The organism is Erwinia plantamica, assembly GCF_043420595.1.
Classification (GTDB): domain Bacteria; phylum Pseudomonadota; class Gammaproteobacteria; order Enterobacterales; family Enterobacteriaceae; genus Erwinia; species Erwinia aeris.
The window spans coordinates 1-115,343 of sequence record NZ_JBGCUC010000002.1; the positions used below are offsets into that span (position 1 = coordinate 1).

Annotated in this window: 95 protein-coding genes, 3 tRNA genes and 1 other RNA gene (1 of these 99 running past the window's edge); 35 read left to right on the forward strand and 64 right to left on the reverse strand. The window is 57.4% G+C overall.

Going from position 1 to position 115,343, the window contains the following annotated elements; all coding sequences use genetic code 11:
- The 3 genes from AB3U87_RS01870 (at position 1) to AB3U87_RS01880 (ending at position 347) form a co-directional block, all read left to right on the forward strand.
- Positions 1-77 (forward strand) — tRNA-Met (locus AB3U87_RS01870).
- Between the two features lie 57 nt (positions 78-134).
- Positions 135-211 (forward strand) — tRNA-Met (locus tag AB3U87_RS01875).
- A gap of 59 nt (positions 212-270) precedes the next feature.
- Positions 271-347 (forward strand) — tRNA-Met (locus AB3U87_RS01880).
- Positions 348-430: 83 nt separating this feature from the next.
- On the opposite strand, the gene amiC is transcribed toward AB3U87_RS01880, so the two are convergent.
- Entirely contained in the window at positions 431-1,681 is a 1,251-nt protein-coding gene (amiC, locus tag AB3U87_RS01885; protein WP_253458789.1) for an N-acetylmuramoyl-L-alanine amidase AmiC, read from the reverse strand.
- 224 nt (positions 1,682-1,905) lie between these two features.
- On the opposite strand from amiC, the gene argA reads away from it, so the two are divergent.
- Complete coding sequence (gene argA / locus AB3U87_RS01890; protein ID WP_253458786.1) at positions 1,906-3,249, forward strand: amino-acid N-acetyltransferase; 1,344 nt, start codon at positions 1,906-1,908, stop codon at positions 3,247-3,249.
- Between the two features lie 360 nt (positions 3,250-3,609).
- Here argA and AB3U87_RS01895 read toward each other — a convergent pair whose 3' ends face one another.
- The 7 genes from AB3U87_RS01895 to AB3U87_RS01925 form a co-directional block, all read right to left on the reverse strand.
- A complete protein-coding gene (locus tag AB3U87_RS01895) occupies positions 3,610-4,125 on the reverse strand; it encodes a type II toxin-antitoxin system YafO family toxin (RefSeq protein ID WP_253458783.1) in 516 nt (171 codons plus the stop codon).
- Positions 4,122-4,454, reverse strand: a complete 333-nt coding sequence (locus AB3U87_RS01900; protein ID WP_253458779.1) for a hypothetical protein — start codon at positions 4,452-4,454, stop codon at positions 4,122-4,124. The genes AB3U87_RS01895 and AB3U87_RS01900 overlap by 4 nt, the downstream gene beginning before the upstream one ends.
- Positions 4,455-4,465: 11 nt before the next feature.
- Positions 4,466-6,289 carry an exodeoxyribonuclease V subunit alpha gene (recD, locus tag AB3U87_RS01905; protein ID WP_394148214.1) on the reverse strand — a complete coding sequence of 608 codons (1,824 nt, stop codon included), beginning with the start codon at positions 6,287-6,289 and terminating at the stop codon, positions 4,466-4,468.
- Positions 6,280-9,816 carry an exodeoxyribonuclease V subunit beta gene (gene recB, locus AB3U87_RS01910; RefSeq protein WP_394148216.1) on the reverse strand — a complete coding sequence of 1,179 codons (3,537 nt, stop codon included), beginning with the start codon at positions 9,814-9,816 and terminating at the stop codon, positions 6,280-6,282. Before recB ends, recD begins: the two co-directional genes overlap by 10 nt.
- Positions 9,813-12,698 carry a pitrilysin gene (gene ptrA / locus AB3U87_RS01915; protein ID WP_253458770.1) on the reverse strand — a complete coding sequence of 962 codons (2,886 nt, stop codon included), beginning with the start codon at positions 12,696-12,698 and terminating at the stop codon, positions 9,813-9,815. Before ptrA ends, recB begins: the two co-directional genes overlap by 4 nt.
- A 139-nt stretch (positions 12,699-12,837) precedes the next feature.
- On the reverse strand, positions 12,838-16,206 hold the full coding sequence (gene recC, locus AB3U87_RS01920; protein ID WP_394148218.1) for an exodeoxyribonuclease V subunit gamma: 3,369 nt from the start codon (positions 16,204-16,206) through the stop codon (positions 12,838-12,840).
- A gap of 104 nt (positions 16,207-16,310) precedes the next feature.
- Positions 16,311-17,060 (reverse strand): oligogalacturonate-specific porin KdgM family protein, encoded by a 750-nt coding sequence (locus AB3U87_RS01925; RefSeq protein WP_253458764.1) that lies wholly within the window; start codon positions 17,058-17,060, stop codon positions 16,311-16,313.
- 230 nt (positions 17,061-17,290) lie between these two features.
- Here AB3U87_RS01925 and AB3U87_RS01930 point away from each other — a divergent pair, with 230 nt between their 5' ends.
- On the forward strand, positions 17,291-17,437 hold the full coding sequence (locus AB3U87_RS01930; RefSeq protein WP_253458761.1) for a hypothetical protein: 147 nt from the start codon (positions 17,291-17,293) through the stop codon (positions 17,435-17,437).
- Position 17,438: 1 nt separating this feature from the next.
- On the opposite strand, the gene AB3U87_RS01935 is transcribed toward AB3U87_RS01930, so the two are convergent.
- The 8 genes from AB3U87_RS01935 to rppH form a co-directional block, all read right to left on the reverse strand.
- Positions 17,439-17,732, reverse strand: coding sequence for a prepilin-type N-terminal cleavage/methylation domain-containing protein (locus AB3U87_RS01935; RefSeq protein ID WP_253458758.1), 294 nt, complete (start codon positions 17,730-17,732; stop codon positions 17,439-17,441).
- A 16-nt stretch (positions 17,733-17,748) separates the two neighbouring features.
- Positions 17,749-18,189 (reverse strand): DUF2509 family protein, encoded by a 441-nt coding sequence (locus AB3U87_RS01940; RefSeq protein ID WP_394148221.1) that lies wholly within the window; start codon positions 18,187-18,189, stop codon positions 17,749-17,751.
- The gene (locus tag AB3U87_RS01945; RefSeq protein WP_253461231.1) at positions 18,186-18,737 is read right to left on the reverse strand and encodes a prepilin peptidase-dependent protein; all 552 of its coding nucleotides are present in this window, start codon (positions 18,735-18,737) and stop codon (positions 18,186-18,188) included. Before AB3U87_RS01945 ends, AB3U87_RS01940 begins: the two co-directional genes overlap by 4 nt.
- Positions 18,728-19,270: a prepilin-type N-terminal cleavage/methylation domain-containing protein gene (locus AB3U87_RS01950; protein ID WP_370734695.1), complete on the reverse strand. Its 543-nt coding sequence runs from the start codon at positions 19,268-19,270 to the stop codon at positions 18,728-18,730. Before AB3U87_RS01950 ends, AB3U87_RS01945 begins: the two co-directional genes overlap by 10 nt.
- A gap of 296 nt (positions 19,271-19,566) precedes the next feature.
- Positions 19,567-20,361, reverse strand: coding sequence for a thymidylate synthase (gene thyA / locus AB3U87_RS01955; RefSeq protein ID WP_253458753.1), 795 nt, complete (start codon positions 20,359-20,361; stop codon positions 19,567-19,569).
- Positions 20,358-21,239 carry a prolipoprotein diacylglyceryl transferase gene (gene lgt / locus AB3U87_RS01960; RefSeq protein WP_394148223.1) on the reverse strand — a complete coding sequence of 294 codons (882 nt, stop codon included), beginning with the start codon at positions 21,237-21,239 and terminating at the stop codon, positions 20,358-20,360. The genes thyA and lgt overlap by 4 nt, the downstream gene beginning before the upstream one ends.
- 139 nt (positions 21,240-21,378) lie before the next feature.
- Entirely contained in the window at positions 21,379-23,625 is a 2,247-nt protein-coding gene (gene ptsP / locus AB3U87_RS01965) for a phosphoenolpyruvate--protein phosphotransferase (RefSeq protein WP_253458747.1), read from the reverse strand.
- Between the two features lie 11 nt (positions 23,626-23,636).
- Positions 23,637-24,161 carry an RNA pyrophosphohydrolase gene (gene rppH, locus AB3U87_RS01970; RefSeq protein WP_125287387.1) on the reverse strand — a complete coding sequence of 175 codons (525 nt, stop codon included), beginning with the start codon at positions 24,159-24,161 and terminating at the stop codon, positions 23,637-23,639.
- A 687-nt stretch (positions 24,162-24,848) separates the two neighbouring features.
- Between rppH and mutH the strand changes: the two genes are divergently transcribed.
- The 4 genes from mutH (at position 24,849) to AB3U87_RS01990 (ending at position 27,915) form a co-directional block, all read left to right on the forward strand.
- Positions 24,849-25,535 carry a DNA mismatch repair endonuclease MutH gene (mutH, locus tag AB3U87_RS01975; RefSeq protein WP_253458745.1) on the forward strand — a complete coding sequence of 229 codons (687 nt, stop codon included), beginning with the start codon at positions 24,849-24,851 and terminating at the stop codon, positions 25,533-25,535.
- A gap of 68 nt (positions 25,536-25,603) precedes the next feature.
- Positions 25,604-26,314, forward strand: a complete 711-nt coding sequence (locus tag AB3U87_RS01980; protein ID WP_253458743.1) for a TerC family protein — start codon at positions 25,604-25,606, stop codon at positions 26,312-26,314.
- Between the two features lie 164 nt (positions 26,315-26,478).
- The gene (locus tag AB3U87_RS01985) at positions 26,479-26,694 is read left to right on the forward strand and encodes a YgdI/YgdR family lipoprotein (protein ID WP_125287384.1); all 216 of its coding nucleotides are present in this window, start codon (positions 26,479-26,481) and stop codon (positions 26,692-26,694) included.
- A 180-nt stretch (positions 26,695-26,874) separates the two neighbouring features.
- Positions 26,875-27,915 (forward strand): NADP(H)-dependent aldo-keto reductase, encoded by a 1,041-nt coding sequence (locus AB3U87_RS01990; RefSeq protein WP_301252541.1) that lies wholly within the window; start codon positions 26,875-26,877, stop codon positions 27,913-27,915.
- Between the two features lie 83 nt (positions 27,916-27,998).
- On the opposite strand, the gene lplT is transcribed toward AB3U87_RS01990, so the two are convergent.
- From lplT to AB3U87_RS02005, 3 genes are all read right to left on the reverse strand, one after another.
- Positions 27,999-29,213, reverse strand: coding sequence for a lysophospholipid transporter LplT (gene lplT, locus AB3U87_RS01995; RefSeq protein ID WP_394148225.1), 1,215 nt, complete (start codon positions 29,211-29,213; stop codon positions 27,999-28,001).
- Complete coding sequence (gene aas / locus AB3U87_RS02000; protein ID WP_301252539.1) at positions 29,206-31,371, reverse strand: bifunctional acyl-ACP--phospholipid O-acyltransferase/long-chain-fatty-acid--ACP ligase; 2,166 nt, start codon at positions 31,369-31,371, stop codon at positions 29,206-29,208. Before aas ends, lplT begins: the two co-directional genes overlap by 8 nt.
- Before the next feature lie 284 nt (positions 31,372-31,655).
- Positions 31,656-34,679 carry a hypothetical protein gene (locus tag AB3U87_RS02005; RefSeq protein WP_394148227.1) on the reverse strand — a complete coding sequence of 1,008 codons (3,024 nt, stop codon included), beginning with the start codon at positions 34,677-34,679 and terminating at the stop codon, positions 31,656-31,658.
- Positions 34,680-35,058: 379 nt separating this feature from the next.
- Between AB3U87_RS02005 and AB3U87_RS02010 the strand changes: the two genes are divergently transcribed.
- Positions 35,059-35,526, forward strand: coding sequence for a hypothetical protein (locus AB3U87_RS02010; protein ID WP_253458725.1), 468 nt, complete (start codon positions 35,059-35,061; stop codon positions 35,524-35,526).
- 165 nt (positions 35,527-35,691) lie between these two features.
- Entirely contained in the window at positions 35,692-36,267 is a 576-nt protein-coding gene (locus tag AB3U87_RS02015; RefSeq protein WP_253458721.1) for a cupin domain-containing protein, read from the forward strand.
- 211 nt (positions 36,268-36,478) lie between these two features.
- On the opposite strand, the gene AB3U87_RS02020 is transcribed toward AB3U87_RS02015, so the two are convergent.
- The 8 genes from AB3U87_RS02020 to AB3U87_RS02055 form a co-directional block, all read right to left on the reverse strand.
- On the reverse strand, positions 36,479-37,912 hold the full coding sequence (locus AB3U87_RS02020) for an efflux transporter outer membrane subunit (RefSeq protein WP_394148228.1): 1,434 nt from the start codon (positions 37,910-37,912) through the stop codon (positions 36,479-36,481).
- Positions 37,913-37,921: 9 nt separating this feature from the next.
- Positions 37,922-41,011, reverse strand: a complete 3,090-nt coding sequence (locus tag AB3U87_RS02025) for a multidrug efflux RND transporter permease subunit (RefSeq protein ID WP_394148229.1) — start codon at positions 41,009-41,011, stop codon at positions 37,922-37,924.
- The gene (locus AB3U87_RS02030; RefSeq protein ID WP_369895949.1) at positions 41,008-44,178 is read right to left on the reverse strand and encodes an efflux RND transporter permease subunit; all 3,171 of its coding nucleotides are present in this window, start codon (positions 44,176-44,178) and stop codon (positions 41,008-41,010) included. The genes AB3U87_RS02025 and AB3U87_RS02030 overlap by 4 nt, the downstream gene beginning before the upstream one ends.
- Positions 44,175-45,368, reverse strand: a complete 1,194-nt coding sequence (locus AB3U87_RS02035; protein WP_253458708.1) for an MdtA/MuxA family multidrug efflux RND transporter periplasmic adaptor subunit — start codon at positions 45,366-45,368, stop codon at positions 44,175-44,177. The genes AB3U87_RS02030 and AB3U87_RS02035 overlap by 4 nt, the downstream gene beginning before the upstream one ends.
- 274 nt (positions 45,369-45,642) lie before the next feature.
- Positions 45,643-48,555: a S8 family serine peptidase gene (locus AB3U87_RS02040; protein ID WP_394148231.1), complete on the reverse strand. Its 2,913-nt coding sequence runs from the start codon at positions 48,553-48,555 to the stop codon at positions 45,643-45,645.
- A 250-nt stretch (positions 48,556-48,805) separates the two neighbouring features.
- Positions 48,806-50,524 carry a penicillin-binding transpeptidase domain-containing protein gene (locus tag AB3U87_RS02045; RefSeq protein WP_301730080.1) on the reverse strand — a complete coding sequence of 573 codons (1,719 nt, stop codon included), beginning with the start codon at positions 50,522-50,524 and terminating at the stop codon, positions 48,806-48,808.
- Positions 50,525-50,875: 351 nt separating this feature from the next.
- Positions 50,876-51,223, reverse strand: coding sequence for a hypothetical protein (locus AB3U87_RS02050; protein ID WP_301252526.1), 348 nt, complete (start codon positions 51,221-51,223; stop codon positions 50,876-50,878).
- Positions 51,224-51,458: 235 nt separating this feature from the next.
- Positions 51,459-53,729, reverse strand: coding sequence for a molybdopterin guanine dinucleotide-containing S/N-oxide reductase (locus tag AB3U87_RS02055; RefSeq protein ID WP_369895953.1), 2,271 nt, complete (start codon positions 53,727-53,729; stop codon positions 51,459-51,461).
- A gap of 361 nt (positions 53,730-54,090) precedes the next feature.
- On the opposite strand from AB3U87_RS02055, the gene galR reads away from it, so the two are divergent.
- Positions 54,091-55,092: an HTH-type transcriptional regulator GalR gene (gene galR / locus AB3U87_RS02060; protein WP_125287364.1), complete on the forward strand. Its 1,002-nt coding sequence runs from the start codon at positions 54,091-54,093 to the stop codon at positions 55,090-55,092.
- A 3-nt stretch (positions 55,093-55,095) separates the two neighbouring features.
- Here galR and lysA read toward each other — a convergent pair whose 3' ends face one another.
- Positions 55,096-56,349 (reverse strand): diaminopimelate decarboxylase, encoded by a 1,254-nt coding sequence (gene lysA, locus AB3U87_RS02065; RefSeq protein WP_394148234.1) that lies wholly within the window; start codon positions 56,347-56,349, stop codon positions 55,096-55,098.
- A gap of 119 nt (positions 56,350-56,468) precedes the next feature.
- Between lysA and AB3U87_RS02070 the strand changes: the two genes are divergently transcribed.
- Positions 56,469-57,389, forward strand: coding sequence for a LysR family transcriptional regulator (locus tag AB3U87_RS02070; RefSeq protein WP_253458691.1), 921 nt, complete (start codon positions 56,469-56,471; stop codon positions 57,387-57,389).
- Here AB3U87_RS02070 and AB3U87_RS02075 read toward each other — a convergent pair.
- A complete protein-coding gene (locus tag AB3U87_RS02075; protein WP_253458688.1) occupies positions 57,386-58,549 on the reverse strand; it encodes an MFS transporter in 1,164 nt (387 codons plus the stop codon). The two genes, AB3U87_RS02070 and AB3U87_RS02075, sit on opposite strands and share 4 nt — an antisense overlap.
- Positions 58,550-59,019: 470 nt before the next feature.
- Here AB3U87_RS02075 and AB3U87_RS02080 point away from each other — a divergent pair, with 470 nt between their 5' ends.
- Positions 59,020-59,643 (forward strand): serine protease, encoded by a 624-nt coding sequence (locus AB3U87_RS02080; protein ID WP_253458685.1) that lies wholly within the window; start codon positions 59,020-59,022, stop codon positions 59,641-59,643.
- Positions 59,644-59,932: 289 nt separating this feature from the next.
- On the opposite strand, the gene lysS is transcribed toward AB3U87_RS02080, so the two are convergent.
- From lysS to xerD, 7 genes are all read right to left on the reverse strand, one after another.
- Positions 59,933-61,453 (reverse strand): lysine--tRNA ligase, encoded by a 1,521-nt coding sequence (lysS, locus tag AB3U87_RS02085; RefSeq protein ID WP_253458682.1) that lies wholly within the window; start codon positions 61,451-61,453, stop codon positions 59,933-59,935.
- A 9-nt stretch (positions 61,454-61,462) separates the two neighbouring features.
- Positions 61,463-62,561, reverse strand: a protein-coding gene (gene prfB, locus AB3U87_RS02090; RefSeq protein ID WP_394148236.1) for a peptide chain release factor 2 whose coding sequence is annotated in 2 segments (ribosomal slippage) — positions 61,463-62,485 and positions 62,487-62,561 — 1,098 coding nt in all. Because the reading frame shifts where the segments join, the coding sequence is not laid out codon by codon here.
- 143 nt (positions 62,562-62,704) lie between these two features.
- Positions 62,705-63,103 (reverse strand): helix-turn-helix domain-containing protein, encoded by a 399-nt coding sequence (locus AB3U87_RS02095; RefSeq protein ID WP_253458680.1) that lies wholly within the window; start codon positions 63,101-63,103, stop codon positions 62,705-62,707.
- The gene (locus tag AB3U87_RS02100; RefSeq protein ID WP_301252521.1) at positions 63,100-63,399 is read right to left on the reverse strand and encodes a type II toxin-antitoxin system HigB family toxin; all 300 of its coding nucleotides are present in this window, start codon (positions 63,397-63,399) and stop codon (positions 63,100-63,102) included. Before AB3U87_RS02100 ends, AB3U87_RS02095 begins: the two co-directional genes overlap by 4 nt.
- A 147-nt stretch (positions 63,400-63,546) precedes the next feature.
- Positions 63,547-65,265 carry a single-stranded-DNA-specific exonuclease RecJ gene (gene recJ / locus AB3U87_RS02105; RefSeq protein WP_301252520.1) on the reverse strand — a complete coding sequence of 573 codons (1,719 nt, stop codon included), beginning with the start codon at positions 65,263-65,265 and terminating at the stop codon, positions 63,547-63,549.
- Positions 65,266-65,270: 5 nt separating this feature from the next.
- On the reverse strand, positions 65,271-65,969 hold the full coding sequence (gene dsbC / locus AB3U87_RS02110) for a bifunctional protein-disulfide isomerase/oxidoreductase DsbC (RefSeq protein ID WP_253458674.1): 699 nt from the start codon (positions 65,967-65,969) through the stop codon (positions 65,271-65,273).
- A 44-nt stretch (positions 65,970-66,013) separates the two neighbouring features.
- A complete protein-coding gene (gene xerD / locus AB3U87_RS02115) occupies positions 66,014-66,907 on the reverse strand; it encodes a site-specific tyrosine recombinase XerD (RefSeq protein WP_253458672.1) in 894 nt (297 codons plus the stop codon).
- Positions 66,908-67,002: 95 nt separating this feature from the next.
- On the opposite strand from xerD, the gene fldB reads away from it, so the two are divergent.
- A complete protein-coding gene (gene fldB, locus AB3U87_RS02120; protein WP_253461228.1) occupies positions 67,003-67,521 on the forward strand; it encodes a flavodoxin FldB in 519 nt (172 codons plus the stop codon).
- 9 nt (positions 67,522-67,530) lie between these two features.
- Here the strand turns inward: fldB and AB3U87_RS02125 are convergent, their stop codons facing one another.
- Both AB3U87_RS02125 and sdhE read right to left on the reverse strand, forming a co-directional pair.
- On the reverse strand, positions 67,531-67,929 hold the full coding sequence (locus tag AB3U87_RS02125) for a protein YgfX (protein ID WP_394148240.1): 399 nt from the start codon (positions 67,927-67,929) through the stop codon (positions 67,531-67,533).
- On the reverse strand, positions 67,910-68,176 hold the full coding sequence (sdhE, locus tag AB3U87_RS02130; RefSeq protein WP_125287352.1) for an FAD assembly factor SdhE: 267 nt from the start codon (positions 68,174-68,176) through the stop codon (positions 67,910-67,912). The genes AB3U87_RS02125 and sdhE overlap by 20 nt, the downstream gene beginning before the upstream one ends.
- A 216-nt stretch (positions 68,177-68,392) precedes the next feature.
- Between sdhE and ygfZ the strand changes: the two genes are divergently transcribed.
- A complete protein-coding gene (gene ygfZ / locus AB3U87_RS02135; protein WP_301252516.1) occupies positions 68,393-69,373 on the forward strand; it encodes a tRNA-modifying protein YgfZ in 981 nt (326 codons plus the stop codon).
- Positions 69,374-69,400: 27 nt separating this feature from the next.
- On the opposite strand, the gene trhA is transcribed toward ygfZ, so the two are convergent.
- The 11 genes from trhA to AB3U87_RS02190 form a co-directional block, all read right to left on the reverse strand.
- Positions 69,401-70,054 carry a PAQR family membrane homeostasis protein TrhA gene (trhA, locus tag AB3U87_RS02140; RefSeq protein WP_253458664.1) on the reverse strand — a complete coding sequence of 218 codons (654 nt, stop codon included), beginning with the start codon at positions 70,052-70,054 and terminating at the stop codon, positions 69,401-69,403.
- 313 nt (positions 70,055-70,367) lie between these two features.
- Positions 70,368-71,111 (reverse strand): SDR family oxidoreductase, encoded by a 744-nt coding sequence (locus AB3U87_RS02145; protein ID WP_369895959.1) that lies wholly within the window; start codon positions 71,109-71,111, stop codon positions 70,368-70,370.
- A 63-nt stretch (positions 71,112-71,174) separates the two neighbouring features.
- Positions 71,175-74,042 (reverse strand): aminomethyl-transferring glycine dehydrogenase, encoded by a 2,868-nt coding sequence (gcvP, locus tag AB3U87_RS02150; RefSeq protein ID WP_394148241.1) that lies wholly within the window; start codon positions 74,040-74,042, stop codon positions 71,175-71,177.
- Between the two features lie 115 nt (positions 74,043-74,157).
- Entirely contained in the window at positions 74,158-74,544 is a 387-nt protein-coding gene (gcvH, locus tag AB3U87_RS02155; RefSeq protein WP_125287347.1) for a glycine cleavage system protein GcvH, read from the reverse strand.
- A gap of 62 nt (positions 74,545-74,606) precedes the next feature.
- The gene (gcvT, locus tag AB3U87_RS02160) at positions 74,607-75,698 is read right to left on the reverse strand and encodes a glycine cleavage system aminomethyltransferase GcvT (protein ID WP_253458653.1); all 1,092 of its coding nucleotides are present in this window, start codon (positions 75,696-75,698) and stop codon (positions 74,607-74,609) included.
- 794 nt (positions 75,699-76,492) lie between these two features.
- Positions 76,493-76,918, reverse strand: coding sequence for a hypothetical protein (locus AB3U87_RS02165; protein ID WP_125287345.1), 426 nt, complete (start codon positions 76,916-76,918; stop codon positions 76,493-76,495).
- A complete protein-coding gene (locus AB3U87_RS02170; protein ID WP_394148243.1) occupies positions 76,915-77,283 on the reverse strand; it encodes a tlde1 domain-containing protein in 369 nt (122 codons plus the stop codon). Before AB3U87_RS02170 ends, AB3U87_RS02165 begins: the two co-directional genes overlap by 4 nt.
- A gap of 385 nt (positions 77,284-77,668) precedes the next feature.
- Positions 77,669-78,868 (reverse strand): FAD-dependent 2-octaprenylphenol hydroxylase, encoded by a 1,200-nt coding sequence (ubiI, locus tag AB3U87_RS02175; protein ID WP_394148245.1) that lies wholly within the window; start codon positions 78,866-78,868, stop codon positions 77,669-77,671.
- A 13-nt stretch (positions 78,869-78,881) separates the two neighbouring features.
- Positions 78,882-80,060 carry a 2-octaprenyl-6-methoxyphenyl hydroxylase gene (gene ubiH / locus AB3U87_RS02180; protein WP_394148246.1) on the reverse strand — a complete coding sequence of 393 codons (1,179 nt, stop codon included), beginning with the start codon at positions 80,058-80,060 and terminating at the stop codon, positions 78,882-78,884.
- Complete coding sequence (gene pepP / locus AB3U87_RS02185; protein WP_301730070.1) at positions 80,057-81,373, reverse strand: Xaa-Pro aminopeptidase; 1,317 nt, start codon at positions 81,371-81,373, stop codon at positions 80,057-80,059. Before pepP ends, ubiH begins: the two co-directional genes overlap by 4 nt.
- A gap of 81 nt (positions 81,374-81,454) precedes the next feature.
- On the reverse strand, positions 81,455-82,033 hold the full coding sequence (locus AB3U87_RS02190; protein WP_394148247.1) for a YecA/YgfB family protein: 579 nt from the start codon (positions 82,031-82,033) through the stop codon (positions 81,455-81,457).
- A gap of 170 nt (positions 82,034-82,203) precedes the next feature.
- Between AB3U87_RS02190 and zapA the strand changes: the two genes are divergently transcribed.
- The 3 genes from zapA to AB3U87_RS02205 all read left to right on the forward strand — a co-directional run bounded on the left by zapA (position 82,204) and on the right by AB3U87_RS02205 (position 83,471).
- Positions 82,204-82,533, forward strand: coding sequence for a cell division protein ZapA (gene zapA / locus AB3U87_RS02195; RefSeq protein ID WP_125287340.1), 330 nt, complete (start codon positions 82,204-82,206; stop codon positions 82,531-82,533).
- Positions 82,534-82,574: 41 nt separating this feature from the next.
- Positions 82,575-82,759: non-coding RNA, 6S RNA (gene ssrS / locus AB3U87_RS02200), on the forward strand.
- An 82-nt stretch (positions 82,760-82,841) separates the two neighbouring features.
- Positions 82,842-83,471 carry a 5-formyltetrahydrofolate cyclo-ligase gene (locus AB3U87_RS02205; protein WP_253458645.1) on the forward strand — a complete coding sequence of 210 codons (630 nt, stop codon included), beginning with the start codon at positions 82,842-82,844 and terminating at the stop codon, positions 83,469-83,471.
- On the opposite strand, the gene serA is transcribed toward AB3U87_RS02205, so the two are convergent.
- Both serA and rpiA read right to left on the reverse strand, forming a co-directional pair.
- Positions 83,465-84,700, reverse strand: a complete 1,236-nt coding sequence (gene serA, locus AB3U87_RS02210; RefSeq protein WP_253458643.1) for a phosphoglycerate dehydrogenase — start codon at positions 84,698-84,700, stop codon at positions 83,465-83,467. The genes AB3U87_RS02205 and serA overlap by 7 nt on opposite strands.
- A 568-nt stretch (positions 84,701-85,268) precedes the next feature.
- On the reverse strand, positions 85,269-85,928 hold the full coding sequence (gene rpiA / locus AB3U87_RS02215) for a ribose-5-phosphate isomerase RpiA (protein WP_253458641.1): 660 nt from the start codon (positions 85,926-85,928) through the stop codon (positions 85,269-85,271).
- Between the two features lie 198 nt (positions 85,929-86,126).
- On the opposite strand from rpiA, the gene AB3U87_RS02220 reads away from it, so the two are divergent.
- Positions 86,127-87,023: a LysR family transcriptional regulator ArgP gene (locus AB3U87_RS02220; RefSeq protein WP_125287336.1), complete on the forward strand. Its 897-nt coding sequence runs from the start codon at positions 86,127-86,129 to the stop codon at positions 87,021-87,023.
- A gap of 90 nt (positions 87,024-87,113) precedes the next feature.
- Here AB3U87_RS02220 and AB3U87_RS02225 read toward each other — a convergent pair whose 3' ends face one another.
- The 6 genes from AB3U87_RS02225 to epd form a co-directional block, all read right to left on the reverse strand.
- Positions 87,114-87,833: an oxidative stress defense protein gene (locus AB3U87_RS02225; RefSeq protein WP_253458639.1), complete on the reverse strand. Its 720-nt coding sequence runs from the start codon at positions 87,831-87,833 to the stop codon at positions 87,114-87,116.
- A 150-nt stretch (positions 87,834-87,983) separates the two neighbouring features.
- Complete coding sequence (gene argO, locus AB3U87_RS02230; RefSeq protein ID WP_301253210.1) at positions 87,984-88,604, reverse strand: arginine exporter ArgO; 621 nt, start codon at positions 88,602-88,604, stop codon at positions 87,984-87,986.
- 179 nt (positions 88,605-88,783) lie between these two features.
- On the reverse strand, positions 88,784-89,680 hold the full coding sequence (gene mscS, locus AB3U87_RS02235; RefSeq protein WP_301253209.1) for a small-conductance mechanosensitive channel MscS: 897 nt from the start codon (positions 89,678-89,680) through the stop codon (positions 88,784-88,786).
- A 285-nt stretch (positions 89,681-89,965) separates the two neighbouring features.
- Positions 89,966-91,045, reverse strand: coding sequence for a class II fructose-bisphosphate aldolase (gene fbaA, locus AB3U87_RS02240; RefSeq protein ID WP_125287332.1), 1,080 nt, complete (start codon positions 91,043-91,045; stop codon positions 89,966-89,968).
- A gap of 90 nt (positions 91,046-91,135) precedes the next feature.
- Positions 91,136-92,296 (reverse strand): phosphoglycerate kinase, encoded by a 1,161-nt coding sequence (gene pgk / locus AB3U87_RS02245; RefSeq protein WP_253458627.1) that lies wholly within the window; start codon positions 92,294-92,296, stop codon positions 91,136-91,138.
- Between the two features lie 22 nt (positions 92,297-92,318).
- A complete protein-coding gene (gene epd, locus AB3U87_RS02250) occupies positions 92,319-93,365 on the reverse strand; it encodes an erythrose-4-phosphate dehydrogenase (protein ID WP_253458624.1) in 1,047 nt (348 codons plus the stop codon).
- Positions 93,366-93,850: 485 nt separating this feature from the next.
- On the opposite strand from epd, the gene AB3U87_RS02255 reads away from it, so the two are divergent.
- Entirely contained in the window at positions 93,851-94,588 is a 738-nt protein-coding gene (locus AB3U87_RS02255; RefSeq protein ID WP_301253206.1) for a bactofilin family protein, read from the forward strand.
- A 98-nt stretch (positions 94,589-94,686) separates the two neighbouring features.
- Here AB3U87_RS02255 and tkt read toward each other — a convergent pair whose 3' ends face one another.
- Positions 94,687-96,678: a transketolase gene (tkt, locus tag AB3U87_RS02260; protein ID WP_394148248.1), complete on the reverse strand. Its 1,992-nt coding sequence runs from the start codon at positions 96,676-96,678 to the stop codon at positions 94,687-94,689.
- A 274-nt stretch (positions 96,679-96,952) separates the two neighbouring features.
- On the opposite strand from tkt, the gene loiP reads away from it, so the two are divergent.
- On the forward strand, positions 96,953-97,705 hold the full coding sequence (loiP, locus tag AB3U87_RS02265; RefSeq protein WP_125287327.1) for a metalloprotease LoiP: 753 nt from the start codon (positions 96,953-96,955) through the stop codon (positions 97,703-97,705).
- 41 nt (positions 97,706-97,746) lie between these two features.
- Here the strand turns inward: loiP and speB are convergent, their stop codons facing one another.
- A complete protein-coding gene (gene speB / locus AB3U87_RS02270; RefSeq protein WP_125287326.1) occupies positions 97,747-98,670 on the reverse strand; it encodes an agmatinase in 924 nt (307 codons plus the stop codon).
- Between the two features lie 142 nt (positions 98,671-98,812).
- A complete protein-coding gene (gene speA, locus AB3U87_RS02275) occupies positions 98,813-100,789 on the reverse strand; it encodes a biosynthetic arginine decarboxylase (RefSeq protein WP_125287325.1) in 1,977 nt (658 codons plus the stop codon).
- A 540-nt stretch (positions 100,790-101,329) separates the two neighbouring features.
- On the opposite strand from speA, the gene metK reads away from it, so the two are divergent.
- The 8 genes from metK to ruvX all read left to right on the forward strand — a co-directional run bounded on the left by metK (position 101,330) and on the right by ruvX (position 108,568).
- Positions 101,330-102,484 (forward strand): methionine adenosyltransferase, encoded by a 1,155-nt coding sequence (metK, locus tag AB3U87_RS02280; RefSeq protein WP_394148251.1) that lies wholly within the window; start codon positions 101,330-101,332, stop codon positions 102,482-102,484.
- Positions 102,485-102,897: 413 nt separating this feature from the next.
- Positions 102,898-104,295 carry a sugar porter family MFS transporter gene (locus AB3U87_RS02285; protein WP_253458610.1) on the forward strand — a complete coding sequence of 466 codons (1,398 nt, stop codon included), beginning with the start codon at positions 102,898-102,900 and terminating at the stop codon, positions 104,293-104,295.
- 69 nt (positions 104,296-104,364) lie between these two features.
- Positions 104,365-104,877 (forward strand): SprT family zinc-dependent metalloprotease, encoded by a 513-nt coding sequence (locus AB3U87_RS02290; RefSeq protein WP_370734671.1) that lies wholly within the window; start codon positions 104,365-104,367, stop codon positions 104,875-104,877.
- A gap of 107 nt (positions 104,878-104,984) precedes the next feature.
- A complete protein-coding gene (gene endA / locus AB3U87_RS02295; RefSeq protein WP_370734670.1) occupies positions 104,985-105,689 on the forward strand; it encodes a deoxyribonuclease I in 705 nt (234 codons plus the stop codon).
- 72 nt (positions 105,690-105,761) lie between these two features.
- Positions 105,762-106,493 carry a 16S rRNA (uracil(1498)-N(3))-methyltransferase gene (rsmE, locus tag AB3U87_RS02300; protein ID WP_253458602.1) on the forward strand — a complete coding sequence of 244 codons (732 nt, stop codon included), beginning with the start codon at positions 105,762-105,764 and terminating at the stop codon, positions 106,491-106,493.
- 54 nt (positions 106,494-106,547) lie between these two features.
- Positions 106,548-107,492 carry a glutathione synthase gene (gene gshB / locus AB3U87_RS02305; protein WP_125287319.1) on the forward strand — a complete coding sequence of 315 codons (945 nt, stop codon included), beginning with the start codon at positions 106,548-106,550 and terminating at the stop codon, positions 107,490-107,492.
- Positions 107,493-107,582: 90 nt separating this feature from the next.
- Positions 107,583-108,146 (forward strand): YqgE/AlgH family protein, encoded by a 564-nt coding sequence (locus AB3U87_RS02310; protein ID WP_125287318.1) that lies wholly within the window; start codon positions 107,583-107,585, stop codon positions 108,144-108,146.
- Complete coding sequence (ruvX, locus tag AB3U87_RS02315) at positions 108,146-108,568, forward strand: Holliday junction resolvase RuvX (protein WP_394148252.1); 423 nt, start codon at positions 108,146-108,148, stop codon at positions 108,566-108,568. The genes AB3U87_RS02310 and ruvX overlap by 1 nt, the downstream gene beginning before the upstream one ends.
- A 240-nt stretch (positions 108,569-108,808) precedes the next feature.
- On the opposite strand, the gene AB3U87_RS02320 is transcribed toward ruvX, so the two are convergent.
- Entirely contained in the window at positions 108,809-109,804 is a 996-nt protein-coding gene (locus AB3U87_RS02320; RefSeq protein WP_394148253.1) for a type IV pilus twitching motility protein PilT, read from the reverse strand.
- Between the two features lie 15 nt (positions 109,805-109,819).
- Between AB3U87_RS02320 and AB3U87_RS02325 the strand changes: the two genes are divergently transcribed.
- The 4 genes from AB3U87_RS02325 to hemW are packed head-to-tail and all read left to right on the forward strand — an operon-like array spanning position 109,820 to position 112,838.
- Complete coding sequence (locus AB3U87_RS02325) at positions 109,820-110,518, forward strand: YggS family pyridoxal phosphate-dependent enzyme (RefSeq protein WP_394148255.1); 699 nt, start codon at positions 109,820-109,822, stop codon at positions 110,516-110,518.
- Positions 110,519-110,533: 15 nt separating this feature from the next.
- Entirely contained in the window at positions 110,534-111,085 is a 552-nt protein-coding gene (locus AB3U87_RS02330) for a YggT family protein (protein ID WP_253458591.1), read from the forward strand.
- A 30-nt stretch (positions 111,086-111,115) separates the two neighbouring features.
- Positions 111,116-111,709: an RdgB/HAM1 family non-canonical purine NTP pyrophosphatase gene (rdgB, locus tag AB3U87_RS02335; protein WP_253458589.1), complete on the forward strand. Its 594-nt coding sequence runs from the start codon at positions 111,116-111,118 to the stop codon at positions 111,707-111,709.
- Complete coding sequence (gene hemW, locus AB3U87_RS02340; protein WP_370734667.1) at positions 111,702-112,838, forward strand: radical SAM family heme chaperone HemW; 1,137 nt, start codon at positions 111,702-111,704, stop codon at positions 112,836-112,838. The genes rdgB and hemW overlap by 8 nt, the downstream gene beginning before the upstream one ends.
- A 255-nt stretch (positions 112,839-113,093) precedes the next feature.
- Here the strand turns inward: hemW and AB3U87_RS02345 are convergent, their stop codons facing one another.
- From AB3U87_RS02345 to trmB, 3 genes are all read right to left on the reverse strand, one after another.
- On the reverse strand, positions 113,094-113,801 hold the full coding sequence (locus AB3U87_RS02345; protein ID WP_253458585.1) for a YggN family protein: 708 nt from the start codon (positions 113,799-113,801) through the stop codon (positions 113,094-113,096).
- A gap of 84 nt (positions 113,802-113,885) precedes the next feature.
- On the reverse strand, positions 113,886-114,212 hold the full coding sequence (locus tag AB3U87_RS02350) for a YggL family protein (protein ID WP_253458583.1): 327 nt from the start codon (positions 114,210-114,212) through the stop codon (positions 113,886-113,888).
- Positions 114,212-114,931 carry a tRNA (guanosine(46)-N7)-methyltransferase TrmB gene (trmB, locus tag AB3U87_RS02355; RefSeq protein ID WP_253458581.1) on the reverse strand — a complete coding sequence of 240 codons (720 nt, stop codon included), beginning with the start codon at positions 114,929-114,931 and terminating at the stop codon, positions 114,212-114,214. The genes AB3U87_RS02350 and trmB overlap by 1 nt, the downstream gene beginning before the upstream one ends.
- A gap of 155 nt (positions 114,932-115,086) precedes the next feature.
- Between trmB and mutY the strand changes: the two genes are divergently transcribed.
- A protein-coding gene (gene mutY, locus AB3U87_RS02360) for an A/G-specific adenine glycosylase (protein WP_301253216.1) crosses the window boundary here: on the forward strand, positions 115,087-115,343 show its start. Its footprint extends 820 nt past the window's final position; 257 of the gene's 1,077 nt are visible here — the first part of the coding sequence; the start codon lies at positions 115,087-115,089; its stop codon lies beyond the right edge, outside the window.

Here is a 115,343-nt window from a genome sequence, read left to right on the forward strand (position 1 = left end):
CGCGGGATGGAGCAGCCTGGTAGCTCGTCGGGCTCATAACCCGAAGGTCGTCGGTTCAAATCCGGCTCCCGCAACCAATTCCCTCCGGGGAAAAGCAGTAAACCTGTCGTGATGGAAGCGCCAGGAAGTTCGGACGCGGGATGGAGCAGCCTGGTAGCTCGTCGGGCTCATAACCCGAAGGTCGTCGGTTCAAATCCGGCTCCCGCAACCATTTTCTCAGGAAAATGTAGTAGTAAAAAAGCCTGCCGTGATGGAAGCGTCAGCATCGGACGCGGGATGGAGCAGCCTGGTAGCTCGTCGGGCTCATAACCCGAAGGTCGTCGGTTCGAATCCGGCTCCCGCAACCAACTAAACACCCTTTCGGGTGTTTTTTTGTTTCTGGCGTTCCAACTTTCTTATTTTATCGGACGACCTGTCGCCGCCCGCCTTCCTATCTTGGTGCTAACGGTGCGCCGTGGGCAAAATAGCCTTTAATCCCTGCCAGAATCGACTCCGCCACCTGACGCTGGAACGCTGCCGTACGCAGTTTGCGCTCCTCCTCCAGATTACTGATAAAAGCCGTTTCCACCAGAATGGAAGGAATATCCGGCGCTTTCAGCACCGCAAAAGCCGCCTGCTCCACCTTCTTTTTGTGCAGATGATTAATTTTGCCCATATGTCCCAGCACTTCCTTGCCGAACTTCAGGCTGTCGTTAACGGTCAGGCTCTGCACCATATCGAACATAGTGTGATCAAGGTAGCGATCGCCGCTCATGCTGACGCCGCCGATCAGATCCGATTCGTTCTGCGTTTGCGCCAGATAGCGCGCGGCGGTGCTGGTTGCGCCTTTAGTCGACAGCGCGAACACGGAAGAGCCTCGCGCCGCCCGGCTGGTAAAGGCATCGGCATGAATAGAAACAAACAGATCGGCGCGTAATCTGCGCGCTTTTGCCACCCGCACCTTCAACGGAATAAATACGTCGTCGCTGCGTGTCATATGCGCGCGCATATTGGGCTGCTTATCGATTAGCGCTTTCAACCGACGGGCGATTTTCAGCACCACGTCCTTTTCTTTGGTTTTATGCTTGCCGATAGCACCGGTATCTTCGCCGCCGTGACCGGGATCGATCATGATAATAATCGGACGATCCCGCCCCGCTTTGCCGGGCAACGGCGCGGAAGCGGGCTGGCCGCTTTCCAGCTCGCCTTTATTGTAATCCTGCAACAGCGCCAGCAGCGGATCGTCTTCATGGTTATGGCTGCGGTTTCTGGCCGGATAGAGATCCAGCACCAGGCGGTTTTTGATGCCGGCGACCGGATCGAGCGTAAAGACTTTTGGCGTCACGCTCTGCTTCAGCTCCAGCACCAGCCGCACCGTATGGCGATCGAACTGGCCGACGCGCGCGCTTTTAATATAGGGATCGTCGCTGCGCACCAGATGCCCGACCTGATGCAGGGTCTGATTCAGGTGCACGCCGGAGATATCCACCACTATGCGTTCAGGATGACTTAACGCAAACTGTTTATATTTCAGCGGAGTATTGGATTCCAGCGTGACGCGGGAATAGGTTGAAGACGGCCAGATGCGCACGGCCACAATATGGCTGCTTGCCGCCAGTCCCGCTTTGCTGACGCTCAGCAGCAGCGCTGCGCCAGCGCCCTGTAGCCAGCGACGTCGGCCGGGCGAAGGTAAATCAGACATGCCACTCCAGTAAGAAATTGCTGTTTTGTAAAGAAAAATAAAACCAAAAAACCACCAGGCGCAAAACTGTAGCGAATCCTGCTGCCGGTGTCACCCCCAAAAGCCCTTCACGGGCCGCAGCGTTAAGCTACGTTAAAGAGAAGGTTGAAAATTGGCACTTGCGCCCGCGCGATAAAAGAATAAAAATACATTTTTAGCGAATAATAATTCATAGAGGGTTTGCCGTGAAGGAACGGAGTACCGAGCTGGTTCAGGGGTTTCGCCATACCGTGCCCTATATCAATGCCCATCGTGGTAAGACGTTTGTCATTATGCTGGGCGGCGAAGCCATTGAGCATGATAACTTCTCAAGCATCGTTAATGATATTGGCCTTCTGCACAGCCTCGGCATTCGCCTGGTGGTGGTATACGGTGCGAGGCCGCAGATTGACGCCAATCTGGCGGAGCATCAGCTGGAGCCGGTTTATCACAAGCATACCCGCGTCACCGACGCGCAGTCGCTGGAGCTGGTCAAGCAGGCGGCAGGCCGTTTACAGCTGGATATCACCGCGCGCCTGTCGATGAGCCTGAACAACACGCCGCTCCAGGGCGCGCATATCAACGTCGTCAGCGGCAACTTTATTATCGCGCAGCCGCTGGGCGTGGATGACGGCGTGGATTACTGCCACAGCGGCCGTATCCGCCGCATCGATGAAGAGGCTATTCACCGCCAGCTCGACAGCGGCGCTATCGTGCTGCTGGGGCCGGTTGCCGTTTCCGTGACCGGCGAGAGCTTTAACCTGACCTCGGAAGAAGTCGCCACCCAGCTGGCGATCAAGCTGAAGGCGGAAAAAATGATCGGCTTCTGCGCGGAACAGGGCGTGACCGACAGCGAAGGCGCAATTATCTCCGAGCTGTTCCCGAACGAAGCGCAGCAGCGCATTATCGAGCTGGAAGAAGGCCATGACTATCTGTCTGCGACCGTGCGCTTTTTACGCGGCGCGGTGAAGGCCTGCCGCAGCGGCGTGCGCCGCAGCCACCTGATTAGCTATCAGGAGGACGGCACGCTGTTGCAGGAACTGTTCTCGCGTGACGGTATCGGTACGCAGATTGTGATGGAAAGCGCCGAGCAGATCCGCCGCGCCACCATCAACGACATCGGCGGCATCCTTGAGCTGATCCGCCCGCTGGAGCAGCAGGGCATTCTGGTGCGTCGCTCGCGCGAGCAGTTAGAGATCGAAATCGACAAATTTACGATTATCGAGCGGGATAACCTCACCATCGGCTGCGCGGCGCTCTACCCTTTCCCGGAAGAGAAAATCGGCGAGATGGCCTGCGTCGCGGTACACCCGGACTACCGCAGCTCGTCGCGCGGCGAAGCGCTGCTGGAAAGAGTGGCGCTGCAGGCGCGGCAGATGGGGCTGAAAAAGCTGTTTGTGCTGACCACACGCAGCATTCACTGGTTCCAGGAGCGCGGCTTTACGCCGGTCGATATCGAAGAGCTGCCGGAAAGCAAAAAGCAGATGTATAACTACCAGCGCCGCTCAAAGGTGCTGATGGCCGATCTGAGCCATGCGCGGATGGCGTAAAAATTGCGATGATTAACAAAGCGCGGGACGCTACGTTTTTTTATAGTTTCCCCGCCTTTTGCTGACATCGGGGTCTGGCAGATAAGTAGACTATTTTCGCACAGTGGCGCGCGTAACGAGTCCGCACGAATGAGTTTATACCGGTCTGCTTCGGTAACTGAGATTGGGCTGATTTAGTTGCACGCACCCGGCCTCATAAAATTAAGGACCCGCCAGAGCCTTATTAATCGTTTCGCTCAGCCCTTGATCATCCACTGCTTACCTTTTGCTGGGATTTATTGCGCAGTAAGGCTCGTGCAAGTGCATAGCCTGCTGTCATGGCGGAAGGCACGGATTTACATAAGCAGGACAGGAACGGTATTATTTTTTCCAGATATGGACAGACCAGACAGAATCGTGGCCGGCAACGGGAAGAGGTTTTATGCCCATATCCGCATACCAGTTATCCGCTGTTTCCATAAAACCTTGCATAAGGTCATTTGACTGCGTCGCATAATGAGCGTTTTTTAGCAACGCCATAACCAGGGCGTCCCTGTTGCTATTAACCGCATAGATAAGATAAGTATTACTGGTCGCTTTGCGGGGAATTTTTTGCAGATCCCATGCAGCCCGAGTTCCATTCCATCCATGAACAGGTGTGAATACAACGGGCCTGACATGCACTTTCCTGATTGAACAGCTTAAAATGCCCGGAGCGGGGCTATAAGGGCGAGTGAACTGATTATCTTTACCAAAACTCAGATGGAAGCCAGGGCCTGGCCAATATATTTTGAAATCATTAAGCGCTGTTTCAAGCTCAGTCTTTCCCTGGCTTATGTCCTGTTCCATCAGATATTCATAATTCTCGCTGACATAAACATCTCCCTTTAGCGTCATGCCAGCTTAAAACCTCTCCTGCGCTTTTCTTTATTTTCATACAAATCAACGAATTGCTGAGAAATTTCCAGCGCGCGCTCTTCAGAAATGCCATGCCCGGGAGCGTGGGGAACAGCTCCTTCATAAGCACGCTTTAATGCCTGAGCTTTACTACAACGGAGATCTTCATCAGGTCTTTTCACCGAGGTATGTTCAATGGCATTTCCTGCTGCCCTAAATCTCATAACGGCCATAATTAGCCTCCTGTTGCAAATTGCCTGGTAATTATACGATTTTGCCTCAGCTAAAATCCAGCGTTCGTCAAAAGTATGCGCAAGCGTTAATGACATTTCGCCCCACTTTACCCCGCCAGCCGTTCCACCAGGCCGCTGCGGCGGCGCGTGCGCATCTTCACCGCGCTGTTCAGCACCTGATTATCCGCATACAGCGTCAGGCGTTCTCTGGCGCGGGTGATGGCGGTGTAAACCAGCTCGCGCGTCAGTACCGGCGCAAACTGATTCGGCAGCACCAGCAGCGTATGATCAAACTCCGAGCCCTGTGATTTATGCACGGTCATCGCATAGGCGGTTTCATGCGGCGGCAGGCGGCTGGGCTGCACGGCCCGAATGCTGCCGTCGGGCAGCGGGAAGAACACCTTCAGCGCGCCTTCCGCATCGTTCATCGCAATGCCGATATCACCGTTAAACAGCCCCAGCGCGCTGTCGTTGCGGGCGATCATTACCGGCCTGCCGATATACCATTTGCTGCCCGGCTGGCGCTGGATCAGCCGTTTTTTCTGCAAGGCGGCCTCAATACGCTCATTAAGTCCGAACACGCCAAACGGCCCCTCCCTCAGCGCACACAGCAGCTGAAAGCGGCCAAACGCCTCAATCACCCGGCGAGGTTCCGCCTGGTCGGCAATCTGCTCAAGATAGTCGCGATAGCCTGCCACGCTGGTGTCCAGCAGATGCTGATACTCTGCGCTGCTGCTCAGCGTAAAGCGGGTAATATCAGCAAAATCCGCGTTAAATACTTTTTCAACCTGACGGATATCGCCCGCGTTGACCGCCAGCGCCAGCTGCCCGATGCCCGATGAGGCGTCGAAACGGTAGCTTTTACGCAGCAGGCAAATGCTGTCGCGCACCGCTGGCGCCAGCTTGTCCTCCTGGCCTGCAATCTCGCAGCCGGTCAGGCGCATCAGCATTTCCGCGCGCTGGCTGCTGTAGCCGGACTCCGCGCAGCGGCAGATATCGCCGAGCACCGCGCCCGCTTCCACCGAGGCAAGCTGGTCGCGATCGCCCAGAAAGATCACCCTGGCGTGCGGCGGCAGCGCGGCGATCAGGCTCGCCATCATCGGCAAATCCACCATAGAAGCTTCATCCACCACTAACAGATCCAGATGCAGCGGATTGCCCGCGTGATAGCGCATCCGCTGGCTGCCGGGCACCGCGCCCAGCAGGCGATGCAGCGTGGTGGCCTCGGCAGGAAAACGCTGTTTTTCCGCTTCGCTGACTTCAAGCCGCTGCAACGCTTTGCCCAGGGATTCGGTCAGCCGCGCCGCCGCTTTACCCGTCGGGGCGGCCAGGCGAATACGCAGCGAGCCGGAAGAAAGCTCCAGCAGCGTCGCCAGCAGTTTGGCTACCGTGGTGGTTTTGCCCGTTCCCGGCCCGCCGGAGATCACCGCAATTTGCCGCGTGATCGCCACCGCTGCGGCGATTTTCTGCCAGTTATCCGGCTGCTCCCCAAAATGCCTGTCGAGCGCGCTGCGCAGCCGCTGTTCGTCAAAGGGCGTATGGGCTTCACGCACGATAAACTGCGCCACCTGCCCTTCCGACTGCCACATGCGATGCAGATAGAGCCGCTGCTGATGCAGTACCAGCGGCGTTGCCGTCGTGCCGTCGCCCACGGCCTGCGCCGATGACAGCAGGTGATGCCAGTCCGGCTCGCCAACGGCCTGCCACAGCTGACCGGCCAGCTCAGGATGGCGTCCGCCGAACAGCAGCGCTTCGCTGAGATGCGTCAGCGGCAGGCACACGTGCCCCTCGCCCGCTTCGGCGCTGACGCAGGCCGCAGCCAGCATCAGCGCGGGATGATCGTCGCCCGCCACCATGCGGGCGAACTGCACGTCCAGCGGACGCAGCAGTCGCGCCTCACAGGCGGAGAGCAGCAGTTGCGCTATGGCCATAGTTCCTCCTGAAATTCCCCGGCAAACAGCGCGTCGAGCGACTGCACAAAAGCCGCTTCCGGGCAGGTGCGGAAGATGCCGTTTTCACGCGCCGTACCGTCCACGCCGCGCAGGAAAAGATAGATAACGCCGCCGAAGTGGCGCTGATAATCGTAGTCAGCCAGACGATGACGCAAATAGCGATGCAGCGCCAGCGTATAAAGCTGATATTGCAGATCGTAACGGTGCGCGCGCATCGCTTCCGCCATCGCTTCCGGCGTGTAGTGCTCGCCCGACTCGCCCAGCCAGTTGGATTTATAATCCAGCAGATAATATTTTCCCTGCCAGCAAAACACCAGATCGATAAAACCTTTCAGCATTCCCTGCACCTGCTGAAAGTTAAGCGGCGGGCAGCCGGCCGACAGCGGATCGTAATGGCGCACCAGCCGATCCAGCTTTTCCGCCATCAGCATTTGTTTGATGGGCAGATAAAATTGCAGCTCCACCTGACGGCTTTCCGCCGGTAGCTGGCTCAGGCTGACGCCGGTTTCATTCAGCGGCGTGGTCAGCACATTTTCCAGCCACTGTTTCATCACCGGCAGCCAGGCAAGGTCGTGTCCCTGTCCGGCAAGCTGTTCGCTCAGCCAGGCTTCATCCACCGGCTGGGTAAAGTCGAGGTTTTCAAACAGGCCGTGCAGAAAAGTGCCCGGCGCCGCGCCGCGAGGAAAAGTATGCGGCGTCAATTGCGCAGCCTGCTGGCTTTGCGCCTCGCCCGCCGCGTCAACGTCCAGGCGCGGCAGCAGATCCAGCGTGACGGAATGGCCGTGCTGCTGTAGCCCGGAATAGCTGGTCACCCGCCACTCGTCGCGCAGCTTGCGCGCCATCGCTTTGCTGCTGAGCGCGTGTAAGGCGTGCCGCTGCGGCTGCCAGGGAGCGCTTTCCGGCGTCTCCGCCAGCACGGTTTCTACCGCCTCGTTTTGCATTGTAAGCAGCTGCTCGCGTAGCGCGGTGGCGTCAGCCGGTTCGCCCTGCTGCAACAGCCAGCCCAGCGCGCTGCGGTGCAGATCGCTGTTGCCTTCTTTTTTACGGTTGCCTTTGATCAGCGGCGCAACGCCCACGCTACAGTGATGAACGGAGCGCGTCAGCGCCACATAGAGCAGGCGCAGATCCTCGGCCAGCCGCTCCTGTTCGGCCAGCTCAAGGCTTTCCTCGTCCTCGCGCAGATCCAGCAGCGCCTGATAATTCTGTCGATCGTGATAGATGCCCGTGGCCGCTTCGCGATAGTTGGCAACAAACGGCAGCCACACCAGCGGATATTGCAGACCTTTCGATTTATGGATAGTGACGATCTGCACCAGGTGGCGATCGCTCTCCAGCCGCAGCTGCTGACTGGCCGACTGCCCGTTGGGCTGCGCCACTTCCTGCGCCAGCCAGCGCACCAATGCGTGCTCGCTGTCGAGCGACGCGGAAGCTTCCTGCAACAGCTCGCCCAGATGCAGCAGATCGGTCAGGCGGCGCTCGCCGCTTTCCGAAGCCAGCAGGTTTTCCGCAATCTGCCGGTTGACCATCAGCTCGCGCAGCATCGGCAGCACGCCCCGCTTCAGCCAGCGCTGACGATAGTGGTCGAACTCATCCACCAGCGCATCCCATTTGCGCTCGTCCTCGCTCAGATCCTGCAAGGTCGGCGCATCCAGCCCGAAGATGCTGGTAGCGAGCGCGCTGCGCAGAATACGTTCCTGCTCCGGCGCCAGCACCGCCTGAAGCAGCCACAGCATTTCACGCGCTTCCTGGGTGGCGAACACGCTGTCGCGGTTGGAAAGGTAGACCGAGGGAATATTCAGGGCGTTGAGCGCTTCCCGTACCAGCGCGGCTTCGCTGCGGCTGCGCACCAGCACGGTGACGTCCGAAGCCTGCACCGGCCGCAGCTCGTTGCCCTTGCCGATCTGCGCCGTGCCTTGCTGTCCCGCGCTCAGCCAGCGGCAGATATCCGCCGCGCACTGGCGCGCCATAAACTGCTGATATTCCGTCACGCCCACGCCGTCGCCCGGCTGTAGCCAGAAGCGCAGCGCGGGCTGCTCCTTGCCCTCAACGGTAAAGCTCAGCGCGGCGTTGGGCGCGGCTGGCTCAACGCGAATAAAGGGAATTTCGCTGAACAGAAAGGGATCCTGCATGCGGGAAAAGAGCTGGTTAACGCTGTTAACCATCATCGGCGACGAGCGCCAGTTAGTTTCCAGCGTGTAGTGAGCGCTGACTTCCCCACGCGCTTTCATATAGGTAAAAATATCCGCGCCGCGAAAAGCGTAAATTGCCTGTTTGGGATCGCCAATCAGCAGCAGCGCGTTGTCGGGCTGCTGGCCGTAGATACCGCGGAAAATACGGTACTGCTGCGGGTCGGTATCCTGAAATTCATCAATCAGCGCGACCGGATAGCGGGTTCTGATCGCCTGCGCCAGCGCCTCGCCGCCCGGCTGCCGCAGCGCGCTGTCGAGGCGCTGTAGCAAATCGTCAAACCCCAGCAGCGCGTTCTGGCGCTTCTCTTTCTGGGTTGCCTGGCGGATTTCCTCCAGCGCGGTGGCGATCACTAAATCGCGCAGCGACAGCGGCTCGGCCAGAAAACGGTCGATCTCTTCGAACAGCGGATGCTGCGGCGGCTCGCCCTTTTTGGTTTTTTCATGCAGCACGCGCTGGCCAAAGCGTTCCAGCTCTTTGGGAAACAGATAGTCCAGCGTCTCCGCCATCGCCCACTGGTTCAGCTTGTCCAGCCAGTTAGGTAAGTGCTTACTGCTGTAGCTTCGCTTATCCACGCCCGATTGCGCGATCAGATCGTGCAAATTACCGGCCGCCAGCCAGGCCGCTTTCAGGCCGTCGATCTGCGCGATAATTTTGTCGTGACGTTCGCTAAAGGTTTCCTGCAAATCAAGCGGATATTTCAGCACCGGCGCTTCGCCGTTCAGCCAGGGCAGCAGCGTGGTCAGCAGCTGCTCCGGCCCCTGCCACATCTGGGTCATTACCCGCGCTATCGGCAGCGGCAGCGGATAGCAGTAGCGGCGCCAGAAGTCGGCGGCGGCCTGACGGCGCAGCGGAAACTCATCCTCAATCAGCTGCTGCTCAAACAGCATGCCTGACTCAAAGGCGTTCAGGTTCAGCATGCGCTGGCAGAAGCCGTGGATGGTAAAAATCCCGGCGTCGTCCATCTGGCGCTCTGCGGCCAGCAGCTGCGCGGCCGCCTGCGGCAGGTCGTCGATTTCCGTCAGCAGCTGGGCCAGTACGCCGTCAGCCGTATATCCGCGCACGCAGGCGATACGCAGCCGGTGGATGTTTTCACGGATGCGGCCGCGCAGCTCTGCGGTGGCCGCTTCGGTAAAGGTCACCACCAGGATCTCTTCAACCGAAAGCGGCCGCCCGAACGACGCTTCGCCGCCCAGCCCCAGCAGCAGACGCAGGTAGAGCAGGCCGATGGTAAAGGTTTTCCCCGTGCCCGCCGAGGCTTCTATCAGCCTTTCGCCTTTCAGCGGCAGCGTCAGGGGATCGAGACGCTGGACCTTCATTTATCGCTTTGCACCGGAAAAGATTGCTGTAGCTTCGACACTTCCTGCCAGGTGGTAAAGCCCGCCGGCTTCGCATAGTCGGCCTTGTCGTGCTGGCTGCCGGAGATCTGCGACAGCAGCGTCAGGCCCTGCGGTTTGCTGACCGCATCGTGGAAAAAGGCCGCCAGCTTCTCTGGCGTCAGCGCCTGAATACGGGCAACCACTTTTTCACGGGTGTCGAAACGGTAGTTCTGCCGGTTGAAATCTTTACTGTAGCGGCCCGCTTCTTCATCCAGCGTTTGCGGACGCTGCTTCAGCTCGTTGATCATTGCCGCCTGATACTGGGCGAAATCCTCTTTGCTCATCTCGCGCAGGCGCTTTTCCGCCGTCGGATAGAACGCCTCAAAGCGCTGCAGCAGATAAGCGGGCTGCTTAACGTTGCTTTGCAGCAGGAAGCCGATGCCCCACTGGCGACCAACCGGCATCTGGAAGGCGAATACCGCATAGCCAAGCTGCTCCTCAGTACGCAGCTGGTTATAGAACCACGGCTGCACAATCTGGCTGAGCATGGCGCTGCTGGCGATGCTGTCGAACTCTTCATAGCCGAGCGGCACGTACAGCGCGGCCAGCGCGGAATCGGTGCTGCTGCCGGCCTGTTGTAAATTGGCGTTTGCCGTTTTATCCACCGTCAGATAATCGCTGTGCCAGCTGCTCTGCCCTTCGCAGTTAAGCTGCGCTTTCAGCGTGGTCGCCAGCGCCTTGACGCTTTCCGGCGTCATATTGCCGACCACCATCAGCTCCGGCGTCGCTTTTTCCAACAGCATACTGCGGTAATTCTTCAGATCGGCCAGCGTAATACCGGCCACCAGCTTACGGCGCTCGCTGCGTTGGGTATAGGGCAGCTGCGACAGCATTTGCGCGGGCTGAATAGCCAGCTCGAAGGCCTTCCCTTTTTCGGCGGCGTCCAGACGCTCCAGATACCAGGACTTCGCCTGATCCAGCTGCTGCTGCGTTGGCTGATAGCTGGCGTACTGTTTCAGCAGCGTCTGCATCAGCTCCGGCAGGTGCTGAGTAAAGCCGCTGGCGTTAAAGGTTACGCCGTCGTTTTCGCTGGTGGAGAAGCTGATGCCGCCAACCGAAGCCTGCGAGTTCAGCTCGTCCAGCGCCTGGCCTGCCAGGTAGTCATTCATGCCGAACAGTACCTGATTTTTGGCGGTGCTCATCGCCTCTTTATTCCGCAGCGCCAGCGTGATGTTGGCTTTGGGATCGTCCGCGTAAAAGCGGCTCGGCATATAGAACACGCGCAGGCCCGGCTGGTTAACCAGCGTCTGCGGACGGTCAACCTGCTGCGCCGGTTTAATCAGCGTGAAATCAGACGGGATATAGGGATTCAGCACGGGCAAATCCAGCGAAATAGCCGCGCTTTCCTTCTGCCAGGCGGCAAAACGCTCCGGCGTGATGCGATCGACCTGATAAGGCGCATTAACGAAATAGGCGGTCTTATTGTGCGGCTCGTTCGGGCTGATAAACCAGATCCGGGCGTTCTGCGGCGTCATGCCGTCCAGACGCGCTTTAATCGCCTGCGGATCGTAGCGATCGGCGATATAGGACGCGACCAGCGTGTCGGTAACCGGCACGCGCAGCATGGTATCCACCAGCCATTCGATATAGTCCATGTCACGCGTGATCGACGGATAGCGGAAGTCCAGATCCAACACGTGCGCCATTTCATCAAAATAGCGTTTGTCGATGCCTTCGTTACGCAGCTTGTTCAGATAGCTGAACACGGCGGCCACCACCCGATCGCGGTTTGCCTGCCCCCGATCGGTCAGCGAAATAGAGATGGAAAAGACGCCGCCGTTGCGATCGATAACCGGATCGGCGCCGGCATCAATAGAATCGGCCAGGCCCTGGCTTTGCAGCCAGTCGGAAAGCGTGTTCTTGCTGCGATTGCCGATCAGATAGGCGATTAGCGTATCGGTCTTGCTGCGAAACTGGTCGCTGTTATTGTCGATGCGAAACTCGATCCTGACCTGCTTGCGCGGCTGGGCCGGCACGTAGTGGATCACAATGCCTTTCTGCTGATCCGTCACCACCGGCACGGTAATCGCAGGCACTGCGGCATTGTGGTTCGCCACTCTGCCAAACGTAGTGGCCGCGATTTTTTGCAGTTCCGCCAGCGGCTTATTGCTGTAAATCACCGCTTTCATCAGGTTGGCCGAATAGTAGCGCTGATAAAAATCCTTCAGCGCATCGTGCAGCTTGCTGTCCGGTTTGTCTTTCAGCGTGTCCAGGTTGCCGCCGGAAAAAAGCGAGCTGGGATGGTCAGGATTCAGCGTTTCCGCGCCGACCTGCGCCATGCGCAAGCCATCGCGCGAGCGCGCCATCGTCAGCTCGGCATTCACCGCGTGGCGCTCGCGATCGGCATTAACCGGATCCAGCAGCGGCTCGGCGATGGCATCCGCCAGCCGATCCACCGCCGGGGCCAGCGCATCGTTTTCCACTTCCAGGTAGAAAGCCGTGCGGTAGGACGCCGTGCTGGCATTGTGGCTGCCGCCGTGCTTTTTCAGGAACTCCGCCAGATTATCCGGCTGCGGATAGCGTTTTGAGCCCATCAGCAGCATATGCTCAAGATAGTGCGCCAGACCCTGCTGGTTACGCGGGTTGTCCAGCGAGCCGATTGGCAGCGTCAGCGCCGACAGGGATTTTGTCGCCTGCGGATCGGAAACCAGCAGTACCGTCATGCCATTGTCGAGTTTGATCGCCTGATACTGGCGCGGATCTTTTTCACTTTTGCGGATAGCTTCAGGGATCGGCTGCCAGCCTGACTGTGCCTGGCTCAGCGGACTCCAGAAGGTAAAAAGCAGAAACAGCGTGGTGAACCAGACTGCATAACGACGCATTCAAACTCCTCGACAATCTAACGTGCTTTCTGCGCCCCCGAAGCGGCGACAGCTAAACGACGACCCTAAAGACTCCGCTGGCCAGGAGCGGACAGAAAAAAAAGCGAAATGGGGTTATAAAGTAACACTACAGGATGTCTCAGTTAATGTCATTCATCCGCAGCAGCGGCAGCAGCCAGACTTCGGCGTTGTGCGTGATTTGCTGTAGCGTTGCTTCATCCAGCGTGCGGAACAGCCGGGCCAGATAGGGATCGCTGCCCTCGCCTTCTATTTGCATATTGCCCTGCCAGGCCTGCAGCAGCTTATTGCGCGCTTTTGCCTGCGTCGCCTCATCGTAAGAGACCGCCGCCGCCTTTTCGTCATAGCAGGCCTCCAGCCAGGCACCGCCGGTTTTGGGCAGCAGCAGCAGCGGCGCGCACATGCCTGCTTTATAGCCTTCGATATAGCGTTCAAGCCAGCCGCTGGCCTCAATGGCGGAGAGCGGCGGGAACCACCAGCGGCTCTCTTTACGTCCGTACATGCGGCTGGCGCCGCTGCCGCCCAGCACGCAGTAGACCAGATGTTCCAGCCACAGCGCCAGCCCGTCGGTAAAGTTAAGGTGGCCTGGCCGCCAGCGCAGCAGGCCATCGTCCTGTACGGCAGGCAGCCAGCCGCTCAGCTGAAGCCCGCCAACCTGAAGATTGATTTCCTGGCTGACGGCATCCTTGCGCTGCTCGCGCACCACGCCGGCCAGTTCGGCCATATCCGCCAGCTGATCCTGCCAGAACAGTTCGCCCCAGGCGCCATACGGCAGATTGCCCGCCGCGCGATGACGATCGAACAGCGGTTCGCCCGGCTGGCCTTCAATCAGGGTATTCAGCAGCTGGGTATTGAGCTGGTAACGGCTGAGGTTATCCAGAATAAAAGGTTCCGCATCCGGCAGTTCCATGTCTTCCGCGCTGAAGCTGACGCCCAACCGCAGGCTGAAAAAGGCGCGTACCGGATGACGCCAGAAACGCAGCAGCTGGTCGAAGTTAAGCTCGGTAATATTTTCCTCCGGCAGCGGCTGCATAAATGGCGGATGCGGCACGCCGCTCGCCTTCGCTGCCGGTAGCCACTCCGCCGCATAGCTCTGATAACGCGCCTGCGGCAGAAAGTTTTCCGCCGCAAACGGCATCCTGCTGTGTAGGTGATGCAGATGCGCGATAACCCGCGCCGCGCTGGTATCCACATCGCTCTGACGGTCTTCCGGCAGACAGAAGCTTTGCCCGATATAATCCACCAGCTCGCTCACCAGCACCGAAGGGAATCGTTCCGAATTGTCCTGTATGGTGCGGCCGATATAGCTGATATAGAGCTGATGCTGAGCGGAGTTAATGGCTTCCAGAAACAGATAGCGGTCGTCGTCGCGACGGCTACGGTCGCCTTTTTTCGGCTGCTGGCTCATCAGATCGAAACCCGGCGGCGGCAGCGTGCGCGGGTAGACGCCGTCGTTCATGCCCAGCAGGCAAACCACCTTAAAGGGAATGGATCGCATCGGCATCAGCGTACAGAAGTTAACCGGGCCAGCAAGAAAGCGCTGGCTGATCCGCTCCTGATCCAGCCTGGCGCGCAGTTCGTCGCGCAGCAGCGACAGCGGGATAGCCTGCTGATATTCGGCCTGAATACCGTAGCTGATGGCCTGCTGCCACTGCTCTTCAATCAGCGCCAGCGCCGCTTCCGCCTCGGCATCGCCTTCAAAGAAATCGCCAAGCAGCTCGCGACAGAGCGGCAGCCACGCCTCCAGCGCTCTTGGCTCGCTCAGCCGCTCGCGCCAGCGACGCAGCTGCATTAACAGCTCGGCCAGGTGCCCCACCAGCTCGGCAATCAGGCCGCTGGATTCATCATAGGGCAGCACGCCCTGCCAGTGGCCGATATCGCTGTGCATGGCGTAGCCCAATAGCATTCTCGTCAGGCCGAACTGCCAGGTATGCTGTCCGGTTGGCGGCAGATCCAGCTCGCGCACCGTGTCGTCATCCAGCCCCCAACGAATGCCGCACTCGCCGACCCAGTGCCGCAGCCGCCGCAGCCCTTCTTCATCAACAGAGAAACGGCTGGCAACCGCCGGCACTTCCAACAGCGCCAGTACGCTTTCGGAGGTAAAGCGGCTGTCCGGCAGGCTCAGCAGCGCAATAAAGGCCTGCAAAGCGGGATGCGCCTGGCTGGCGCGACGGTCGGAGATGGAAAAAGGCAGCCAGCGTTCCGCAGGCGCATTGCCGAAAACCGCCTGGATAAACGGCGTGTAGGCGTCGATATCCGCCACCATCACGATAATGTCGCGCGGCGAAAGCTGCGGATCTTCCGCCATAATCGCCAATAGCCTGTCCTGCATCACTTCCACTTCGCGCTGCGGGCTGTGGCAGAGGTGAAAAGTCACCGACTGGTCGTCGGGATCCAGCACCCGCTTGCCCAGGCTGGATTCCCACTCTTCCCGCTTCAGGCCGATCACGGCATTGTCTTCCAGCTCCAGCAGATCGTGCTGTAGCGTTTGCAGCAGCGTGGTCGGTTCGATATCGACAAAGGCGTCGATTTCCCGACACTCCATCTGCGCCAGCAAAAACAGGTTGTCGCGCCCCAGCTTACCCCAGGAAGCCAGCAGCGGATTGCTCAGCTGCTGCTCGCCCGCCTCGTTAAACAGGCTGGCGGCGTCTTCTTCACGAAACAGCGCGCTTTCCCGCTGCTGTTTGTAGTGCTCGCGGCGGCGGCTTTGCAGCTTAGCCAGAAAAGCGTAATCCTGAATGTCACCCCAATAATGGCGGCACGGGTTGGTAAACAGCAGGTGGATATCGATATGCTTGCCGAGCGCCTGAAGCGCCTGGAGGTACACCGGCGGCAGCGCGGAGATGCCGCAGATAAATACGCGATCCGGCAGGTTTGGCGGCCGGGTACTGCTTTGTTCCAGCGTGGCGATAAACCGCGCGTAAAGATTGGCGCGGTGCCATTCCGGATGGCCCAGCTCGCGGTTCCAGGCAACCAGCTCCGCCCACAGCGGCGCCTGCCACTGCTGCGCTTCGCCCAGCCCTTCGATCTGCTGCCCTTTTTCCCAGCTGTTAAGCCACTCCGAGCGGTAAACCAGATACTGGTCGTAAAGATCGGCCACACGCGACGCGAGCTGAAACAATTTGCGCTTGTCTTCATCATCGGAAAGGTAGTGGCTCAGCATAACGAATTCCGGCCGCGACAGCAGCTTCGGCAGGATAGTCATCAGCTTCCAGCTCATGCTGGCTTTGCTGAAGGCGCTCTCTTTAGGAATGCCCGGCAGAACGCGGACAAACATATCCCAGATAAAGGACGCGGGCAGCGGAAAGGCAATATTAGCCGCAATGCCGAACTGCTCGGCCAGCGACATTTGCAGCCACTGCGCCATACCGGGACTCTGCACCAGCACCACTTCGGACTGGAAAGGATCGCGCAGCGGCTGGTTTTCAATATGAAAAGCCGCCAGCGTTTTTAAAAGATCCAGCTGATTCGAGTGATAAACGGTAAACATGCCTGCTCCTGGTACGGTGTTGCGCTCTGCGTGCACACTCTACCCCGTCCGGAGGCTGTTGCAAATGCGGCTGTCAGGCCGTTTACCGTTTATGTAGCCGAAAGTTATTTAAAGGTGTAAGCGACCCCCAGCCTTAAGCGGAGCTGGCGCTCGCTGGAATAAGCGCTGCGGCCGATATCGGCGAAGGTGACATAAGGCCGCCACTCTCTGTTCGCGCCAACTACATAATCAAACTGTAGCTCCTGCTCGTAGTTATTTTTCTTATTGGCGAACAGTAAATCGTCACCGTGCATATAAATGTATTTATAGGTGGTGGTTAAATCTTTCCAGCGGTAGCGGAAATAGGCATCAAAGCGGTTAACGGTACGGTGCTTGTCCAGGCTGCAATAGTCGTGACCGGCTTCACCGCACTGGCCGTCATGCGCATAGTCGCTTAGCTCCAGGCGATACATGCCGCCAACAGACCAGCTGTCATTAATTTTATACCAGGGCACGACGCCAAATTTCCATTCCGTTCTCACCGAACTGAACTCTGGCTGAATAAAAGGGGTAAAAGTCCAGTCGCCATAAAAAAAGTTTTTCATCAGCGTCATTTCGACTACGTTCAAAACTATGTCGTTATAATATTTATCTTTCGGGTCCGGGCCGCCGGTTTTAAATTTGGTTTCGACGCTAAAAACGTAATTATCAGGCAGGCTGGCACCCAGCGCCAGCTTATCGTAGTGGGTGCGGTCGCGCAGGCGGTAGCCGTGTCGATAATCCACGGTCACATCTTTGACGGCATCTGCGCCCGCCGGGGGAAGAAATACCGCGGATAAAGAGAGGGAGAGTAAAAGTTTCGTTGCTATTTTCATCTTGTTTCATCCGTGAAGGTTTATTAAAAGAGCCTGTTACTGACTGCATTAATTGCCAGGCAGATTCAGTCGGGATAGTTAACCGTCCTGGTATACCTCCTTAATACAAAAAGCCGCTGCCGTTCTGTGTTAATACTGACACGGGAAAAGATATTTTTATAAAAACTTTCAAAACCGCCTGAAAAGCAAAGTCACTTGATAAAAACAAAAATATTATGACAGGGAAAGTAATGGATAGTTACGTCCCGAACCTTCGCTATTTTGCCAGCTTGTTTTTTTCTGTGGCAGCAGAAAAAAGATTTCCGGCTGTTATCTCTCATAAAGAGATAATCGGCCGCTGGCTGCTTTCAGGCTTTTTCAAAACGACGACAGCATAAACTACCTGTGCAGCTCTGCACTTTCCTGTTGGTCTTCGCTTTTACAGCTCAGCTGCGATAATGCAGCTTTAGCCCCGGCAGGACTGATAACCCGCGCCGTTAACAGCATGCAGCCTTCGGTCAGCGTTTGCTGTTCCAGCATCGTCTGCCAGCCGGGCGCCTGATAGCCTTCGAACCGCTGCCGGGCCAGCCTGACCGCTTCCCGCTGCTGTAGCTGCAGCTGAAAGCTTCTTCCCAGCGCCAGCTGATACTGAACCAGCGCCAGCGAGCTCAGGCTAAACAGTAGCAGCGCCACCAGCGTTTCCGGCAGGCTAAAGCCCTGCGGTTTCCCTGTCCGGCAGGCAGTCTTCTTCCTGCGCCAACGGACAAAAATCAAGCCAGCCGTGCGGCTGTGGATGTACGCGGCCATTTTGTTCATCGTGGGTTACCCATTGATAAAAGGCGATAGTGTCTTTGCCGCCGTCACCACGTAATAAGGCTTCGCCTTTCGTTGTCACTTTAAAACAGGCCCGCCAGTCAGGCTGCTGCCGTGCCGTAAGGCAGCGCCAAACCACCGTCGACGCCCATTTTCCCCTTTTCCCCGCCTCCAGCGCCGAAGCGGCCAGGCTGGCCTGCCGCAGATAAAGCCGCTCGTCCGCCACAAGGCTTAACGATGCATCCAGCTGCTGTCGGGTGGCGTTGAGCAGCGCCGTCGACATCAGCAACAGCAGGATCGCCATCAGCAGCGCACCGCTTCCCTGCTGCGTATTCACAAGTTTTCCGCCGTGATCCAGCGCTCGACGGTTAGCGGCAGCTGCGGAAAACGTCTGGCATAGCCGCCAAGCAGCAGTCGGATCTGTCTCGCCTGCTTAAGCACGCGAAAATCGCTGATTACTATGCTGTCCGGGTCGTTCATTTTTTCCCATCCGCCGCTGTCGCAGCTCTGTACGCCGCGCTGCGCCTCCAGATTGCCGTCGCGCAGCCGGAAGCCATAGTAGTCGCTGTTGTCATTGCCCGGCCCTTCCCAGCGGCCGTTGCTGTTCTCGTCCCAGCGCACCAGCAGGCATGCGTTTTTTTCGCCGATCGTCTGCAGCCCTTCGCCCTGGCATTTGCCGTGACAGTAGCCCGCGCGCCGCACGCTTTTTTCCAGCGTGCTCATCATCAGCTGTAGCTCTTCGTGAAGCTGAAAGGTCAGCAGGATCCGCAGATTGCCGATCTGCAACAGCGGCAGAAATTTTGCCGCGCCCAGCATCAGTACGCCGCTAATCGCCAACGCCACTAACATTTCCGGCAGGGTAAAACCACCGCGCTTCACGGACAGGCATCCTGACAAATGCGCACCCTTGCCCTCGACGACAGGATAATATGACGTTCGCCCGCCGCGCCGACGATCACGATCCGGCCCGGTTTGGCCACGTTGCGGCGGCCATAAAATCCCATCCCCTCCGTGAGCGAGGCTATTTTTATCGCAGGCCAGGGCGCAGTTAACGTTCGGCGCTGGCGGCCATGGCAGGACGCCTGCACCGGGCCGCTGCCCAGGCACCACGAAGCGCCATCCGTTTTCCACAGCAGCGCCTGCCGGTTATGCCAGTTTGTCTCGCTGCGCAGCCGCAGTAAAAAATGCTGGATTTGCCGCGCGCTCGCGTTTAGCCGCTGCGTCTGCTGCCACTGCTGCCAGCCACCGACCGCGCCGGCCATCAGCATGCTGGCGATAGTCATGACGATCAGCAATTCCGGTAAGGTAAAGCCTGCTCTGTTCATGTGCTCTATTGTGCCGTTGGCGAGCAAAGTTGCCAGCCACAAAAAGCCATCATGCGAGCGGCTTTCCGGCCGTTTACGCTTTGGATGTTTCATTACCTGTTTTTTTGCGGCCTGTATTGGAAAAACAACCTTTTCCGCTGCGGTTTTACCGCGCCATCCTGTCGGCAAAAATAAAGTTCAGACAGATGGGCGCTTAAGCTCCGGGCAGAAAAGAAAGCGGTTAAGAGAACGGCAGCGGCAAGATAGCGGCGCTTAAGCTCTGGGCAGGAAAGAAAAAGGCAGAAATAACGGTGGCAACACGGGGATACTTAAATTTAGTACAGCAGAGAGAACGGCAGCAGCTTTGTCGGGTCGTAAAAAAGGGAGCGAAAGCTCGCTCCCTTAGTCGGTCAGATGGCGACCGGCGCCTTAATGGCAGGATGCGGATCGTAACCTTCGATATCGAAATCTTCAAAACGATAATCAAACAGCGAAGCGGGTTTACGTTTGATCACCAGCTTCGGCATCTCACGCGGCTCGCGGGTCAGCTGCAGATTCGCCTGCTCCAGATGGTTGCTGTAGAGGTGCGTGTCGCCGCCCGTCCAGACAAAGTCGCCCGGTTCCAGATCGCACTGCTGCGCCACCATATGCACCAGCAGCGCATAGCTGGCGATATTAAACGGCAGGCCAAGGAACACATCGCAAGAGCGCTGATAGAGCTGGCAGGAAAGCTTGCCGTCCGCCACGTAGAACTGGAAGAAGGCATGGCACGGCGCCAGCGCCATCTCGTCAAGCTCGCCCACGTTCCACGCGGAGACGATGATGCGGCGCGAGTCCGGATCGTTTTTCAGCTGCTCCATCACTTTTGCCAGCTGATCAATCTGGCGGCCGTCCGGCGCGCCCCAGCTGCGCCATTGCTTGCCGTATACCGGGCCAAGGTCGCCGTTTTTATCGGCCCACTCGTCCCAGATGGTCACTTTATTTTCTTTCAGATAGGCGATATTGGTGTCGCCCTTCAGAAACCACAGCAGCTCATGGATAATCGAACGCAAATGGCACTTCTTGGTGGTCACCAGCGGAAAGCCTTCCTGCAGGTTGAAACGCATCTGATGACCAAAAATCGACAGCGTGCCGGTACCGGTACGGTCATTTTTCGGCGTGCCCTCGTTGAGCACTTTCTGCATTAATTCCAGATACTGTTTCATTTTTCCTCACGAACGTGTTGCACGGTACGGCGGCGATACGCCCAAATCATCATAATCGCGCCGGCGATAATCATCGGCGTCGAAAGGATTTGCCCCATGCTGATAAAATTGTCGAACAGGCCCAGCTGGGCGTCTGGCTGACGGAAATACTCCACGATAAAGCGGAATACGCCGTAGCCGATCAGGAACAAGCCTGATACCGCGCCCATCGGACGATTTTTACGGATAAAAACGTTCAAAATGATAAACAGCACCACGCCTTCCAGCAGCAGTTCATAGAGCTGAGAAGGATGGCGCGGCAGCACGCCGTAAGTAGCCAGCAGCGACTGCCATTCAGGATGGGTGGAGGCCAGCGCTACGTCTTCGCCGCGCGAGCCGGGAAACAGCATCGCCCATGGCAGATCGGGCGCTACGCGTCCCCAGAGTTCACCATTGATAAAGTTGCCCAGACGGCCGGCGCCCAGCCCGAAAGGGATCAGCGGCGCGATAAAATCCGCCACCTGGAAAAAGTTGCGTTTGGTACGGTGGGCGAACCACAGCATCACGCAGATAACGCCCAGCAGGCCGCCGTGGAACGACATGCCGCCATCCCAGACCTTGAACAGATAGAGCGGATTATCCAGAAACAGCGGCATATTATAAAACAGCACGTAGCCGATGCGGCCGCCCAGGAAGACGCCGAGGAACCCCGCATAGAGCAGATTCTCAACCTCTTCTTTTTTCCAGCCGCTGCCCGGCTTGTTGGCGCGGCGTACGGCCAGCCACATGGCAAAGATAAAGCCGACCAGATACATCAGGCCATACCAGTGCAGGGCGATCGGCCCGACGGAGAAAATTACCGGATCAAATTGGGGGAAAGCCAGATAGCCGTTAGTCATCTTTCACCATTATTAATAGTCCCTGATTTCAGGTGACGGAATGAATAAAGCGCGCGTGCGGCGCCGCGCAGAGGCGCGCATCATAGCACAGGCCGCACGAAGGCGGCCCGATGGAACTTTGTAAACTTTAATAAGAGAACTATCGACCACCGCGGATCAGACCGCCCAGCCCGCGCCGTTCCATAAAGGCGGCGACCAGGTGGCGCACCTCATTTGCCTGTTCCGCCTGCAGGCCCGCTTCCGCCAGCTTCTGCGCCTCTTCGTAATCAATATGATGCAGAAGATATTTCACCCTGGCGACGTTGCGTCCGTTCATGCTCAGATGGTGATAGCCCAGCCCCACCAGCAGGGCGACGCAGCTGGAATCGCCCGCCATTTCGCCGCACAGACAGAGTTCGATATTGGCCCGCTTCGCCTCTTCCGCAATGGTTTTCAGCGCGCGCAGCATCGCCGGATGCAGGCTGTCGTAAAGGCTGGCGACGCGCGTATTGTTGCGATCGACGGCCAGCAGGTACTGCGTCAGATCGTTAGTGCCGACGGAGATAAAATCGACCCGCTTTGCCAGGTGGCCGATCATAAAGATCATCGAGGGTACCTCAATCATCACGCCGACGCGCGGCCTGGGAATCGGGTAGCCCAGCATCTCTTCCACTTCCTTTCCGGCTCGTTCGATCAGCCTGAGCGCCTCGTCGATTTCATCAATGCTGGTGATCATCGGCAGCAGAATGCTGAGGTTGTCGCTGGCGACGTTAGCGCGCAGCATGGCGCGTACCTGGACCAGAAAAATCTCCGGCTGATCCAGCGTTAGTCGGATACCGCGCCAGCCCAGGCAAGGGTTCTCCTCGCTTATCGGCATGTAGGGCAGCTGTTTGTCAGCGCCGATATCCAGCGTGCGCAGCGTAACCGGCTTTTCCAGGAAGAGTTGCAGCATCCCCTGATACTGCGCGACCTGCTCCTCTTCGGAAGGGAAACCGTTTTGCAGCATAAAGGGGATTTCCGTACGGTAAAGCCCGACGCCATCCACGCGACCGCCCTGCGCCTGCTCATGCTCCGCGCTCAGGCCCGCGTTGAGCATCACTTTTACCGGCTCGCCCGACTTCAGCGTCGCAGGCCGCTCCACCACGTCTTCCGCCAGCTTGCTCAGCTCGTTTTCTTCGCTGATCAGCCGCTGATATTCCTGCACCAGCACCGGTTCCGGATCCACCAGCAGCTCGCCGCGATAGCCGTCCACGATCAGCAGCCTGCCGTTGAGCGCCTCGGGCTGAATATCCGCGCCCATCACGGTCGGAATGCCCATCGCGCGCACCATAATCGCCGCGTGCGAGTTGGCCGCGCCATCCCTGACCACCACGCCTGCCAGGCGATCGTGCGGCAGCTCGGCCAGCGTCGTGGCGGTCAGCTCGTCGGCCACCAGCACGAAGCGTTCGGGCCAGGTATTGGTGCCCTGCATGGTGTCATCGAGGTGAAACAGCAAACGCTGCCCCAGCGCGCGCAGATCGCCCGCCCTTTCACGCAGATAGCTATCCTGCAGGCTGGCAAACTGGGCGGCAAACTTCTCAATGACCTTCTTTACCGCCCATTCCGCCACGAAGCCGTTGTCGATCTCCGCAAAGAGATCTTTTTTCAGCCTGTTGTCGCTGAGCAGGTGCGAATAGAGATCGAAAATGGCGGCGCTTTCTTTATGCACGCTGGAGGTGAAACGTTTGCTGTAGCGGCGAAACTCGCCGGAAGCCTCGTCCATCGCCAGCGACAGCCTTTCGCGCTCGCGCACCGCATCCAGCGTGGAGGCCGCCGAAACGGTATCCAGCGACGGCTGGTTGCTTTCTACCCAGCCTGCGGCCACCGCCACGCCCGGCGCGGCGGCCAGGGCACGCACGCGGGTTTGCCGGTACTGTCCGAACAGCGTATTAAGCTGCGATTGAGAGAGAATAGTGGCCATTTGCGTAGCCAGCGTCACCAGAAACGATTCTTCGCTCTCGTCAAACTGGCGGTGCTCGCGCTGCTGAACGACCAGTACGCCCAGCAGCTGGCGGCGGCTGATAACCGGCACGCCGAGAAAAGAACGGAAGCGCTCTTCTTTTACGGAAGGAATATATTTGAAGCTGGGATGACTTTGCGCATCGGCAAGGTTGATAGGTTCAGCCAGACGCCCTACCAGCCCGACGATCCCTTCGTCGAAAGCCAGCGCGACGGTGCGGCCGCGCGGCTTTTTCAGGCCGCGCGTCGCCATCAGGTAATAGCAGCGACGGTCGTGATCGGCCAGGTAGACCGAACAGACTTCGGTATCCATTGCCAGGCAGATTTCGCTGACCAGAATGTCGAGCGCCTCGGTCAGCCGGGGCGCTCCTGCCACTTTCTCCACTATCTCGCGCAGCTGTATAAGCATATCTGAGCGGCTTACCCTCTCTTCCGTCGATAAGGCGTATTTCGCGGTACGGCATTCTCCTGCAGGGGCATCACCACGCTGGCGAACTCCTTCATCACCCGGCGATAAACGTCGCGTTTAAAAGAGACAACCTGACGTACAGGATACCAGAAGCTCACCCAGCGCCAGCCGTCGAACTCCGGCGTGCTGCTGGTTTGCATGTTGATATCCGCGTCATTGCACAAGAGTTGCAGAAGAAACCACTTCTGTTTCTGGCCGATACAAACCGGCTTTGTGTCCCAACGCACCAAACGTTTCGGCAACTTATAGCGTAACCAGTTCCGGGTAGAGGCAAGGATGCGCACATCTTTGCGGTGCAAACCGACTTCCTCAAAGAGTTCTCGATACATCGCCTGTTCTGCCGTTTCGCCAGGGTTGATGCCTCCCTGAGGAAACTGCCAGGAGTGCTGGCCATACCTTCTGGCCCACAACACTTGTCCCTGCCTGTTACAAATTACGATACCAACATTCGGGCGGTAGCCATCATCATCGATCACTGGACTACCTCAAAACTAATACTCGGATAGCCTGATTGTTTCATACTCCTTACAGACGGTAAACCACTGCTTTTGGGCCGTTACTGACGGCATTCGCGGGATAACTTGCGAACATTCGTAGAGTTATAAACAGAAATCGCCACTTTTGCGCGATCTTATTCACCTTTTCTGTGGATATCTTTGTGCAGAACTCTCCTGGCCGCTGGGGAAAACTCAGAGTGGCGCCTTTTAGCCTAAGGTTAATACTTTGGTTAACGCATTATAAATATTGAGATTTATCCAATTCTACCGCGTCCTTCTGCTGTTTCAGGGCCCCCGATCAATAACGACACCAGGCAGGTGGCGAAAGATCGAACACCGACTTTTTTATCCACAGGATATGTTGCTATCCTAAGCAAAAAATGCGGTAACCCGGGTAAAACCGCCGCGTCAAGCCTGTAAATCGAAACAGTATTATTTTAAAAATCGACTTATCCCATTTTTCTGTGGATAACTACGTGTAAGATCCTGTTCATTGTCGGTGCGCAGGCAGGCATAACCTTTTCAACTTCCCGATCGCGGCCGCAAAGTGACAAAAAAAAGCCGCGATTAATCATGCTATTATTGCGCTTTTCCTCAGGGATGAACGCATCCCTTTTAATATGGAAAACTACTGTTCATTTTTTAACCAACAACCAAGAGCAGGCGATGCCAGACTATTTTTCTCCGGTTTTACCGCCGGAAAACGAAGCCGCGTTACTGGAACGCGCGCGCCAGCTGGCTGGCTTTACGCTGGGCGAACTGGCGTTGAGAGCGGGCCTTACGATACCGCGCGACCTGCGTCGCGATAAGGGCTGGGTGGGTATGCTACTGGAACGCTATCTGGGCGCCAGCGCAGGCAGCAAACCAGAACAGGATTTTGCCGACATCGGCGTGGAGCTGAAAACTATTCCTGTCGACGCGCAGGGCCGCCCGTTGGAAACCACCTTTGTTTGCGTGGCGCCGTTGACCGGCAACAGCGGTCTGGTCTGGGAAACCAGCCATGTGCGACATAAGCTGGCGAGAGTATTATGGATCCCGGTAGAAGGCGATCGGGCAATTCCGCTGGCCGAACGTCGCGTCGGCGCCCCGCTGCTGTGGAGTCCCAGTGAAGAAGAAGAGCTGCTGCTGCGGCGCGACTGGGAAGAGCTGATGGATATGATCGTGCTGGGACAGGTAGAGCGTATTACCGCCCGCCACGGCGAAGTGCTGCAAATCCGGCCCAAAGCCGCCAACAGCAAAGCCCTGACGGAAGGCATTGGCGAAAACGGCCAGCCGGTAATGACGCTGCCCAGGGGCTTCTACCTGAAAAAGGCTTTCACCGCGCCCTTACTGGCACGTCATTTTTTACTGTAAAGCTTTAGCTGAGCGGCATCCGGATGAGTATACTCTTCGTTTAACTTTCGTTTAGGATGCAACGTTGTATGTTTGACTGGATTGCCGATCCCAACGCCTGGCTGGCGCTGGGTACACTGACGATTCTGGAAATCGTTCTGGGTATTGATAATATTATTTTTCTTTCTCTGGTGGTGGCTAAACTTCCCAAACAGCAGCAGAACGCCGCGCGCCGTATCGGCCTGGCGGGCGCCATGCTGATGCGTCTGGGTCTGTTGGCCTCGATTGCCTGGGTCATTCGCCTGACCACGCCGCTGTTTACGCTGATGGACCACTCTTTTTCCGCGCGCGATTTAATCCTGCTGTTCGGGGGGCTTTTTCTGCTGTGGAAGTCCAGTATGGAGATCCACGAAACAATAGAAGGCGGTGAAGAAGAACATAAAAGCAATGTTCATTCCTTCGCCGGCGCGATTGTGCAGATTATGCTGCTGGATATTATCTTCAGTCTTGATTCGGTAATTACTGCCGTTGGCCTGTCCGATCATCTGATTATTATGATGGCGGCCGTGGTAATTGCAGTGGGCGTGATGATGTTTGCCGCCCGCGCTATCGGTGAATTTGTTGACCGCCATCCTTCAGTAAAAATGCTGGCGCTGACTTTCCTGATCCTGGTAGGTTTCACCCTGATCCTGGAAAGCTTCAATATTCACGTGCCAAAAGGCTATATCTATTTCGCGATGTTCTTCTCCATGTCGGTTGAGTGTCTTAACCTGCTACGCGGCAAAAAAAACCACGCCTGATACCAGGCCGACCGGCGCTGCCGGTCGGCTTCTTCCCGTTGTTTTTACGATCAAAGTCAATAGTTCGTCGTGCTGTGACGCCTTTTTAGGAGTTCTGCGGTTAACGCTTTCTGTAAAATGCGCTATTACTGATGCAGGCAAATTGAAGGCTAAGGGAGCGAAGTATGAAGTTGATGTCTGGCGCGGCCGTTCTGATGCTGGCCACGCTGCTCGGCGGTTGCAGCAGTGATTACGTGATGGCGACAAAAGAAGGCAAGATGATTATGACCCAGGGTAAACCGGAGATCGATCAGGATACCGGTCTGGTGAAGTACACCGATCGCTCCGGCCATGAGCTGCAAATCAACGGCGATGAGGTTTCATCGATTGTTGAACGCTAAGCCCAATCCCGCCACCTGACGCTTTCCGACAGGTGGCCCCCACCGCACTTCCCGATAAATCCGCTCTTCCCCCTGTAGCGGCCGACGGTTATAGTCAAAAGCCGGATCTGGCGTTTGCTTCAACAGTTTTACCCCGCACGCCAGGCTGGTCTTTTAATAATGAAAAAAGGAAGCCGGCACATGCATTATCATCGCATCCCCCACAGTACGCTGGAAATCAGCAGCCTGGGATTAGGCACCATGACGTTTGGCGAGCAAAACAGTGAAGCCGATGCCCATGCGCAGCTTGATCTGGCGCTCCGTTCCGGCATTAACCTGATCGATACCGCTGAGATGTATCCGGTGCCGCCGCGCCCGGAAACGCAGGGGTTAACCGAAACCTATATCGGCAGCTGGCTGAAGGCGCGCGGCAATCGCGAAAAAGTGGTGCTGGCCTCTAAAGTCGCCGGGCCGGTACGCGGTGCGGATGCTTCAATCCGACCGGGCCAGGCGCTGGATCGCAAGAACATCCGTCAGGCGCTGGACGCCAGCCTGAAGCGGCTGAACACCGACTATCTGGATCTTTACCAGCTGCACTGGCCGCAGCGACAGACCAACTACTTCGGACGGCTGAACTACGAATATGCGGAAGATACCGCCACGGTCACGCTGCTGGAGACGCTGGAAGCGCTGAACGAGCAGGTTCGCGCCGGTAAAATACGCTATATCGGCGTCTCGAACGAAACGCCGTGGGGCGTGATGCGCTATTTACAGCTGGCGGAAAAGCACGAGCTGCCGCGCATTGTCTCTATTCAGAACCCCTACAGCCTGCTGAACCGCAGCTTTGAAGTGGGTCTGGCGGAAATCAGCCAGCACGAAGGCGTCGAGCTGCTGGCCTATTCCTGCCTGGCCTTTGGCACGCTGAGCGGCAAATACCTGAACGGCGCTAAGCCTGCCGGCGCGCGCAACACGCTGTTCAGCCGCTTTACCCGCTACAGCGGCGAACAGGCCGAGCTGGCTATTGCCGGGTATGTGGCGCTGGCGAAAAAGTATAATCTTGACCCGTCCCAGATGGCGCTGGCTTTTGTCCGTCAGCAGCCTTTCGTCGCCAGTACGCTGCTGGGCGCGACTACCCTGGAACAGCTGCAGCTGAATATCGACAGCTATAATCTGACGCTGGATGAGGAAGTGATGCAGGGGCTGGAAGCTATCCATCGCCGCTACACCTTCCCGTCGCCTTAACTCGTTTTTTGACGAAAACGGTTAACGGTAGCCAGTAAAAAGGGGCGGAATATTTCCGCCCCTTTTTTGCTCTGAAAATCCGTTTATTTCCCCACTCTGGTGTCGCGATGCTGCGCCAGCTGCCAGCCCCACAGCACGGCAATCGCCAGCGCAAACAGCGCACCGAAGCCCACGCCGGTGGCTACCGGCGGCGCACCCAGCTTCACGGCCAGCGAGTAAAGCCCCAGCATGATCAGCATCGCGCCGTTTTCGCCCAGGTTTTGTACCGCAATAGCGTTGCCTGCGCCGACGCTCTCCTTGCCGCGCATCTGCAACAGCGCGTTCAGCGGCACCACAAAGAAGCCGCCAAGCATGCCGATAACTATCAGTAATCCGTAAGCCCCTGCCGCCGTGTGCTGCAAGGCGAAAAAGACCACCGCCACGCCAATCAGCACGCCTGCCGGCATGCATCTGCCGACCGTTTTCAGCGTCACCAGCTTCGCGGCCGCGCCTGCGCCGAACACAATGCCGATGGCGACCATGGCATTCAGCAGCGTGGGCGTTTTGTTATCGGTAATACCCAACGCGACCGGCACCCACAGCACCAGCAGAAAACGCAGGGTGACGCCCGCGCCCCAGAAGAGGCTGGTGCCCACCAGCGAAAAACGCGTTTCGCCATTGCGCCACAGCTCGCGACAGGCGTGGAAAAAGCTGAGCGACATGCGCAGTGGATGCCAGCTTTGCCCCGCCCTCGCCGCCGCCAGTTTTGGGATCAGCACGTTCGCCGCTACGGCAAGCCCGTAGGCCAGCACGCAGGCGATAAGCGCGCCGGTCAGGTTCCAGTCCGCCAGCACGCCGCCCGCGATCGATCCCAGCAAAATAGCCGCAATGGTTGAGGATTCCATCAGGCCGTTTGCCTTGACCAGCGTTTCGCCGCCGGTGATTTCGCCCAAAATGCCGTACTTGGCTGGTGAATAGGCCGCCGCGCCAACGCCAACCAGTGCATAGCCGATAAAAGGATTAAAGCCGAAACAGATAGTCAGCGCGCCCAGCAGCTTGAGGCCGTTGGCGACCATCATCACCCGACCTTTGGCGAAGCTGTCCGCAACCTGGCCGACGAAAGGCGCCAGGATGATATAGGTGGCGACAAAAACCATTTGCAGCACCGGCTGGCTCCAGTCCGGATAGACCTGGTTTTTAAGCACCGCCAGCGTGGCGAAGAGCAGCGCATTATCGCCAAAAGCCGACAAAAACTGCGCGGCGATAACCGCCATCATGCCGCGCGAAAGCAGCTTTTCGCTGCCGGATGAGTTATGCATTTTCCGCCTCTTTTTCCGGCTGTTCCGCCATGCTTTTCAGCGTAACGAAGTCGGGTTTCCCGCTGCCCAACAGCGGCAGCTGCGGCAACACGCGAATATCGCGCGGCACCGCCAGCTCCGGCGCGCCCAGCTCGCGAGCCGCCTTCTGCAGCCTGTCGCGGGTTAATTCGCCGTCGGTGGTAAACAGCACCAGCGCTTCGCCACGGTTGCCGTCGGGCTTTATCGACGCGGCGTGCTGTTTTTCTGCCGATGCCTTCAGCGCAATCTGCTCGACAATTTCCAGCGACACCATTTCGCCCGCCAGCTTAGCAAACCGCTTTGCGCGCCCCTGGATCTGACAAAAACCATGCTCGTCAAAGCTGACGATATCACCGGTATCGTACCAGCCTGCTTCCATCTGTCCTTCGCCGTTATCCGCCTGCGGCGCTTCCAGCACGCCTGGTTTTTCTACCCGGAGGTAGCCTTTCATAATATTCGGCCCGCGCAGCTGCAGAAGCCCGCCCTGCTCAATCCCCGGCACGGAAATCAGACGAGAATCCATGCCCGGCAGGATACGCCCGACGGTATGGTTTTTCGCCGCCATCGGCACGTTGATGGCCACCACCGGCGCGCACTCCGTCACGCCGTAGCCTTCCAGAATGCGGATGCCGAATTTCTCCATCCAGACCTGACGCGTGCCCTCCTGCAATTTTTCTGCGCCGGCCACCACGTAGCGCAGGCGCGCGAAATCATACGGATTAGCAAAGCGCGCGTAGTTGCCCAAAAAGGTGGAGGTGCCGAACAGTACGGTGCAGTTTCGGTCATACACCAGCTCCGGAATAATACGATAGTGCAGCGGGCTGGGATAAAGGAACACTTCTGCCCCGGTCATTAGCGGCGTAAACAGCCCAACGGTCAGGCCGAAAGCGTGAAACAGCGGCAGCGCGGACATAAAGCGATCGCGCGGCGTAAAGTCGGCCACCGTGCGGATTTGTTCCACATTCGCCAGCAGGCTTTTATGCGAATGCACCACGCCTTTAGGATGACCTTCCGAGCCGGAGGTAAACAGCACCATCGCCGCGTCTTCCGGCTGCTGCTGCACTTCAGCATGGCGTGGCAGAAGAAGATGGCCGAGGATCCAGAGTTTATCCTGCGTGGTAATCGTTCCTTTCAGATCTTCCAGAAAGATCCATTTTACCCCGGTAAGCTGCTCGGGCAGATGCCAGAGCTTGCCCTTGTCCAGAAACTGACGGGAGGTGAAAACCGTTTTTACCTCTGCCGCTTTCAGCGCGCTGCCCACGCCTTTAACGCCAGCGGTGTAGTTAAGCATCGCCGGAACGCGGCCACGCATCGACGCGCCCAGGATCGCGGCGGCGGTCACCGTGGTATTCGGCAGCAACAGGCCAATGTATTCGCCTGGCGACGTATAACGCTCCAGGATCCGGCCGACGCCCAGCGATTTCTTCAGCAGCCCCGTGTAGCTGTCAGGCTGCAAATTGACGTCTTCAATACAGGATTTGAAATAGCCATAGCGCGTGCGGGCAGCCAGAAACGCCTGATAAAGCGTCTCGCGCGGGCGCACCGCCATCCGCGCTTCCATCATAATATGGTGCAGATGCTCTCCCGCCAGCCTGCGGCGCTCCCGCGCGGTTTTGGCCTCCGGCATCGGGATGGTGGTGGCAGGAAGCACGGTCATGCTGATACGCGGGAAAAGGCGGCGCTTAAACACGCCGGCCAGGCGACCAAACGGCGAAAACTCCGCGCCCTCTATCCGCAGCGGCACAACGGTAGCCTGCGACTTTGCCGCGACAAAACCGGCACCGTCGTAAATTTTCATCAGCGATCCGGTGACGGTAATTCGCCCCTCGGGAAAAATCACCACCGGACGGCCCTGCGCGATTGTTTTTACCAGACGCTTGACCGACAGCGGCTTTGCCGGATCCAGCGGCACAAAATCCACCAGCGGGCGCACCCAGCGCATATACCATTTTTCGCTGATGGAAGAGTAGACGGCAAATACCGGCTTAACCGGCAAAAACAGCGCCAGCAGCATGCCGTCCAGAAACGACATATGGTTGGGCACAATCAGCACCTTTGGCTGGTGCAGCGGGGAAAGATCGCCAGCCAGCCGGGTACGGTAGAGCACCCCAACCAGCAGACGGAAAAATGAAAGCAGCATGCCATCTCCTTAGCAGATAAATTTGCCTGTAACGATGCAGGATATGGCTGCGCATGACAATGGCGGAACATAAAAATCAGGACGTGCTGAATCAATTTATGTGTGGATACCGCAGCGTTGCAAAAAGATTTGCGGCGCTGGCCGAAGAAACAGGCTCCTGCTGGCGAACAACCAAAACCAGTAGCGCTCACGCTTTTTTAGCACCTGCGCTACACGGCAGCATAAAAAATCAGGCGATGGCAGCCCGGCTCAGCAAGCTGATTTTCCTGCGGCCCGTTCCTTTCTCAGCTATTGCCCGGCGTAATAATGCCCCGACGCAGCATGGCCTGCATTATTGTGGCCTGCCAGTGCTGGCTTGTTGCTTCCGGCGAACTGGCGTTCAGACTGCCGGCCAGCCGCATGGCACACTCCTGGGTAAACTGCCCGCGCCCGGTTAACTGGCTGTTATGGTGCAGAAATTCGAGCTGACTGTTAACATCCAGCCTGTCGAAAATAACGCTGACCAACCGGTCCCGCACTTTTTGCGGCATTTCCTGCCAGGCTTTATCCGGCACCGCCTCTTTAAGCACGCCCATGCCGCGGCTGATATGGCTGTCGGAAGCCGCCAGCAGATGATCGGTGCCGCGCCGCCGCGTTTCGGGATCGTCGCTCCACATATCTTCAAGGCTCAGCTCACAGCGTAATCTGACCGCCTGTTCACGACCCGTACGGGAAACGCCGGGCATGCCGGAATCGATAAATCCCCCCAGCAGTTCATCCAGCGCCTGACGATCGTCCGAGTAGGCCACTTCCTCCGTCAGATCCTCACTGCTTATCAGGTGGTTAAGATACCCCACAATCGAAGCCACTTTATTCAGCGTGAAGTTTTCAGGAAGTGCCGCCGTAGCGCGCAGCTCCGCGACGCTGGCTTCATTTCTTTGTTGATTACTGATTACCGGAGCGGCATTTTTCCCCGCCTGGCGCAGCTTTTCGCTGAAGGGCCTGTCGTGCAGCGAACGGCGCTGCTCCGGCGTCAGGGAATCGTTAACCAGCTGTTTTGCCAGATGCAGAGCTGACCCAATAGTGAGAGAAGGACGATCCAGCTGCATTTCCCTGCTCAGCATCCAGTTTCTTTCAATGCTTTCAGGTTTCGTTTCGCTGCCGTGACTGAGACGCAGCATTCTGTCGTCATAACCCGGCAGATTACCTATCGAGCTAATCGTACTTTCGGTAAAGCCAAAGGAGCCTCGGGCGCGAATCAAATCACTCTCTACAACCTCAGCAGGACTGTACGACCAGCGCTGCGCCTTCCCTGAATTTGCGTTCAATTTAAAGCTGGGATAGCGCGCTTCCGGTTCGAGGCTATAGGTGTTCAGCATGGAAAAAGGCTTATCGGTATCGTGACCAGCAAAACGGCCGTGCTCGTTTTCACCGTTAAAACAGTGTTGAGCAATAAAGTTACCGTTATCAATGGCCTGCTGTAGCATTTTTGGCTCATGCCTGATGGCTGCATGAGTAATGTGCGTAAGGAGCTGGCCTTCACCATGATGAAACCAGTTCTGGCTGGCCTCGTAATGGCGAAACCGCTTTTGTAGGGCTTCGTTTCCCTCTGTTTTCGCGCCCACCAGCGTCAGGCTCCCTCCCAGCACTTTGGTTGCGCCCAGATTGCCGAACTTTTGATGGCTTTTGCACAGGAATAAGCGGAGTTCATTATTGGCTAACGCTTCGCTAAAGGTCCCCATTAGCGCCTTCATTTCTCCTTCTTTTTCAATGGTGGTGTCAATAACCACGTTAAGCGGCTCCGCTTTATTTTTGCGGTTTTTCATCTCCTGCCCGATGCCCTCAATCATATCCTGCAAAGACCAACTGTGTTCGGGTTGACTACTGTGGGCGACAAAGCTGTCGCAGAAGGAGGTGTAAAACGCAGGCGACTGCTTTTGCGGATCGGCCAGCTTGCCGAAGCTGTCCGCATACTCCTCGGCCTCGTAATAGAATTGCGTGCACTTTTCCCCGTTCTTCAGGAGCGCTAATCCGCTGCGGCTGGCGATCAGGGCGGCCTCAAGGGCTTCCGTAAGCGCCTGCATTCCTGAGGATAACAAGAAAGGTTCGATCGGATTGAGCTGCATCGCCTGCTGCGGCGGCAGCGCTTCGCGGATGCGCTGCGAAGCGTACGCCTTAAAGGCGTTGGCCTTGTACGGGCTTATGGCGCCCAGCAACACCTGCATTTCCTCCATCAGCGCCCGGTGAGCGTTGCCGAATCGGGTGCTGTCCGTAGCCAGCGCGGGCATGGCTTCGGCAATAAAGCGGATGCCCTGCAATCCCTGCGCAATCAAAGGATTTTGCTGATGACGCTGGGCCAGCTGCGGGTAGCTGAGTATGCGGGTAAGTTCGTCGATCATATCCGCATCCGCCCGGGCCAGCACGCTGGTGCTGAGCGAGTCAGGTATCTTTCTCAGCTGCGTAACCGGCCCCTGGGCATGAGGAGAGCGAAGCGCCGCAACAGTCAGGTGATTCTGTACTCGCGGATCGTTGATGAAAGGCTGCTGCTGTGCGCCGACGGCGTTCCGGGCCACCTGATAAGCCGAAGGACGGGCGCCGAATTTATCAGCGAGTAAATCCAGCGCTTGCCAGTTATCCACACTGTCGCAGCTGATGGCAATAATACCCGGCGCGACGGCTTCCTGTTTTAACGGCCCGTGCCCGGGATGCTGGGCCTGGAAACGTTTAACAATTTTATCCGTCATAAATTCGCTGTTGATAAACAGACGCTGCTGCTGCTTCGCCTGCGGATAACGCAGCTGGTAGAGCTGATGGCACAGATTGAGGGTTTTGCCCGAAGGCGCCATACGCTGATAGTAGCCATTCATTTCATGCCCGATCTCCAGCTTGCCGAACGGGACTTTACCGCTTGTTTCATCATGCGCAAATCCCAGCCCATACTGCGCGGCGGCCACCTGCCCGCCCGGAGTAGCGTTCAATTGCGCGCACCGCATACGCTTCCAGGTTTGCGTTCCCAAAAGATCAGCCGTGGCCGCTTTTTCATAGCGACGCTGGCCCAGCATATGCTGATGCAAATCAGCGCTGAACGTGCCGGGCGCGGCTTCGAGATCGTCCTTTGCCCGGATCTTATTAACCTGCTCTTCAAGCTCAGTAACCTGTTGTTGCAGATGTAAATTCGCCGACCCGCTATCCATACTGTGACGACGCCCGCCAGGCCGCCCGGCCTGGTGAGCCTCTCCGCTGCGCAACGGCGTAGTGCTTTCCTCACGTAACCTGTTTCCCTGGCTCGGGTTTTGGTATGGCCTTAGCTGGCCGGAAACGAATTTCATAAGTTCACCTTATTTTCTAAAGCGCTTTAGTGGCGACGTGAAACTTATGGTTCCTTACAACGATTGCTCCGCCCGGGTGGCTGGCCATTCCATTATTTTACGGGAACCGTTGACGCGTTAAGGACACTAAAGCCCCCTCATATCACATCACTTTTATTGAGGAAGACGCGTGCAGGTTAATCGTTCAGGCATATCGGCGCCCGCTCTGGCTACAGAGCAGAATAAACAGGCAGCCTCTGCAACCCGCCATTTACAAGGGCCGCTAAACGGCTTGCATCATGGCGCGGCTGGCATTAAAGGAAGCGTTGCCCCTGACAACCTTCGGCAAGGATTGTTGGGGATGGGACAGGTCGCCTTGCTTAAAGGAGATAATCAGCAGATGGAGACAGGTGGATGCGGCCCCTGTATTGGCGTAGGCATCACTTATCGTTCTCGTGACGGGGAAACAAGCGGGTTGCTTGCTCATCTGCAACCGGAAGCGGATATCAAAGATTTTGCTGCCAACGTCCGCCAGGCGTTCGACGATCATTTTGAATCTGAAATTAATCTCACGCTGGCTACCGTTCTCGACAAAGATCCGGCCGTTGCCGACCAGCAGCAAACCCGTTTAGCAGCGCTTCAGCAAAATCTCAGGTCGCAATATGATTATCTGGATCTGGACGACGATAACGTCCATGTTTCTACCGCGCACTCTGCGCTTTCCGTCGATCTGGCAGCCAATGAAATAAAAACCAGCCAGGAGACAAAAAAGGATTTCAGCACCGCTGATATGGACTACATGCGCGATCATATGCTGAATGACAGCAGGACGCTGCGCTACTTCACCGAGCCATCCGGGCAGCATTAATAACGCGCGATTAAAACTTTTCGGACGTGCTATATGGGCGCGTCCCAATTTATGCTGCATCAGCCATAACGCTGTCACACAGATGTTTAAACATACTGGCTGAAATAAAGGGATGTTCGGATTGCCTGAGCATTTATATTTTTCGCCGCAGAGGAGAAGTACGCTATGCCGTTACCCGCCATCCACCGCATTGTTACCGGACACGACGCCAAAGGAAAATCAACGATTTATAGCGAGGGTTCGCTGCCTTCGGTCATTGAGACGGAAGCGATCCCGGGGCTGATTTTTCACGAGGTCTGGGAAACGTCGGCATCGCCCGCGCCGGTTAATAACGATCCGGATCCCACTAGCGGACCGGTAATGCACAACGCGCCAACCAACGGCACGCGTATTCGCTTCGTCGATCTGCCGCCTGATGCCTCTTATCTGGATCAGGAAGATAACCGCATTAAAGATCTTTTTGAACAGGTTAACTATACCGACGGGCTGACGGTAAAAGCCGATTCGCCCCACCCCATGATGCACCGCAGCGAGGCGGTCGATTATTGCGTGATCGTACATGGCGAAGTTTATCTCGTGCTTGATGACTCAGAGGTGCTGCTCAGGCCCGGCAGCGTAGTTGTACAGCGGGGCACTAATCATGCGTGGTCCAACCGATCGCAGGAGTCCTGCCGTATCCTGTTCGTTCAGCTTGATGGTCGTTACGACCCGGCTCTGGCGGCACAACTGGCGGGAAAATAATATAGGTTACGACCCGGCGTTGGCGGCCCAACCGGCCGGGAAATAATGTAGTTAAGGCTGCCAGAGATATTTTACGGCCAAAGTGGCGATATTTGTAGGCACTGGAATTTGTATTCGTGATGCGGGTAGTCTTAACGATGATACTGCCCGCCATGCTGATATTCCAATTGCTTTTCAGACCTGTTTCCGCCGGGGCGATAACGCCCATATGTTAGCGCGATGCCTCCCGCCAGCCGCCGCCCAGCGCGGCGATCAGCTGCACGCTGGCGACCCACTGCGTGCTTTGCAGCGCCAGCAGGCTCTGCTGCTGGCTCAGGCTGCTGTTTTCAGTGGTGGCGACATCCAGATAGTCAATCATCCCCGCTTCATACTGGTTACGCGTGACGCGGGCCGACTCCTGCGCCGCCGAGGTGGCGTTTTGCTGCGCCACGATTTCGTTTTGCAGCGTATGCAGCTCCACCAGGTAGTTTTCCACCTCCTCAAAGCCGGTCAACACCGCCTGGCGATAGCTGGCCACGTCGGCGTCATATGCCGCTCTCGCCTGCTCCACTTTCGCCGAGGTGGCGCCAAAGTCCAGCAGCGTGCCGCTGAGCGACGGCCCGAGCGACCAGACGCGATTCGGCAGCGACAGCAAATTATGCAGCGCCGAGCTGGTAAAGCCGCCGGTGGCGCTCAGCGTAAGGTCGGGATAGTAGCCTGCGATCGCCACGCCAACGGCGGCATTGGCCGCTGCCACAGTGCGTTCTGCATAAGCGATATCCGGGCGGCGCTCAAGCAGCGTCGAGGGCACGGCCTGCGGCATGGCGGGCAGCGTAGCGGTCATCGCTTTCGTTACCGGCAGGCTGAATTCCGCCGGCGTTTTACCGAGCAGGATAGCGATAGCGTGTTCGGTTTGCGCCCGCTGCCAGCTGAGGTCGAGCGCCGAAGCCCGCGAGGTTTCCAGCTGCATTTGCGCCTGCGCGAGCGTGGCGCGAGACTCGCTGCCAGCCTGATATTTATTCTCAATAATAGTCAGGTAGCGCTGGTAAGCCTCAACGCTTTGCTGATACAGCACGATCTGCTGGTCCATAATGCGCAGCTGAAAATAATCCTGCGCCAGCTCGGACTGGGCGCTGAGGGTGATATTCGCCAGCTCCGCCTCGCTGGCCTGCGCGCTGGCTTTGTTCTCTTCCAGCGTGCGCCGCAGCTTGCCCCAGATATCCACTTCCCAGCTGGCGCTGGCCTGTAGCGAATGGCTGTCGCTGGCGGTGCGCTGGCCCGTGCCCGTCGCAGCGCTGCCGCTGCGCGTTGAGGAACCGCTATAGGTCGCACCGGGCAGAAGGTCAGAGCGTGCTTCACTGACCAGCGCCCTGGCCTGGCGATACTGCGCTTCATACTGCGCCACGTTCTGGTTTGAAACGGCAACCTGCCGCAGCAGACCGCTCAGCGTATTGTCATGATAGACCGACCACCAGTCGCCTTTGCTTTGTGCATCCTGCGGTGCGGCCTCGCGCCAGCCCTGCGCTTCTTTATAGTGCGCGGGCACGTTCACCGCCGGACGATGGTAATCGGGGCCGACGGCGCAGCCGCTCAGCAGCAGCGCCAGGAAAACAGGCGCGAGCCTGGAACTTGTCCTTTGCCCGGACAGAAACGGTATTTTTTTCATTGTCATTATTTAAGCTCTGAGGCGCGCCCACTGACGTTTAGCGGCGCGGCTGGCACGATCGAGATAGAGGTAAACCACCGGCGTGGTAAACAGTGTTAACAGCTGGCTCAGCGCCAGGCCGCCAGCGATGGCCAGGCCCAACGGACTGCGCAGATCGGCGTCGCCGCCGCTGCCCAACGCCAGCGGCAGCGCGCCGAAAAAGGCGGCCAGCGTGGTCATCATAATGGGCCGGAAGCGCATCAGGCAGGCCTGCACAATCGCCTGCTGCGGCGTCATGCCCTGCTTGCGTTCCGCCGCCAGCGCGAAGTCGATCATCATAATGGCGTTCTTTTTTACGATGCCGATCAGCAGCAGAATGCCTATCAAGGCGATCACCGTCAGCTGCGTGCCGGTCAGCAGCAGCAGCAACAGCGCGCCAACGCCTGCGGACGGCAGCGTGGAAAGGATGGTCAGCGGATGAATATAGCTTTCATAGAGCATCCCCAGCACGATATAGACGGCCGCCAGCGCGGCAAGGATCAGCCACGGCATGGACGCGGTGAGATCGCCAAAGGCTTTCGCCGTGCCCTGGAAACCGGCCTGAATATCGCCCGGCAGCGCAATCTTCGCCATCGCGGCTTTAATCAGTGCCGAAGCCTGCTCCAGCGAAACGCCGTCCGCCAGGTTAAAGGCAATCGTGCTGGTGGCCGACTGGCCCTGGTGCGCCACCGACAGCGGCGCGTTGGCGCCGCTGAAGCGGGCGAAAGCCGAAAGCGGCACCTGGTCGCCGGCATCGTTAATCACATACAGCTTGTTAAGCGTTTCCGGATCGCGCGTCCACGCATTCTGCAACGACATCACCACATGATACTGATTAAGCGTCTTGTACAGCGTGGCGACCTGGCGCTGCGCAAACGAATTATTCAGCAGCGTATCGACCATCTCAACGTTGACCCCCAGCCGTTTGGCGCGGTCGCGATCGATCGTGACCATTACCTCCTGGCCGCCGGTTTGTGAGTCGGAATCGACGCTGGTCAGCTGTGGGATCGCCTCCAGCGCGGCTTTGACCTTCGGCGTCCAGATACGCAGCGTCTCCAGATCGTCAGCCTGAAGACTGTACTGATAGCTGGCGTTGGCGCTGCGGCCGCCGATATGAATATCCTGCGCCGCCATCAGAAACAGCTCCACGCCCGGCACGTTGCGCGTTTTACCGCTCAGCCGGTTAGCGACTTCCGTCGCCGTCGCGTCACGCTGGTCGAAGTCTTTCAGATGCACGAAAAAGTTGGCGGTGTTGCGCGAACCGAACGCGCCGCTACCCATTGACGACATCACGCCGTCCACCGCCGGATCCTGCTGGATTAGCTTAGCGAACGCCTCCATTTTCGGCTTCATCGCCTGGAAAGAGACGTTTTGATCGGCACGCAGCATCCCCATCAGCAGGCCGGTATCCTGATTGGGGAAAAAGCCTTTCTGCACCACCGAATAGAGAAACAGATTGAGGATCACCGTCAGCATCAAGCTAAACAGCGTCAGCCGCTGATGGCGCATCACCCAGTTCAGCCCGCGGGCGTAGGCGGCCAGCAGACGATTAAGGCCGTTTTCGATCCACTGATAAAGCGGATGCGGCCGCGCGGTGACGCCGGGTTTACGCTTCAGCAGCCGCGAACAGAGCATCGGCGTGAGGCTGAGCGACACCAGCATAGAGATAATCAGCGAAACGGTCAGCGTCACCGCAAACTCGCGAAACAGGCGGCCAACGATGCTGCCCATCAGCAGGATCGGGATAAACACCGCCACCAGCGACAGCGTCATCGACAGCACGGTAAAGCTCACCTCGTTCGCGCCTTTCAGCGCGGCGCGCACCGGGCTTAATCCTTCTTCGATATAGCGCGTGATGTTTTCCAGCACCACGATGGCGTCGTCGACCACAAAGCCGGTGGCGATGATCAGCGCCATCAGCGACAGGTTATCCAGGCTGTAGCCGAGCAAATACATCACCGCGCAGGTACCCACCAGCGAAACGGGCAGCGCCAGCGCGGGAATGGCCACCGCCTGCAAATTGCGTAAGAAAATAAAGACCACGCCAATCACCAGCGCGATAGCGATCAGCAACGTTTCTTCGGTGTCATAAAGGGACGCGCGCACGTTGGGAGAGCGGTCAACCACGATTTTCAGCGAGACGTCGGCCGGCAGGTTTTCCTCCAGCGCCGGCAGCTGCGCTTTGATGGCATCAATGGTTTGCAGCATATTGGCGCCCGCCTGGCGCGTGACGCCGATCATCACCGACGGCGAACCGTTGAAGTAGCCGACGTTGTACTGGTCCTCTACCGAATCGTAAACGGTGGCGACGTCGCTGAGGCGGATAGCGCGGCCGTGCTGATAGCTGACCACCAAATCGCGGTACTGCTTTGCGCCGTCCAGCTGGCTGTTGCCGTCAATCACCCAGCTCTGGTTAGCGCCCTGCAACATCCCTTTCGGCAGATTGCTGGTGCTGTTGGCGATGGCGGCGCGCACCGTATCCAGCGAGATCCCGGCATGGGTCAGCATTTGCGGCTGTAGATCTATTCTGACCGCCGGCAGCGCGCTGCCCATCAGCGAGACGTCGCCGACGCCCTGCACCTGCGCGATTTTCTGGTCGATTTTGCTCTCGGCGATATCGTACAGCTCGCCTTTGGAACGCGTAGTGGACGTCAGCGCCAGCATCACGATTGGCGCGTCGGACGGGTTGGCTTTGCGATAGGTCGGCAGCGACGGCATGCTGCTCGGCAACAGGCTGCGCGAGGCGTTGATCGCCGCCTGCACATCCCGCGCCGCGCCGTTGATGTCGCGGGTCAGCTCAAACTGCAAAATGATATTGCTGGAGCCCTGCGAGCTGCTGGAGGTCATCTCGGTAATGCCCGAGATTTGCCCCAGCGCGCGCTCCAGCGGCGTGGCGACCGTGGCCGCCATCGTCTCCGGGCTCGCGCCCGGCAGGCTGGCGGAAACCATAATGGTCGGGAAATCGACCTGCGGCAGCGGCGCGACGGGCAGCAAACGATAGCCCAGCGCGCCCAGCAGCAGCAGCGCCAGCGTTAACAGCAGCGTGGTAACGGGCCGGAAGATAAAAAAGCGCGTAATCATTTAGCCGCCCGCATTCTGCGGCGTGCCCGCCCGGCCAGGCGATCGAACCACAGGTAGATCACGGGTGTGGAGAACAGCGTCAGCACCTGGCTGAAGATCAGGCCGCCGACAATCACCAGCCCCAGCGGCTGGCGCAGTTCAGCGCCCGAGCCGGAGGCCAGCATCAGCGGCAGCGCGCCAAGCAGCGCCGCCATGGTGGTCATCAGGATCGGGCGGAAGCGCAGCAGACAGGCCTGATGGATCGCTTCCCGCGGGCTGAGGTGCTGCTTTTTCTCCGCATCCAGCGCAAAGTCGATCATCATAATCGCGTTCTTTTTCACAATGCCGATCAGCAATATCACCCCAATCAGCGCAATCAGGCTGAATTCCGTGCCCGCCAGCAGCAGCGTCAGCAGCGCGCCGACCGCCGCCGACGGCAGCGTGGAGAGAATGGTCACCGGATGAATAAAGCTTTCATAAAGGATGCCCAGCACCACGTACATGGTCAGCAGCGCGGCCAGGATCAGCCACAGCGTGTTGCCGGTAGCGTTCTGGAAAGCTTCGGTTTCGCCCTGATAGCGCAGCGTCATGCTGGACGGCACCTTCAGGCTTTGCTGCGTCTCCGCTATCGCCTTTTGCGCCTCTTCCAGCGAGTAGCCGTCGTTGAGATTGAACGAGACGGTCACCGCCGGGAACTGGTTCAGCCGCATATGCACCAGCGAGCCGATGCGCTGATGAATGGTGGCGACTGAGGTCAGCCGCACCATGCCGCCGCTGCTGGTTGAAGAAGCGCTGTCAGACGAGCTGCTGTCGGTATCGCTTGAGGTGCCGCTGCTCGTGGAGGTGGTCGAGGACGAAGCGGCAGCCGCCAGCCAGATGTCGTTAAACGAGGCCGGAGACTGCTGATACTGCGGCGCGACCTCCAGCACCACCCGGTACTGATTCGACTGGGTAAAAATGGTGGAGACCAGCCGCTGGCCGAAAGCGTTATACAGCGCGGTATCCACGTCGGCGGCGGTAATGCCGTAACGCGCCGCCGCATCGCGGTTCAGTTCGACCCAGGCGACCTGCCCCTGATCCTGCAAATCGCTGACCACCGAGCTGAACTCCGGCCGTTTTTCCAGCGCGGCCACCAGCTTCGGCGTCCAGGCGACCAGGTTTTCGCTGTCGGCGTCGTCCAGCGAGAACTGATAGCGATCCGGCGTGACCCGATCGTTGACCGTCAGATCCTGCGCGGCCTGCATATAAAGCTGAATGCCCGGCACGCTGCGGGTCGCCTGTTGCAGTTCGGCAATCACCTGGTCGGCCCGCTCGTCGCGCTGGTCAAACGATTTCAGGTTGATTTGCAGCCGCCCGCTGTTCAGGCTGGTATTGTTGCCGTCGATGCCGATAGTGGAAGAAAGACTCGCCACCGCCGGGTTCTTCAGCACGATAGCCGCCAGCTGCTGCTGCCGCTTCGCCATTTCACCAAAAGAAACGTCCTGAGAAGCCACGGTCACGCCCTGGATTAACCCGGTATCCTGCGCCGGGAAAAAGCCTTTGGGAATAACCAGATAGAGCAGCGCGGTCAGCGCCAGCGTCGCCAGCGCTACCAGCAACGTCAGGCGCTGATGGTTAAGCACTATCGTCAGCAGGCGATCGTAACCGGCCACCAGCTTATCGAAGAACTGACCGCCCTTGCGGTAAAAGCGGCTCTGCTTCTCTTCCGGGATATGGCGCAGCAGACAGGCGCAAAGCATCGGCGTAAGCGTCAGCGAAACCAGCATCGAAACCAGAATCGACACCGCCAGCGTAATGGCGAACTCGCGAAACAGCCGTCCGACCACGTCGCCCATAAACAGCAGCGGGATCAGCACCGCAATCAGCGAAAAGGTCAGCGAGATAATGGTGAAGCCAATCTGCGCCGAGCCTTTCAGCGCCGCCTCCATCGGCGTTTCGCCCTGCTCCAGCCGCCTTGAGATATTTTCCACCACTACGATAGCGTCATCAATAACGAAACCGGTGGCGATAGTCAGCGCCATCAGCGACAGGTTATTCAGGCTGAAGCCCGCCAGATACATCACGCCAAAGGTGCCGACCAGCGACAGCGGCACCGCCACGCTCGGGATCAGCGTCGCCGCCACGTTGCGCAGAAACAGAAAGGTCACCATCACCACCAGCGCAATCGACAGCATCAGCTCAAACTGCACGTCGCTGATGGAGGCGCGAATGGTCTGGGTACGGTCGGAGAGGATCTGCACTTTTACCCCGTCCGGCAGCGCGGCCTGAAGCGTCGGCAGCTGCTTTTTAATGTTGTCCACCACCGCAATCACGTTGGCGCCGGGCTGGCGCTGGACGCTAATCACAATCGCCGGGCTGTTGTTGGCCCAGGCCGACTGATAGCTGTTTTCCGCCGCCTCTTCGATATGGGCGATATCCTTCAGCCGCAGCGCCGCGCCGTTCTGATATGTAAGGATCAGGTTGCCGTATTCCTCTGCGGTGCGCAGCTGGTCGTTGGCGTCGATGGTTATCGAATGGTATTTGCCGTCGAAACCGCCTTTCGAGCCGTTGACGTTGCTGTTGCTAATCAGCGTATTGACGTCTTCCAGCGTCAGCCCGTGCGCCGCCAGCGCTTTGGGATCCATCTGCACGCGGATAGCGGGCTGATGGCCGCCCGCCAGCGTCACCATGCCGACGCCGGAGATTTGCGACAGCTTCAGCGCGACGCGGGTGTTGACCAGGTCCTGGACTTTAATCAGCGGCAGCGTATCCGAGCTGGCCGCCAGCGTGATCACCGCCGTATCCGCCGGGTTCACCTTTTTATAGGTTGGCGGATTAGGCAAGTCGGAGGGCAGCAGGCTGTTGGCGGCGTTGATGGCCGCCTGCACTTCCTGCTCCGCCACGTCCAGCGACAGATCCAGCGAGAACTTCAGCGTGATCACCGACGAGCCGCCCGAGCTGCTGGAGGCCATCTGGCTCAGGCCCGCCATCTGCCCGAGCTGCCTTTCCAGCGGCGCGGTAACGCCCGATGCCATCACGTCCGGACTCGCGCCCGGATAGAGCGTGGTGACCTGAATGGTCGGATAATCCACCTGCGGCAGCGCGGAGGTAGAAAGAAACTTATAGGCGAAAACGCCGGAGATCAGCACGCCGATCATCAGCAGGATAGTGGCGACCGGACGCGCGATAAAAATGCGGGACGGATTCATTGCGCTTTCGCTTTGTCGCTGGCGGCCGGAGTTTCATCAGCCGTAACCACAGTGACTTTGCTGCCGTTGCTTAGCCGATCGATGCCTACGGTAACGACCTGCTCGCCCGCCTTCACGCCTTCGGTAATCGCCTGCTGCGTGTCGCCCAGCGTCGGCCCGGTTTTCACCGCGCGGCGCGTAACCGTTTTATCGCTGCCGATCACGTAGACGAAGCTGCCGTCGCTGCTGAGCTGCAACGCCTGCGCCGGGATCACGGTCGCCTGCTTCAGGGTGCCGGTTTGCAGCCGCAGATCCACAAACTGGTTGGGATAGAGCGCCTCGTCCTGATTGTCGAACAGCGCTTTCAGCTCGACCGTGCCGGTAGCGGTGTCGATCTGGTTGCTGATAAACCGCACGCTGCCGGAAGCCAGCGCCTTATCGCCATCCTGATCGAACGCGGTTGCCGGCAGCGTCTGCCCGTTGTGCAGCGCCTTAATCAGCGTGGGAATGTTGCTTTGCGGAACGCTGAAAGTTACGGCGGCGGGCTGCATCTGGGTAATGGTCACCAGGCCGGTGGTGTCGCTGCTCTGCACCATATTGCCTTCGTCAACCAGGCGCAGGCCAACGCGCCCGGAAACCGGCGCGGTGATGCGTGTAAATTCAATATTCAGCTTTGCCGAGGCGATTTGCGCCTGGTCGGCTTTGACCGCCCCGCGATACTGCCCCACCGTGGCGGCCTGCGTATCCAAATCCTGGCGGGCTAAAGAGTCCTGCGCATAGAGCTTGCGGTAGCGCGCCAGCGTCAGCTCCGCGCTTTGCAGCAGCGCCTGGTTCTGGCTGAGATCGCCCTGGTACTGCGCCAGCGTGGCCTCATAGCTGCGTGGATCGATCTGCGCCAGCAGCTGGCCGGCTTCGACCTGCTGCCCTTCCGTAAAGTAAACCTTCATCAGCTGCCCGTCCACGCGGCTGGTAACGGTAACGGTAGCATTAGGGATCACCGTGCCGAGCGCGGTCAGGTAAACCGGTACGTCGGCGGTGGTAACCAGCCCGGCGTGAACCGCTACCGGGCCGGCCATCATCATGCCGGGGCCGCCCGGCCTGCCCGCGCCGCTGCCGTGCGGCCAGAAACGCCAGACCAGCAAAATGGCCAGAATAATAAGAGCGGCAAGGATAAGTTTGCGACGGAAGGGTTTTGCTGTTGTAGAGGTCATGAGGCTCAGTCGGATCAAATAAAACAAAGAAGCGGCAGCATCTCGTCACCGCCAGAAAAAAGCAGGTCATCTGACCCGGCGGTATTATGATTGAGCAGGCTGATTAAATTCCATGCTCAGAACGTAAGGTTTCTGTTAAGGGTGGTTTACAAGTCCCAGCCGTCGAATTCAGACCGCCGCGTTATTGCCATCTGCCGTCAGGGTGTGGGCATTTTAAGCACGGGCGAAAAAAAAGCTGGCAGCAAGGCCAGCTTTTATCAGTGTCGCGCCGCGATTAAAAGGCGATATCCACGCCACCACGGAAGACCGACTCGTCGCCTTTCTCCGCCACGTGCTTGTCCACTCGCAGGAACAGGCGCGCATCTTTCGCTTTGCCTACGTCCAGCCGCATCCCGTACCACTGAGAATCCCTGTCCAGCGTCATGCCCGGAATGGCGAAGCTGTCGCCTTCAGAACCGGTGCCTGTCCAGCGGGCATTCACATCCAGCGACGGATTGGTAAAGGCGTGCTGGTGCTCGCCGTAGACGGAAAGCAGCGACCACCATTGATCGACCTCAAGCAGAGGCGCGCTCAGGTTAAGGCCGGTGAGGCCAACGGTGCGGCTGTAACGGGCACTGTCGCCTTGCAGTCCCAGCGCGCCGGCCTCATCGTTAAAGCCGCCGGTATAGAGCTGGCTCAGCTTCATGCCGACATAAGGTTGCAGCGTCAGCCTGTCGTCCAGCGACCAGCGGTAGCCGGTTTTGACCAGCGCCTGCCAGCTGTCGTTGCGCGTTTCTGATGAAGATGAACGCACGCCGTTCAGCAGCAGCACGCGATCGAGATCGGTCTCGCCATGCTGATAGCTCAGGTTGCCCTGCCAGAACCATTCCGGCGTTACGGCATACTGTCCATAAAGCATAACGCCCTGCAAACTGTTGGTGCTGTTGCCGCCGCTGCCTTCGTAGCTGGCCCGGATTTCGCTATCGGTGACGGCCGCGCCTACCCGCAGTCCCGGCACGTCGAAACTGCTGTCCACGCCAATCGCCGTAGTGTTGGTGCGGTAGTGGCTGCCCAGATAACCATCCTGCTGCAAATCGCCGTGCAGCGTGCCCGTTTCCGCCCACATGCCGTAAGGCTTTTGCCGCGCCGGATCGAGGCGGTTATTCAGCAGCTGGTTCTGGTAATCCAGGCTGTTGAAGAGAATAGCATTGCCGCTGGCGTGTGCCTGGCCGGAAAGCGAATCCAGCACCGCTTCAGCCGCCGCGCCGCTGCCGATACGCTGGAAAGCCGCCGCATCCTGCAACAGTTCGGTTTGCTGCGCGGAAAGGCCCGACTGCGTCGACAGCCTGTCGGCCGCCTGCAACGCCCGCTCGACGTTGGCGGCGCTTTGCAGCGTTGCTTTGCCGGTCAGTCCCGCCGCCTGGGCCGCCTGAACGGTATTCACTCGCTGAAAATGTCCGGTAACGCTGTTGGCGCTGTAGGCCACCGTGCCTTTCAGGAAGACGCCGGTATCCACGCTGGCGAACTGCCCGCTGATGCCCTGTCCGCTTTCCAGCAGCGATTCGTTGGTCTGCACAATATAGGTATCGGAAGGCAAGGTAACCTGAAGCGCGCCATTGAGCGTCGCCGGGCCTGCAACCGTCAGCGGCTGAGAGAGCGTTATCCGCAGCGTGCCGTCGGCGCTTTGCTGATAGCTGCCGACCACGCGCAGCCCGCCAGCGGCGGTGGTTACCACCGTGCCCTGGTTGCTCAGATTACCGTTGATCCGGCCCGAGCCTGCCAGCAGCCCGCTGCCCGTTACGCGCACGTCGCTGGCGACGCTGCCGTCGATAAACAGACTGTTGCTTTCCACCCGTGTTGCGCCGGTGTAGGTGTTATTGCCGCTCAGCGTCAGGCTGCCGCCCGCGTTGCTGGCGCCGCTGACAATCAGGCCGCCGCTGCCGCTGATATCGTTGGCAAACACGTAGCTGCCGTAGGTCAGCGCGGCGGTAAAGTCATCGCCATAAAACATCCCCGGGCCTCGTAACGCCTTATCGACATTCACATTTCCCCAGCCGAAGGTGTTGTTATAGGGCCGCCCGTTGGCGGTGTCCTGGCTGACGCCCGCCACGGCATCGCTGTGGTAATCCGCCGTCGTCAGCAAAGTTTGCTGAAGGTTGTAGCCGGTCATCCACGGAAACTGCGCCGACACACGGGATGCCGCGCCGGTCACGCGAGGTGCGGCGAAAGAAGTGCCGTATTTGCGACCCAGCGTGCCGTTGTCCTGCAGGTAATCCGCATAGCCGGGCGCGGCCAGACACCAGGCGGCGACATCGCCACAGGCGTCAAACACAAACAGCTCCGGCGGACGGCTGCCCTGCGCCACGGTATAGCCAGGCACATAGCCGGTCACGGCGATCAGCCCTTTTTGCAGGCTGGGGTCATTGTAGATTAAAGGGATCTGCGCGTTCGGCGAAGGCGTAGACGTCCCGTTGTTGCCGGTCACCACTACGCCCAACGCGTTAGCGCTGACGATGCTGCTCAGGCTGTCACGCAGCAGATCGTAACGCCCGCTGGTTCTGGCGCTTTGCTGCTGTGCCGTAGTAGCCAGTCGCTCGCCGGAAGCATAAGACATGTTAATTATTTTTACGCCGTTATTGAGCAGCCCGCTGATAGCCTTTTGCGTATCCTGGTAATAAAAAAGGTTATTACTGGAAGCCTGCGCTATCCATAAATCGCTGTCCGGCGCCACGCCGCCGGCAAACGCCCCGCTGGCCAGGCCGGCCGCCGTCAGCGCCACCAACGTGCCGTGCCCTGCCTGACCGTTATTATCGTTCAGGGTCTGGCTGCCGCCGGAAAGATAAGAGGCGAAATGGACATTGTCGTAGTTGATGTCAGAACGACCGGCCGCCAGGCCCGAATCGACAATACCGACTTTAACCTTGCCGTAGGTAACGACTGGCGAAACCGGCATCGGCTCTGGGGTTGGCGCCGAATCGGTAGTCGGCGTCGTCTCGGCTACGGGTTCGGTTGTCGGCGTTGGCGTCGGCGTCGGCGTTGGCGCGGGATTGTTTACAGGCGCCGGCGCCATGTTCAGCGTTTCGCCACCACCACCGCCGCCGCCACCACCACCACCACATCCGACAAGTAATAACGTACTGATTAAAACGGCCAGCACCGATAGCTGAGAAGGTGCCGGAAAGTCAGGAGTCGATCTGATAATGTGCACGAATGTCCTCTTGGATCGTATGAAAGTAGAGCCATCCATGCTTTGATATAAACAGTTTAGATCTTATCTGGAGATATAACAGATATTGATATTTTAATAGATCACACAATTTCCAATTGTCAGAATAGCTGATGTTTAACAGAGGTATTTGTGCGTTAAAGCCGGAGCGGATGACGGGAGGCTAAGATAAAAAAAGCCCACGCGCTGGCGTGGGCTTCTTGTTGACGGCGGCCTCAGATATTGGACAGTATCAGGTGCCGCTGTGCGTGGAGTAGAGCGCGTCCGGTGCCACGTTCATATGCTTGAGCACGGGGCCGATAATATTGCCGAAGACCGGCGCGGCGACCGAGCCGCCAAAGTGATCCCCTGCCGTCGGGTGGTTGATCATAATCACCAGCGCGACCTGAGGATTACTGGCTGGCGCTACGCCCGCGGTATAGTTGATATAGCCGCCGTCATATTTACCGCTCGAGCCCATTTTTTCGGCCGTTCCCGTTTTAATTGCCAGTCGATAGCCCGGTACCGCCGCGCGCACGCCGCTGCCGCCGGGCAGCGCGTCGCTTTCCATCATATGGACCACCGAGCGCACGATATCTTCGTCTGCTACCCGCGTGCCGATCACGGGCGGCGTCACTTTGGTAATCGAAAGCGGACGATAAACGCCGAAAGATCCCAGCGTGGCGTATTCACGCGCTATTTGCAGCGGCGTGACGCGCAGACCATAGCCAAAGGAGAAAGTGGCCCGTTCGATATCGGCCCAGCGTTCACGGTGCAGCGGGAAGTAGCCTACGCTTTCGCCGGTCAGCCCCAGGCCGGTGGGTTTCCCCAGGCCAAAAGAGTGGAAGGTGTTGACCAGCACTTCAGCGGGCATCGCCAGCGCGATATGCGATACGCCGATATCGCTCGATTTTTGCAGGATGCCGGTCATGGTCAGTCGCGGCCAGTGGCCCACGTCGCGGATCAGGTGGCCGTTAACGCGATAAGGCGTGGTATCCAGCACGGAATCCGGGCGCACCAGCTTGCGCGCCAGCCCTTCCATCACCACCAGCGGTTTTACCGTTGAGCCGGGTTCATAGCTGTCGTTAATGGCCGCATTACGCATCTGGTCAGGCGAAACGTTGCTGAAATTATTGGGATTATAGGAAGGATAAGACGCCATCCCCAGAATTTCGCCGGTATCGACTTTAACCAGCACCGCCGCGCCGGAATCGGCTTTGTTCAGCAGTACGCCATCGCGCAGCTTAGTGTACAGGGTGTACTGATCGAATTTATCGATGCTGAGCTGCACCGTCGGCGGCTGGCGAGGCGGCTCATAGTTAATCATGGCGATAATATTGCCGTGGGCATCCTGACGATATTTCTCTACGCCTGCCGTGCCCTGCAACACCTTATCAAAACCTTTTTCCAGCCCGTTCAGGCCGCTATTGTCCGCGCCGACAATGCCGAGCAGCGGCGCAGTCGCCTCGCTCATCGGATAGAAGCGGCTGTCGTCATAGACGGTGGAAATGCCGGAAAGATGCAGTTTGGCGATATCTTTAGCGATACCCAGCTCGATTTTATGGCCCAGGTAAAGAAAGCGACGGTTGGGATTGGCTTTGATCTGCCGGGCGATCTCTTCAGGTCGCTGATCCAAAGCGTTAGCCAGATATTCCCATTTCGCGCTGGTAAAATCGGGATTGGCTTCCAGCACGCGCTGCGGATCGGCAATAATATCGCGCGAGGGCACGCTCAGCGCCAGCGCTTCGCCGTTACGATCCAACAGCGTGCCGCGATTAGTCGGAATAGTGACCGTGCGCAGCGAGCGCTCGTCCGCCTGTTTTTCCAGCATAGGATGATTAATCAGCTGCAAATCCCCTACCCAGAGCAACAGCAGCAGCATGGAAACGAACACGCCAAGACAAATCAGGCGAAAGCGAACGGGATGAAACGGCTCCTGGTCTTTAGCCAGTGATTTCTTTAAGCGGGGCATGGCTCTTCTGTCGTCGAATAGCGGATAACTGACCGGGAGTTATACAAAAAATGCAGGGGTGATAACAGGAAAACTGTGTTTCAGATCGTGATTATTGCCGTGCGGTTTAGCAAAAGCGTCAGATAAAAAAAACCTGCGCATCTGCGCAGGTCGGTGAAACAAAGTTATTTTGATGTTCACCCATCAATACCTCTGGGACATAAACTGTAGCAACCGGGCCAGCCTGCTCGCCAGCCCACATTCGCAACAGTTACCCGCAAAATGTAACCAGCCATGTGATTTCTATGTGTTTTTGCAACGTTAGTGGGTTGCTGAAAGCTACATCCCGCCTTAGCGGGATGACTGCCGGACTCAGGAAGGAAAGAGAATTTTCAGGATAGCTGGCAGAGTGGGTATGATCTGGGCAAAAATCACGGCGCTGACGCACCAAAAAATAATTGCGTTTTTTGCATCGCTAATTGCCACGTTCAACTTGCGAACCTCTTCTAAAGGGGTGCTGTTATCCCCTTTCAGTTCGTCTCTGAAAACGCCGGGATCCTGCTTTGTCATATAGTTCGACTTGATGACGGCAATATCAATCCGAATGCCCGCTACGTCTTCTTCCAGCTTCCTTACAAGATTTCGCATATTTCCCCCTCTGCCGCCGCTTTTTTCCCAATAGCCGGGAAACGGCACCGCATCCCTTTCAGTTCCATACATAATTTATCCCTCCCTGATAGCTATATCATGGCTATTTTTTAGCCAGACGGCGGGCAACCGGATGATAATCCCTTGAAAGCTTTCAAAACTGCCATCCACTCCAGGACAGCAGAAACGATCTTTACGGTTTTTATCTGTATTGCCCGGTCTGTCAGCAGGCTAATTTTTAATCTTTTTCACTCCATTATCAACAATTATTGGCACTATCAGAGTGGTGCCCGTTTTGTTGCTGGCATCAGACTTCCGTCGCCTTGCAGATTTCTACCAGGCAGCTCATGGCGTTTGGCCCCTGCGTCAGCGAAGAGGTGCCGATATCCAGCGTCAGCACGTTGGGATTGCCCGCCTGGTCATACGGCAGCCAGGCTTTGCCAAAGCCCGGATCGAACCAGGCGCCGGTGGCGATCAGCACCACGCTGCGGCTGACGCCGTCCGTAAGCCTGACGCCAGCCAGCATCCGCCCGCGATCGTTGCTGACCTCAATGGTGTCGCCATCGGCAATCCCGCGCGTTTCGGCATCTTCCGGATGCATCCACAGCGTTTCCCTTCCGGCCGTTTTGTTAGCCTGCACCGTCGGCGTCGCATCCATCTGGCTGTGCAGTCGATCGCCAGGCTGCATGGAGATCATATGCAGCGGGAAGCGCTGGCGGATTTCCGCTCCCAGCCACTCCTGCGGCGGCTGCCATTCCGGATGCGGCGCAAAATCCACCAGGCCAAAGCCCGCAATGGTTTCGCTGAACAGCTCAATTTTGCCGCTGGCGGTCTGGATCGGGTTTTGCTGCGGATCCCGGCGAAAATCCTCCATAAAAATAAACGGCTTGTCGCCTTCTGGCACCTCCACGTAGCCCCGTTCCCAGAAAGTCTGGAAATCCGGCCAGTCGACGCCCCGACGCTGGTGCGCCACCCCGCACTGCTGGTAAAGGTGCTCAATCCACTGCGCTTCGTTCCGGTTTTCGGTAAAAGCGTCGCGATAGCCCAGGCGCTCCGCCAGATCGGCAAAAATATCAAAGTCGTTACGCGCCTGATGCTGCGGTTCGATCGCCTGATGCATAGCCAGCACAAAGCGGTCGCGGGACGAGCCGCCGATATCGTTGCGCTCCAGCGAGGTGGTCACCGGCAGCACGATATCCGCCATCTGCGCCGCAGGCGTCCAGACGATATCCTGCACGATAACCGTTTCCGGCTTCTGCCAGCCCTCGACCAGCCGGTTAAGCTGCTGATGATGATGAAACGGATTGCCGCCCGCCCAGTGGATCAGCTGAATATCGGGATAAGTATGGGTTTGGCCCTGGAAAGCGTATGGCTCGCCCGGATGCAGCAGCATATCGCTGATGCGCGCTACCGGGATCGCCTGGTCGGCAATGGGATTGACGCCGGTTGACATCATCGGTGCCGGCCCGTCAATGCGCGGGTTGCCCACGCTGTTCATGGAACCATGTCCAAAAGAGAACCCGGCGCCCGGCAGGCCCGGCTGGCCCAGCATCGACGAGAGCGCGATCATCATCCAGTAAGGCTGTTCGCCGCGATGGGCACGCTGCACGGAATAAGAACTGGTCATAAAACTGCGTTTGCCGATCAGCTGTCTGGCCAACAGTTCAATGCGCGCGGCCGGAATACCGGTGATCTCGCTGGCCCAGCGCGGGGTTTTTGCCACCCCGTCGCTGTCGCCCAGCAGATAGCCACGCAGCTGCGGATAGCCAACGCAGTGCGAAGCCAGAAAAGTGCGATCCGCCGCGCCCAGCCGCTCCACTTCGTACCCCAGCGCCAGCATCAGCGCCACGTCGGTATTAGGTCGGATCGGGATCCATTCGGCGTTAACAAATTCCGGGCAGTCATCCCGCATCGGGCTGATGTTGATCACCGGCGTGCCTTTGGCCGTCAGTTCAAGCAGCGCCGGTTTCAGGCTGTGCTGCCCTGCGCCGCCGGAGGCAACCTGGCCATTTTTCAGCGCCAGTCCGCCAAAGGCGACAAAAATTTCGCAATGTTCTACCACGCTCGGCCAGTCGGTAACGCGACCGGTCAACGGCATATAGGTGCCGATGATATAGGGCAGGAAAAACTGCGCGGCACCCCAGCTGTAGTTGCCCAGCTGATCGACGCCGCCGCCGCCGGTAAAGTAGAAGCGACGGATCAGCGTGCGGGCATGGTTAACGCGCCCCGCCGAAGACCAGCCGTAAGAACCGTTAAAAATACCGGCGGCGCCGTAGCGATCGCGCACCCGACGGTTTTCTTCCGCCACTAAGTCCAGCGCTGTTTCCCAGTCCACCGCCACAAAATCTTCCCGTCCCCGCAGCGTACGGTCGCTTTTCTCGCGCGATTTAAGCCAGGAGCGGCGCACCATCGGCTGACGAATGCGCCGGTCGGAATAGACCAGCTCGGGAATAGTGTTAAGCATTGGCGACGGATCGCGATCGGCGAAAAAGGGTTCGCAGCGCTGCAGTTTGCCGTTTTCGACAACGGCGGTAAAGGCGCCCCAGTGGGCAAGATGCGGCACTTTTTTTAGAGTCATGGCAGGCAGTCCGGCTGGTGTTCGTGTCAGTCTACAGGCTACCATTTTTCCGGTGCGTTTCAGCAAACTTCTGTGCGGCCGATATGCGGTGGTAAAAGCCCGCTGACCCGGTGCCTGATGCGCTAAAAGCACATTACTGAAGCTGCTCTTTGCATATTTGCAGTGCCTGGACCTGCCGTGCTTTTACATCGAAAGCGGCAAAGCGTTAAGGGAAAGACGGCCCGGTAAAAGGATCCGCCGATAATACCTCGCCTTTTTCATCGGCTTTGCGACATTCACAGCATTCTGCCTGCTTGAAGTAGCTGGCAATTTCCGCAACACTGGAGCCATGTAAACGTTTACCCTGGAAGGCTTTGTCACTATGGCTACCATTAAGGATGTCGCCAGGCTGGCGGGTGTGTCCGTTGCTACGGTCTCTCGCGTAATTAATAATTCGCCTAAAGCCAGCGACGCTTCTCGCCAGGCCGTTAACAGCGCAATGGAAGAGTTGCAGTATCATCCCAACGCTAACGCGCGCGCGCTGGCGCAGCAGTCAACGGAAACCATGGGGCTGGTCGTCGGCGACGTTTCCGATCCCTTTTTCGGCGCGCTGGTCAAGGCGGTCGAGCAGGTCGCCTACGGTACCGGCAACTTTTTGCTGATTGGCAACGGTTATCACAATGAGCAAAAAGAGCGCCAGGCGATTGAACAGCTGATCCGGCACCGCTGCGGCGCGCTGGTGGTGCATACAAAAAAAATCCCGGACGCCGACCTGATCCCTCTGATGAAGCAGATCCCCGGCATGGTATTGATTAACCGTGCGCTGCCGGGTTTTGAAAAGCGCTGCATTGCGCTGGACGATCGCTACGGCTCGTGGCTGGCAACGCGCCATCTAATCCAACAGGGCCATCAGAACATCGCTTTTATCTGCTCAAACCACCCTATTTCCGATGCGGACGAGCGGCTACAGGGCTATTACGACGCGCTGAAGGAGCACAATCTGCCGGGCAGCGATCGCCTGGTCGCGTTTGGCGAACCGGATGAGATCGGCGGCGAACAGGCGATGACGGAGCTGCTGGGGCGCGGCAAAGCCTTTAGCGCCGTAGCCTGCTATAACGATTCAATGGCGGCGGGCGCGCTGGCGGTACTTAGCGATAACGGCGTGCGGGTGCCGGAAGAGATGTCGCTGATTGGTTTTGATGATGTGCTGGTATCGCGCTATGTCCGCCCGAGGCTGACCACGGTGCGCTACCCTATCGTCACCATGGCGCAGCAGGCAGCGGAGCTGGCGTTAGCGCTGGCTAATAACCAGCCGCTGCCGGAGGTGACCAATCTGTTCAGTCCGACGCTGGTGCGCCGCCATTCGGTCGGCTCGCCGGACTGATGCTTACGCCTCCAGCGCCAGCAGTTCCTGAACGGTCTGCGCGCGGCGGATCTGGCGCGGCTGGCCGTTTTCAAACAGCACTTCCGGCAGCAGCGGGCGGCTGTTGTAGTTAGAGGACATCGACGCGCCGTAAGCGCCGGTATCATGAAATATCAGATAGTCGCCCGGCCTGACGTGCGGCAGCGCGCGGGTTTCGACTTTGCCGCCTTCCTGCTGGGTGAAAACGTCGCCGGATTCGCACAGCGGCCCCGCCACCACGGTGTCAATCGTCCGGCTCTCTTGCAGATCGCGTCTGTCTCCGGCAATGGCGGAGATATGATGATAGCTGCCATACATCGCCGGACGCATCAGATCGTTAAAACCGGCGTCCACCAGCACGAAGTGGCGGCTGCCCATCTGTTTAACGGCGCGCACTTCAGACACCAGCACGCCAGATTCCGCCACCAGAAAGCGTCCCGGTTCAATTTCCAGCTTCACCGCATGGCCTAAATGCTGCGCCACTCGCTGGCGCGCCGCATCCCACAGCCCAAAGTAGTGAGCGGTATCGATCGCTTCTTCGCCAAAACGGTAGGGAATGGAAAGCCCGCCGCCGGCTGAGATCGCCTCCACATCCTGTCCGAAGTCGATAACCAGCCTGACCATTGCGTCGCAAACCTGCTCCAGATGACCATAATCCACGCCCGATCCAATATGCATATGGATGCCGACCAGCTGCAGCCGATGCTGCCGGATAGCGGCCAGCGCCAGCTGAAGATCGCCGTGCCAGATCCCGTGCTTGCTGTTTTCACCGCCGGTATTGGTTTTCTGACTGTGGCCGTGACCAAACCCCGGATTAACGCGCAGCCAAACCTTATGGCCCGGCGACACTTCGCCCAGCTGATGCAGCATATCAACCGAACCGGCATTCACCGGGATCGCAAGCTCTGCCAGGCGGGCAAGCGTAGGCGCATCCAGCAGATCGGCCGTAAAGACGATCTCTTCCCCGCCGGGCTGAAAGCCTGCCGCCAGCGCACGCTCCACTTCTCCCAGCGAAACCGAATCAACGCGAACGCCCGCTGCGCGCATCAGCTTAAGGATATGAACGTTAGAGCAGGCTTTTTGCGCAAAACGCACCACGTCAAACTGTTGCAGCTGCGCGATACGGTCGGCAATGACATCGGCATCATAAGCCCAGACGGGGCCGCCATACTGGCGCGCCAGCTGGAGCAAATTGTCACGGTTCAGAGCGGTTTCAGTGGTGTTCAGCGGGCGTGGCATCGGGCTTTCTCCTGTCAGTAATAGCGTTATTACGCCATAGCGACAGCGGGATGAAAAATATCTGTTTTAGCGAAGTCTATTCATTCATGATATGAATTAGTCTTTTTGCGGGGGTTTTTATGGCTGGCATCACGCTGCGGCATATCGAAATTTTTCATGCGGTTGTTACCACCGGCAATCTGACCGAAGCGGCGGTCATGCTGCATACCTCGCAGCCCACGGTCAGCCGCGAACTGGCCAGGCTGGAAAAGCTGACCGGCCTGAAGCTGTTCGATCGCATCCGGGGCCGTCTGCACCCTACCGTTCAGGGACTGAAGCTGTTTGAGGAAGTGCAGCGGTCCTGGTACGGTCTGGACAGGATTATCAACGCGGCCGAAAGCCTGCGCCAGTTTCGCCAGGGCGAGCTGTCTGTGGCCTGTCTGCCCGTGTTTTCCCAGTCGCTGCTTCCCCTGCTCTGCCAGCCCTTTTTGCAGCGTTATCCCGACGTCAGTTTGAATATCATTCCGCAGGAGTCGCCGCTGCTGGAAGAGTGGCTGTCGGCGCAGCGTTACGATTTAGGCTTAACGGAAACCGGCCAGACGCCGGCCGGCACGGAACGCAGCGTAATCTTTACCGGTAATGAGGTTTGCGTGCTGCCGCAGGACGACGCGCTGGCGGAAAAAAGCTGCCTGACGCCGCAGGATTTCGCCGGGAGAAACTTTATCAGCCTGTCGCAAACGGACAGCTATCGTCAGTTACTGGATCAGCTATTCAGCGAGCAGGGCGTTCAGCGCAGAATGGTGATGGAGACGCACAGCGCGGCCTCGGTTTGTGCGATGGTAAGAGCGGGCGTGGGCGTTTCGATAGTCAATCCGCTCACGGCGCTGGACTATGCGGGCAACGGCGTGGCGATCCGCCGCTTCAGCATTGCGGTGCCTTTTACCGTCAGCCTGATCCGGCCGCAGCACCGCCCCGGCTCGGCGCTGGTTGACGCGTTCAGTCTGCATCTGCGCGAGCATAGCAGCCTGTTCAACCAGCGCCTCGCGGCATTACTGGCTTAAGCGCGCGCCGCCTGCTGCTGGCCGCGCGGGCGGCGGAAGGTCAGCAGGCAAATGAGCAGGCCCATAACGGCCAGTACGGCCGCTGCGACCGGCACGGAAGTCAGCCCGTAACCGCCGTCAATCACTGCACCGCCCGCCCATGCGCCAAACGCGTTGCCGACGTTAAACGCAGAGATATTCAGCGTAGACACAAGGTTCGGCGCCTCTTTGCCGTGGCGAACCACGTTGATTTGCAGTCCCGGCACGGTAGAGAACGTTGCCATCGCCCATAAAAACAGGGTGATTTCCGCCAGCCACAGCGCATGGCTGGTCCAGCTAAAGGCGAGCGAAAACAGCGCGATCAGCGAGAAGCTGAGGATCAGGCTAAAAGAGACTTTCCAGTCGGCCAGCCTGCCGCCCAGGATATTGCCGACGGTCAGGCCGCCGCCGATTAAAAACAGCGTCCAGCTGACGCCTTTGTTGCTGATGCCGGTAACCTGGAGCAGCAGTGGCGCAATATAGCTGAACAGCGCGAACATGGCGGCGGCGAAAAACACCGTCATCAGCAGCGACAGCCACAGCTTGCCGTTAGCCAGCGCGCTGACCTCGCTGGCCAGATGTACCGGCTTTTCGTTGCGGTTGGTGGGCAGGCTGACGATCAGCGCAATAAAGGCCAGCACGCCAATCACCGCCACGCCCCAGAAGGTGGCGCGCCAGCCAAACAGCTGGCCGAACCAGGTACCCAACGGCACGCCCAGCACGTTAGCCAGCGTTAAGCCGGTAAACATCAGCGCCACGGCGGACGCCTGTTTGTCGGGCGCGACCAGGCTGGCGGCTACCACGGCGCCAATGCCGAAAAATGCGCCGTGACAAAGCGCGGTGATCACCCGTGCCATCATCAACAGGTTGTAGCTGTAAGCCAGCGCGCAAAGCACGTTGCCGACAATAAAGATGGACATCAGTAAAATCAGCGTTTTTTTACGCGGCAGCTTAGCCGTGAGCAGCGCCATAATCGGTGCGCCGATCGCCACGCCCAGCGCATAGCCGCTGATTAACCAGCCCGCCGAAGGGATCGTTACGCCGAGATCGCCTGCCACTTCCGGCAGCAGGCCCATAATAACGAATTCCGTGGTGCCTATAGCAAAGGCGCTCAGCGCCAGCGCCAGTAAAGAAACGGGCATCTCATCTTCTCCAGAAAAAATTATCTTTCCGCCGACAGCGGTCGACAGGCAAAAAAAGGGCGGGGAAAGTATTACAGAATGTGAATTTTGATCTACATCACATCAGAGATTAAAGCACAGCTCATCAGGGACTTATACCCCTTCTCAGGCAACAATCTCTTGCCTGAAAGGCAATAATCGCCGCCGACTGACCGTCAGATCCACCGATTTTAGCCTTTCCGGCGCGTTTTTGGGCCTCGCGGTTTGTCTATACTTGAGGAAAATACGCCGCTACTTTAGTAAATAATGGTCGTGTTTTGCGCGCATTGAGACGGTAATCATTACGGAAAATTATCAATTATCTGATAATCATTTGACGCGGAGTGAGGTTAAATAGGTAAAGTTTTCCGAGTGTTGGCCGATACCTCGATGATGGATGCAACGGGCGTTTATTGAGCTGTGCTTGATCGATTCATTACCGAGGAGCAAAGATGCGACTGGCTATTTGCCTGCTGACGCTGAGTATCACCGGGTGCTCAGTAGGAAAATATGAGTACAGCAGCGAAGCAGAGAAGCGTGTGGATATGACCGTTACCGGCATTCCGACCATTCTGGGCGTGGGCACGCTGGGCACCACTATTCCGCTGACCGCCGATTACAGCCTGACGGCGGCGCACGTGGCGAAATATTCGCTTTATCGCGTTAAGTCGCGCCATCCTGAATGCGACCTGGCGGTGGTTTACCATAAAAACGGCAACGTTCCCGCGCCGCGCTTCCGTAACGGCTTTATGGGCGACAAAATCAATCTGTATGGCTACAGCTTTATCTCTGCCATGCCGGTGGCCTCAACCGGCACCAATCTGGTGAATACCGGCCTGAAGAACGACTGGAACAAGCTGAGCTGCGTTGTAGTGGCTTCCGACGCGGGCGTGGTGCAGGGCATGTCCGGCGGCGCGGTCTATAACGCGTCCGATGACTCTGTGGCAGGCGTTATCGTCGGCTATTCCAACCGCATTAACGATATTAAAACCGGTAAAACGCTGTATAAAAACGTATCGCTGTACGTGCCCTACGCGCGCTTTAAGGATTGGCTCGACGAGGCGATAAAATCGTAACGGCATGGCGGCTTACTCCGCTGGCAGCAGGAGCTTATCGCTATTTCGACATGAAGGGCGATGGTGGTCAAAGAGCGGCACCGGACGCGCTGCTGGTTCCGGTAACAAACCGGTTTTGCGCAGGCAAACATTACGTACTTTATTCCAGCGCAGGCTTTAGCCCAGCGAAGAGCAAAATCCGTCACTTTGATGGGGACTTCCCGGAACCGTTCAGGCCATCGCCAGCTCCCGCCTGAAATCAGCCGTAAAAAAGGGGCGACAAGTCGCCCCTTAATCTCACAGCCGTTGCTTATTTTCCTGACGGACGCAGCGCCGGGAACAGGATCACGTCGCGAATGGTGTGGCTGTTGGTAAACAGCATCACCATACGGTCGATACCAATGCCCAGGCCTGCGGTTGGCGGCAGGCCGTGCTCCAGCGCCGTTACGTAGTCTTCGTCGTAGAACATCGCTTCGTCGTCGCCCGCATCCTTGGCGTTAACCTGCTGCAGGAAGCGTTCAGCCTGATCCTGCGCGTCGTTCAGCTCGGAGAAGCCGTTACCGATTTCACGGCCGCCGATAAAGAACTCGAAGCGGTCGGTAATTTCCGGGTTAACGTCGTTGCGGCGAGCCAGCGGCGACACTTCGGCCGGATATTCGGTGATAAAGGTCGGCTGGATCAGATGGCTTTCCGCCGTCTCTTCGAAGATTTCCGTTACCACGCGGCCCAGACCCCAGCTCTTCTCAACCTTGATGCCCAGCGACTGCGCGATAGCGCAGGCTTTGTCAAAATCATCCAGGTCGGCCAGATCGGTTTCCGGACGGTATTTCTGAATGGCTTCTTTCATCGTCAGTTTGTCGAACGGCTTGCCGAAGTCGAACTCCTGATCGCCGTAAGGCACTACCGTGGTGCCCAGCACGTCCTGCGCCAGCGTACGGAACAGGCTTTCGGTCAGTTCGATCAGATCCTTGTAATCCGCATAGGCCATATAGAGTTCCATCATGGTGAACTCTGGGTTATGGCGCGGCGAGATCCCTTCGTTACGGAAGTTACGGTTGATCTCGAAGACGCGATCGAAGCCGCCGACCACCAGGCGCTTCAGGTAAAGCTCGGGCGCGATGCGCAGATACATGTCGATATCCAGCGCGTTATGATGGGTGATAAACGGACGGGCAGACGCGCCGCCGGGGATCACCTGCATCATTGGCGTTTCCACTTCCATAAAGTCGCGGCCGACCATAAAGCTGCGGATGCCCGCCATGATCTGCGAACGAATTTTAAAGGTTTTGCGCGAGTCGTCGTTGGAGATCAGATCCAGATAGCGCTGGCGATAGCGGGTTTCCTGATCGGCCAGGCCGTGGAACTTATCCGGCAGCGGACGCAGCGCTTTGGTCAGCAGACGCAGTTCACTACAGTGGATAGAGAGCTCGCCGGTTTTGGTTTTAAACAGCTTGCCGCGAGCGCCGACGATATCGCCGAGATCCCACTTTTTAAACTGTTCGTTGTAAATGCCTTCCGCCAGATCGTCGCGAGAAACATACAGCTGGATGCGGCCACCTACGTCCTGCAGCGTAACAAAGGATGCCTTGCCCATAATACGGCGCGTCATCATTCGTCCCGCCACGCTGACTTCTACGCCCAGCGCTTCCAGCTCTTCATTCTCTTTCGCGTCATATTCTGCGTGCAGCTTGTCGGAAAGGCTGTCGCGACGGAAATCGTTGGGAAATGCCACGCCGTTCTCACGCAGCGCGCTCAGCTTTTCGCGACGCGCTTTCAGTTCATTATTCAGCTCAAGTGCGGCGTCGGCGCCCTGCGGTTGTTGTTCTGACATGTCAGTTCCTTATAGCCCTGCTTTCAAACTTGCTTCAATAAATCGGTCCAGATCGCCGTCCAGCACCGCCTGAGTATTACGGGTTTCCACGCCGGTGCGCAGATCCTTGATGCGTGAATCGTCCAGCACGTAGGAGCGGATCTGGCTGCCCCAGCCGATATCGGATTTGTTATCTTCCAGCGACTGTTTCTCAGCGTTTTTCTTCTGCATTTCCAGCTCGTACAGCTTCGCCTTCATCTGCTTCATCGCCTGGTCTTTGTTCTTATGCTGAGAACGGTCGTTCTGGCACTGGGTCACCGTACCGGTTGGAATATGGGTGATACGCACCGCCGATTCCGTACGGTTAACGTGCTGACCACCGGCGCCGGAAGCGCGGTAAACGTCAATACGCAGGTCGGCCGGGTTGATCTCGATATCGATATCGTCGTCCACTTCCGGGTAGACAAACGCGGAGCTGAAAGAGGTATGACGACGACCGCCGGAGTCGAACGGGCTTTTCCGCACCAGGCGATGCACGCCGGTTTCGGTACGCAGCCAGCCGAAAGCGTAATCGCCGCTGATGCGCAGCGTGGCGGATTTAGTACCGGCTACTTCGCCTTCGGACTCTTCGATCACTTCCGTTTTAAAGCCTTTCGCTTCGGCCCAGCGCAGGTACATACGCACCAGCATACTGGCCCAGTCCTGCGCTTCCGTACCGCCGGAGCCGGCCTGAATATCGATATAGCAGTCCGCGCCGTCGTATTCGCCGGAGAACATGCGGCGGAACTCCAGATCGGCGAGCTTTTTATCCAGCCCGTCCAGCTCGGCAACCGCTTCGTTGAAGGTTTCTTCGTCGTCCGCTTCTACCGCCAGCTCCAGCAGGCCGGCAACATCTTCCAGCCCCTGGCTCAGCTGATCCAGCGTTTCTACTACCGCTTCCAGCGCGGAACGCTCTTTGCCCAGCGCCTGCGCGCGTTCAGGCTCGTTCCAGACGTCCGGCTGTTCCAGCTCGGCGTTAACTTCTTCTAAGCGCTCTTTCCTGGCATCGTAGTCAAAGATACCCCCTGAGAACGCTGCTGCGCTCAGTGAGATCCTGAATTCGGTTCTTTACCGGATTAATTTCAAACATGATTTAGATCTTCAAAAGTCTGCAATGTAACTACGCAGTTTAAACGAATTTGCGGGGAGTTTGTAGCGTTAGCGCGGCAGCAGTTTACCGCAGCCAATCCCTTAGTCGGAAGGCGCACCGGCGCTGGTTACGCTTGTTGACGCTTAACCGGCAGAAGCTGGGGGCTCGGGCGGATATTCTGCCACTAACGAAGCCAGAGGAATGTTAAACATCTTATGCAGCCTGCGGATCATCGGCAGCGTCAGCGTTCGTTTATAATTCAGCACCTCATAAACGCGATTTTTGAGACCGATTGCCGGCACCAGATCGTTGGCGGTCATTCCCATTTGCTCCATGCGAAATTTAATGGCCGCGACTGGATCCGGCGCTTCAATGGGATAATGCTCCTGCTCATATTTTTCTATAAGCAAAATAGTCACTTCCAGAAAATCTGCCGCCTCTGAGCCGGGTTCAGGTTCATTATCAAAAAGCGGCGAAACCGCAGCCAGCGCATAGTGATAATCTTCTTCAGTGCGAATAGGTTTGATTTGATACTTTGTCATAGCTCCACCGTCTTAGCGTCAATGTCGTTATATTGGGCGTGGGTTCCAACAAACTTCACGTATACCGCCTGAAAGCGGTAAGCCACAGCGGCTATTAACCGATAGTCGTTACCCTTTATCTCGAATATCACCCGGTTTTTCGCCACAAAATCGGCTGACGGATAGCGCCTCTTTATATCCTGTGGCGTCCGCCAGGTCGCTTTTCTGACTTCATCAACCCAGGCCTTAAGCGGTTGCTCAGCCTGATTGTGGAGGGTCCAGAATTCCCGTAATGGCGCTACCGCGATAATCTTCATGTCCCCTCCCTGGGTAAACATTCGCCTTGACTATACCAGTCCCATTTTGGGACTGCAAGATAATGAAAAGCGCTTACTTATTACGCTATCCCTCTGCCATGACAAATCACAACCTCTTCCTGACTGAGTAAGACTTGCCTGTTCAGGCTACAGCGGCCAGAGATGCTCGATAATCAGCTGCACGCTGCGGTTGCCGCGAAACTCGTTGATATCCAGCTTGTAGGCCAGCTCTACCTGCTTCACGCTGGGATCGGGCCAGAGCGCGGTATCAATATTGAAAGCGATACCGTCCAGCAGCGGCCCGCCGCCCAGCGGCTCCAGCATGACCTTCAGATGACGCTCGCCCACCAGCCGCTGCTGGATCAGCTTAAATTTGCCGTCAAACTGCGGTTCGGGAAACGCCTGCCCCCATGGCCCGGCTTCACGCAGCAGCTCTGCGGTGGGCAACGTCAGCTCCTGCGCCATCAGCTGGCCGTCTGACCAGACCACGCCCTGCAAAGACTCTTCGCTGAGCCATTCGCCGATTAGCTCGCCAAAGCGCTGGCGGAATTCATCGAACTTTTCCGCCTCCAGCGACAGGCCCGCCGCCATCGCGTGGCCGCCAAACTTGATAATCAGGCCGGGATAGAGCGTATCCAGCCGCTCAAGCGCGTCACGCATATGCAGCCCGCTGATGGAGCGTCCCGACCCTTTCAGCGTGCCGTCACCGGCGGGCGCAAAGGCGATAACCGGACGGTGAAAGCGCTCTTTCAGCCGCGAAGCCAGGATGCCGACCACGCCCTGGTGCCATTCCGGATGGTACATGGCGATACCAAGCGGCAGCGCTTCGCTGCTGCGCTCCAGCGCATCGCACAACGCCAGCGCTTCCGTCTGCATCCCCTGCTCTATCTCTTTGCGCGTCTGGTTCAGCGCATCCAGCTCGCTGGCCAGCATGCGCGCCTGGGCGATGTCTTCGCTAAGCAACAGCGCGACGCCGACCGACATATCGTCCAGCCGTCCGGCAGCGTTGAGACGCGGCCCCAGCGCAAAACCCAGGTCGCTGGCGGCAAGCTGGCGCGCGTCGCGATTGGCGATTTCCAGCAGCGCCCGGATGCCGACGCGGCATTTGCCGGCGCGAATACGGCTCAGCCCTTGCCAGACCAGGATGCGGTTGTTGGCGTCCAGCGGCACCACGTCCGCCACCGTGCCCAGCGCCACCAGATCCAGCAGCTCGGCCAGGTTTGGCAGCGTGGCGACGCCGCTGTCGCGCAGCCGCGCGCGCAGCGCCAGCATCAGATAAAACGCGACGCCCACGCCCGCCAGCGTGCGTGAAGGAAACTCGCTGTCCGCCAGGTTAGGATTAACAATCGCTTCCGCATCCGGCAGCGTATCGCCGGGGAGGTGGTGATCGGTGATCACTACGGCGATGCCTTTTTCGTGCGCCAGCGCGACGCCAGCATGGGAAGAAATGCCGTTATCCACGGTCATAATCAGCTGCGCACCGCGCGCCGCCGCCTGCTCCACCACTTCCGGACTCAGGCCGTAGCCATCGTCAAACCGGTTTGGCACCAGATATTTGATATTGCGGCCGCCCATGCTGCGTAAAGCCAGCACGGTCAGCGCAGTGCTGGTGGCGCCGTCGGCGTCGAAATCGCCAACGATCATAATGCACAGGTTATCGGCAATGGCCTTTTGCAGGATCTCTGCCGCCCGCTCAATGCCGCTGAGCGAGTGAAACGCGTGAAGATTTTTGGCACCGCGCTCCAGCTCCACGGCCTGCTTAACGCCCCGATGCGCATAGAGGCGACGCAGCAGAGGATGGAGATCCTCCGGCAGCTCGCACGCCTGCGCCGCCACGCGGCGGCGTAATTCGGTTTTTCCTTTCACTGGGCTTAGCCGCCTGTCTTCTGGCTATCCAGCAGCTTTTTCATCTCCTGCGGCCCCTGATAGCCAGGGATCATCATACCGTTTTGCAGCAGGATGGCTGGCGTGCCCTGAATACCGTAGAGAATGCCCAGCTGGTAATGCTTAGCCAGGTCAATTTTGCAGTCGGCCGCCGCAGGGGTTTCGCCTTTCATCGCCGCGTCGAACGCTTTTTTGCGATCGGCCACGCACCAGATTGATTTCATCTCTTTGGCGACCTGTCCGTTCATGCCTTCGCGTGGGAAGGCCAGATAGCGCACGGTGATCCCCAGCGCGTTGTAGTCCGCCATCTGCGAATGCAGCTTATGGCAGTAGCCGCAGGTGATGTCGGTAAAGACGGTGATGACATGCTGCTCTTTCGGCGCTTTATACACGATCATTTCGCTGCTCAGCGCGTCGACTTTTTTCTCCAACAGTTTGTTGGTGACGTTGATCGGCTGCGCGCCGCTGATGTCGTACAGCGGCCCCTGAATAAACTGCTTGCCGTCTTCACTGACGTAAAGCACGCCGCTTTCGGTCAGCACGGTTTTCATCCCTGGCAAAGGCGACGGCTGGATCTCCATCTGCTGCAGTCCCAGCTTCGCCAGGGATTGCTTGATGGCCGCATCGTCGGCGTGCGCCAGGCCAGCTGCTACCAGCAGAGAAAGGAGAAAGTAACGCTTTTTCATTGATTATCCTCATGGCCTTATAGTTTGGCCGTTTGATCACCGCGTCAGGCGCGGGGATGATGCTGTTGATGTAACTGCCGTAGCCGCTCGGTGGCGACATGGGTATAAATTTGCGTGGTGGACAGGTCGCTATGCCCTAACAGCATCTGTACGACCCGCAGATCGGCGCCGTGGTTCAACAGATGCGTGGCGAAAGCGTGTCGCAGCACGTGGGGGGAGAGCTTTTCACTGTCGATGCCCGCCAGCGTCGCATAATGCTTGATGCGGTGCCAGAACGTTTGTCGGGTCATTTGCTGCGCGCGGTTGCTGGGGAAAAGCACGTCCAGCGTCTGTCCGTTCAGCAGCCACGGACGACCATATTCAATGTAATGCTCCAGCCAGTGCAGCGCCTCTTCACCCAGCGGTACCAGCCGCTCTTTATCGCCTTTGCCCACCACGCGCACCACGCCCTGGCGCAGGCTGACGTTGTTGAGCGTCAGGCTGACCAGCTCCGTGACGCGCAGCCCGGTGGCATAAAGCAGCTCCAGCATGGCTTTGTCGCGCAGCTCTATCGGGATATCCGTAGAGGGCGCCTGCAGCAGCCGCTCTATCTGCGCTTCGCTGAGATCTTTCGGCAGCCGCTGCGGCAGTTTAGGCGAGGCCAGCAGCGCGCTGGGATCGTCTTCACGCAGCTTTTCCCGGTAAAGATACTGGAACAGGCGCCGCATGGCGCTGAGCAGGCGAGCGGAACTGCTGGCCTTATAGCCGCCTTCCACGCGCTCGGCCAGAAAGTTCTGTAGCCCGGCGCTGTCTACATGCAGCAGATCCAGCTGGTGATGCGCCAGCCAGTTCACCAGCGACATCAGATCAAGCCGATAGGAAGCCACCGTGTTTTGCGCAAGATTTCGCTCAATCCATAAGGCATCAAGAAACTGCTCTGTCAGATCGCTGTCCTGCACGTTGACTCCTTTTCCACTTACCCGACGGCACGCCGTCAAAGCTCAATTCTGATATAATTCGCGCCATTGAACCAGGAGAATTGAGTAAACCGCGTATGAATATCGGGCTTTTTTACGGTTCCAGCACCTGTTACACCGAGATGGCGGCGGAGAAAATCCGCGATTTTATCGGCGAGGATCTTGTTACGCTGCACAATCTGAAAGAGGACTCGCCGCAGCTGATGGAGCAGTACGACATGCTGATCCTGGGCATTCCCACCTGGGATTTCGGCGAAATCCAGGAGGACTGGGAGGCGGTTTGGACCGACCTCGCTACGCTAAACCTGCGCGGCAAAACCGTGGCGCTGTACGGTATGGGCGATCAGGCCGAGTACAGCGAGTGGTTTCTGGACGCGCTTGGCATGCTGCATGAGGTGCTGCAGCCGCTGGGCGTCGTTTTTGTCGGCTACTGGCCTACCGAAGGCTACGAGTTTATCAGCCGCAAACCGCTAACCGCCGACGGCCAGCAGTTTGTCGGCCTGGCGCTGGACGACGTTAACCAGTTTGAGCTGACGGACGAGCGTATCGCGCAGTGGTGCGAACAAATCCTGACGGAAATGGCCGCCACGCTGTAAGCCTGCCGTTTAGTGAATAGCGAGCAGCTGCTGACGGAGCTGCCGCCACTCGCTTTCGTTCATGCTGTCGCGCAGCAGCCAGAGCTTCTCGCGCTCGCCTTTAGCGGAGCGCAGCGCCAGCAGGATCGCCCGCCGCGTCATCCACGGCCGACCGCTGATGCGCCAGTGCTTCTGCCGCCATTGCAGCTGATGGTCCGCCAGCAGCGCGATATCGCCTTCCCGGCTGCGAATGCGTCGCTGGCTACGCACGCACTCCAGCACCACCAGCGTCAGCAGCAGCATCCACACTACCGTTAAGCTGGCCGGCCACGGCGCCAACAGCAGCGCTATCACTACCACGCCGTGCAGCGAGAGCGACATCCACTGCGCCTGCCAGGAGACCCGCAGATCAGAACGCCACAGGGCCACGCTGCTGGTTTCGCTGCTGGATCAGGTGAACCATGCGTTTCAGTTCCGGATCGGCAGGTTCGCCATGATTCATCATCCAGTTGAACAGATCGGGATCGTCGCTTTCCAGCAGGCGAATAAAGATCTTTTTATCGCCATCGCTCAGCGTGTCATATTCATATTCAAAGAACGGCATGATGGAGATATCCAGTTCCCGCATACCGCGCCGGCAGGCCCACTGCACGCGCGCTCTATTTTCAATATCCATGCTTTCCATCGTCAGTCGGTGAAAGATGGCCGCTAGTGTAGCGCTTTTTTAAGCCGATGTTGATGGCGCAATTTGGCTTTGCGTAATGCGCCGCACGATAAAAGCATTTGTTGCCGCGCAAGCGCGCCTTTTGTGCGTCGCCTTCAGAAAACTGGTTGCAAAGCCGGGCGGCTCTTTTAACATGAATGCAGGCTTATTTGACTTCAGGAATCCGCTATGCCGACTTTATCTTTCCCGCCTCGTCAACCTGCGGCCTCTGCCCGTCTGCCGCTTACGCTGATCTCGCTGGAAGAGTGGGCGCTGGTCAACGTGACCGGCGCGGACCGCGTCAGCTATTTGCAGGGTCAGCTGACGCTGGACGTCGCTGCGCTGGATGCCAATGCGCATCTTCCCGCCGCCCACTGTGATGCAAAAGGGAAAATGTGGAGCAATCTGCGTCTGTTTCACCGTGGCGAAGGCTTTGCCTATCTGGAACGCCGCAGCCTGCGCGATACGCAAATCAGCGAGCTGAAAAAGTATGCCGTTTTCGCCAAAGTCGCTATCGAAGCGGATGACGAAGCGGTGCTGCTGGGTGTAGCCGGTTTTCAGGCGCGCACCGCGCTGGCCGGGCTGTTTGACACGCTGCCGGACGCTGAAAACCCAGTCGTGCAGCAGGATGATGCGACGCTGCTGTGGTTTTCCGCACCGGCGGAACGCTTTCTGCTAATCCTGAATCGCGACAGTGCACTAGCGCTGCGCGCGGCTCTGGACGGTCAGGCACAGCTAACCGACAGCTCGCAGTGGCTGGCGCTGAATATCGAAGCTGGCCTGCCCGTTATCGACGCGGCGAACAGCGCGCAGTTTATTCCTCAGGCGACAAACCTGCAGGCGCTGGACGCTATCAGCTTTAAAAAAGGCTGCTATACGGGCCAGGAGATGGTGGCGCGCGCTAAATTCCGCGGCGCCAACAAGCGTGCGCTTTACTGGCTGGCCGGCAAGGCCGCCCGCGTTCCGGCCGCTGCGGATGCGCTGGAAATGAAGCTGGGCGACAACTGGCGCCGCACCGGCACCATTCTGGCCGCCTGTCAGCTGGATAATGGCGATGTCTGGGTGCAGGCGGTGCTGAATAACGATCTGGAGCCGGAAACGGCGCTGCGGGTACAGGGCGACGAAGGCGGCAGTCTGGCTATCCAGCCGCTGCCCTACGAGATTTCGTAATAATAAGGGGCCGGACGGCCCCTTTTTTTATGAAATATAAAAGTAAATCGCCAGAAAATGGCAGATGCTGCCGCCAAGCACAAAGCCGTGCCAGATGGCGTGGTTATAGGGAATGCGCTTTGAGACGTAAAAAATCACCCCCAGCGAATAGATAATGCCGCCCGCCGCCAGCAGCCAGACGCCGCCCGCCGACAGTTTCATCGCCAGCTGATAAATCACAACCAGCGACAGCCAGCCCATCAGCAGATAGGTTATGACCGATAAGGCCTCGAAGCGGTGCACAAAAAACAGTTTAAACAGCACGCCCACCAGCGCCAGGCTCCAGATCACCACCATCAGGCCATGCGCCAGCGGCGACTTAAGTCCCACCAGCAGAAAAGGCGTATAGGTGCCGGCAATCAGCAGGTAAATAGCGCAATGGTCCAGCTTTTTCAGCCAGCTTTTGGCGCGCGGATGAGGGATGGCGTGATAAAGCGTCGAGGCCAGAAACAGCAGGATCATGCTGCCGCCATAGAGGCTGTAACTGGTGATGGCGACGGCGTTGGCCTGGCTGTCGAGCGCCTGCGACAGCAGCAGCACCAGCCCTACAATACCAAAGATAAAGCCGATGCCGTGGCTGATGCTATTAGCTATCTCCTCTGCAACGGAGTAGCCCTCCGTTAACACTTTTTTATTGGTCATGCATTGTCCTCTTCCAATCTGAAGCGGAGGGGCGGCCAAAGGGGATCGCATCCAGGCTCGTTTTCAGCCGCCCGTCCGAAAGTTGCGCACGTTCAGCTTAGACGAGAGTGATTTCAGAGTACAACTGTAAGCTTAAATAAACTGTGAACGACTGTAACAGCTGTTTAACCAGGAAAAACAGGCGGTTATTCGGCGACCTTCACCCTGTAACGCCCGGCTGCGGCAGCAATAAAAGTGCTGGTGACATAAAAAGCCGCTTCGCTAAGCAGCCACTAAATGGCGCGGGCGCCGTTATTCGACAGCCTTTATCCCGTTATCGTCCGCCAGCGGCATCGATAAAAGTGCCGGTAACATAAGAAGCCGCTTCGCTAAGCAGCCAGAGAATGGCGTTGGCAATTTCATCCGGCTCGCCGCCGCGCTGCATGGGAAGAGTCGGCGCAATACGGTTGACGCGATCCGCCTCGCCGCCGTCGGCGTGCATATCGGTATAGATTAATCCCGGCCGTACCGCGTTAACCCGGATGCCCTGCGCCGCCACTTCCAGCGCCAGCCCTCTGGTTAGCGTATCTACAGCCCCTTTCGAGGCGGCATAATCGACATATTCGTGTGGCGCACCGCTACGGGCTGCGGCGGAAGAGACGTTTACGATTGCACCGCCCTGCCCACCGTACTGAAAACTCATGCGCTTTACTGCTTCGCGACAGCAGAGAAAGGTTCCGGTGACATTGGTAGCGAAAACGCGATTGATGCGTTCGGCGTTTAGCTGCGCCACGCTGGTCTGCTGAAACAGGATCCCGGCATTATTGACCAACGCGCTTAGCACGGCGCCCTGTTGATCAAGGCTGCGAAACATCGCTACTACCTGTTGTTCATCAGAAATATCGGCCTGCACGCTGAACGCTTTTCCGCCTTGTTGCTGAATAAGCGACACTACTTCCGCCGCCGCTTCCTCACGCTGACGATAGTTAACCGCAACCTGATAGCCGTGCTGCGCCAGCAGCAGCGCGGTGGCTCGCCCAATTCCCCGGCTGCCGCCGGTTACCAAAGCCGTTTTCATTTTTGCCTCCCGATAAAAATAAAGGGCACCAGGGTGCCCTTCAGTCTGTATCGCTATGCTGCTTTATTCATATTCGCTCATCGGCAAACAGGAGCAGAACAGATTTCGATCGCCATAAACATCGTCAAGACGCTTGACGGTCGGCCAGTATTTATTCGCGCTGCCCGCCGGGAAGACCGCCAGCTCGCGCGTGTAGGGATGCGACCACTCGCCGACCAGCTCCATTTGCGTATGGGGCGCATTAACTAACGGGTTATCTTCCGCTGGCCACTCACCTTCCGCCACGCGGTCGATCTCCATGCGGATAGCCAGCATGGCGTCGATAAAGCGATCCAGCTCCACTTTGCTTTCCGATTCCGTCGGCTCCACCATCAGCGTGCCCGCCACCGGGAAGGACATGGTCGGCGCGTGGAAGCCATAGTCGATCAGGCGTTTGGCAATATCCAGTTCGCTGATGCCGGTTTGCTCTTTCAGCGGACGAATATCCAGGATGCATTCATGCGCTACCCGCCCGTCCCGTCCGGCATACAGGATCGGATAGGCCGATTTCAGGCGCGCGGCAATATAGTTGGCGTTCAGGATCGCTACCGAACTGGCCTGCTTCAGCCCTTCCGCGCCCATCATGCGGATATACATCCAGCTGATGGGCAGAATAGAAGCGCTGCCGAACGGCGCGGCGGACACCGCGCCCTGCTGCGTCAGCATATCGTCAATCTGCACCACGCTGTGGCCCGGCACAAATGGCGCCAGATGGGCTTTTACGCCAATCGGCCCCATGCCTGGCCCGCCGCCGCCGTGCGGAATACAGAAGGTTTTATGCAGGTTAAGGTGCGAGACGTCCGCGCCGATATAGCCAGGCGTGGTGATGCCGACCTGGGCGTTCATGTTGGCGCCGTCCAGATAAACCTGGCCGCCATACTGATGAACGATCTGGCAAACCTCGCGGATGGTTTCTTCATAGACGCCGTGCGTGGAAGGATAGGTCACCATAATGCAGGAGAGCGCTTCGCCCGCCTGTTCCGCTTTCTGCCGCAGATCGTGCAGATCGATATTGCCCTGTTTGTCGCAGGCCACCACGACTACCGCCATGCCCGCCATCTGTGCCGAGGCCGGATTGGTGCCGTGCGCCGAGCTGGGGATCAGACAGATATTACGTCCGGCTTCGCCACGGCTTTCATGATAGCGGCGGATCGCCAGCAGGCCCGCATACTCGCCCTGCGCGCCGGAGTTAGGCTGCATACAGAGCGCGTCATAGCCGGTCAGCTGCACCAGCCACTGCGACAGCTGGCCGATCATTTGCAGATAGCCGGCGGCCTGATCGGCAGGACAGAACGGGTGCAGCTCCGCGAATTCCGGCCAGGTAATCGGGATCATCTCAGCGGCGGCGTTCAGCTTCATGGTGCAGGAGCCGAGCGGGATCATCGCCTGATTCAGCGCCAGATCCTTGCGCTCCAGGCTGTGCATATAGCGCATCATCTCGGTTTCGCTGTGGTAACGGTTAAAGACCGGATGCGTCAGGATGGGCTCTTTGCGCAGCATCGCTGGCGGAACGGACGCGCTGTCGGCCACGGCGCTGTCCAGCTCGTCGATATCCAGACCGTGATTTTCGCCCAGCAGCACGGAGAACAGCGCCGCCACATCTTCCCGCAGCGTGGTTTCATCCAGGGTGATGCCCACCGCGTTGTGGATATCGGTGCGCAGATTGATGCCGAAACTCAGCGCGCGATCCAGCACCGCGGCTTTATCCGTGACTTCAACGGTCAGCGTATCGAACCAGCTCTGATGGCGCAGCGTCATGCCGCCCTTTTGCAGCCCGGCCGCCAGGATATCCGTCAGGCGATGAATGCGCGAGGCGATGCGTTTCAGGCCGTGCGGGCCGTGGAAGACCGCGTACAGGCTGGCGATATTGGCCAACAGCACCTGTGACGTACAAATATTGGAGTTGGCCTTTTCACGACGGATATGCTGCTCGCGAGTCTGCATTGCCATCCGCAGCGCCGTGTTGCCCGCCGCATCGCGCGAGACGCCGATAATGCGCCCTGGCATTGAGCGTTTGTATTCGTCACGGGCGGCAAAGAAGGCTGCGTGAGGGCCGCCGTAGCCCATCGGAACGCCAAAACGCTGCGCAGAGCCAAACACGATATCCACGCCCTGTTTTCCCGGTGCGGTCAGCAGCACCAGCGACATAAAATCCGCAGCGACGCTGACTATCACTTTCCGCGCCTTCAGCTCATGGATCAGCGAGGTGTAGTCATGTACCTCGCCAGTGGTGCCGACCTGCTGTAGCAGCACGCCGAACACGTCCTGATGATCCAGCACGCGCGCCGCCTTATCGACCACCACCTCAAAGCCAAAGGTTTCCGCCCGCGTCCGCACCACGTCCAGCGTTTGCGGATGAATATCTTCGGCCACAAAGAAGCGGTTGGCGTTTTTGAGCTTGCTGACACGCTTCGCCATCGCCATCGCCTCGGCGGCGGCGGTCGCTTCATCCAACAGCGAAGCAGAGGCGATATCCAGGCCGGTCAAATCCAGCGTGACCTGCTGGAAGTTCAGCAGCGCTTCCAGTCGGCCCTGAGAAACCTCGGGCTGATAAGGCGTGTAGGCAGTGTACCAGCCGGGATTTTCCAGCATGTTGCGCAGAATAACCGGCGGCGTCAGCACCGGCGTGTAGCCCATCCCGATACAGGATTTATAACGCAGGTTGCGGCTGGCGATCGCTTTCAGCTCGGCCAGCGCCTGATGTTCGGTCAGGGGATCGCCGACGGCAGGCGCGCCGGGCAGCTGAATATCAGCCGGGACGATAGCGGTAATCAACTCGCTGAGAGAGGCGGCGCCTACCGCGTTCAGCATCGCTTCCTGCTGGGCTGGCGAAGGGCCGATATGGCGTTCGATAAAAGCGCCGGTATGTTCAAGCTGGCTGAGAGTAGTCATTAGCGGTAAATCCTGCATCGGGCAAAGGCATTAAGGAGAGATCTCTCCGGAGAGGGCTAATAAATCGCTGACGAAACGAAGCCGGGCCGTAAAATACGGCCCGCGCTGCCGCCGTCTATTCGTCAATGCTGGTTTTGTAGGCGTCCGCGTCCATCAGCGATTCCAGTTCGGACTCGTCGCTGGCCTTAATGCGGAACAGCCAGCCATCGCTGTAGGGATCGCTGTTGACCAGCTCCGGTTCGCTTTCCAGCGCGCCGTTGACTTCGACAATTTCGCCGCTGACCGGCGCATAAATATCGGATGCGGCCTTTACCGACTCGGCTACGGCGCAGTCTTCGCCCTGGCTGTAGGTGTTGCCCACTTCGGGCAGATCGACAAACACCATATCGCCCAGCAGCTCCTGCGCGTGGGCGGTGATGCCTACGGTATAGGTACCATCTTCTTCTTTACGCACCCACTCATGGCTTTCACGGTATTTTAGTTCGTTTGGAACATTGCTCATCGCCTGATCTCCTTAAAATAATTCCGGGTCGTTTTCCGCAGCTGAAGCGCGGAAAGCGCCTTTTACGCCACCGCTTTACCGGCGCGTACAAAAACGGGTTTGGTCACGCGAACCGGCATTTCACGGTTGCGGATTTGCACAATCGCCTGCTCGCCAATGCCTGCGGGAACGCGAGCCAGCGCAATGCTGTAGCCTAAAGTTGGCGAGAAAGAGCCGCTGGTGATAATGCCTTCCTGCAGGTTGCCGGTCGCGTCGGTAAAGCGCACCGGTAAGCCGTTGCGCAGTACGCCTTTCTCGGTCATCACCAGACCGACCAGCTGCTCGGTGCCTTTTTCACGCTGCGACGCCAGCGCCTCGCGGCCGATAAAATCGCGCTCTTGAGGCTGCCAGCCGATTGTCCAGCCCATATTGGCCGCCAGCGGCGAAACGCCCTCGTCCATTTCCTGCCCGTATAAATTCATGCCGGCTTCCAGGCGCAGGGTATCGCGCGCGCCCAGACCGGCAGGCTTCACGCCCGCCGCCAGCAGCTTTTGCCAGAAATCCGCCGCCTGCTCGTTGGGCAGGGCGATTTCATACCCGGCTTCGCCGGTGTAGCCTGTGGTAGCAATAAACAACTCGCCAGCCTGCACGCCAAAGAAGGGCTTCATGTCCGCTACGGCCTCTCGCTGCGCCTCATCGAACAGCGAACGGGCTTTTGCCTGCGCCTGCGGCCCCTGCACCGCGATCAGCGCCAGGTCGTCGCGCTCGGTCAGCGTCACGCCATAGCCTTCCGCATGTTGGGTAATCCAGGCGAGATCTTTTTCCCGCGTGGCGGAGTTCACCACCAGCCGGAAAAACTCTTCGGTCATAAAGTAAACAATCAGATCGTCGATTACGCCAGCGGAGGCGTTGAGCATAGCGGTATAAAGCGCTTTGCCGGGCTGGGTCAGTTTGGCGACGTCGTTGGCCAGCAGGTAGCGTAAAAATTCCCGGGTGCGGACGCCGTGCAGATCGACAATAGTCATATGCGACACGTCGAACATGCCGGCATCGCTACGAACCGTATGATGCTCATCCAGCTGCGAACCGTAGTGCAGCGGCATCATCCAGCCATGAAAATCCACCATGCGCGCGCCGCAGGCCTGATGCTGTTCGAACAAAGGGGTCTGTTTCATCTTCTTCCTCAGGCAAAGTGTTCGGCGTCGGCAGGCAGCCCGGCGCAAACGATATCCTTGCTCCGAACTTACCACCGAAATCCAGCGTTAACCATAAGTTAAAACGGGTATGATTTTTTTGACGGTGTTCTCAGGCAGCAAAATCAGACAGATAAAATCACCACTTTTTGCGCAGTTAATACGCAAATATGTTATTAAGCAGCCAAAATCTCAGGATAAAAGTAAGGTATCAGCCCGTTGAAGATAAAAACCTGCTTTATGGCTCAAACCTGATGATTAGTAAAAGTAATGCGAAGAAGCACGCTAAATTAGAATTTCTCAAACGACGCGCCCGTTTGGGGCAGGCTGCACAATCAAGATGCACCGGATGAAATTTCCTTGTTTACATCTTAAGAATGGCGCGCTCAGGATGTACTTCACCTGTGATTTAAAAACATAAAGACTCAGTATTAGGCATGAAAGGTGTGCTAGTGCATAAAGTTACTGTATTACTTACAACCTGGCGTTTTTTGCATGTGCTATCTACAAAGAATGAATGTCGCTCTGGCCTTTTTGCTTCCAACTCTACGTTAGACAGGGAAGCGTTAATGGCGGAGACGCGCTGCGCTGGCCTCGGATTTAAACCTATGCCCGCCAGGCTTACCGTGCCTTTTTTGATACTGGTGACGAATGCGAGGGTCGAAAAAAATCATGCTGGTGCGCAGTCCGGAAAGTAACGCGCGGAAATTAAGAAGCCCCTACACCGGGGCAAAGGGGCAAAGGGGCAAAGGGGCAAAGGAGCAAAGGAGCAAAAATCAAAATTCACGCTTAACAGTAATAAAACCATTAAAATTCACGTCGCATTCGTAATCATTAGCAATAGCCGAAACCAGGAAGATATCTTCTTTATTGTTGATATCTTTGAATGTGAACTTAATTATCAGGTTCCTGGCATTGTATTGGGAAAAGATCTCCTTTACTTTGGGTATTTTTTCACTCTGGGCGTTCTTTAAAACTTCAAGAGCATATTGTTCTGAAAGAATGTCACTTACAGGCTCGTTAAAAATAAGCTCTGTTTTAGTTTCCTCCTTTGCTATCGTATTTTTATCTATATTCAAAGTAGCAGACATTGTATCCGTCATGGCTATTGCAGTTCCGGAGTGCAGGTCTTTGCAATTATTATCAATAACAGCTACAGAGCTGAATGCGGTCAGGCACAGAAATAACAGTAGATACTTCATTCAACAATCAGCTCCTTGTCCATGCTGTCCCATATTTGTTGACGATACCAGGGAGCCAGTATAATGCAGCCATTTGATGCCGTACCGGGCGCCTTTTTGCTGTCACCATGAATTAAAAAACCCTCGCGATTGCACATGCTGTTGCCCCTGTCTGGTTCCAGCCTTAGCGTAAACACACCTGCTTTTTTATGCGTGAACGGTATGCCCACAATCCTGTACTTCCCTCTCGGTAATGGACCTTTATCACGCAGACATTCATACTCAGGATTATCCTTATAGCCCGGCGCGCCAGCGTAACGCGCACTGAAATTATATATACCGTTATGTTTGAAGGTCCTGAGCATTACATTGTAATTCCATGCCATGAGTTACTCTCCTTGTTTACATCGACTATCGTTTTACTCCTGTTGCGTAGTGACTTAACACAATTCCTTTAAACACTTCCAGAGCGGCAAAGCAAAATCAGGCAGTCTTATGACCATCATCAAAAAAGGGATTGATTTTGTCCGGGCCGGTCGTATTATCTGCGCAAACCAGGAATTCTCTGCGTATGACACTTACGGGTCATGCACCGCTCCCCGATGTGTTTTCTTTTCGTATTGTGGCAGAAGCACCAGGTTGCAGACGGGTAAGTGCCTGCCGCATTATTTCTCAGACTGAAGCAAGGAAGATAAGGAAATATGAGGTAAACAATGACAGATGTGGGATAAAATAACCAGCGTTCAGGTCGGGCCTGAACGCTGCAATTTATTACCGCAGCCACTCCGGCAGATCGTGCAGGCCCATCGCCTGCTTTAACAGACGCGGCTTCACGCCAGGCAAATTATCTGCCAGGCTCAGGCCGATATCACGCAGCAGCTTCTTCGCGGGATTATTGCCTTTAAACAGCTCGCGAAAGCCCTGCATACTTGCCAGCATCACGGCCGCGCTGTGCTTGCGGCTGCGCTCGTAGCGTCGCAGGTAAAGGTGCTGGCCAATATCTTTGCCCTGCTGATGCAGACGTTTGATCTCGCCGATCAGCTCGGCGGCATCCATAAAGCCCAGGTTAACGCCCTGCCCCGCCAGGGGATGAATGGTATGCGCCGCGTCGCCAACCAGTGCCAGACGATGCGCCGCGAAATTACGCGCATAGCGGCCCATCAGCGGGAAAGCCTTACGCTCGCTTTCCAGTTTGCACAGCCCCAGACGCATATCGAAGGCGACCGACAGCTGCTGGTTAAAGACCTCTTCCGGCATTGACTGTAAACGCGTGGCTTCCTGCGGCGGCAGCGACCAGACGATTGAGCTGAGGTGCGGATCGCTGAGCGGCAGAAACGCCAGAATACCTTCGCCGTGAAACACCTGGCGCGCTACGGCGTCGTGCGGCTGTTCGGTACGAATATTAGCGACCAGCGCATGGTGATCGTAATCCCAGAACGTCAGCGGAATATCCGCCTTGTTACGCAGCCAGGAGTTGGCGCCGTCGGCGGCCACCAGCAGCCGCGCCGTCATCATGGTGCCATCGCCCAGCGTGACGAAAGCTTCGTTATCGCCAAACGCCACCTGCTGCAGCTCCGCTGGCGTAATCAGCGTAATATCCTGTGATTCGCTGGCTTTTTGCCACAGCGCCCGGTGAATAACCGGATTTTCAATAATGTGGCCCAGATGCGCCAGGCCCTGCTGAGCGTCATCGAATTCAATCCGGCCGAAGCTGTCGCGATCCCAGACTTCCATCCCGTGATAGGCGCTGGCGCGGTTGGCCTGAATGGCGCTCCAGACATCAAGGTGCTGCAGCAGGCGCTCGCTGGCGGCATTAATGGCGGAGACGCGCAGCGCCGGCGCGCTGTCGTTCGTCGCCTGCGGCGCTTCGCGTTCCAGCACGGCGATTTTCATGCCGCTGCCCTGTAAGCCACAGGCGACGGCCAGGCCGACCATTCCGCCACCGGCGACAATAACATCATAAGTTTGCATCACTGCTTTCTCCTTAACGCTCGACCCAGCCTAACGTGCGCTCGGCCAGCAAATTACGCGCCAGCGGCAGCGAATCCATCACCATCAGGCCCAGATTTCGCCCCAGCACCAGCGGCGTGTAGCGGTTAGCAAACAGCCTGACCAGACTGTCAGTTATCCCGATAGTAGCAACGGCATCCGGCTGGCGACGCTGCTGAAACTGTTGTAGCACGCCGTAGCTGCCGATATCCTGCTGCGCCCGCCAGGCGGCGGCCACGGATTCCGCCAGCGACATTACGTCCCGGATACCTAAATTAAATCCCTGGCCCGCAATCGGATGCAGCGTTTGCGCCGCGTTGCCGACCAGCGCCAGCCGATGGGAAACGTGCTGCGAAGCGGACAGCAGCGCCAACGGATAGCTGTAGCGCTGCCCAACCTGGGTAAAGCGTCCCAGCCGCCAGCCAAAGGCTTTTTGCAGCTCGTCTAAAAATTGCCGATCGTCCCAGCTATCAATCTGCGCTTTTTGCGCCAGCGGGTGGCACCACACCAGCGAACTGCGACCAGAGGACATCGGCAGCAGCGCCAGCGGGCCATTTTCGGTAAAGCGTTCAAACGCCCTTCCCTGATGCGGCTGTGCGGTGGAAACGTTGGCAATAACAGCAACCTGCTGATAATCCTCAGAAGCCACCTGCACGCCGCAGGAGGCGGCCACGGCGGAGCGGGAACCGTCTGCGGCCACCAGCAGCTGCGCCGTCAGCGTTTCGTCATTATCCAGCAGCACGCTGACCTGCTGCTGCGTCCGCTCGACCTTCGCCACCTTCGCCGGACAGACCACGCGTACGCCCGGCGCTTTTTGCAGCAGCTTAAACAGCCGCTGGCCGATATCGTGCAGCTCAACCACCTGCCCCAGCGCGGGAATGTCATAATCTTCCGCAGCCAGCGACACAAAGCTGGCATGCCCGCGATCGCTGACGTGAACGTGGGTGATCGGCGTGGCGCACGCTTTCAGCGCGGGCCAGAGGTTGATTGCCGCCAGCTGCTGGCAGGTGCCTTCCGCCAGCGCTATCGCCCGTCCGTCATAGCCGGGGTGCGTTCTTGAAGCCGGATCCTGCGCTTCGACCAGCGTCACCGGCAGCCTGCCCTGGGTCAGCCAGGAAACAGCCAGCGCCAGCGTCGCGCCCGTCATCCCGCCGCCTGCGATGATCATGCTCATAATGTTTTAGCCGCCGCCATTAATGCTTCAATCTCATCCGGATCTTTCACCACGCTGTCGGTCAGGTTTTCGTTGCCATCCTCGGTGATCAGAATGTCATCTTCCACCCGGATACCGATGCCGCGATATTCCACAGGCACATCCGCATCCGGCGCGATATACAGACCAGGCTCGACCGTCAACACCATGCCCGGCTCCAGCACGCGATCGCGCTCGTGACCGTAGCCGCCGACATCGTGCACGTCCAGCCCCAGCCAGTGGCTCAGGCCGTGCATAAAGAACCGGCGATGCGCCTGTTCCGCAATCAGCGTCTCAACATCACCCTGCATTACGCCCAGCCCGACCAGCCCCGTCACCATAATGCGCACGACTTCCGCATTAACTTCGCGGATGCTGGTGCCGGGACGAAACAGTTCCAGCGCCCGATTAAGCGATGCCAGCACGATATCGTAGACGGCGCGCTGAGGCTTGCTGAATTTGCCGTTAACCGGGAAAGTGCGCGTAATGTCGCCCGCGTAGCCTTTCAGCTCGCAGCCCGCATCAATCAGCACCAGATCGCCGTCGCGCATCCTGGACTCGTTTTCGGTGTAGTGCAGGATGCAGCCGTTTTCACCGGCGCCAACTATGGTGTTGTAAGAGGGAAAGCGCGCGCCGTGACGGTTGAATTCGTGCTGGATTTCGCCTTCGAGCTGATACTCAAACATTCCGGGCCGACACTGCCGCATCGCCCGCGTATGCGCCAGCGCGCTGATACGACCGGCTTCACGCAGCACGGCCAGCTCTTCCGGCGATTTAAACAGGCGCATCTCGTGCACCCAGGGCCGCCAGTCGGTCAGCGTCGACGGCGCGGTCAGGTTCTGACGAGCGCCGCGCCGCAGCTTCTCCAACGCGCCAAACAGCAGCATGTCGGCCTGTTCGTAAAGCCCCTGCGCGTGATAAACCACGTCCAGGCCGTTCAGCAGCTGCGGCAGCTGGTCGCTGATGGCATCCCAGGGCAGCGCGCGATCGACAGCGAGTTTTTCCGGCGCGGCATCCTGACCCAGACGACGGCCAAACCAGATTTCAGCGGTCAGATCGCGAACGCGATTAAACAGCACGCTGTGGTTATGGTTTTCCGCGCTTTTGATCAGCACCAGCGCCGCTTCAGGCTCGTTAAAGCCGGTAAAATACCAGAAATCGCTGTTCTGCCGATAAGGGTACTCGCTGTCATTGCTGCGCGTCGCCTCCGGCGCGGCAAAGATCACCGCCGCGCTGGCCGGTGCCATTTTTGCCAGCAGCGCCTGGCGACGGCGCACGAACTCTTGCTGTGTCATCCGCTTCTCCTGAATGCAATCCATCTTAGCGCCCGCATACAGCGCGCTTTTTTTCTGTCGCCGCCCCTGGCGTGGCAGAAATTAGTGCAGCGTTGGTTTTTTCACTTCCACCGCCGTTGGCGCGATATGGGTAAAGGTGTCGTGGCAAAGCAGCGCCGCCACGCGCACATACTCAATCACCTCTTCCAACGACTGTTCCAGCTCTTCCTGGTCTTCATCTTCATCATAGCCGAGCTGGGCGATAGTACGCAGATCGTCAATCGCCTCGCCCGTTTCGCCCTTGACCTTATCGAGCTTCGGCTGCGACACGCCCAGGCCCAGCAGAAAGTGGTTAACCCAGCCCGCCAGCGCATCCGCCCGATCGAAGACGGTGATATCGTCATCTTCCGGCAAATAGAGCTGAAACAGGAAACCTTCGTCTTCCAGCGTATCGCCGATGCCCTGGTGCAGCTGCCGTAAAGGCTGAGCCAGCGTCTGCGAGAAGGCCATGCCTTCGTTCGTTAAGTCGTGTACCAGCGTCTGCCAGCTGCTGTCCTTGTTACCGCCGCAGAGAATTCCGCTGATCAGGCCGTGCATTTCAGCCGGGGTCATTCCCACGCCCTGCTGCGTCAGTGCTGAAGCCAGCGCGTCGTAGCCCGGCATTGTGTTTGTTAGTGACATAGGTTTTGGTCATCGTTGGCTGGATAAGTTCGTGTTATGCTACCACCAGGTGCCTCTTTGATTCCAGAAAGGGGTTGTTTCTTCTGCCAGGGGTAGATATAGTTGCGCCCCTCCCAAGCCATTGAGCGGCAAGGGAGATTACCGGCGAAGTAATCAGTCAGGATGGTTTTATGTCTGCACAGCCCGTAGATATTCAAATTTTTGGCCGTTCCTTAAGAGTGAATTGTCCGCCTGAACAGCAAGATGCGCTGAATCTGGCCGCCGAAGACCTTAATCAACGGTTGCAAGATCTTAAAGTTCGCACTAGAGTCACCAATACTGAACAATTGGTTTTTATCGCCGCGTTGAACATCTGCCATGAGTTAGCGCAGGAAAAGATGAAAACCCGCGATTATGCCAGTAATATGGAACAGCGTATCCGAATGTTACAGCAGACTATCGAGCAGGCATTGCTTGAACAAGGTCGCATTACGGAAAGAACTGGAACGCAATTCGAATAACACGTTAACGTTATCTGTGTTACAGTAACGGTGATGTAAAAAATTCTCTGAGGTGTTTGCAAGCGGGCCAGTCCCCTGAGCCGATATTTCATACCAAACAGAGTGTGGCGCTCTGTAACCTGTGTGCATGCTCGGTCCGTCCGAGAAGCCTGATGGTTATGACGGTACACTCACCTTGAACCAAGGGTTCAAGGGTTACAGCCTGCGGCGGCATCTCGGAGATTCCCTTCTTTACCACCTGCAAAGCCATGTTTTTCCCGGCGCTTTCGGGTTCCCTGCTTTATCCCGCTTCCGACACGGTGAAACTGATGAACCTCAGCCTTCTCGATCGTCAGGATATTCGTACTCACATTCGCCATTTGCGTCGTGACCTGACACCAGAACAGCAGCGCCTGGCCGCCGTAACGGTCGCCGAACATGCGCTAAGCTTCAAACCCGTTCAGCAGGCCCGCAAAATCGCGCTGTTCCTGTCCTTCGACGGCGAACTGGATACCCGTCCGCTGATTGCCAAACTTTGGCAGCGTCATCAGGAAGTTTATCTGCCCGTACTGCACCCTTTTTCACGCGGTCAGCTGCTTTTTCTGCGCTATGACACGGAAACGCTGTTGCAGCCTAACCGTCTGCGTATCCCGGAACCGCCGCTGGATATCCGCAACCTGGCCACGCTGGACGAGCTGGATGTGATAATGGTGCCGCTGGTGGCGTTCGATCGGGCCGGACAGCGTCTGGGTATGGGCGGCGGCTTTTATGACCGCACTCTGCAAAATTGGCCGCAGCACGGCCTGTTGCCGATTGGCCTGGCGCATGACTGTCAGCAGGTAGAAACATTGCCCGTGGCGGAATGGGATGTGCCTTTGCCGGCGATAATTACGCCTTCGCGGCTCTGGCAATGGCAGGAAAAGCGTCCCACGAGCGGGGACGCTTTGCGTCATCAGTAAAGCAGACGAGCGCGAATGGTGCCCGGAATCGCTTTCATCTGCTGAAGCGCGTTGTCGGCCACTTCCTTCGTCGCATCGATATCGATCACCACATAGCCCATCTGCGGCGTGGTTTGCAGATACTGCGCGGCAATGTTGATGCCCTGACCGGCAAAGATATTGTTGATGGCAGTCAGCACGCCGGGACGGTTCTCGTGAATATGCAGCAGGCGGCTCTGCTGGCCATGCATCGGCAGCGACACTTCCGGGAAGTTAACCGCTGACAGCGTCGAGCCGTTATCTGAGTATTTCGCCAGTTTACCCGCTACTTCAATCCCGATATTTTCCTGCGCTTCCTGCGTTGAACCGCCGATATGCGGCGTCAGGATCACGTTGTCGAACTCGCACAGCGGCGAATTAAACGGATCGGCGTTAGTTGCCGGCTCTTCCGGGAAGACGTCGATGGCCGCGCCGGCCAGATGTTTGTCCGCCAGCACTTTGCACAGCGCCGGAATATCCACTACCGTGCCGCGTGAAGCGTTGATCAGCAGCGAGCCGGGTTTCATCATCGCCAGCTCTTCCGCACCCATCATATTCTGGGTGGAGGCCGTTTCCGGCACGTGCAGGCTGACCACATCACTCATATTCAGCAGTTCGGAGAGGTAGCGAACCTGCGTGGCGTTGCCGAGCGGCAGCTTGCTTTCGATATCGTAAAAGTAGACGTGCATCCCTAAGCTTTCGGCCAGCACGCCCAGCTGCATACCGATATGGCCATAGCCGATAATGCCCAGCTTTTTGCCGCGCGCCTCATAAGAGCCGACCGCCAGCTTGTTCCAGATGCCGCGGTGCGCTTTAGCATTGGCGGCCGGTACGCCGCGCAGCATCAGCAGCAGCTCGCCGATGACCAGTTCTGCTACGGATCGGGTATTGGAGAAAGGCGCATTGAACACCGGAATACCGCGTTTTTCTGCGGCCTGCAAATCGACCTGGTTAGTGCCGATGCAGAAGCAGCCTACCGCGACGAGTTTTTCTGCCGCAGCGAAAATCTCTTCGGTCAGGTTGGTACGCGAGCGGATACCAATAAAGTGCGCATCGCGGATCGCTTCTTTCAGCGTTTCGCTGTCCAGCGCGCCCTTGTGAAATTCGATGTTGGTGTAGCCTGACGCCCGAAGATTCTCAATCGCGCTCTGGTGCACGCCTTCGACCAGCAGGAACTTAATCTTGTCTTTCTCCAGTGATACTTTTGCCATTTCCCGACCCTATTCAGCAGACTTCAGAAGTGACTGACTCCGTGAGGAATAAGTCAGCCTTCTGTCAAAATATCAAAATTTACGCGCGCGGCAATACAAACGATTGCCTTGCGGCCAGCACGGCAGCCGAAAGCATCAACATAAATCGGCAGATAATCATGACACGTGAAGCATCGTCAGCAGGATCGCGAGGCGGGGGTAAATTCCGTGACATAAGTCACCAAATTTGTGGGGCAAAAGAAAAGATGTTTTTTTATAAAAATTAACCGAGGCGATAGCCGCGCCGGTAAGATCGTTTTTTTATGGCTTAGAGCTTAGAGCTTAGAGCTTATCGATTGTGGCCTGGCATTTAGTACCTGGCACTTAGCACCTGGCACTTAGCACTTAGCACTTAGCACTTAGCTCTTAGCACTTAGCATTCAGAGCTTACGGCTACGGCTATGACCTGGCGCTTATAGCTATGGCTACAGCTATGACTTAGAGCCTGGCGCTTAAGGTCGCGGCTGACGGCCACGACCTTGATGCACTACCGGCCATTCCCGGCTGGTAAAACGGCCACGCTAATCAGCTAATCGCCCAGCGTTTTTACACCGTTTGCCGTGCCGATCAGCGCCACGTCCGCGCCACGCGTGGCGAAAAGCCCCACCGTGACTACGCCCGGCAGCGCGTTGATGGCTTTTTCCAGCGCGACGGCATCCAGGATTTTCAGATTATGCACGTCCAGGATGACGTTACCGTTATCGGTGACCACCTGCTGACGATATTCCGGCAGGCCGCCCAGCTTCACCAGCTCGCGCGCCACAAAGCTGCGAGCCATAGGAATGACCTCGACCGGCAGCGGAAATTTGCCCAGCACGTCGACCTGCTTGGATTCGTCGGCGATGCAGACGAACTTCTTCGCCACGGCGGCAATGATTTTTTCACGGGTCAGCGCCGCGCCCCCGCCTTTAATCATCTGCATCGCGCTGTTGATCTCGTCGGCGCCGTCAACGTAAACCGACAGGGAATCCACCTCGTTCAAATCGAAAACCGGAATACCTAAGCTTTTCAGCCGGAGCGTGGAAGCCTCCGAGCTGGAAACCGCGCCTTCAATCTCATTTTTAATCGAGCCCAGCGCATCAATAAAGTGGGCGGCGGTCGATCCGGTGCCCACGCCAACGATAGTGCCGCGTTCAACATAGTTTAACGCGGCCCAGCCAACGGCTTTTTTCAGTTCATCCTGCGTCATGGTAAGTTTAGAATCCGTGCTGCTACTGTGTGGCGATAGTATAAAGCAACCCTCGTTGAAAAAACCGCCCTGCGGCGCCATTTGTTGTCACTCTGGAAGAGAGACCGCAAAACCGGGACGCCAGCTTTAAGCGCAGGGCAAAATGGCAAAAATATGGCATAGTGCAGATTCCACACCTGAAAGAGAGCTAAAACAACAATGAAACGCCCGGACTATCGAACGCTTCAGGCGCTGGATGCAGTCATTCGCGAGCGCGGCTTTGAACGCGCGGCGCAAAAACTTTGTATTACCCAGTCAGCCGTTTCCCAGCGCATCAAGCAGCTGGAAAATATGTTTGGTCAGCCGCTGCTGGTGCGCACCGTGCCGCCTCGCCCTACCGAACAGGGGCAAAAGCTGCTGGCGTTGCTGCATCAGGTAGAGCTGCTGGAAGAAGAGTGGCTGGGCGATGAAAACAGCGGCACCACGCCGCTGCTGCTGTCGCTGGCAGTGAACGCCGACAGTCTGGCGACCTGGCTGCTGCCCGCGCTGAAAACGGTGCTGAGCGATTCACCGGTGCGCCTGAATCTTCAGGTGGAAGACGAAACCCGTACCCAGGAGCGCCTGCGGCGCGGCGAAGTAGTCGGCGCGGTAAGTATCCAGCCGCAGCCGCTGCCAAGCTGCCTGGTGGATCAGCTCGGCGCGCTGGATTATCTGTTTGTCGGCTCGAAAGAGTTCGCCGCGCGCTACTTTCCGAACGGCGTGACCCGCTCCGCACTGCTGAAGGCGCCGGCGGTGGCTTTCGATCATCTTGACGATATGCATCAGGCGTTTTTACAGCAGAATTTCGATCTGTCGCCCGGCAGCGTGCCGTGCCATATCGTTAACTCGTCGGAGGCTTTTGTGCAGCTGGCGCGTCAGGGCACGACCTGCTGTATGATCCCGCACTTACAGATTGAGCGCGAGCTGGCGGAAGGCGAACTGATCGATCTGACGCCGGGGCTGTTTCAGCGCCGAATGCTGTACTGGCATCGTTTTGCGCCGGAAAGCCGCCTGATGCGCAAAGTGACCGACGCGCTGATTGCCCACGGCCATCGCGTGCTGCGCCAGGGGGAATAGCGCTCAGGTTGAAGCGGATTTTTGCCTGGCATCCCTGGCAAAGAAAAGCGTCCGGAATGCTTACCGGACGCGGCTTTCAGCAAGCTGAGATTACTGCTTGCGCTGTAGCTCAAACACCACATCCACCTGATCGTCAAAGTGAATGCTCTGCTGCTCGTAGGTTTGCGCGGCCGAGCTCATCGGCGCGGCGTCGGCGGTTTTAAACATTCTCGCCATTGGCATCGGCTGATAGTTGGCTACGTGATAGCGAATGCTGTAAACCGGCCCCAGCTGAGCGTTAAAGCCTTTCGCCAGCTCGCCAGCCTGATGCGTCGCGTTTTCGATAGCGGCCTGGCGGGCTTTATCGCGATAGCTATCGGGATTAGCCACGCCCAGCTCAACGGAGCGGATTTCGTTCAGGCCCGATTTCAGCGCGCCGTCCAGCAGCTCGTTCAACTTATCAAGCTGGCGCAGCGTAACCTGCACCTGACGCACCGCGCGATAACCTTTCAGCTCCGATTTGCCGTCTTTCAGATAATCGTATTCCGGCTGCGTACGCAGGTTGGCCGCGTTGATATCTTTTTTATCAATGCCGTTTTTCTGGAGAAAATCAAAATACTGGGCGACACGGCTGTCGGCCTGTTTTTTCGCTTCAGAGGCATCTTTCGACGAGACGCCAACCTCTATCGCCAGCGTGGCAATATCAGGCGTTGCGTCGACGCTTGCCTGCCCGGACGTGACAACATGCGGGCCGTTAGGCAGTTCATCCGCCACGGCGGCAAAAGGCGAGGTAAAAATAAGGGCGGCCAGCGCCAGTTTGGTCAGCTTCAAAGGAGATCCTCCATGGGACTTCAGTCATAGCAGAAGAAGCCGGCCTGACTACAGCGTACCGGCTTCCACAATTTATCCATCAGTTCGCATCTTAGTGCGATTGTACCTGCCAGACTATGACCTTAATTCCTGGAATGAGTTCGGCCGTGTTTACCAGATATTCAGCGCCTGCAGCGCCAGCTTCAGGGCGATCAGCCACATCACCAGCCCCACCAGCAGATTAATAATACGCTGCGCCCTGGTGGTATTGAGACGCGGTGCCAGCCAGGCGGCAAGGATAGCCAGGCCGAAAAACCAGATTAGCGAGGCACAGGCCGATCCCAGTGCAAACCATTTGCGCGCTTCTGCCGGAAGCTGGCCGCCCAGGCTACCCAGCACCACAAAGGTATCGAGATAGACGTGCGGATTCAGCCAGGTTACGGCCAGCATGGTGGCGATAATGCGCCAACGGCTTTGCTTCATCGCTTCCGATGACGCCAGCGCCACATCGCCGCTGAAGGCGGTACGCAGCGCCCCCCAGCCGTACCACAAAAGAAACAGTACGCCGCCCCAGGTTACCAGGTTCAGCAGCAGGGTGGAATGGGTCAGCAGCGCGCTGCCACCGAACACGCCACCGCAAATCAGCAGGATATCGCTCAGCGTACAAAGCGCGGCGGTCATTAAATGGTAGTGGCGGCGCACGCCCTGGTTCATCACAAAAGCATTCTGCGGCCCCAGCGGCAGGATCAGCGCGGCGCCCAGCGCCATGCCCTGCAGAAAAACGGCAAACATAGAGTCTTCCTCAAACGGTTTCAGCTGGCGGCGAGTGTATAGCGACAGCATCATTAGAGGAAATTGAAGATTCTAATACTCCATAAACTTAGCTAATGATAACGATCGGTAAAAAGGCGAACCGCAGTCCGCCTTTTCTTTTGCATGATGAGCAAGCCGTCAGGCTCAACCGGCTAACACTACTCTGCCTTTGCCTGTACTGGCGCAGCAGTCTGAGCAGCGTCGCTTTTTGTCTCGGCCGTCTGATGCAGGTGCACATCCATCTGCGGATAAGGGATACCGATATTGTTGGCATCCAGCGTGCGCTTGAAGTTCTTCATCAGATCCCAGTATACGTTTTGCAGATCGCCCGCGTTGCTCCAGCAGCGCACCACGTAGTTAACCGACGAAGCCGCCAGCTCGTTCAGGCCAATCTGTACGCCCATATCCTGCAGCACGCGAGGATCGGCATCCACCACTTCGCGCAGCAGTTTGAGAACCTGGTCCGCGTCGGCATCGTAGGAGACGCCAATGATAAATTCATTACGGCGAACCGGCTCGCGAGAGAAGTTTACGATGTTGCCGGCGATAATTTTACCGTTTGGCACCACAACGGTTTTGCCGTCCGCGGTTTTCAGCGTGGTAGAGAAAATCTGTACCTGTTGTACGGTGCCCATAATGCCGATATCGATAAAGTCACCGGTGCGGAATGGACGAAAAGTCACCAGCAGCACGCCAGCTGCCAGGTTGGAGAGCGAGCCCTGCAAAGCCAGACCGACGGCCAGACCTGCGGCACCCAGCACGGCGATAACCGACGCCGTCTGTACGCCTACGCGCCCAAGCGCCGCAATCAGCGTAAACGCAATCACGGCATAGCGCACCAGCGCCGAAAGGAAATCGGCTACGGTGGCGTCGATATGACGAGCGCGCAGCACCTTGTTCAGCGTTTTTGAAATGATACGCGCTACGATAGTCCCGATAATCAGGATGATAATGGCCGCTACAATATTTACCGCATAGCTCAGCAGCAGCGCCTGATTGTGTACCAGCCAGCTGCCAGCGCGGTTAACGCCGTCGACTACGTTCAAATCTTCCATTTGCTTATCCTGTTGTTGTTCCCCGCCGGGAAGTAAGCAGACTGCCAGTCCAGGCTGGCATCCCAAACCTCAAGCGTAACTAAAAATGCTGTCTGGTGCCAAATAACGAGGCAAATTAATAATTTGTTACCGCAAAGGCGCTTTTTTTGCAGGGTTTTTAATAAGGGAAAAGCCGATAGCCGCGCCAATATTTACAGAAATGCAGAAGGCAAACTTCGCTGACGTTCTAAAATTTGCCCATAAAAAAAGGCTCCGCGAGGGAGCCTTCTGTTCAGAACGAGAAAATTACAGTACGTCTACCGCGTTCAGTTCTTTAAACGCCTGCTCCAGACGAGTAATCATGGAAGTCTGAGCAGAGCGCAGCCATACGCGCGGATCGTAGTATTTCTTGTTTGGTTTATCAGCGCCTTCCGGGTTGCCCAGCTGCGCCTGCAGATAACCTTCGTTCTTTTTGTAGTACTGCAGGATGCCGTCCCAGGTCGCCCATTGGGTATCGGTATCGATGTTCATCTTGATCACGCCGTAGCTGATAGACTCTTCGATTTCAGCAGCGGAAGAACCGGAACCGCCGTGGAAAACGAAGTCCAGCGCGTTGTGCGCCAGGTTATGTTTTTTGGTCACATATTCCTGAGAATCACGCAGGATGGTTGGCGTCAGCTTAACGTTGCCTGGCTTATACACGCCGTGAACGTTACCGAAAGAGGCCGCGATGGTGAAACGCGGGCTGATTGCGTTCAGTTTTTCGTAAGCATAGTTCACGTCTTCCGGCTGGGTGTACAGTGCGGAAGCATCCATATGGCTGTTATCAACGCCGTCTTCTTCACCGCCGGTGCAGCCCAGTTCGATTTCCAGCGTCATGTTGATTTTTGACATACGCGCCAGATACTTGCTGCAGATTTCGATGTTTTCTTCCAGCGACTCTTCAGACAGGTCGATCATGTGGGAAGAGAACAGCGGTTTACCGGTTTTTTCAAAGTGAGCTTCGCCCGCGTCCAGCAGACCGTCGATCCACGGCAGCAGTTTTTTCGCGCAGTGGTCGGTATGCAGGATAACCGGCACGCCGTAGTGTTCCGCCATCTGATGCACGTGATGCGCACCGGAGATTGCGCCCAGGATGGCTGCAGCCTGCGGCTTATCGGACTTCAGGCCTTTACCGGCGATGAACGCCGCGCCACCGTTGGAGAACTGGATGATAACCGGCGCTTTAACTTTCGCGGCGGTTTCCAGCACGGCGTTGATGGAATCGGTGCCGACACAGTTAACCGCTGGCAGTGCGAATTTGTTCTCTTTTGCGACTTTGAAGATTTTCTGTACGTCGTCACCGGTGACAACGCCTGGTTTTACGAAATCAAAAATTTTAGACATGTCTTTTGTCCTGTTTCGTCGGCAGTAGGAAAAGATGTTGCGCCTTAAGGGGCAAATCATTCTGGCGGAGGCAGCCCTCCGCCCCAGAGGTTACTGTTTCGCGCGTTCTTCCAGCATAGCTACCGCAGGCAGTTTTTTACCTTCCACGAACTCAAGGAAAGCGCCGCCGCCGGTAGAGATATAAGAAATCTTATCTTCAATGCCGAAGAGGTCGATGGCAGCCAGCGTATCACCGCCGCCTGCGATAGAGAATGCGTCGCTGTCGGCAATGGCTTTCGCCACGATTTCGGTGCCTTTGCGGAAGTTCGGGAATTCAAACACGCCCACCGGGCCATTCCACAGAATAGTTTTGGCTTCTTTCAACAACTTAGCCATGGCTTCTGCGGTTTCGTCGCCAAAGTCCATGATCTCTTCATCATCTTTAACTTCGGAGACTTTCTTCACGGTTGAAGGCGCAGTTTCAGAGAATTCCGTGCCGACGCGGGAGTCGGTTGGCACAGGAATTTTATATTCGTCGCGCAGTTTTTTCGCAGCTTCCACGAAATCCGGCTCGTACAGGGATTTACCCACCTTGTTGTCGATAGCCACGAAGGTGTTGGCGATGCCGCCGCCTACGATCACCGTATCGGCGATTTTCACCAGCGAGTTCAGCACGTCGAATTTGGTGGAAACTTTAGAACCGCCAACCACCGCCACCATTGGACGAGCAGGCTCTTTCAGCGCTTTACCCAGCGCTTCCAGCTCATCGGCCAGCAGCGGGCCAGCGCAGGCTACCGGCGCAAATTTCCCCACGCCATGCGTGGAAGCCTGGGCGCGGTGCGCGGTGCCGAAGGCGTCCATCACGTAAACGTCGCACAGTGCGGCATATTTTTTCGCCAGCGCCTCGTCGTCTTTCTTTTCGCCTTTGTTAAAACGAACGTTTTCCAGCACTACCAGCTCGCCCTCGGCGATATCAACGCCTTCCAGGTAGTCTTTTTCCAGACGAACCGGAGAAGAAAGTTTTTCTTTCAGGTAGTTAACCACTGGCAGCAGGGAGAACTCTTCGTTGTACTCGCCTTCGGTCGGGCGGCCCAGGTGAGAAGTGACCATCACTTTCGCACCCTGTTTCAGCGCGGCTTCAATGGTTGGCAGTGAAGCACGGATACGTGCGTCAGAGGTGACTTTGCCCTCTTTAACCGGCACGTTTAAATCAGAACGAATCAGTACGCGTTTCCCGGCAAGATCCAAATCGGTCATTTTAATTACTGACATGGTGAGTCCTCTCGTTGATTCTCTAAATTTTAAAGGCGCAGTCCGCGCCCTGGCTGAAACCGCTGGCGGCCATGGCTAACGTCGTGTCGAGCATTCGGTTAGCAAAGCCCCATTCGTTGTCGCACCAGACCAGCGTTTTGATCAGGTGCTGTCCGCTGACCCGCGTTTGCGTGCCGTCCACAATGGCACTGTGCGGATCGTGGTTAAAATCAATGGAGACTAACGGTAGTTCCGTATAGTCAACTATACCACTAAATGCTTTTTCTGATGCGTTTCGCAGCAGCGCATTCACCTCGCAGGCCTTTACCGGCGTGCGGACGCTGACGCTTAAATCAATGGCGGTCACGTTGATTGTCGGTACACGCACGGCGATCGCTTCGAAACGGTCATTGAATTTCGGAAAAATACGCGCGATACCGGCGGCAAGGCGAGTATCGACCGGAATTATCGACTGGCTGGCTGCGCGAGTGCGGCGCAAATCAGTGTGGTAAGCGTCAATAACCTGCTGATCGTGCATGGCGGAATGGATGGTGGTGACCGTTCCCGACTCAATGCCGAAAGCATCATCCAGTAACTTAATCACAGGAATAATACAGTTAGTGGTGCAGGAGGCGTTAGAGACGATCAGATCGCTGGCCTTTAGCGCTTTTTCATTGACGCCGTAAACCACGGTAGCGTCAAGATCGTTGCCGCCCGGATGGGAAAACAGGACTTTTTTCGCCCCGGCGGCAAGGTGCGCTTCGCCGTCTTCGCGGCTGCCCCAGACGCCGGTGCAGTCCAGCACCACATCCACGTTCAGCTCCTTCCAGGGGAGATCGGCGATAGCGGCCCGATGCAGAATGCGCACAGGATCTTCGCCTATCCACAGCAGATCCCGCTCCTGACGAACGTCCCATGCAAAACGGCCATGACTGGTGTCATATTTCAGCAGATGCGCCATGCCGGCGGCTTCCGCCAGCTCATTAACCGCCACGACGGTAATCTCCGCGCGGCGTCCGGTTTCATAAAGCGCGCGCAGCACGTTGCGCCCAATGCGTCCAAAACCGTTGATGGCAATACGAACCGTCATATCACTCCTGCATCCAAATTCTGTGCAAAACCGGAGCGTTAGCCTGAGCCAGGCGTTCCCGTTTGTACAGGGAATTTTTGCGTTACCGGGCCGTTTTTCCCACGGAAAGAGGTCAGTGCCAATGCTTGTTGAAACGGTTCAGCTACAATAAAGACAATGCGGAATAATTGGAATGCGCCAGATCAATCCACAGTTTAAAAATCTGACCTGCATCACATTTAGATAAGGTTCTGTATAAAAAACAGGCCAACAACGCTCAACAAAGTAGTAAAGTAACTTTTACTGATATTTACTTTCAAGTAACCAGTTAGCGACACGATCAACGGAATTTTCTTACTTTTGCAGGTAAATATCAGAATTTTCTCTCTGACAACCGTTTCCAGGAAGGAGACGCCCACAGCAGAGCGCCGGTAAAAGCGCGGCTGGCTGTAGCGAGATCGGGAAAGATCTGGCGTCCACTCTCTGGTCACTAACCGTGCCGGAATATGAATTACAACTTGCTTTGGTATCTCTGGATTATCTGGGCTTCAGCGCTGCTCGTCTATTCCCTTAGCTGGGCGACAACGCTGTTGCTGATCCGCCAGCATCGGGGACTGTTAATGGCCGCAGCCTCCGCCATTTTTACCTGGCTTGCCTTCAGGAAATTCACGTTAAATAAGGAAATAGCGATGTTCAAACGTAAAGAGAATCCCCGTCAACCCAGCGCTCCGCTGAATTACACTTCGCCCGTGCCGCCCGCTTCCGCTTCGCTAATGGACAGCGAATTTGAAGAAAGCGTCTCTGCCGCAACCGTCGTCAGCGTCGCCAGCGCGCCTGCCACAGGCACCACCACCATCCCGGATACCTGCACCATCGTAGGTGAAATCAGCGCCGCAGGCGATATTCATATCACCGGCAGCGTTAACGGTAAGGTGAATTCAGAAAAAACCGTTTTTGTGCAGAAAGATGGGCGGGTCGAAGGGGAAATCTGGGCGCAGCGCACCGAAATCAGCGGCGAGCTGAAAGGATTATGCTGTAGTCGGGAGGTGGCCATTAACGCCAACGGATTTATGGATGGCACCATTGAGTGCGAATCGCTTTCGATCAACCAGCAGGGTAAATTTTATGGCCAGTCCAAGCCTTATAAGACGGAAAGAGAGCCGGAAAGCAACGTGGTGAAAAGCTTTGCGGAGCCGGTGATACCGCCCAGCCAGGATTTCCATTTGCGGGACACCGCGCAGTAGGTAAAAAGGTTCGCCTGTTTGCACAGGCGAACCGGATTGATTACGGCTTAAGCGATTGCCAGGAAGGTTCACCTGCTTGCACAGGCGAACCCGGTTTATTACAGCAGCTCTTTCGCTTTAGCGACCACGTTGTCTACGGTGAAGCCGAAGATTTCAAACAGCTTCTCGGCCGGTGCCGACTCGCCAAAGGTGGTCATGCCAACCACCGCGCCATGCAGGCCGGTGTATTTGAACCAGTAATCGGCGATACCGGCTTCAATCGCCACGCGCGCGCCAACCGCTTTCGGCAGTACGGCTTCACGGTAGGCCGCATCCTGCTTGTCGAAAGCATCGGTAGACGGCATGGACACCACGCGCGCCTTACGCCCTTCCGCGCTCAGCTTCTCGTAAGCACCAACCGCCAGCTCCACTTCAGAACCGGTCGCAATCAGGATCACTTCCGGCGTGCCGTCGCAATCTTTCAGGATATAGGCGCCGCGAGCCACGTTAGCCAGCTGCTCGGCGCTGCGATCCTGCTGCGCGAGGTTCTGGCGGGAGAAGATCAGCGCGGTTGGGCCGTCGTGACGCTCAATCGCATATTTCCAGGCTACCGCAGACTCAACCTGGTCGCACGGACGCCATACGCTCATGTTCGGCGTGACGCGCAGGCTGGCCAGCTGCTCAACCGGCTGGTGCGTCGGGCCATCTTCACCCAGACCGATAGAGTCGTGGGTATAGACCATCACCTGACGGATTTTCATCAGCGCGGCCATACGGGCAGCGTTACGCGCATATTCCACAAACATCAGGAAGGTGGCGGTATACGGCAGGAAACCGCCGTGCAGCGTAATGCCGTTGGCGATAGCGGTCATGCCGAACTCACGCACGCCGTAGTGAATATAGTTGCCCGCCGCGTCTTCGTTGATCGGCTTAGAACCAGACCACATGGTCAGGTTGCTTGGCGCCAGGTCGGCGGAGCCGCCCAGATATTCCGGCAGCAGCTTGCCGAAAGCTTCCAGCGCGTTTTGTGAGGCTTTACGGCTGGCGATTTTGGCCGGATTGGCCTGCAGCTGCTCAATGAATTTCTGCGACTCGGCCTGCCAGTTTTCCGGCAGCTCGTTTTTGGTGCGGCGCTGGAACTCCAGAGCCAGCTCGGGATAAGCTTTGGCATAGGCCGCGAACTTCTCGTTCCAGGCCGCTTCTTTCGCCTTGCCCGCTTCTTTGGCATCCCACTGCGTGTAGATATCCTGAGGGATTTCAAACGGCGCGTGGTGCCAGCCCAGCTGTTTACGGGTCAGCGCGATTTCTTCGTCGCCCAGCGGCGCGCCGTGGGAATCGTGCGTGCCAGCTTTGTTCGGCGAGCCGAAACCAATTACGGTTTTGCACATCAGCAGTGAAGGCTTGTCGCTGACCGCTTTTGCTTCTTCAACCGCTTTGCGGATCGCTTCCGCGTCGTGGCCGTCCACGCCGCGCACCACGTGCCAGCCGTAGGCTTCAAAACGCTGTGCGGTATCGTCCGTGAACCAGCCGTCGATGTGACCATCAATCGAGATGCCGTTATCATCATAGAAAGCCACCAGCTTGCCCAGCTTCAGCGTACCGGCCAGCGAGCAAACTTCGTGCGAGATCCCTTCCATCATGCAGCCGTCGCCCATAAACACGTAGGTATTATGATCGACAACGTTATGGCCTGGACGGTTGAACTGCGCGGCCAGCGTGCGCTCGGCGATAGCCATACCCACGGCGTTGGCGATGCCCTGCCCCAGCGGGCCGGTGGTGGTTTCAACGCCGGCGGTGTAGCCGTATTCCGGGTGACCTGGAGTTTTGGAATGCAGCTGACGGAAGTTCGCCAGCTCGGCAATCGGCAGATCGTAGCCAGAGAGGTGCAGCAGGCTGTAAATCAGCATTGAGCCGTGGCCGTTGGACAGCACGAAGCGGTCACGGTCGGCCCACAGCGGGTTGGTTGGGTTATGGTTCAGGAAATCACGCCATAACACTTCGGCAATATCCGCCATGCCCATGGGCGCGCCAGGGTGGCCGGATTTCGCTTTCTGTACAGCATCCATACTTAATGCGCGAATGGCGTTCGCAAGCTCTTTACGAGAAGACATGTTCTACTCCAGGTCGGATTAAAGGCTTCGCCGTCCTTAACCTATTTTAATCAATGAGTTATCAGGCAAAGCTGCAAAAGACGACCCTCAATGTACATGAAAGAGCAGCCGAATGTACATGGCGAAAAGTGCAAAAAAACAGGGCCATACTTGCGTTTTTCAGACGTTGGAACTATGCATTAGCGCGCAGGAAGTTAACATAGTGCCAGTCTTATTCCCTGCCTTTAACGGCAGGTGTTTGTTTTTATTACCTTGTTATCTAATGGATGGAAATATGAAAATACCCGCTTCTCTGATGGCGCTGGCCGTCGCTACCGCACTGACCGGCTGTCAGAATTTTGACAGCAACGCGCTGTTGCAGTCTGGCGCGCAGGCTTATCAGGCCGCTTCGCTTAGCGACGCGCAGGTAAAAGAGCTGAGCGTAAAATCGTGCGAGCAAATGGACAGCGAAGCGCAGATTGCACCCGCCGACAGCGTTTACACCCAGCGCCTGAATAAAATCGCCGCCGCGCTTGGCGATAACATCAACGGCACGCCTGCTAACTATAAGGTTTACCTGACCAAAGACGTCAACGCCTGGGCGATGGCCAACGGCTGTATCCGCGTTTACAGCGGCCTGATGGATATGATGACGGACAACGAAGTGGAAGGCGTGCTGGGCCATGAAATGGGTCACGTGGCGCTGGGCCATACCCGCCGCGCGATGCAGGTCGCTTACGGCACCACCGCAGCGCGTACTGCGGCCGCATCCGTTGGCGGTATTGCCGCTACGCTGTCGCAGTCGCAGCTGGGCGATCTGGGCGAAAAGCTGGTTAACGCGCAGTTCTCGCAAAAACAGGAGTCACAGGCGGACGACTACTCGTTCGATCTGCTGAAAAAACGCGGTATCAGCCCGCTGGGTCTGGAAACCAGCTTTGAGAAACTGGCGAAGCTGGAAGGCGGCAGCGCGAGCACCATGTTCGATTCTCACCCTTCTTCCGAGTCCCGCGCGGCGCATATTAAAGCGCGCATCGAAGCCGGAAAATAAGCCTGAACAAGGCCAGCCCTGCGGCTGGCCCCTTTCGACGATTACTCGCCTTTATTCACAGCCTGAACGTGCAGCATATCCAGCGCCAGCGTGGCGGCGGCCAGCGCAGTGATATCGGACTGGTCATAGCCCGGCGCGACTTCCACCAGATCCATGCCCACAATGTTCAGCCCTTGCAGACCGCGCACCAGCTTAGTTGCTTTGTCCGAGGTCAGACCGCCGACAACAGGCGTGCCCGTGCCCGGCGCGTGAGCCGGATCCAGACAGTCGATATCAAAAGTCAGATAAACAGGCATATCGCCCACGATCTCTTTCACCTGCGCGATGATATCGTCGACGCTGCGATCGTTAATCTGCGCCGCATCCAGCACGTTGAAGCCCAGCGATGCATCGAACTCGGTGCGAATACCAATCTGCACGGAGCGCGTCGGATCGATCAGCCCTTCCTGCGGCGCGGTGTAGAACATGGTGCCGTGGTCGAACTTCGGGCCGTTGGAATAGGTATCGGTATGCGCATCAAAATGCACCAGCGCCATTTTGCCGAAGTGTTTCGCGTGCGCGCGCAGCAGCGGCAGCGTGACGTAGTGGTCGCCGCCAAAGGTCATCATGCGTTTGCCGTTAGCCAGCAGCTTCTCCGCATGGGCCTGCAATTTGTCGCTCATATCCTGCGAATCGCCAAAAGCGTAAACCAGGTCGCCGCAGTCAACGACGTTCAGACGCTGACGCAGATCGAAATTCCACGGCCAGCGGCAGCCTTCCCAGGCCAGGTTAGTGGAGATCTGACGGATGGCGCCCGGCCCTAAGCGGCTGCCGGGACGGCCGGACGTGGCCGCGTCAAACGGTACGCCGGTGATCACCCATTCGGCGTCGCTGTCGTACGGCTGGAAGTTAACCGGAAAACGCATAAAACCAAAAGCATTGGAAACCAAAGAGTTATCGTACTGGTTGCCCAGAGTATTATACATAAGCCCCTCTCTTGCTGTCGGCCAGGCTGGCCTTGCTGTTATAGCTAAAAAAAATCCCCGTCGCGTCGTTAGGCCCGACGAGAAAGGGATTGGGTTCAGGTTGTCAGGCGGAAAAAGCGCCGCCCGACCGCGCGGCTAAGGCTTACTCATCTTCCAGATAAGTGTAGCCGTAGAGGCCCGCTTCAAACTCTTCGATAAACTGCGCGCGCAGCTCATCGTCCAGATCGGATTCGGCAATCTGCTTGCGGAAATGCGTCAGCAGCTCGTTCGGATCCAGCTGCACGTATTCCAGCATGTCCGCTACGGTATCGCCTTCGTCCGACAGCTGCACATCAACACGCCCATCCGCGTAAGCATAAACGTCAACCGCTTCGGTATCGCCGAACAGGTTGTGCATATTGCCCAGGATTTCCTGATATGCGCCGACCATAAAGAAGCCCAGCATCGGCGGATTATCCACGTCGTACTGCGGCATCGGCATGGTGGTAGCGATACCGTCGCCGTCCACATAGTGGTCGATGGTGCCGTCTGAATCACAGGTAATATCCAGCAGCACGGCGCGGCGCTCCGGCTTTTTATCCAGCCCTTCCAGCGGCAGCACCGGGAACAGCTGATCGATGCCCCACGCGTCCGGCATGGACTGGAACAGCGAGAAGTTGACGTAAATCTTATCCGCCATACGCTCCTGCAGCTCGTCGATAATCGGACGGTGCGCGCGGTTACCCGGATCCAGATGCTGCTGAATGTAGTTACAAACGCTCAGGTAAAGCTGCTCGGCCCAGGCGCGCTGCTCCAGATTGTAAATGCCCTGAGAGTAGCCCGTATGGATATCAAACAGATCCATCTGGCTGTCGTGCAGCCATTCACGCAGCGAGCGACGATTGTTCAGCTCGTGCATCTCCTGCCACGTATCCCACAGGCTGATAATCGGGCGAGGCGCATCCGCTGGCGGCGACTCCGGCGTAATAAACTCGTTGCGTTCCACGCCGATGATGTTGGAAACCAGCACGGTATGGTGCGCGGTAACCGCACGACCTGATTCGGTGATGACCGTCGGATGCGGCAGATTGTGCTCCTCACACGCATCGCCGATAGCCCAGATCACGTTGTTGGCGTATTCGTTCAGGCCGTAGTTGACCGAACAGTCGGACTGGGAACGCGTTCCCTCATAGTCCACGCCCAGGCCGCCGCCCACGTCGAAGCACTGGATGTTGACGCCCAGCTTCGCCAGTTCGACATAGAAACGTGCCGATTCGCGTACGCCGGTGGCGATATCGCGGATATTCGCCATCTGCGAGCCGAGGTGGAAGTGCAGCAGCTGCAGGCTTTCCATTCTGCCGGCTTCGCGCATGATCTCAACCAGCTTCAGCACCTGCGTAGCGGACAGGCCAAACTTGGACTTTTCGCCACCGCTGGACTGCCATTTGCCGGAGCCCTGCGAGGCCAGGCGCGCGCGGATGCCAAGACGCGGCACCACGTTCAGGCGTTCCGCTTCTTCCAGCACCAGCTTCACTTCGGTCATCTTTTCCAGCACCAGATAGACTTTGTGGCCCATCTTTTCGCCGATCAGCGCCAGACGAATATATTCACGGTCTTTGTAGCCGTTACAGACGATCACTGAACGGGTCATGCCCGCATGCGCCAGCACCGCCATCAGCTCCGCTTTGGAGCCCGCTTCCAGCCCCAGCGGCTCACCGGAGTTGATCAGCGATTCGATCACGCGCTTATGCTGGTTAACCTTAATCGGATAGACCAGGAAATAGTCGCCGCGATAGCCATAGGATTCCCGCGCGCGCTTAAACGCTGCGTTAATGGAGCGCAGGCGATGCTGTAAAATTTGAGGGAAACAGAACAGCGCGGGCAGGCGTTGCCCTTCGGCCTCGCGCTCTTTAACCAGCCGGGCCAGATCGACGCGCGCTTCCGGCACGTCGGGATCGGGACAGACGCTGATATGCCCCAGCTCATTGACGTCGTAATAATTATTGCCCCACCAGGCAATATTGTAGGTGCGCAGCATTTTGCTGGCATCTTGATCGCTCATGGCCACCTCCTGCATTGAGCGGAGTACACCCTGTTCGCCTGCTGACGAACCCTTAATCATCTTGCTGTCGTCAGACATCGCGAGCCTCGAATTTCAATGATGCGGAACAGTTAACTACTATCGCAGGGAAAACCCACGACAACAACCCATCGACTACCGGGCATCCCAGCATAAAACGCTGAGGAACCGCACCAGGCGATATCAGAAGTATAACATTAAACACGTCGCGGACTCCGGCACCCAGCTGCGCTGAGGAAACGAAAAAGAGGAGATTTTCGACAATAAATTTCGGCATTGCGATCGGCGCTACATCGGCGGCGCTTTATACAATCAGCACGACAGGAATGCAAAATTTAAATGTAAGGAACAACAAGGGACACGGTAATTTTTACAAAATTCCCCGGTTGTTTCCGATAAAAAATGCTGGCAATCTGTTTAACGAGTAACCTAAAATAGCCGTCCAGATGTGAATCCATCTATACTGGTTAACTTCTAAGCGTCTTAAATTAAATTATTGTACTGCTCATGGCTTTGCCTGAGGGGGCGCAGAGAGAGAAAACCGTTTCTTTTTAGCGCTATGCAGTCGATCCCAACCCGTTTCAGTAAGGTAAAGAATAAATGGCTAAACACCTTTTTACTTCCGAGTCCGTCTCAGAAGGCCATCCCGATAAAATCGCCGACCAGATCTCTGATGCCGTGCTGGATGCCATCCTTGAGCAGGATCCGAAAGCCCGCGTCGCCTGTGAAACCTACGTAAAAACCGGCATGGTGCTGGTCGGTGGCGAAATCACCACCAGCGCATGGGTAGATATCGAAGAGATCACCCGTAATACCGTGCGTGAAATCGGCTATGTTCATTCCGACATGGGCTTTGATGCCAACTCCTGCGCGGTGCTGAATGCTATCGGCAAACAGTCACCGGATATCAACCAGGGCGTGGATCGCGCCCATCCGCTGGAACAGGGCGCGGGCGATCAGGGCCTGATGTTCGGCTATGCCACCAACGAAACCGACGTGCTGATGCCTGCGCCGGTGACCTACGCGCACCGTCTGGTGCAGCGTCAGTCCGAAGTGCGTAAAAACGGCACCCTGCCGTGGCTGCGTCCGGATGCGAAAAGCCAGATCACTTTCCAGTACGATGCGGGCAAAATCGTTGGTATCGACGCGGTAGTGCTTTCTACGCAGCATTCAGAAGATATCGATCAGAAAGCGCTGCAGGAAGCGGTGATGGAAGAGATCATCAAGCCGGTTCTGCCAGCTGAATGGATCAACGCCGGTACCAAATACCATATCAACCCAACCGGCCGTTTCGTTATCGGCGGCCCGATGGGCGATTGCGGCCTGACCGGTCGTAAAATCATCGTGGACACCTACGGCGGCATGGCTCGTCACGGCGGCGGCGCGTTCTCCGGTAAGGATCCGTCAAAAGTTGACCGTTCCGCAGCCTACGCGGCACGCTACGTGGCCAAGAACATCGTGGCTGCCGGCCTGGCCGATCGCTGTGAAATCCAGGTTTCTTACGCCATCGGCGTTGCGGAACCGACTTCCATCATGGTAGAAACCTTTGGTACAGAAAAAATCTCTACCGAACAGCTGACGCTGCTGGTACGCGAGTTCTTCGACCTGCGTCCTTACGGCCTGATCCAGATGCTGGATCTGCTGCACCCAATCTACCGCGAAACTGCGGCTTACGGTCACTTTGGCCGCGAGCACTTCCCATGGGAAAAAACCGACAAGGCCGCACAGCTGCGCGAAGCGGCTGGCCTGAAGTAAGGTTTTACCTATCGCATCAAGGGCACCTAAAGGGTGCCCTTTTTGCTGCCCGCTGGCTGGCAGATTGGTAAACTCCGTATACACTTTTGCAGGCCTTCGTCGCCCCGCATGTTAACGGTTACATCCAGAAACATCAGGCAGCATCTGATAATTAAGAATTTCCAGCCTTAACAAGAGTAGCGGGAATGCGCTATTTTCAGCGCTGTCCGATAGAGGGCCAGCAGGGAACCAGGAGAAGCTATTTAGTGCTATGCCTGAACGGTTATAAAGCGTAAGCGCGTATGAAAACCACTGTTTTCAGAAAGATCTGGTGTGTAACCGATTACACCGTGTGATCGCCCGCACAGTCTTTCGCGCCGGGTTTTTTTAACATTTATAAAAACAATATACAGTACCACTAATATGGAGGCTTCATGCCTGATAATAAGAAACAGAGCAGAACATCCAACAAGGCGATGACCTTGTTCGTATGTTTACTCGCCGCACTCGCCGGCCTGCTTTTCGGGCTGGATATCGGCGTGATTGCCGGCGCTTTACCTTTCATTGCGAAAGATTTCAACGTCACTGCCCACCAGCAGGAATGGATTGTCAGCTCGATGATGTTCGGTGCCGCCGTCGGCGCCGTCGGCAGCGGCTGGATGTCCTCTTACCTCGGTCGTAAAAAGAGCCTGATGATTGGCGCCGTGCTGTTCGTTATCGGCTCGCTGTGGTCAGCCATGGCGGGAAACGCGGATATGCTGATTGTGGCGCGCGTGCTGCTGGGCCTGGCCGTCGGCGTGGCTTCCTTTACCGCTCCGCTTTACCTTTCTGAAATCGCACCGGAAAAAATTCGCGGCAGCATGATCTCGCTGTACCAGCTGATGATCACCATCGGTATTCTGGGTGCCTATCTCTCCGATACCGCGTTCAGCTACACCGGCGAATGGCGCTGGATGCTGGGCATTATCACTATCCCGGCGGCCCTGCTGCTGGTCGGCGTCTGCTTCCTGCCTAACAGCCCGCGCTGGCTGGCGGCGAAAGGCAACTTCCGCGATGCGCAGCGCGTGCTGGATCGCCTGCGCGACACCAGCGAGCAGGCAAAACGCGAGCTGGATGAAATCCGTGAAAGCCTGAAGATCAAACAGTCCGGCTGGAATCTGTTCAAAAACAACGGTAATTTCCGCCGTGCGGTCTGGCTGGGTATTCTGCTACAGGTTATGCAGCAGTTCACCGGTATGAACGTCATCATGTACTACGCGCCGAAAATTTTTGAAATTGCCGGCTTTACCAATACCACCGAGCAGATGTGGGGCACCGTTATCGTTGGTCTGATCAACGTGCTGGCGACCTTTATCGCTATCGGTCTGGTGGATCGCTGGGGCCGTAAGCCGACCCTGAAGTTGGGCTTCCTGGTCATGGCGATCGGTATGGGCGTGCTGGGTACCATGCTGCATATCGGCATTCACTCTGCCGGTGCACAGTACTTTGCAATCGCTATGCTGCTGATGTTTATCATCGGCTTCGCCATGAGCGCCGGCCCGCTGATCTGGGTACTGTGTTCTGAAATTCAGCCGCTGAAAGGCCGCGATTTTGGTATCACCGTTTCTACGGCGACCAACTGGATTGCCAACATGATCGTCGGGGCGACCTTCCTGACCATGCTGAACACGCTGGGCAACGCCAATACCTTCTGGGTCTACGCAGGTCTGAATATCCTCTTTATCATTCTGACTATTATGCTGATCCCGGAAACCAAAAACGTTTCTCTTGAGCATATCGAACGCAACCTGTTAAGTGGCAAAAAGCTGCGCGACATCGGTCAGCGCGACTAAGCTTCACTGGCCGGGGCAACCCGGCCAGCTTCATTGAATTCCCCTGCCTCACGTCGTATCCTCTGCACCATGAAATCCCCTCGACTTCCAATAGCCCTACAACAGGCCGTGATGCGTTCGCTGCGCGACAAGCTGCAGCAGGCTAATCAGCGCCTTGAACGTCACTATCCTGAACCAAAGCTGGTTTATCAGCAGCGCGGTACGGCTGCGGGCACCGCCTGGCTGGAAGCCTGGGAGATCCGCCTGAATCCGGTGCTGCTGCTGGAAAATCAGGAAGCTTTTATCAATGAAGTGGTGCCGCACGAGCTGGCGCATCTGCTGGTATGGAAACAGTTTGGCCGCGTGGCGCCGCATGGCAAAGAGTGGAAGTGGATGATGGAAAGCGTGCTGGGCGTGCCTGCACGACGCACCCACCAGTTTGCTATCGAATCGGTGCGCAGCCGCGCTTTCCCCTATCGCTGCCGCTGTCAGCAGCATCAGCTGACCGTACGCCGTCATAACCGGGTCACGCGTGGCGAAAGCGAATACCACTGCGTTCACTGCGGCGAAAAATTGCTGCCCGGCACGTTTACGCCCGCATAAAAATCGGCCTGGCGTCAAAAAAAGCGCTGATAAAGCACGCGACGATTTCCTGTTATCCGGCGCTTCTGCTACTCTCGCCGCTTTATTGACTGACAGAAAACCGGACTATGTTACGCAAAATTATTGGCTGCTTTTCGCTGCTGACCGCCTTCTTTGCCCACGGGTTAAGCCCCAACAACTACCATCAGAATAATTTCAGCCAGGCAAAAGCCTATGCCGCGCAAATCAATGCCGATGCGCCAGGCTCTTTTTACTGCGGCTGTAAAATTAACTGGCAGGGGAAAAAAGGCGTGCCGGACCTCGCCTCCTGCGGCTATCAGGTACGCAAAAACGCCAACCGCGCTAACCGCATTGAGTGGGAGCACGTGGTGCCCGCCTGGACTTTCGGCCACCAGCGCCAGTGCTGGCAGGAAGGCGGCAGAAAACAGTGCGCCAAAGACGCGGGCTATCGCCGTATAGAGTCCGATCTGCATAACCTGCAGCCTGCCATCGGCGAGGTTAACGGCGATCGCGGCAACTTTATGTACAGCCAGTGGAACGGCAGCGAGCATCAGTACGGCCAGTGCGAAATGAAGATCGATTTCAAGAACAAGCAGGCTGAACCGCCAGCGCGCGCGCGCGGCGCCATCGCCCGCACCTGGTTCTATATGCGCGACCAGTACCAGATTGCGATGTCGAAACAGCAGACTCAGCTGATGACGGTCTGGGACAAGCAGTATCCGGTTACCGCCTGGGAATGCGAGCGCGATAACCGCATCGCAAAAGTCCAGGGCAACCACAACCCCTATGTACAGCGTGCTTGCCAGCGGTAAAATCTGTGGCCTAAACTGGACAGCATGTCTTGGCCGCGCCCGCCGCGGCCAGTTACTTTTATCAGGATCCCCATGCGTATACCCCGCATTTATCATGCCGAACCGCTGGTCGTCGGCAGCGAAGTTTTCCTCAACGAAGAAGCGGCAAATCACGTAGGACGCGTACTGCGGATGAACGCCGGTCAGCGCCTGGAATTGTTCGATGGTACTAATCTGACATTTAGCGCCGAAATCGTGCAGGCGGATAAGAAAAATGTGCGCGTCGCCGTGCAGGAAAGTCGCGAAGAGTGCCGTGAATCCCCGCTTCACCTGCATTTAGGCCAGGTGATGTCGCGCGGCGAGAAGATGGAGTTCACTATTCAAAAAGCGGTGGAACTGGGCGTAAACAGCATCACCCCCTTGTTTTCTGAGCGCTGTGGCGTAAAGCTTGATGCCCAAAGGCTGGCGAAAAAAATCCAGCAGTGGCAAAAAATTGTGATTGCCGCCTGCGAGCAGTGCGGCAGAAATCGCGTGCCGGAGGTGCGTGAAGCAATGACGCTGGAGGCCTGGAGCGCCGAAGAGGACAGCAGCCTGAAGCTCAATCTGCACCCGAGAGCGAGCCAAAGCATCAATACCCTGCCGCAGCCCGTGGAACGCGTCCGTTTGCTGATTGGCCCGGAAGGCGGCCTGACGGCGGATGAGATCGCGATGACGGCGCGCTACGGCTTTACCGATATCCTTTTAGGGCCTCGCGTGCTGCGCACGGAGACCACCGCGCTAACCGCCATTACCGCCCTTCAGGTGCGGTTTGGCGATTTAGGCTGATAACAGGCACTGACGAGAAAAACGGCAGGCAAGAAAGCTCAACTGGAGAGACTAATGATTAAGCTTGGCATTGTGATGGACCCGATTAGCGCCATCAATATTAAAAAAGACAGCAGCTTCGCGATGCTGCTGGAAGCACAGCGCCGCGGTTATGAAATTCACTATATGGAGATGAAAGATCTCTATCTGCGCGGCGGTGAAGCGCGCGCCGCAACGCGTCTGTTGAGCGTTGAGCAAAACTACGACAAATGGTACGAGTTCGGCAGCGAGCAGGATATTGCGCTGGCCGACCTGAACGTAGTGCTGATGCGTAAAGATCCGCCTTTCGACACCGAATTTATCTATGCGACCTACATCCTTGAGCGCGCGGAAGAAAAAGGCACGCTGATCGTGAATAAGCCGCAGAGCCTGCGCGACTGCAACGAGAAGCTCTATACCGCCTGGTTTGCTGAGCTGACGCCGGACACGCTGGTGACCCGCAGCGCGCAGCAGATCCGCGATTTCTGGCAGGAGCACGGCGACATTATCCTGAAACCGCTGGACGGCATGGGCGGCGCCTCTATTTTCCGCGTGAAGCAGGAAGATCCAAACCTGTCGGTGATTATTGAAACGCTGACCGAGCACGGCAGCTTCTACTGCATGGCGCAGAACTATCTGCCAGCGATTAAAGAAGGCGACAAGCGCGTGCTGGTGGTGGATGGTGAACCCGTACCTTACTGCCTGGCTCGCATTCCCAAATCGGGCGAAACGCGTGGCAACCTGGCGGCCGGCGGCCGTGGCGAAGCGCGTCCGCTGTCCGAAAGCGACTGGGAAATTGCCCGCCGCGTCGGCCCAATGCTGAAGCAAAAGGGCCTGATTTTTGTCGGCCTGGATATCATCGGCGACAAGCTGACGGAAATTAACGTGACCAGCCCGACCTGCATACGTGAGATCGAGGCCGCATTCCCGATTTCAATTACTGGTATGCTTATGGATGCGATTGAAAAACGACTGGCCTGATAAGAAAAGGATTGACGGGCCTTCGTGCTAACCCTGTTGTTCGCCTGCGGCCTTTACCACAGGCGGGCAACCCGACTACAGAATCCTGATATGAATTTACAGCATCATTTTTTGATTGCCATGCCCACGCTGCTGGATCCTTTGTTCAAACGTTCGGTTGTTTATATCTGCGAACACAATGACGAAGGCGCCATGGGTATTATCGTTAATAAACCGATGGAAAATCTTACCGTCGACGGCATTCTTAAGAAGTTAAAAATTATGCCAACCCCGCGCGAACCCGAAGTCAAACTCGACAAGCCGGTTTTTGCCGGCGGCCCGCTGGCAGAAGATCGCGGTTTTATTTTGCACTCGGCTCAGCATACCTACGCGTCCAGCATTCGCGTTTCCGATAATACGGTGATCACCACCTCCCGCGACGTGCTGGAAACGCTGGGCACGCCGGAGCAGCCGGAAAGCGTACTGGTCGCGCTGGGCTACTGCGCCTGGGAGAAAGACCAGCTGGAAAACGAGCTGCTGGAAAACGCCTGGCTGACCATTCCGGCCAACAGCAATATTCTGTTTAAAACGCCCGTGGCCGAACGCTGGCGCGAAGCGGCGAAAAGCATCGGCGTGGATATTCACAATATCACCAGCGATGTTGGACACGCCTGATGAGCCACCTTACTCTGCTGGCCTTCGATTTCGGCACCAAAAGCATCGGCGTGGCGATAGGCCAACAGCTTACCGGCACCGCCCGCCCGCTTCCCGCGTTAAAAGCGCAGGACGGCACGCCCGACTGGAGCAAAATCGAGGCGTTGCTGAAAGAGTGGCAGCCGGATCATGTTGTGGTCGGTCTGCCGTTAAATATGGATGGCAGCGAACAGCCGCTGACCGCCAGAGCGCGCAAATTTGCCAACCGGCTGCACGGGCGCTTTGGCGTCAAGGTAGAGCTGCACGATGAGCGGCTCAGCACCGTGGAAGCCAGGGCTGACCTCTTTTCACGCGGCGGCTTTCGTGCGCTGAATAAGGGCAGCGTCGATTCTCTTTCGGCCGTGATCATCCTCGAAAGCTGGTTTGAAAACGCGTGGAGCTAGTCGGCTCGCTTATCGCTTCACTTTTACCGCCGGGCCGCGTAACGTCGCCCGGCTCGTGCACCAACCCCGCTTACCGTTACGCCAGCAGCACCGCCACCCGCCCGTTTCGATTGCCGCCACGCCCCAGCACCAGCGGCTGCCAGTCTCGATTGCCATTACTTCTCCAGCTTCACTTGCCAGTAACGCCTGCCATTACGCTATCGGCCCCGCTTTCCGTTACACCTCCGTCTTCACCTGAAATCACGCCACCAGCCCGGCCTGCCGCCGCGCCTGCAAACTTTGCTCAAACGTCTGCATACCCAGCTGCGCGCCGGTTTGCAGCACGCCCGGTAGCTGATGCGTTTTGCCCTCGCGAATCAAGCTGCTTGTGGCTGGGGTATTAATCAGCACCTCAAACAGCGCCACCCGACCTTTGGTCACGCCCGGCACCAGCTTTTGCGCTATCACCGCTTTCAGGCTGCCGGCCAGCTGGCTGCGGATCAGGTTTTTCTCCGCGCCGGGAAAAACGTCCACCAGCCTGTCCACCGCCTGCGCCGCGCCGCGCGTGTGCAGCGTCGCCAGCACCAGATGCCCGGTTTCTGCCGCCGTCAAAGCCAGCTGGATGGTGTCGCTATCGCGCAGCTCGCCCAGCAGGATGACGTCCGGATCCTGGCGCAGCGCCGCCCGCAGCCCGGTGCTGAAAGAGACGCAGTGCCGGCCTATCTCCCGCTGCTGGATCAGCGATCGCTCGCTGCGGTGAATAAACTCCACCGGATCTTCCAGCGTCAGGATATGGCGGTGCTGCTGCTGGTTAATCGCGCCGATAAGCGCAGCCAGCGTGGTTGATTTGCCGCTGCCCGTCGCGCCCGTCACCAATACCAGCCCGTCCTGCAGCCGGAGCAGCTCCTTTACTATCGGCGGTAGATCCAGCTCCGCCAGCTCGGGACAGCGGCTGGTGATAAAGCGCAGCGCCAGCGAAATACCCCGCCGCTGTCGGAACAGATTCGCCCGCAGCCGCGTGCCGTCGGCCAGCGTCAGCGCGAAATCCAGCTGGCCTGCGCGAGCGAATTCGCGTTGCTGATCGGCATCCAGCCACGCCTGACTAATTTTTAGCAGCAGCTCGTCGCTGGCAGGAAGACCGCCCGGTATCGCCTCCAGCCTGCCGGCCAGCCGCCAGAACGGATAATGACCACTACAGAGGTGCAGATCCCCGGCGTTATGCTTTACACTAAGCGCCACTAATTCCTCAATATCCATATTAACTCCCTGACTATGACCCCGATTCAGCACAACTTACAGCAGATACGCGAGCGGATCTCAGCGGCAGCCGCACGATGCGGCCGCGATCCAGCAGAAATTACGCTGCTTGCAGTGAGCAAAACAAAACCTGCGAGCGCGGTCGAAGAAGCGACGGCGGCGGGCCAGCTTGCCTTTGGCGAAAACTACGTGCAGGAAGGCGTCGATAAAATCCAGGCGCTTAACAATTCCGCGCTGGCGTGGCACTTTATCGGGCCGCTGCAATCCAACAAAAGTCGGCTGGTAGCGGAAAACTTTGCCTGGTGCCATACGGTGGATCGGCTGAAGATCGCCGCCAGGCTGAACGAACAGCGTCCGGCCGATTTACCGCCGTTGAATGTGCTGATCCAGATAAATATCAGCGACGAGCAGAGTAAATCTGGCATCATGCTGGCTGCGCTGCCGGATCTGGCCCGCGAGATCGCTCAGCTGCCGCGTTTAACGCTGCGCGGCCTGATGGCGATCCCCGCGCCGGAGGCGGATTATCAGCACCAGCTGGCCGTTTGTCGCCGGATGGCGTCAGCCTTTAGCGAACTGAAAAAGAGTTATGCCTCCGTCGACACGCTCTCTCTGGGGATGAGCGACGATATGGATGCGGCTATTGAGGCTGGTACGACCATGGTGCGCATTGGCACCGCCATATTTGGCGCGCGCGATTACGGCGCCACTAACTAACTTTTGAGGGACTCTATGCTGACGTTGACTTTTCTGGTCTCAACGATAATTAATCTTTACGTGAAAGTGCTGCTGCTGCGTATCTGGATGCAGTGGGCAAGATGCGATTTTTATAATCCGTTCTCGCAGTTTATCGTTAAGATCACCCAGCCGGTGATCCGCCCGATGCGCCGGGTCATTCCCTCTATCGGGCCGCTGGATACCGCGTCTTTACTGCTGGCCTATGTGCTGAGCGTGCTGCTGTTTACCGTGATGTTCACGCTTCAGAGCAGCGTATTTATTTTCGATCCGGTCTTCCTCTATTTCGGCCTGGTGTCGCTGGTGAAAGCCGCCGGCGTGCTGGTATTCTGGGTGATTATCATTCGCTCGCTGATGAGCTGGATAAGCCAGGGCCGCAACCCGGTGGATTACGTGCTGATCCAGCTGACTGAGCCGCTGATGGCACCCGTGCGTCGCCTTATTCCGGCGATGGGCGGCATCGACTTCTCGGCGATGGCGGTGATCCTGATCCTCTATATGCTGAACTATCTGGGAATGGACTTTGTTCCCGGCTGGGCGCAGCTTTAATTTGTACGGTAGTTAACTTCTGGACCTGATATGCAAAAAGTAGTGCTCGCCACCGGCAATGCCGGAAAAGTTCGTGAACTGGCCGATAAGCTGGCCGCCTTTGGCCTGGATATCGTGGCGCAGACCGAGTGTGGCGTGGAGTCGGCCGAAGAGACCGGCCTGACCTTTATCGAGAATGCCCTGCTGAAAGCGCGTCACGCTGCGGCTATCACCGGTTTGCCGGCGATTGCCGACGACTCCGGGCTGGCGGTGGACGCGCTGGGCGGCGCGCCTGGCATCTATTCCGCGCGCTACGCCGGCGCGGAGGCCAGCGATCGGCAGAATATCGACAAGCTGCTGGAAGCGATGGAAAACGTGGCGGACGGCCAGCGCCAGGCGCAGTTCCACTGCGTGCTGGTTTATCTGCGCCATGCTGAAGACCCCACGCCGCTGGTGTTTCACGGCTGCTGGCAGGGAGAAATCGCCCGTGCCGTCAGCGGCGAAGGCGGCTTCGGCTACGATCCCGTGTTCTTTGTACCGGCGCTGGGCAAAACCGCCGCAGAGCTGAGCAAAGAAGAGAAACGCGCGGTTTCCCATCGTGGCAAAGCGCTGGCCCTGCTGCTGGAAGCGATGCGCAATGCATAATCTGCCGCCGCTCAGCCTCTATATTCATATTCCGTGGTGCGTACAGAAATGTCCCTACTGCGATTTCAACTCGCATGCGCTGAAGGGCGAAGTGCCGCACGAGGAGTATGTCCGGCATTTACTGGCCGACCTGGATGCCGATCTGCCGCTGGCGGCTGGCCGCGAGGTTGGCACAATCTTTATCGGCGGCGGCACGCCCAGCCTGCTGAGCAGCGAGGCGATGCAGATGCTGATGGACGGCGTGCGGGCAAGGCTGCCGCTCTCGCCAACGGCGGAAATCACCATGGAGGCGAACCCGGGCACCGTCGAGGCCGATCGCTTCAGCGGCTATCAGCGCGCCGGTATCAACCGCATCTCGATTGGCGTGCAAAGCTTCAGCCAGCAGAAGCTGACGCGTCTTGGCCGCATTCACGGCCCGGAAGAAGCGAAGCGCGCGGCGAAGCTGGCTCAGGGGCTGGGCCTGCGCAGCTTTAACCTTGATTTGATGCATGGCCTGCCCGATCAGTCGCTGGCGGAGGCGCTGGACGACCTGCGCCAGGCTATCGAGCTGGATCCGCCGCATCTTTCCTGGTATCAGCTGACCATCGAACCCAACACGCTGTTTGCCTCCAGGCCGCCCGTGCTGCCGGACGATGACGCGTTATGGGATATCTTTGAGCAGGGCCACCAGCTGTTAACGGCGGCGGGTTACGAGCAGTACGAGACTTCCGCCTATGCCAAACCGGGCTACCGCTGCGAGCATAACCTCAACTACTGGCGCTTCGGCGACTATCTGGGGATCGGCTGCGGCGCGCACGGCAAGCTGACGCAGGCAGACGGGCGAATTATCCGCACCGCCAAAATCCGCCACCCACGCGGCTTTATGAACGGTAATTATCTGGACCGTCAGCACGAGGTCGCGGAAACAGAAAAGCCGTTTGAGTTCTTTATGAACCGTTTCCGGCTGCTGGAAGCGGCGCCCCGCGAAGAGTTTGCGCGCTTTACCGGCCTTAGTGAGGAAGCTATCCGTCCTCAGCTTGATGAGGCGCTGGCGAAAGGTTACCTGACGGAAACGGCGCAAAGCTGGCAGGTGACGGAGAAAGGCAAGCTGTTCCTGAACTCGCTGCTGGAGCTGTTCCTGGCTGAATAGCCGCCCCGCTTTACCCACGTCCCGCCGGAAAAAGCGGGGCGTGTTTTCAAACGGCTATCCCCTCTTTACGCGCGGCGCGCGGAATACCAGCCTAATCGCAAGCCGTTAATACAGTCTGCCGTTATGGCAACGCTGCCAGCTATAAATCCCATGGACGTCTTTAGACAAAGAGAAAGGCGATAACGTCCTGGTGCCGGTAGTCTTTGCCGCTTACAGCCAGCCCGTACAGACACCAGAAGAGCAGCTCTGGCCGGATTATTTCAATCCGCCAATCAGCGTCTTACGCTGCGCTTCCAGCGCGGTCACGCGGTTGCAGACTTCGTGTCCGAAGTTCTGGAAGTCCGCCTCCTGATTGCTCCATTCCGCCTGCACGGCCTGCTGCAATCCGCCCAGGTTACCCATCACTGCCTGAAGCGGATTATCGCCGTTCACCTTGCTGCCCATTTCGTTAAGGCTGTCCTGGATCACGCCGCCCATCGCGCTCTGCACCAGCTTTTCGCCGTCCTGCCGCACCTGCTCGATAGCCTGATGATGGAACGTCAGCCCGTCGTTGCGATGCTCAATAATGCGGTTCATCTGCTGCTTCAGCTGCTCGTCCAGCTTTGTCAGGCGGCTACGGACTCTGCTGTCCGTGCCCAGTTTGTTGACGATCACGTTATCCAGCGCCACGCGGCTTTTTTCCAGACGCTGACGCGCTCCCTGATCGATCCAGGGCAAATCGCGGCGCAGCGCGGCCTGATAGTCGATGGCGGTCTGGCGCGTGGCGTTATCGACCGAAGCGGACTGCCCGTTGCGCTGTACCTCGCCGGTCGGTGTGATGATCAGATTGCCGCTGGCGCCCACTACCTTGACGTTCTGCGGAGAGATAACGATATCGTCCTGAGGATTGACGCTACATTGATAGTCGGCCTGTGCCTGGCCTGCCGCCAGCAACAGCGCGGCCGCTACGATCGCTTTACGCATTGACTCTTCTCCTGAGAAACAAAAGGCCACGCATGCGTGGCCTCAACGGACGGTTTGCCTGCTTATGCTACGGCAGGCAGATAATTAGTCCCACCAGACGTCGAAAAGTTCGGTTACCTGGATATTATTCAGCTGGCGATCTTCCAGCCATTTACGCACCAGCTCGCGGTGCTCGTCGGTGCACTTGCCGGTTTGCTGCAGGCAGACCAGCCCTTCCCACTGCAGGAAGCCGCTGCCGTCAAACGCCAGGCCGTTGGGATCGATAACTTCATTAATGAAGGCGTCCAGGGTGGTGTCGATGGTGTCGCCGCTGGTATCTTCCGGGAAGGAGAAAGCGACGGAAAAGCCTAATTCCTGAAACTCATCGATATGCATTTTTTTACGCAAGCGACGACTGCGTTGAGCTGCCATTATTTAATCCTCTCAAACATCAAATCCCATACACCGTGGCCAAGACGCTGGCCGCGCTGTTCGAATTTTGTTAACGGCCGCGAATCGGGACGCGGCACATAATCGTTGGTTGCCGACTGGTTTTTGTAGCCAGCAATGCTGCTCATTACTTCCAGCATATGTTCCGCATAGGCTTCCCAGTCGGTCGCCATATGAAACACGCCGCCCAGCTTCAGCTTGCGCATCACCAGCTCGGCAAAAGGCACCTGAACGATGCGGCGCTTGTTATGGCGCGCTTTATGCCAGGGATCCGGGAAAAAGAGCTGCACCATACGCAGCGAATTATCCGGGATCATTTTCTCCAGCACGTCGACTGCATCGTGACACATCACGCGCAGATTCTCCACGCCCGCCTCGTCGGCTGCGCTCAGGCAGGCGCCGACGCCCGGCGAATGCACTTCAATACCCAGAAAGTTTTGCTGCGGGTTCGCGGCGGCCATCGCCACCAGCGATGCGCCCATGCCAAAGCCAATCTCCAGCACCACCGGCGCCTCGCGGCCAAAAAGGGATGCCAGATCAACGGGTTCCGGCTGATACTCCACACCTTTAACAGGCCAGAAATGGTCCAGCGCGTGCTGCTGGCCTTTGGTCAGGCGGCCCTGACGGCGAACGAAGCTGCGAATACGGCGCATCGGGCGGCCGTTTTCGTCAAACTCCGGTGTAATCACATCATTCTTCATGTTTCTGCCTGCTGGTCTGCAATATCTGAAAAACGGGCATTATGCAAAGTTACAGCGGTTAAGCAAGCCCTGGAAACTTCCGGTTTACAGCATAACGGGTCTGTGCTGGAATCCCAGCCTGATTTTTAATTTACTGGGGAAACCTCGCAAAGATGATGCAAGCGCCGCAGTTCTCACAGCAGGTACTGGACTGGTATCAGCGCTTTGGCCGCAAAACCCTGCCCTGGCAGCTGGCAAAAACCCCTTATAAAGTTTGGCTCTCCGAAGTGATGCTGCAACAGACGCAGGTCGCGACCGTTATCCCTTACTTTGAACGCTTTATGGCGCGCTTTCCCACCGTGACCGATCTGGCTGCCGCAAAGCTGGATGAGGTGCTGCATTTATGGACCGGACTTGGCTACTATGCCCGCGC

Bases quoted from the DNA above. Each gene is read 5' to 3' on its own strand.
- amiC (WP_253458789.1), bottom strand. From the start codon at position 1,681: ATGTCTGATTTACCTTCGCCCGGCCGACGTCGCTGGCTACAGGGCGCT.
- AB3U87_RS01895 (WP_253458783.1), bottom strand. From the start codon at position 4,125: ATGACGCTAAAGGGAGATGTTTATGTCAGCGAGAATTATGAATATCTG.
- AB3U87_RS01900 (WP_253458779.1), bottom strand. From the start codon at position 4,454: ATGTCATTAACGCTTGCGCATACTTTTGACGAACGCTGGATTTTAGCT.
- recD (WP_394148214.1), bottom strand. From the start codon at position 6,289: ATGGCCATAGCGCAACTGCTGCTCTCCGCCTGTGAGGCGCGACTGCTG.
- recB (WP_394148216.1), bottom strand. From the start codon at position 9,816: ATGAAGGTCCAGCGTCTCGATCCCCTGACGCTGCCGCTGAAAGGCGAA.
- ptrA (WP_253458770.1), bottom strand. From the start codon at position 12,698: ATGCGTCGTTATGCAGTCTGGTTCACCACGCTGTTTCTGCTTTTTACC.
- recC (WP_394148218.1), bottom strand. From the start codon at position 16,206: ATGTTTACCGTTTATCACTCGAATCAGCTGGATCTTTTAAAAACGCTG.
- AB3U87_RS01925 (WP_253458764.1), bottom strand. From the start codon at position 17,060: ATGAAAATAGCAACGAAACTTTTACTCTCCCTCTCTTTATCCGCGGTA.
- AB3U87_RS01930 (WP_253458761.1), top strand. From the start codon at position 17,291: ATGGATAGTTACGTCCCGAACCTTCGCTATTTTGCCAGCTTGTTTTTT.
- AB3U87_RS01950 (WP_370734695.1), bottom strand. From the start codon at position 19,270: ATGAAACATCCAAAGCGTAAACGGCCGGAAAGCCGCTCGCATGATGGC.
- thyA (WP_253458753.1), bottom strand. From the start codon at position 20,361: ATGAAACAGTATCTGGAATTAATGCAGAAAGTGCTCAACGAGGGCACG.
- lgt (WP_394148223.1), bottom strand. From the start codon at position 21,239: ATGACTAACGGCTATCTGGCTTTCCCCCAATTTGATCCGGTAATTTTC.
- ptsP (WP_253458747.1), bottom strand. From the start codon at position 23,625: ATGCTTATACAGCTGCGCGAGATAGTGGAGAAAGTGGCAGGAGCGCCC.
- mutH (WP_253458745.1), top strand. From the start codon at position 24,849: ATGCCAGACTATTTTTCTCCGGTTTTACCGCCGGAAAACGAAGCCGCG.
- AB3U87_RS01980 (WP_253458743.1), top strand. From the start codon at position 25,604: ATGTTTGACTGGATTGCCGATCCCAACGCCTGGCTGGCGCTGGGTACA.
- AB3U87_RS01985 (WP_125287384.1), top strand. From the start codon at position 26,479: ATGAAGTTGATGTCTGGCGCGGCCGTTCTGATGCTGGCCACGCTGCTC.
- AB3U87_RS01990 (WP_301252541.1), top strand. From the start codon at position 26,875: ATGCATTATCATCGCATCCCCCACAGTACGCTGGAAATCAGCAGCCTG.
- lplT (WP_394148225.1), bottom strand. From the start codon at position 29,213: ATGCATAACTCATCCGGCAGCGAAAAGCTGCTTTCGCGCGGCATGATG.
- aas (WP_301252539.1), bottom strand. From the start codon at position 31,371: ATGCTGCTTTCATTTTTCCGTCTGCTGGTTGGGGTGCTCTACCGTACC.
- AB3U87_RS02005 (WP_394148227.1), bottom strand. From the start codon at position 34,679: ATGAAATTCGTTTCCGGCCAGCTAAGGCCATACCAAAACCCGAGCCAG.
- AB3U87_RS02010 (WP_253458725.1), top strand. From the start codon at position 35,059: ATGGAGACAGGTGGATGCGGCCCCTGTATTGGCGTAGGCATCACTTAT.
- AB3U87_RS02015 (WP_253458721.1), top strand. From the start codon at position 35,692: ATGCCGTTACCCGCCATCCACCGCATTGTTACCGGACACGACGCCAAA.
- AB3U87_RS02020 (WP_394148228.1), bottom strand. From the start codon at position 37,912: ATGAAAAAAATACCGTTTCTGTCCGGGCAAAGGACAAGTTCCAGGCTC.
- AB3U87_RS02025 (WP_394148229.1), bottom strand. From the start codon at position 41,011: ATGATTACGCGCTTTTTTATCTTCCGGCCCGTTACCACGCTGCTGTTA.
- AB3U87_RS02030 (WP_369895949.1), bottom strand. From the start codon at position 44,178: ATGAATCCGTCCCGCATTTTTATCGCGCGTCCGGTCGCCACTATCCTG.
- AB3U87_RS02035 (WP_253458708.1), bottom strand. From the start codon at position 45,368: ATGACCTCTACAACAGCAAAACCCTTCCGTCGCAAACTTATCCTTGCC.
- AB3U87_RS02045 (WP_301730080.1), bottom strand. From the start codon at position 50,524: ATGCCCCGCTTAAAGAAATCACTGGCTAAAGACCAGGAGCCGTTTCAT.
- AB3U87_RS02050 (WP_301252526.1), bottom strand. From the start codon at position 51,223: ATGTATGGAACTGAAAGGGATGCGGTGCCGTTTCCCGGCTATTGGGAA.
- AB3U87_RS02055 (WP_369895953.1), bottom strand. From the start codon at position 53,729: ATGACTCTAAAAAAAGTGCCGCATCTTGCCCACTGGGGCGCCTTTACC.
- galR (WP_125287364.1), top strand. From the start codon at position 54,091: ATGGCTACCATTAAGGATGTCGCCAGGCTGGCGGGTGTGTCCGTTGCT.
- lysA (WP_394148234.1), bottom strand. From the start codon at position 56,349: ATGCCACGCCCGCTGAACACCACTGAAACCGCTCTGAACCGTGACAAT.
- AB3U87_RS02070 (WP_253458691.1), top strand. From the start codon at position 56,469: ATGGCTGGCATCACGCTGCGGCATATCGAAATTTTTCATGCGGTTGTT.
- AB3U87_RS02075 (WP_253458688.1), bottom strand. From the start codon at position 58,549: ATGCCCGTTTCTTTACTGGCGCTGGCGCTGAGCGCCTTTGCTATAGGC.
- AB3U87_RS02080 (WP_253458685.1), top strand. From the start codon at position 59,020: ATGCGACTGGCTATTTGCCTGCTGACGCTGAGTATCACCGGGTGCTCA.
- lysS (WP_253458682.1), bottom strand. From the start codon at position 61,453: ATGTCAGAACAACAACCGCAGGGCGCCGACGCCGCACTTGAGCTGAAT.
- AB3U87_RS02095 (WP_253458680.1), bottom strand. From the start codon at position 63,103: ATGACAAAGTATCAAATCAAACCTATTCGCACTGAAGAAGATTATCAC.
- AB3U87_RS02100 (WP_301252521.1), bottom strand. From the start codon at position 63,399: ATGAAGATTATCGCGGTAGCGCCATTACGGGAATTCTGGACCCTCCAC.
- dsbC (WP_253458674.1), bottom strand. From the start codon at position 65,969: ATGAAAAAGCGTTACTTTCTCCTTTCTCTGCTGGTAGCAGCTGGCCTG.
- fldB (WP_253461228.1), top strand. From the start codon at position 67,003: ATGAATATCGGGCTTTTTTACGGTTCCAGCACCTGTTACACCGAGATG.
- sdhE (WP_125287352.1), bottom strand. From the start codon at position 68,176: ATGGATATTGAAAATAGAGCGCGCGTGCAGTGGGCCTGCCGGCGCGGT.
- ygfZ (WP_301252516.1), top strand. From the start codon at position 68,393: ATGCCGACTTTATCTTTCCCGCCTCGTCAACCTGCGGCCTCTGCCCGT.
- trhA (WP_253458664.1), bottom strand. From the start codon at position 70,054: ATGACCAATAAAAAAGTGTTAACGGAGGGCTACTCCGTTGCAGAGGAG.
- AB3U87_RS02145 (WP_369895959.1), bottom strand. From the start codon at position 71,111: ATGAAAACGGCTTTGGTAACCGGCGGCAGCCGGGGAATTGGGCGAGCC.
- gcvP (WP_394148241.1), bottom strand. From the start codon at position 74,042: ATGACTACTCTCAGCCAGCTTGAACATACCGGCGCTTTTATCGAACGC.
- gcvH (WP_125287347.1), bottom strand. From the start codon at position 74,544: ATGAGCAATGTTCCAAACGAACTAAAATACCGTGAAAGCCATGAGTGG.
- gcvT (WP_253458653.1), bottom strand. From the start codon at position 75,698: ATGAAACAGACCCCTTTGTTCGAACAGCATCAGGCCTGCGGCGCGCGC.
- AB3U87_RS02165 (WP_125287345.1), bottom strand. From the start codon at position 76,918: ATGAAGTATCTACTGTTATTTCTGTGCCTGACCGCATTCAGCTCTGTA.
- AB3U87_RS02170 (WP_394148243.1), bottom strand. From the start codon at position 77,283: ATGGCATGGAATTACAATGTAATGCTCAGGACCTTCAAACATAACGGT.
- ubiI (WP_394148245.1), bottom strand. From the start codon at position 78,868: ATGCAAACTTATGATGTTATTGTCGCCGGTGGCGGAATGGTCGGCCTG.
- ubiH (WP_394148246.1), bottom strand. From the start codon at position 80,060: ATGAGCATGATCATCGCAGGCGGCGGGATGACGGGCGCGACGCTGGCG.
- pepP (WP_301730070.1), bottom strand. From the start codon at position 81,373: ATGACACAGCAAGAGTTCGTGCGCCGTCGCCAGGCGCTGCTGGCAAAA.
- AB3U87_RS02190 (WP_394148247.1), bottom strand. From the start codon at position 82,033: ATGTCACTAACAAACACAATGCCGGGCTACGACGCGCTGGCTTCAGCA.
- zapA (WP_125287340.1), top strand. From the start codon at position 82,204: ATGTCTGCACAGCCCGTAGATATTCAAATTTTTGGCCGTTCCTTAAGA.
- AB3U87_RS02205 (WP_253458645.1), top strand. From the start codon at position 82,842: ATGAACCTCAGCCTTCTCGATCGTCAGGATATTCGTACTCACATTCGC.
- serA (WP_253458643.1), bottom strand. From the start codon at position 84,700: ATGGCAAAAGTATCACTGGAGAAAGACAAGATTAAGTTCCTGCTGGTC.
- rpiA (WP_253458641.1), bottom strand. From the start codon at position 85,928: ATGACGCAGGATGAACTGAAAAAAGCCGTTGGCTGGGCCGCGTTAAAC.
- AB3U87_RS02220 (WP_125287336.1), top strand. From the start codon at position 86,127: ATGAAACGCCCGGACTATCGAACGCTTCAGGCGCTGGATGCAGTCATT.
- argO (WP_301253210.1), bottom strand. From the start codon at position 88,604: ATGTTTGCCGTTTTTCTGCAGGGCATGGCGCTGGGCGCCGCGCTGATC.
- mscS (WP_301253209.1), bottom strand. From the start codon at position 89,680: ATGGAAGATTTGAACGTAGTCGACGGCGTTAACCGCGCTGGCAGCTGG.
- fbaA (WP_125287332.1), bottom strand. From the start codon at position 91,045: ATGTCTAAAATTTTTGATTTCGTAAAACCAGGCGTTGTCACCGGTGAC.
- pgk (WP_253458627.1), bottom strand. From the start codon at position 92,296: ATGTCAGTAATTAAAATGACCGATTTGGATCTTGCCGGGAAACGCGTA.
- epd (WP_253458624.1), bottom strand. From the start codon at position 93,365: ATGACGGTTCGTATTGCCATCAACGGTTTTGGACGCATTGGGCGCAAC.
- AB3U87_RS02255 (WP_301253206.1), top strand. From the start codon at position 93,851: ATGAATTACAACTTGCTTTGGTATCTCTGGATTATCTGGGCTTCAGCG.
- tkt (WP_394148248.1), bottom strand. From the start codon at position 96,678: ATGTCTTCTCGTAAAGAGCTTGCGAACGCCATTCGCGCATTAAGTATG.
- loiP (WP_125287327.1), top strand. From the start codon at position 96,953: ATGAAAATACCCGCTTCTCTGATGGCGCTGGCCGTCGCTACCGCACTG.
- speB (WP_125287326.1), bottom strand. From the start codon at position 98,670: ATGTATAATACTCTGGGCAACCAGTACGATAACTCTTTGGTTTCCAAT.
- speA (WP_125287325.1), bottom strand. From the start codon at position 100,789: ATGTCTGACGACAGCAAGATGATTAAGGGTTCGTCAGCAGGCGAACAG.
- metK (WP_394148251.1), top strand. From the start codon at position 101,330: ATGGCTAAACACCTTTTTACTTCCGAGTCCGTCTCAGAAGGCCATCCC.
- AB3U87_RS02285 (WP_253458610.1), top strand. From the start codon at position 102,898: ATGCCTGATAATAAGAAACAGAGCAGAACATCCAACAAGGCGATGACC.
- AB3U87_RS02290 (WP_370734671.1), top strand. From the start codon at position 104,365: ATGAAATCCCCTCGACTTCCAATAGCCCTACAACAGGCCGTGATGCGT.
- endA (WP_370734670.1), top strand. From the start codon at position 104,985: ATGTTACGCAAAATTATTGGCTGCTTTTCGCTGCTGACCGCCTTCTTT.
- rsmE (WP_253458602.1), top strand. From the start codon at position 105,762: ATGCGTATACCCCGCATTTATCATGCCGAACCGCTGGTCGTCGGCAGC.
- gshB (WP_125287319.1), top strand. From the start codon at position 106,548: ATGATTAAGCTTGGCATTGTGATGGACCCGATTAGCGCCATCAATATT.
- AB3U87_RS02310 (WP_125287318.1), top strand. From the start codon at position 107,583: ATGAATTTACAGCATCATTTTTTGATTGCCATGCCCACGCTGCTGGAT.
- ruvX (WP_394148252.1), top strand. From the start codon at position 108,146: ATGAGCCACCTTACTCTGCTGGCCTTCGATTTCGGCACCAAAAGCATC.
- AB3U87_RS02320 (WP_394148253.1), bottom strand. From the start codon at position 109,804: ATGGATATTGAGGAATTAGTGGCGCTTAGTGTAAAGCATAACGCCGGG.
- AB3U87_RS02325 (WP_394148255.1), top strand. From the start codon at position 109,820: ATGACCCCGATTCAGCACAACTTACAGCAGATACGCGAGCGGATCTCA.
- AB3U87_RS02330 (WP_253458591.1), top strand. From the start codon at position 110,534: ATGCTGACGTTGACTTTTCTGGTCTCAACGATAATTAATCTTTACGTG.
- rdgB (WP_253458589.1), top strand. From the start codon at position 111,116: ATGCAAAAAGTAGTGCTCGCCACCGGCAATGCCGGAAAAGTTCGTGAA.
- hemW (WP_370734667.1), top strand. From the start codon at position 111,702: ATGCATAATCTGCCGCCGCTCAGCCTCTATATTCATATTCCGTGGTGC.
- AB3U87_RS02345 (WP_253458585.1), bottom strand. From the start codon at position 113,801: ATGCGTAAAGCGATCGTAGCGGCCGCGCTGTTGCTGGCGGCAGGCCAG.
- AB3U87_RS02350 (WP_253458583.1), bottom strand. From the start codon at position 114,212: ATGGCAGCTCAACGCAGTCGTCGCTTGCGTAAAAAAATGCATATCGAT.
- trmB (WP_253458581.1), bottom strand. From the start codon at position 114,931: ATGAAGAATGATGTGATTACACCGGAGTTTGACGAAAACGGCCGCCCG.